Origin of the sequence: Streptomyces seoulensis (genome assembly GCF_004328625.1) — a bacterium.
GTDB lineage: Bacteria > Actinomycetota > Actinomycetes > Streptomycetales > Streptomycetaceae > Streptomyces > Streptomyces seoulensis.
On sequence record NZ_CP032229.1, the window covers coordinates 1,522,812 to 1,636,698 of the forward strand.

A 113,887-nucleotide genomic window follows, 5' to 3' on the forward strand; every position below is an offset into this window, starting at 1 on the left:
CGGCCACAAGGTGCTGGGCCGGCAGGCCGGCCGGGCCCGGCGCAACAGCGTGGGCTTCGACTACATCCATTCCGCCGTCGACGATCACTCCCGCCTGGCCTACAGCGAGGTCCACGCGGACGAGAAGGCCCTCACCTGCGCCGACTTCCTACGGCGGGCCGCAGCCTTCTTCGCCGAGCACGGCATCACCCGCATCGAGCGGGTCCTGACCGACAACGCCTGGCCCTACCGCAAGAGCTTCGCCTGGCAACAGGCACTGGCCGACCTCGGCGCGGCCGGCAAACTCACCCGCATCTACCGGCCGCAGACCAACGGCAAGGTCGAACGCTTCAACCGCACCCTGCTCGACGAATGGGCCTACCAGCGGCCCTACACCACCAACACCGAACGCACCGAAGCTCTGACAGACTTCCTCCACACCTACAACCACCACCGCTGCCACACCGCACTCGGCGGCCACCCACCCATCAACCGTGTGAACAACCCTGCGGGTCAATACACCTAGCCGCTCACAGGCTCTCCAGGAAGCCGAGCGCCACCCGCCAGGTGGCCTCGGCGGCCTCGGCGTCGTAGTCGGGCAGGTCGCGGTCCATGTAGAGGTGGCCGGCGCCGGGGTAGCGGTAGACCTCCACGTCCGCGCCGGTGCGGCCCATCTGGAGGTACCAGGCGCTCAGCCAGTCGTCCGTCTCGAACTGGTCCGGCTCGGCCACGTGCAGCTGCACCGGCAGCTCGTCCGCGACCGCGTTCGGCGCGATGTCCGAGGTGCCCTGGAGGAGCAGCAGCCCGCGCGCCTTGTCGTCGCCGAGGGCCAGGGTCTGCGCGACGGAGGCGCCGAGTGAGAACCCCGAGTAGACGAGCCCGCGTTCGGAGTAGGGGGCGACTGCCAGCACGGCCCGCTTGAGCAACTCCTCCTTGCCCACGGCTTGCTGGTACTCCATGCCTTCCTCGACCGAGTCGAAGGTGCGGCCCTCGAAGAGGTCCGGCGTCCACACCTCGTGCCCGGCCGCGCGCAGCCGGTCCGCCGCGTCGCGCACCGCGGGGGTGAGCCCGTACGCCGAGTGAAAGAGCATGATGTTCATGCCCCCATGGTGCCAGCCGCACCAGGTCAGGGCGTTACCGGCGCGGCCCGTGTACCCGGCTGGAGACCGAACACACAGGTTCATGCCGCCCCGACGCGGTTACGTTCCCCCTCATGGAGAACGTCATCCGGCCGCTGGCCGTGGTCGGCGGTGCCGTAGCGCTCACCGTGCTGCTCGGCTGGGCCACCGACCTGCTGCTGCGCAAGGCCGACGAACGGCACGGTGAGACCCCGCTGTGGGGCCTGCTGCGCCGTTGCCGCGTCCCGTACCAGCTCGTCCTGCTCGCCGCCCTGTTCAGAGGGTCCTACGCCCAGGTGCCGTGGCTGCGCCCCCACCGGGTCGGCATCGGCCAGACCCTGACCCTGGTGCTGATCGGGTCGACCGCCTGGCTGATCATCGGCATCGCGGGCGCCGTCGTGGAGACCTCGTACAGCCGCTACGCCCGGATGCACCGGGACGCGGCGCGGGTGCGCCGGGTGCGCACCCAGGTCACGCTGATCATGCGGGTGGTGTCGGCGACGGTCGGGGTGGTCGCGGTGGCGGCGATGCTGCTGACGTTCCCGGAGATGCGCGCCGCCGGTGCCTCGCTGCTGGCCTCGGCCGGCATCCTCGGCATCGTGGCCGGTGTCGCGGCCCAGTCGACGCTGTCCAACCTGTTCGCGGGGCTGCAGATCGCCTTCGGCGACATGGTGCGCATCGGCGACACCGTGGTGGTGGACGGCGAGTGGGGCACCGTCGAGGAGATCACCCTGACCTTCCTGACGGTACGGACCTGGGACGAGCGCCGGATCACCATGCCGGTCTCCTACTTCACCTCGCGCCCGTTCGAGAACTGGTCGCGCGGCACCCCGCAGATGACCGGCACCGTCTTCTGGTACCTCGACCACAGCGCGCCGGTGGAGGCGATGCGGGAGAAGCTCCGCGACATCCTGCGCCACTGCGCCGCCTGGGACGGCCGCTCCTACGGCCTGGTGGTCACCGACACCACCCCGAACACCATCGAGGTGCGCGCCCTGGTGACCGCGAAGGACGCGGACGACATCTGGACGGTCCGGGTCACGGTCCGCGAGCAGCTCATCGCCTGGCTCTCCGCCGAGCACCCGTACGCGCTCCCCCGCGTCAACACCTCCGACGCGGTCAAGGCCCCGTACCAGATCCCGTCCCCGGACCGGTCCACCCTGCGCAAGGCGTACGACTTCCCACGCACCGGCCGGGTCTAGCGGACAAGAGGAGCCGGGGGCGGCTCAGCGCAGGCTGCGTACGTCGAGATGGCGCAGCACCCGGTCCACGATCTCCGGGTCCGCCCCCGGCTCACTGCGTGCCGCGAGCACCTCGTGGCGGGCGGCGCTCATCATCTCGGACTGGATCTGCCGCACCCGCTTCAGGCGCCGGGCCCGCTTCTCGTGGGCCTCACGGCGCTCCTCCTCGCCCATGTCGGGGCTGATGCGGATGCCGATGTCGAAGGCGCGCCGCAGCATCTGCTCGGACAGCTCCTCGGGGAGGTCCTCGACCTGCTCGATCTCCCGCAGCTTGCGCCGGGCGGCCTTGGTCGCGCGGACCGCCAGCTCCTTCTCGAAGTCCTTCTCCCGCTCGGAGTCGGCCCGCACCCCGAGCCTGCGCACCAGCGAGGGCAGGGTGAGCCCCTGGAGCACCAGGGTGGCGATGATCACCCCGAAGGCGATGAAGACGATGATGTCCCGGTCCGGGAAGGGCCCGCCGTCCTCGGTGGTGAGCGGGACGGCGAGGGCGAGGGCCACCGAGGCCACCCCGCGCATCCCGGACCACCACATCACCACGGTCTCGCGCCAGCCGACCGGGATCTCCTCGTCGATGTCCCGCCGGGCGTGCAGCCGTTTGGTCAGCCAGGTCGCCGGCAGCAGCCAGAGCAGGCGGACCAGGATCACCACGGCCGCGACCGCCGCCGCCCACCCCAGCAGCTCACCCCAGCGGCCGGAGGCGGTACGGACGGCGTTGTGCAGTTCGAGGCCGATCAGCCCGAAGGCGACGCCGGTGACGAGGGTGTCGATGATGTCCCAGAAGGTGTGCCCGGCCAGCCGGGTCATCACGTCGTCGGCGTCGGTGGCGTACTCGGAGAGGAACAGAGCGGTGGTCAGCACCGCGAGCACGCCCGAGCCGTGCAGCTCCTCGGCGAGCACGTAGGAGGCGTAAGGCACCAGGAGGGTGAGACCGATCTGGAGGGTGGCGTCACCCAGCAGGGACATCAGTTTGTTGGCGCCCCAGCCGAGCACCAGGCCGATGACGACGGCGACGACCGCGGAGAGCACCAGGTCGAGCCCGGCCTCCCAGGGCGAGAACTCACCGCTGATCGCGGCGGCGATGGCCACGTGGTAGAGCACGATCGCGGTGACGTCGTTGAACAGCCCCTCGCCCTCCAGGATGGACACCAGACGGCGCGGCAGGCCCAGCTGACCGGCGACGGCGGTCGCGGCGACCGGGTCCGGCGGGGCGATCAGCGCGCCCAGCGCGACGGCGGCGGCCACCGGCAGGCCCGGCACTATGGCGTGTGCGACCGCGGCCACACAGAGGGTGGTCACGAAGACCAGGGCGACGGCCAGCAGGAAGATCGGCCGGATGTTCGCCGTGAACTGCCGCCAGGAGGTGCGCCGCACGGCCGCGTAGAGCAGCGGCGGCAGCAGGGCGGGCAGGATCAGGTCGGGCGGGATGTCGACGTTGGGCACGAAGGGCAGCACGGCGAGCACCCCGCCGAACACCGTCATCAGCACCGGCGCCGGGAGGTTGAAGTACTCGCCCACCGGCACGCTCACCAGAGCCGCCAGCAGGATCACGAACAACAGGGCCAGCTGATCCACGTAGCGCGCTCCGGAGGTAAACGATCACCGCAAGCCTCCAGCCTGCCACGCCGGCCGGAAAAGCCCGGTCAACGGCCCGCCCTCGTACGGCAGTCCTACGCGGGTCCCAGCGGCCGGCGCATCGCCCGGTGGTCGATCCCGGCGTCCTGGAAACCGGGGCCGTACGCGGTGTAGCCGAGGCGCTCGTAGAACCCGAGAGCCTGGGTCTGGGCGTGCAGGTCGACGGCGGTGAGGCCGAGGTCCCGGGCCGCGTCCTCGATGGCCCGCACCAGGGCCGCGCCGACGCCGAGGCCGCGCGCCCGCCGGGTCACCGCGAGCCGGCCCAGCGAGCCCACCGAGGCGTCCCCGCCGGTCTTGCCCGCAACCGCCGCGCCGTGCAGCAGCCGGCCGGTGCCGAGCGGTATGCCGTCCGCGCCGGTGGCCAGCACGTGCAGGGCGGTGGCGTCGTGGGCGTCGTACTCGATGTCCTCGGGCACGCCCTGCTCGCCGACGAAGACCTCCTTGCGGACCGCGAAGCACGCCTCACGGTCGGCGGGGTCCTCGGCGATCCGGACGGTGTACGGCGCGCTCACGCGTACGTCTCCTCGCGGACCCGGTCGAGGGCGCGGCTGAGGTCCTCGGGGTAGTCGCTCTCGAACTCGACCCACTGGCCGTCCGCCGGGTGCTCGAAGCCGAGCCGCACCGCGTGCAGCCACTGGCGCTCCAGCATGAGGCGCTTGGCGAGCGTGGGGTCGGCGCCGTAGGTCAGGTCGCCGACGCAGGGGTGGCGGTGGGCGGCCATGTGGACGCGGATCTGGTGGGTGCGGCCCGTCTCCAGCTTCACGTCCAGCAGGGAGGCGGAGCGGAACGCCTCGATGAGGTCGTAGTGCGTCACCGAGGGCTTGCCCTCGGCGGTGACGGCCCACTTGTAGTCGTGCTGGGGGTGGCGGCCGATGGGGGCGTCGATCGTGCCGCTGGTCGGGTCTGGGTGGCCCTGGACCAGGGTGTGGTAGCGCTTGTCGACCGTGCGCTCCTTGAACTGGCGCTTGAGCGAGGTGTAGGCGCGCTCGGACTTGGCGACCACCATCAGGCCGGAGGTGCCCACGTCCAGCCGGTGCACGATGCCCTGGCGCTCGGCCGCGCCCGAGGTGGAGATCCGGTACCCGGCGGCGGCGAGACCGCCGATGACGGTGGTGCCGGTCCAGCCGGGCGAGGGGTGCGCGGCCACGCCGACGGGCTTGACGATCACGACCACGTCGTCGTCGTCGTAGACGATCTCCATGCCCTCGACCGGCTCGGCGACGATCTGCACCGGGGCGGGTGCCTGCGGCATCTCCACCTCCAGCCAGGCGCCGCCGTGCACGCGCTCGGACTTGCCGACCACGGCGCCGTCGACCTGGACCTTGCCGGCCGCGGCCAGCTCGGCCGCCTTCGTGCGGGAGAAGCCGAACATCCGGGAGATGGCGGCGTCGACGCGCTCGCCCTCCAGGCCGTCGGGCACGGGCAGGGTTCGGATCTCGGGAAACGTGCTCACCCGTCGAGTATGACGGACGGCCCGCACGGCACCGACCGAGCCTGTGGAAAACCCGGGCGGAGGCCCGTCAGTCCTTGTGGACGGTGCCGTCCGGGTCCAGGCCGCGGAAGGAGAGCAGCACGATCAGGATGCCGCCGCAGACGATCGCGGAGTCCGCCAGGTTGAACACGGCGAAGCCGCGGGGCGCGATGAAGTCGACGACCTCGCCCTGGAAGACGCCGGGGGCGCGGAAGATCCGGTCGGTGAGGTTGCCGAGGGCGCCGCCGAGCAGCAGGCCGAGCGCGACGGCCCAGGGGAAGCTGTAGAGCTTGCGGGAGAGCCGGACGATGACCACGATCACGGCGACGGCGATCACCGTGAAGATGATCGTGAAGGCCGCGCCGAAGCCGAAGGCGGCACCGGGGTTGCGGATGGCGTGCAACTCCAGGAGGTCGCCGACCAGCTGGATCGGCGCGTGGTGCTCCAGCTTCGCCACCACCAGCAGCTTGCTGCCGAGGTCGAGGGCGTAGGCGAACGCGGCCACCGCGAAGAGCACGGCGATCCGGCGTCCCCGCCCGGTCCGGGGCGCGGGGGCGCTCGCCCGCTCTCCGCTGTCCTCCGGAGTGTCCGGCGTACCGATGATGCGCTCCGCCTCTGCCACGTGAGTCCCTCAACCTAGGTGCCTGACTGAAGGAGAGAGTACGACACGCCCCCGGCGGTGGCAGAGAGCGGACCCGAGGTCAGGAGCGGCGTTCCTGCTTCTGCTTGCACTCCACGCACAGGGTGGCCCGGGGGAACGCCTGCATGCGGGCCTTGCCGATGGGGTTGCCGCAGTTCTCGCACAGACCGTAGGTGCCCGCGTCCATCCGCTCCAGGGCGCGCTCGGTCTGGCTGAGCATCTCGCGCGCGTTGGCGGCCAGGGCCAGCTCGTGCTCGCGGGTGATGTTCTTGCTGCCGGTGTCGGCCTCGTCGTCACCGGCGCCGTCCGCCGAGTCGCGCATCATGCCGACCAGGGACGCCTCCGACGTGGAGATCTCGGTGCCGAGCCGGTCCGCCTCTGCGGCCAGTTCCGCGCGCGCCTCGGCGGCCTCCTCCGGGGTCCAGGGGTCCTCGCCGGGACGTACGGCCAGGTCACCGGGTTCCGCGGCGATCAGGCGCGTGCCCGGCAGGGCGCCGCCGTCCGCCGTGGCCGTGCCAGGAGTCTTCTTCGCTACCACTCTCGTGGCTCCCGTCTTGTCGGCCGTGCTCTTCCCGGCCGCCTGCTCGGCGACCGTCTTCTTCGCGGGCGCCTTCTGAGCCGCGGTCTTCCTGGTGGCGCTCTTCTTGGCGACCGCCTTCTTGCCCGCCGTCTTCTTGGCGGCGAGCTTCTTGGCGGGCGTCTTGGCGGGCGTCTTCTCGGCGGCGGCCGTGGAGGCCGTCTTCTTGGCCGCGGTCTTCCTGGTGGCCGGCTTCTTCGCCGCCGTCTTCCCGGCCGCCGTGCCCTGCGGGGTGGCCGCCTCGGCGGCGGTGGCCTCGGGGGCCGTCTTCCCTGGAGTCACCGTCTCGCCGCCCGTCTGCTCACCGGCCGCCGGCCCGGCGGACGTCCTCTTGGTCGTGGTCGTCTTCTTCTTCGCGGCGGGCGCACTCTTCTCACCTGCGGCTTTCTTCCGTGCGGCGCCCGCGTCGGCCGCCTGGTCCGTCTTTTTCGGCCGCCCGCTCCCCTTTCCCGGCGGAGTTCCCGCCGAACCGCCGGAGGTCTTCTTCGCCACCATGGCCGGGACCCCTTCACATAAGTGAGATTGCAGGCGAATCGTGCTGGGACGATAAATCGACTTGGGTCCCGCGGCAACGGGGCACGCCGCCCGATTCGCCCGCCCCGCGCCCCCCGCGCAGCAGACCTGCATCCGTTGTGCCCAGCTCCCCGGCCCGTAACCCGTCACTCCCGCCCCGCCGCCGTTCGGGTCACCCCGGCCGGCCCGGAAAAGCGGTCGGCCGCTGTCCGCGCGGCGCCGTACACTGGGCGGAGCGAGAAGCGTGGATGGGGACGAGTAGCGTCGTAACGCAGCCCAGAGCGAGCCGGGGTCGGTGGAAGCCCGGTGGCGAGCGCGATGTGAAGATCACCCCGGAGCCGCCGGAGGAAAGCCCCCTGGGGCGAGTAGAACCGGCTTCGCGACCCCAATGAGGGGGCTCACCGCCGGACGGACCCCGGTGGCGGGCCAAGGAGGGTGGTACCGCGGGAGCGCGCCGCACACGGCGTGAACAGGAAGAACGCTCTCGTCCCTCCGACGGAAGGCAGCAAGTTCCGTTGGAGGATGCTCGCAGATGACAGCGCCGACGTACCGCCAGGTGCCCGCCCAGGTCGACCTGCCCGCGCTTGAGCACGCCGTGCTCGACTTCTGGCGCGATCAGAAGATCTTCGCCAAGACCCTGGAGCAGTCCGAGGGCCGCCCCGAGTGGGTGTTCTACGAGGGCCCGCCGACCGCCAACGGCATGCCGGGCGCCCACCACATCGAGGCCCGCGTCTTCAAGGACGTCTTCCCCCGCTTCCGCACCATGCGCGGCTACCACGTCGGCCGCAAGGCCGGCTGGGACTGCCACGGCCTGCCGGTCGAGCTGGCCGTGGAGAAGGAGCTGGGCTTCTCCGGCAAGAAGGACATCGAGGCGTACGGCATCGCCGAGTTCAACGCCAAGTGCCGCGAGTCGGTGACCCGGCACACGGACGCCTTCGCCGAGCTGACGACCCGCATGGGGTACTGGACGGACCTCGAGGACCCGTACCGCACGATGGACCCCGAGTACATCGACTCGGTGTGGTGGTCGCTGAAGCAGATCTTCGACAAGGGCCTGCTGGTCCAGGACCACCGTGTCGCCCCCTGGTGCCCCCGCTGCGGCACCGGCCTGTCCGACCACGAGCTGGCCCAGGGCTACGAGACGGTCGTCGACCCCTCCGTCTACGTCCGCTTCCCGCTCACCTCCGGCCCGCTGGCCGGCGAGGCGTCCCTGCTGGTGTGGACGACGACCCCGTGGACCCTGGTGTCCAACACGGCCGTCGCCGCCCACCCGGACGTCACCTACGTCGTCGCCACCGACGGCACGGAGAAGGTCGTCGTCGCCGAGCCGCTGCTCGGCAAGGCGCTCGGCGAGGGCTGGGAGCCCACCGGCGAGTCCTTCACCGGCGCCGAGATGGAGCGCTGGACCTACCAGCGCCCCTTCGAGCTTGTCGAGTTCCCCGAGCCCGCGCACTACGTGGTCAACGCGGAGTACGTCACCACCGAGGACGGCACCGGTCTGGTCCACCAGTCCCCCGCCTTCGGCGAGGACGACCTCAAGGTCTGCCGCGCCTACGGCCTGCCGGTGATCAACCCGGTCCGCCCGGACGGCACCTTCGAGGAGGACGTCCCGCTCGTCGGCGGCGTCTTCTTCAAGAAGGCCGACGAGCGGCTCACCGAGGACCTGCGCGAGCGCGGCCTGCTCTTCCGCCACCTGCCCTACGAGCACAGCTACCCGCACTGCTGGCGCTGCCACACCGCGCTGCTGTACTACGCCCAGCCGTCCTGGTACATCCGCACCACCGCCGTCAAGGACCGGATGCTCGCGGAGAACGAGGGCACCAACTGGTTCCCGGAGACCGTCAAGCACGGCCGCTTCGGCGACTGGCTGAGCAACAACATCGACTGGGCGCTCTCCCGCAACCGCTACTGGGGCACCCCGCTGCCCGTCTGGCGCTGCGACGACGACCACCTCACGGTCGTCGGCTCCCGCGCCGAGCTGAGCGAGCTGACCGGCACCGACCAGTCGGGCCTGGACCCGCACCGCCCCTACATCGACGCGGTGACCTTCCCCTGCCCGCAGTGCGGCGACACCGCCACCCGCGTGCCGGAGGTCATCGACGCCTGGTACGACTCGGGTTCGATGCCGTTCGCGCAGTGGGGCTACCCGCACAAGAACAAGGAGCTGTTCGAGAGCCGGTACCCGGCACAGTTCATCTCCGAGGCCATCGACCAGACCCGCGGCTGGTTCTACACCCTGATGGCGATCGGCACCCTGGTGTTCGACGAGTCCTCCTACGAGAACGTCGTGTGCCTCGGCCACATCCTCGCCGAGGACGGCCGCAAGATGTCCAAGCACCTGGGCAACACCCTGGAGCCCATCCCGCTGATGGACCAGCACGGCGCGGACGCGGTGCGCTGGTTCATGGCGGCCGGCGGCTCCCCCTGGGCGGCCCGCCGGGTCGGCCACGGCACCATCCAGGAGGTCGTCCGCAAGACGCTCCTCACCTACTGGAACACCGTCGCCTTCCAGGCCCTGTACGCCCGCACCGCCGGCTGGGCCCCCAGCGAGGCGGACCCGGCCCCGGCCGACCGCCCGCTGCTGGACCGCTGGCTGCTGTCCGAACTCCACGCCCTCACCGACCAGGTGACGAAGGCGCTGGAGGCGTACGACACCCAGCGCGCCGGCAAGCTGCTCTCCGCGTTCGTGGACGACCTGTCCAACTGGTACGTGCGCCGTTCGCGCCGCCGGTTCTGGCAGGGCGACAAGGCCGCGCTGCGCACGCTGCACGAGGTGGTCGGGACGGTCACCCAGCTCATGGCGCCGATCACTCCGTTCATCGCCGAGCGGGTCTGGCAGGACCTGATCGTGCCCGTCACCCCGGACGCCCCGGAGTCGGTCCACCTCTCCGCATGGCCGGAGGCCGACCTGTCGGCGATCGACCCGGAGCTGTCCCGGCAGATGGCGCTGGTCCGGCGGCTGGTCGAGCTGGGCCGCGCCACGCGTGCCGAGTCGGGCGTGAAGACGCGTCAGCCGCTGTCCCGCGCGCTGGTCGGCGTGGCCGGCTTCGACGCCCTCGACGCGGAGCTGCGCGCGCAGATCACCGAGGAGCTGAACGTCGAGTCCCTGGCCTCGCTGTCCGAGGTCGGCGGCTCGCTCGTGGACACCACGGCCAAGGCCAACTTCCGGGCGCTGGGCAAGCGTTTCGGCAAGCGGGTGCAGGACGTGGCCAAGGCGGTCGCCGCCGCCGACGCCGCCGCGCTGTCCCTCGCGCTGCGCGAGGGCACGGCCTCGGTGGAGGTCGACGGGGAGACGGTGACGCTCGCCCCGGACGAGGTGATCATCACGGAGACGCCGCGTGAGGGCTGGTCGGTGGCTTCCGACTCCGGTGCGACGGTGGCGCTCGACCTGGAGATCACGGAGGAGCTGCGGCAGGCGGGGCTCGCCCGCGATGCCATCCGGCTGATCCAGGAGGCCCGCAAGAACAGTGGGCTGGACGTGGCGGACCGGATCGCGCTGCGCTGGTCGGCTGCGGAGCCGGCGGTGGCCGCCGCCCTGGCCGAGCACTCCGGGCTGATCTCGGAGGAGGTTCTCGCCACGGACTTCGCCCAGGGCGACGGTGACGAGACCTTCGGAGAGGCGTTCACGGACGAGGGGCTGTCCCTGACGTTCCGTCTGCGCAAGGCGTAACACTCGGCATTCAGTGACGGCGGCTCCCGGTGGGGAGCCGCCGTCGCTGGTTCCAGGCCGAGATCGTCAACCCCCTGCAACACGCGTAAAACAGGGCGGCCCCCGGACTCAAGTCCGGGGGCCGCCCTGAACGCTGCCGACGCCTGTGGCGTACTACAGGCCGTGCGCGGCCGTCAGTTGTCGTCCTCGTCGATCAGGAACCCGCGCATCGGCGAGGGAGCCTGGCCCATCGGGGACGGGCCCTGCGGCCGGACCGGAGCCATCGGCTGGGTCATGGCCGGCGTCATCTGCTGCTGGCCGCCGTAGGACGGACCGGCGGGCGACTGGGGGCCACCCATGCCCTGGTTGCCGCCACCGTAGGACGGGGCGCTCGCGCCGGCCGGAGCCATCGAGGGCGCCGGGGACGGCGGGAGGGACGCGGCGGCCGGAGTGCGCGGCGGAGCGAGCGAGTCGTCGGCCTGCGTCTCCAGCTGACGGAGCTGGGACTCCAGGTACGACTTCAGACGCGTCCGGTACTCGCGCTCGAAGCCGCGCAGGTCCTCGACCTTGCGCTCCAGCGTGGCGCGCGCGGACTCCAGGGAGCCCATCGCCACGCGGTGCTTCTCCTGGGCGTCCCGCTCCAGGGCGTCGGCCTTGGCACGGGCGTCGCGCTCCAGACCCTCGGCGCGGCTGCGGGCCTCACCGACGATCTTGTTGGCCTCGGAACGGGCCTCGGCGATCGCCTGGTCGGCGGTCTGCTGGGCCAGCGAGAGGACACGCGCTGCGCTGTCGCCGCCGGGGCCACCCTGACCGGGCAGGCCGGGGCCGCCCATGGGGCCGCCCATCTGCTGCGGCATGGGCGGCTGGCCGCCCATCGGACCCTGGCCCATCGGACCGGGACCCTGACCCATGGGACCGGGACCCTGGCCCATCGGACCCGGACCCATCTGGCCCTGGCCCATCTGACCCTGACCCATCTGTCCCTGACCCTGGCCCATCGGACCGGGACCCATCTGCCCCTGGCCCATCTGCCCCTGGCCCATCTGACCCTGACCCATCGGGCCGGGGCCCTGCGGGCCGCCCTGTCCGCCGGGACCGGCGGGGAGCTGCGGGGCACCGCTCGGCAGCTGGGGCGGGCCACCCATGGGGCCACCCATCTGCTGCTGCGGCGGGCCCGATATCCCGGCGGGAACCGGGGCGCCGGGACCGCGCATGCCCTGCTGCTGCTGGTCCTGACCGCCCTGCTCCGGGGGCTTGCGCATGTTCTGCTGGTTCTGCGCGGCGGCCCGCGTGGCGGCGGCCAGCTTGGCGCGCAGATCCTCGTTCTCGCGGAGCAGACGGGTCAGTTCGGCTTCGACCTCGTCGAGGAAGGCATCGACCTCGTCCTCGTCATAGCCTTCTCGGAGGCGGACGGTCGTGAACTGCTTGTTCCGCACGTCCTCGGGGGTCAACGGCATCTCTTCACCTCAACGTAGTCATCGGCAGTCGGCAAGACCGTATCGTCCACCCTCATCGCACGAAGCTCCCCGCCACGGTGATGAGGATGTAGACGATGATCATCAGGACGAAGAAGGACAGGTCGAGTGCCACGCCCCCGAGCCGCAACGGCGGGATGAACCGCCGCAGAAGCTTCAACGGTGGATCGGTGACAGTGTAGGTGGCCTCCAGTACGACCACCATCGCCTTGCCGGGTTGCCACGAGCGGGCGAACTGGAAGACGTAGTCCATGACCAGCCGGAAGATCAGGACGACGAGAAACACCATCAGCGCGATGTAGATCACCTGCGCGAACACGCTCATGGCTGCTGGTTCCCTCTCCCCTGTTCCGTGCGTCTTCCGGTGGTGCGTCTTCAGCTCTGGTTGAAGAACCCGCCCTCTGCGATGCGGGCCTTGTCCTCCGCCGTGACATCGACGTTAGCAGGAGACAACAGGAAGACCTTCTGCGTCACCCGTTCGATACTGCCGTGAAGTCCAAACACCAAACCTGCCGCAAAGTCGACAAGTCGCTTCGCGTCGGTGTCGTCCATCTCGGTCAGATTCATGATCACCGGAGTGCCCTCGCGGAAGTGTTCCCCGATGGTACGGGCCTCGTTGTAGGTCCGCGGGTGCAGCGTGGTGATGCGGTACGGCTCTCGTTCCGACACGACCTTGGGCATGATCACCGGCGCGTTCTTCTCCAGGGACTGACGTTCTTGTGTGATGGACGCCACGGGCGCGATACGCGCGGGGCGGCCCGATTCCGCGGTCAGCGCCGGGGAATGGGACACCGGTTCGCGTTGCGCCGGAGGCTGCACCACTCGCACCGATTCATCCCTTTGGGACACATGTGCACTGTGCGGCTGGTGAGTCGGCTCGTGTCGCCGGTGGTCCCGCTCGGGCTCCGGGTCGAGTTCGGGCTCGAAGTCGTCGTCGGGGTCGAAACCCCGGCCGTCGTACCCATCGTCCTCCACGAGGCCGAGGTAGACCGCCATCTTGCGCATCGCGCCGGCCATGCTCTGAGTCCTCCGCTCTGTGGTGGATCGGGTGACGACTGCCAAGTTCCCGCGATCCACTCGGTCGTTGCGCCCGCTTTCGGCGGGCATTGACCATATTTTCTGCTGTGGTCCGACTTCCTGGCGACGTTACCCGAGCCTGGCACGGACTCCGAGTACCGCGCTGCCGACGCGCACATGTGTCGCCCCGGCCGCGACGGCCTCCTCGAGGTCCGCGCTCATCCCTGCGGACACCATGGTCGCAGCCGGATGGATCCGGCGCAGGTCGGTCGACAAATCCATGAGCCGTTCGAACGCCGCGCGTTCGCGTCCCGCGTACTCCCCGGTGAGCGGCGCGACGGTCATCAGGCCGTCCAGCCGCAGTCCGGGCGAGCCGGCGATCAGGTCGGCCAACTCCCCGATCCCGTCGGGTGCGATCCCGCCCCGCTCGCCCCGGCCGCCCGCTCCCGCGTCCAGCGCGACCTGGATGAGGCAGCCGATCTCGCGCCCGGCCCGCACGGCCTCCTTGGAGAGTGCGGTGACGAGCCGGTCCCGGTCGACGGACTGCACGACATCGGCATAACCGACCACGGAACGGACCTTGTTGGTCTGCAACTGGCCCACGAAGTGCCATTCCAGGGGCAGATCCGCGCACTCGGCATGCTTGGGCGCCGCGTCCTGGTCGCGGTTCTCCGCGACCTGACGCACCCCCAGTTCCGAGAGGACGCGGACGTCGTCGGCCGGGTAGGTCTTGGTGACCACGATCAGGGTCACCTCTTCACGTGCCCGCCCCGCGGCCGCGCACGCGGCGGCGATGCGTTCCTCAACCTTTGCCAGATTTCCGGCGAGTTCGGTCCTACGGTCCGTCATGCCCCATCAGTCCAGCCACACATAGCCGGCGAGCCGCCCGGTGGAGCGGTCGCGGCGGTACGAGAAGTGATCGTCCGACTCCCTTGTGCAGACCGGGGATTGCTCCCGGTCGCGCACGCCGAGCCGGTCGAGCTGCGCGTGCACTCCGGCGCTCACGTCGACGGCGGGAGTGCCCCAGCTCGTCTCGGCGTGCGCCGCCGGTTCGGCGGCGGCCACCTCGGCGCGCATCGCCTCCGGCACCTCGTAGCACCGGCCGCACACGGCGGGGCCGGTGCGGGCGACGATCCGGCCGGGCTCGGCACCCAGCTCGGTCATGGCACGTACGGCGGCCGGGACGACCCCGGCGAGCATGCCGGGCCGTCCCGCGTGCGCCGCCGCGACGACACCCGCGACGGGGTCGGCGAGTAGAACGGGAACGCAGTCGGCGGTGAGCACGGCGAGGGCGAGGCCGCGCCTGGTGGTGACGAGCGCGTCGACCTCCGGCACCGGGCGCTCGCCCCAGGGCTCGTCCACGACCGCGACCGCGGCGCCGTGCACCTGATTCATCCAGACCACCCCGGCCGGGTCCACGCCCAGCGCCTTGGCGGTCAGTTCGCGGTTGGTCCGCACGGCACCGGGGTCGTCGCCGACCGCGCCGCCGAGGTTGAGCTCCGCATACGGAGCGGCGCTCACCCCGCCCCACCTGTCGGTGAAGGCGAAGTGCGCGCCGCTCACGTGTCCGCGCTGTCCTATCACTTCAGGAAGTCCGGCACGTCCAGCTCCTCGGCCGCGCTGTCCGCGTAGGTACGGGACTGCGGCACCGGCGGGGCCACCGGGATCTCGACGACCGGCTCCGGAGCGGGCTCCGGCTCCTCCTTCGGGGTCACGCTGCCCAGCGAGCCGAAGCTCGGACGGCTCTCCGCCTGCTGCTGACGCGGCGGGGCGGGCTCCTCGCGGCGCTGGGCCGAGGAGTTGGAGGAGGATGCCGAGGACGAGCCGAGCACGTTGTCCCGGCGGGCCGGGGGCTGGCCGCCGTCGAAGCCGGCCGCGATCACGGTGACCCGCACCTCGTCGCCGAGGGCGTCGTCGATGACCGCGCCGAAGATGATGTTGGCCTCGGGGTGGGCGGCCTCGCTGACGAGCTGGGCCGCCTCGTTGATCTCGAACAGACCGAGGTCGGAGCCGCCGGAGATGGAGAGCAGGACACCCCGGGCGCCGTCGATCGACGCCTCCAGCAGCGGCGAGGAGATCGCCATCTCGGCGGCGGCCACCGCGCGGTCGTCGCCGCGGGCCGAGCCGATGCCCATGAGGGCCGAACCGGCCTCGGACATGACCGACTTGACGTCGGCGAAGTCGAGGTTGATCAGGCCGGGGGTGGTGATCAGGTCGGTGATGCCCTGGACACCGGAGAGCAGGACCTGGTCGGCGGACTTGAACGCGTCCAGGACCGAGACCTGGCGGTCCGAGATGGACAGCAGCCGGTCGTTGGGGATCACGATGAGGGTGTCGACCTCTTCGCGCAGCTCCGCGATGCCGTCCTCGGCCTGGTTGGCGCGGCGCCGGCCCTCGAAGGTGAACGGGCGGGTGACCACGCCGATGGTGAGGGCGCCCAGCGAGCGGGCGATGTTGGCCACGACGGGCGCGCCGCCGGTGCCGGTGCCGCCGCCCTCGCCGGCGGTCACGAAGACCATGTCGGCCCCCTTGAGGACCTCCTCGATCTCCTCGCGGTGGTCCTCGGCGGCCTTGCGGCCGACGGCCGGGTTGGCGCCGGCGCCGAGTCCGCGGGTGAGTTCACGGCCGACGTCCAGCTTGACGTCGGCGTCGCTCATCAACAATGCCTGTGCGTCGGTGTTGATGGCGATGAACTCGACGCCCTTGAGGCCGACCTCGATCATCCGGTTGATGGCATTGACACCACCGCCGCCGACACCGATGACCTTGATGACTGCGAGGTAGTTCTGCGGTGCTGCCACGTCGAAGGCCTCTCGCCTCGAATTACGTTGTCGCGCCGGGCGGTTCCCGACCGGGACGACGGATGCCGAATTGGGACGGTCCGAACGCCGACCCGAACCCTAACGCTGAAGTTTAGGGTTACCAGTGTGTCTGTTCTCTGGAGTCTTCTGAACAGGACACTAAGTCGACAAGCGGCGCCCGTTCAACGAACACGCCGAACCTCCCGTTTTTCTTTTCACCCTATGTGATCAGCCGTAGCAGTGCCCAACCAGGGTGCTGGCCTGCGCTGATGTGCGTCAACTCCCCGCTGACGCGGGGGCGGTGGGCACACTCACATCGAAGTGCCGGGCGTTCGGAGCTGCTTTCATGAGAGCTGTGAGGGCCCGTGCCTTGGCGCGGCCCTGCTCCCCGCTCCCCCACTCCACGGTGCGTCCGTGGCCCAACTCCAGGGTGATGGCGTCGAACGAGCCCACCTTGACCGTCCCGGTGTCCCGGGCGACGGCGGGCGGGAGACTGCCGGCCACCCGGACCGCCTCGCGCACGAGGCGTCCGGTGCCGAAGCGGCGCAGGCTGGCGGCACCCGATCCCTTGGGGGACGCGGCGAGTTCGAGCATCGGCACACCCTTCGGCGCCTTCCCCACGGACGCGAAACGTACGCCTTCGTGATCGATCTCGGTGAACCGGCCCTTCTCCCGGGCCAGCAGCACCGGGGTGCGCTCGGTGACCTTCAGGGTGATGCCGTCCGGCCAGGACCGGGACACCTCGACGGTGTCGATCCGCCGCAACTTCCCCCGCAGCCGGGCCTCGACGGCATCGGTGCCGATGGAGGCCAGCGGGGCGCCGACGGGCACGTCGGCGGCCTCGCGGACCTCGGCGGGCGTGAGCACACGGGTGCCGGAGACCGAGACGTGCCGTACGCGCAGCCACTGGGAGCCGTAGAGCAGCCAGAGGGTGCCGGCGCCCAACAGGACCAGTACGACAGCCAAAGCGATGATCATACGAAGACGGGGGCGCCTCAGTCGGCGGACGAGCGGCGGGCCGGCCGACTCCCGCTGGCGTTCTCCGCGCTCGGCGGTGGTCGAACCGGCCACGCTCGCTGTCCCTTCGTCGTGCGATGCCCAGGGCCTGTCTTCCGGATCCTGCCGGAGTCGCGGGGTCTGGCACGCACATCTGCGGCGTTGTCGTCACTCGCCGACGCTCCGCGTCGACTCCCTCCTCCGCCTTGCAGCTGCACGCACCAGACCCCGCTCGGGTCAGCCGAAAGGGCGCCGTCGGCCCGAGCCGGCCAGATCCGGAAGACAGACCCTAACGGCTGGAGGCGATGGCCTCGTACACCATGCCGACGAGCAGGTCGTCGGCGTCCCGGCGGCCGAACTCACCGGCGGCGCGGGACATCTCGTAGAGACGGTGCGGGTCGGCGAGGACGGGGAGCACATTCTGCTGCACCCATTCCGGCGTCAGTTCCGCGTCGTCCACGAGGAGTCCGCCGCCCGCCTTGACCACCGGCTGGGCGTTCAGCCGCTGTTCGCCGTTGCCGATGGGCAGCGGGACGTAGGCGGCCGGGAGTCCGACGGCGGTCAGTTCGGCGACGGTCATCGCGCCCGCGCGGCAGAGCATCATGTCGGCCGCGGCGTACGCGAGGTCCATCCGGTCCAGATAACTTACCGGGACGTACGGGGGCATCCCCGGCATCTGCTGCACCTGCGGCAGTTCGTTCTTCGGGCCGACCGCGTGCAGGATCTGGATGCCGGCCTGCTGGAGCCAGGGCGCGACCCGCTGGACGACCTCGTTGAGGTGCCGGGCGCCCTGGGAGCCGCCGGAGACCAGCAGCGTGGGCAGGTTGGGGTCAAGGCCGAAGCGGGCGCGGGCCTCGGGGCGCGCGGCGGCGCGGTCCAGGGTGGCGATGGAGCGGCGCAGCGGGATGCCGATGTAGCGGGCGTCACGCAGCTTGCTGTCGGGCGTGGAGACCGCGACCCGGGCCGCGTAGCGGGAGCCGATCTTGTTGGCCAGGCCGGGGCGGGCGTTGGCCTCGTGGATCACGATCGGCACGCCCAGGCGCTTGGCGGCCAGGTAGCCGGGCAGCGCGACGTAGCCGCCGAAGCCGACCACCGCGTCCGCCTTGGTGCGCTCCAGGATCTGCTCGGCGGCCTTGATCGTGCCGCGCAGCCGGCCCGGCACCGTGATCAGCTCGGGGGTGGGCTTGCGCGGCAGCGGAACCGCCGGGATCAGCGCCAGCTCGTAGCCGCGCTCCGGGACGAGCCGGGTCTCCAGACCGCGCTCCGTGCCCAGGGCCGTGATCCCCACGGTGGGGTCCTGCCTGCGCAGGGCGTCCGCGAGGGCGAGCGCGGGCTCGATGTGGCCCGCGGTACCCCCGCCGGCGAGTACGACATGCACCGAAATTCACCGCTCTCCGGACGAACGCGCCGCCGAGGCACGCCGTCGCATCGTGTTCCATCTCCGTGGCACCCGCTCGGCACGGGAGCCCCCCGCCCGCTTTCTACCAAAGCGGGGTTGCCGCATCGCAAGTGCCGCCCGCGCACCGGGCTCGTCCCGCGCGAACGCGATCAGCAGCCCGACGGCGAACATGGTCGGCAGCAGGGCGGACCCTCCGTAGGAGAACAGCGGGAGCGGGACGCCGGCGATCGGCAGCAGGCCGAGCACCGCACCGATGTTGATCACCGCCTGGGCGATGATCCACGTCGTCACGCCTCCCGCGGCGTACCTCACGAAGGGGTCCTCCGTGCGTCCGGCCACGCGGATACCCGCATAGCCTAGAGCCGCGAACAGGGCCAGTACCGACAGCGTGCCCGCGAGGCCCAGTTCCTCACCTGTGATGGCGAAGATGAAGTCCGTGTGGGCCTCGGGGAGTTGTCCCCATTTCTCCACGCTGGCGCCCAGCCCGGAACCGAAGATCCCGCCCGAGGCCAGGGCGTAGATGCCGTGCACGGCCTGCCAGCAGTCGGCGGCGCCCGCCTTGGGCTCGGTGGCGCCGATGCAGGCGAGCCGGGCCATCCGGTTGGGGCTGGTCTTGATGAGGATCACCCCGATCAGCGCCGCCACCGACAGCACCCCGGCGAAGAGCCGGGTGGGGGCGCCGGCCAGCCAGAGCAGGCCGAAGAGGATCGCGGTGAGGATGATCGCGGTGCCCATGTCGCCGCCGAGCATGATCAGCCCGAGCAGCAGGAAGGCGACCGGGACGAGCGGGACGAGCATGTGCTTCCACTGGGCCAGCAGCCGCTTCTCCTGCTTGCGGGCGATCAGGTCGGCGCCCCACAGCACCAGGGCGAGCTTGCCGAACTCGCTGGGCTGGATCTGGAAGGAGCCGCCGAGCGAGATCCAGTTCCGGTTGCCGTTGACCGACATCCCTATCCCCGGCACCTGCACCAGGGCCATGGAGAACACGGCGGCGGCCAGGATCGGGTAGGCCAGCGCCCGGTGCAGCTTGACCGGCATCCGGGAGGCGGCGAACAGCAGGGCGCCGCCGATGAGCGCGGCGAGGAACTGCTTGCGGAAGAAGAACGAGCCGGGCAGCGAGAGCTGCAGCGCGGTGATCTGGGAGGCCGAGTAGACCATCACCAGGCCCAGGACGGTGATCAGCATGCTGCCGCCCAGGATCAGATAGTAGGCGGTCAGCGGCCGGTCCCACGCCTTGCGGGCGCGGTCGCGCAGCCGGCGCAGCGGGTTCTCGCCCGCGATCCGCGGGGGCGCGGGACGGGCCGCCCGCTGTACGGGCGGCCGTCCGGTACGGCTACTGGGCATCCTGGCCTCCGCTGAACGTCGACCGTCCCACGCGTCCCTCCCAAGGTCCGCCCGGCACGGGCGGCCGGGGTCAGGCGCCGAGTTCGCGGACCGCGGCCGCGAACGCGTCGCCGCGCTGGTTGTAGTTGGTGAACATGTCCATGGAGGCGCAGGCCGGGGCCAGCAGGACGGTGTCGCCCGCCTGGGCCAGCCGCTTCGCCTCCGTCACCGCCTGGAGCATCGCCCCAGTGTCGGTCCGGTCGAGGTCCACGACGGGTACTTCCGGGGCGTGTCGCGCCAGGGCCTCGCGGATCAGCGCGCGGTCGGCGCCGATCAGGACGACCCCCCGCAGCCGCTTCGCGGAGTTGGCCACCAGCTCGTCGAACTCGGCTCCCTTGGCCAGTCCCCCCGCGATCCACACGATCGGCTCGTAGGCGGCCAACGAGGCTTCGGCGGCATGGGTGTTGGTGGCCTTGGAGTCGTCCACGTAGGCCACCCCGTCGATGTCGGCGACGTGGGCGATGCGGTGGGCGTCGGGCTTGAAGGCACGCAGACCGTCGCGCACCGCCTGCGGGGGGACCCCGTAGGAGCGCGCGAGGGCCGCCGCGGCAAGGGCGTTGGCGATGTTGTGCGGGGCGGGCGGGTCCACGTCGGAGACCTCGGCCAGCTCCTGGGCGTTCTTCTGCCGGTCCGCCACGAAGGCGCGGTCGACCAGGATGCCGTCCACCACGCCGAGTTGGGAGACGGCGGGCGCCTGGAGCGTGAACCCGACGGCCCGGCAGCCCTCTTCGACGTCGGCCTCGCGCACCAGGTCCTCGGTGCGCGGGTCGGCCACGTTGTAGACGCAGGCGACCTTGTTGCCCTCGTAGATGCGGCCCTTGTCGGCGGCGTAGGCGTCCATGGAGCCGTGCCAGTCGAGGTGGTCCGGGGCGAGGTTGAGGACCGCGCCGGACCAGGCGCGCAGGGAGGGCGCCCAGTGGAGCTGGTAGCTGGACAGCTCGACGGCGAGCACGTCGTACTGCTCGTCGCCGAGGACGGCGTCCAGCAGGGAGACGCCGATGTTGCCGACGGCGGCCGTGCGCAGGCCCGCCGCCTTGAGGATGGAGGCGAGCATCTGGACGGTGGTGGTCTTGCCGTTGGTGCCGGTGACGGCGAGCCAGGGGGCCGCGTCGGGGCCGCGCAGCCGCCAGGCCAGCTCGACGTCGCCCCACACGGGGACGCCCGCCTCCTCGGCGGCCAGGAACAGCGGCTTGCCGGGCTGCCAGCCGGGCGCGGTGACGATCAGCTCGGTGCCTTCGGGCAGGGTGGCGCCGTCGCCGAGGCGGACGGTGATGCCGAGCGCCTCCAGTTCCGCCGCCTGCTCGCGGGCGCGGGCGTCGTCGCCGTCGTTGACAGCCGTGACGATCGCCCCGCGCGCGTGCAGCGCCTTCGCGGCCGGCAGGCCGGAGACGCCGAGTCCGGCGACGGTGACGTGCTTGCCCTGGAATTCGCTGGGCCCCGAAGGCACCGAGAAGGTCACTTGTCCGCTGCCCATCCCGCGTAGAAGAGGCCCAGTCCGACGATGACGCAGATGCCCTGGATGATCCAGAAGCGGACCACGACAAGGACTTCGGACCAGCCCTTGAGTTCGAAGTGGTGCTGGAGCGGTGCCATCCGGAAGACGCGCTTGCCGGTGAGCCGGAAGGAGCCGACCTGGATGACGACCGACATGGTGATGAGGACGAACAGGCCGCCCATGATGGCCACCAGCAGCTCCGTGCGGGAGAGGATGGCCAGGCCGGTGAGGACACCGCCGAGGGCGAGCGAGCCGGTGTCGCCCATGAAGATCTTCGCCGGGGAGGTGTTCCACCACAGGAAGCCCAGGCAGGCGCCCATCAGGGCGGAGGCGACCACCGCGAGGTCCAGCGGGTCGCGCACCTCGTAGCAGGCGGCCGGGTTGGTCAGGGTCATGGCGTTGGCGCAGGACTCCTGGAACTGCCAGACACCGATGAACGTGTAGGCGCCGAAGACGAGCACGGAGGCGCCGGTGGCCAGGCCGTCCAGACCGTCGGTGAGGTTCACGCCGTTGGACATGGCGAGGATCATGAACAGCGCCCAGACCACGAACAGCACCGGGCCGATGGTCCAGCCGAAGTCGGTGATGAACGACAGCTTGGTGGAGGCCGGCGTGTTGCCCCGGTTGTCGGGGAACTGCAGGGCGAGGACGGCGAACCCGATGCCGACTATGAGCTGGCCGGCCATCTTCGCCTTGGCCCGCAGACCGAGCGAACGGCGCTTGACGATCTTGATGTAGTCGTCGAGGAAGCCGACCAGGCCCATGCCGAACATCAGGCCGAGCACCAGCAGGCCGGAGTAGGTCGGCGACTTGCCGGTGATCACCTTGCTGAGGAAGTACGCGGCGATCGTGGCCAGGATGAAGGCGATACCACCCATGGTCGGCGTACCGCGCTTGCTGGCGTGCTCGCGCGGGCCGTCGTCGCGGATGTACTGGCCGTACCCCTTGCGGGCGAGGAGCTTGATCAGCAGCGGGGTGCCGATCAGCGTCAGGAAGAGACCGATGACGCCCGAGAACAGGACCTGGTTCATCATCGGGCGGCGACCTCACCCTCGGTGCCGGCCTCGGCGAGCGCCTGCGCGACCCGCTCGAGACCCACCGACCGGGACGCCTTCACCAGCACGACGTCCCCCGGACGCAACTGCTTGCGCAAAAGGTCGATCGCCGCCTGTGCGTCGGACACGTGCACCGACTCCTCACCCCACGAACCCTCGTTGTATGCGCCCAGTTGCAGCCAGGAGGCTTCGATGCCACCGACCGCGACGAGCTTGCTGACGTTGAGCCGGACGGCGAGCCGTCCGACCGCGTCGTGCTCGGCGAGAGCCTCGTCCCCCAGCTCGGCCATCTTGCCGAGCACCGCCCACGTGCGGCGCCCCTTGCCCATGGCCACGAGCGCCCTGAGGGCGGCCCGCACGGACTCGGGGTTGGCGTTGTAGGCGTCATTGACGATGGTCACGCCGTCAGGGCGCTCGGTGACCTCCATGCGCCAGCGGGAGAGGGTGCCCGCCCCGGAGAGCGCGGTCGCGATCTCGGTTGCGGACATGCCCAGCTCATGGGCGACGGCGGCCGCGGCGAGCGCGTTCGACACGTGATGCTCACCGTACAGGCGCATGGTCACATCGCTTGCACCGGAGGGTGTGTGAAGCCTGAAGGCGGGCTGTCCGCTGTCCGTGAGTCGTACGTTCTCGGCGCGTACGTCCGCTTCGGCCGACTCTCCGAAAAGGATCACCTTCGCCTTGGTACGGGAGGCCATCGCGCGCACCAGCGGGTCGTCGGCGTTGAGGATCGCCGCGCCGCCTTCCGCCGCCGGAGGCAGGCTCTCCACCAACTCGCCCTTGGCCTGGGCGATCTGCTCCCGGCCGCCGAACTCGCCGATGTGGGCGCTGCCCACGTTGAGCACCAACCCGACCTTGGGCGGGGTGAGTCCGGCCAGGTAGCGGATGTGCCCGATGCCCCGGGCGCCCATCTCCAGCACGAGGAACTTCGTCTCCTCGGTGGCGGACAGGGCGGTCAGCGGCAGCCCGATCTCGTTGTTGAGCGAGCCGGGCGTGAACACGGTCGGCGCCTTGCCGCCGAGCACCTGGGCGATGAGGTCCTTGGTGCTGGTCTTGCCGGCCGAGCCGGTCAGCGCGACGAGGGTCGCGCCGAGCCGTTCGACGACATGGCGGGCGAGGGCGCCGAGGGCCTCCTGGACGTCGTCCACGACGATCGCGGGCACGCCGACGGGACGCGACGCCAGTACGGCGACCGCGCCGGCCTCGACGACCTGGGCCGCGAAGTCGTGGCCGTCCACCCGCTCGCCGACGAAGGCGACGAACAGGGTGCCGGGCACCACCTCGCGGGAGTCCCGGACGACCGGGCCGGTGACCTGGACGGACGTGTCCGGTATGTCGTGCGTCTGCCCGCCGGTGACTGCTGCGATCTCGGCGAGGGAGAGGGCGATCACAAGTTCATCCCTGGGTGTTCTGGATAGCTTCGCGGAGCACCTGGCGGTCGTCGAAGGGACGGATCACGCCGGCGATGTCCTGGCCCTGCTCGTGGCCCTTGCCCGCGACCAGCACCGTGTCACCGGCGGCGGCACGGCCCACGGCGGCGGCGATGGCGGCGGCCCGCTCCTCGAACAGCAGCACCTCGCCCCGCTCGTGCGTGGGGACGGAGGCGGCGCCTTCGAGCATGGTCGCCAGGATCGCCAGCGGGTCCTCGGAGCGGGGGTTGTCGGAGGTCAGTACGGCCGTGTCGGCGTACCGGGCCGCGGCCGCGCCCATCGGGCCGCGCTTGGTGCGGTCGCGGTCGCCGCCGCAGCCGAGCACCAGGTGCACCCGGCCCTTGGTGACCTTGCGCAGCGCCTTGAGCACCGACTCGACCGCGTCGGTCTTGTGGGCGTAGTCGACGACGGCGAGGTAGGGCTGTCCGGCGTCGACGCGCTCCAGGCGGCCGGGGACGCCGGGCACGGCGGCGATGCCGTCGGCGGCGGTCTGCGGGTCGATCCCGGCGGCGGCCAGGGCGGCCAGCGCGGCGAGGGTGTTGGCCACGTTGAACGGGCCGGGCAGCGGCGAACGGGCGTGCACGCGCTCGCCGTTCGGGCCGAGAGCGGTGAACGTCGAGTCCATGGGGCCGGTCTGGACGTCCTCGGCGCGCCAGTCGGCGTCCGGGTGGCCCTCGGCGGAGAAGGTGACGACCGGGACACCGGCCTCGGTGACGAGCCTGCGGCCGTACTCGTCGTCGGCGTTGACCACACCGAGCCGGCTGCGCTCGGGGGTGAACAGGCTCGCCTTGGCCTGGAAGTAGTCCTCCATGCCGGAGTGGAACTCCATGTGCTCCGGGCTGAGGTTGTTGAAGACCGCGATGTCGAAGACGCAGCCGTCGACCCGGCCGAGGACCAGGGCGTGGCTGGAGACCTCCATGGCGACGGCGTCGGTGCCGCGTTCGCGCATGACGGCGAACAGGGCCTGGAGGTCGGTGGCTTCGGGGGTGGTGCGCTCGGACTTGATGCGCTCGTCGCCGATGCGGGTCTCGACGGTGCCGACCAGCCCGGTGGCCCGGCCGGCCGCGCGCAGGCCGCCCTCGATCAGGTAGGCGGTGGTGGTCTTGCCGGAGGTGCCGGTGATGCCGATCTGGAGCATGTCCCGGCCGGGGTGCCCGTAGATGGTGGCGGCCAGCTCGCCCATCTCCGCGCGCGGGTCCTCGACGACCAGGACCGGCAGGCCGGTCGCGGCGGCGCGGTCGGCGCCCGCCGGGTCGGTGAGGACGGCGACGGCGCCCAGGCCCGCCGCCTGGGTGGCGAAGTCGGCGCCGTGCAGTCTGGCGCCGGACAGGGCGGCGTACACGTCACCGGGGCGGACGGCCCGGGAGTCGTGGGTGATCCCGGTGACGCCCACGGGCTCGGCGGTCTCGGCGGGCGCGGCGGTACCCAGTTGACCGGCCAGTTCCGCGAGGAAGATGGCGGAGACCTGAACCGGTCGCGGCGGTCCCGGATTTGTCACGGAAGCGCCTTTCTGAGTGGTTTGGGACTGATCGGCGTGTGGCACGGCGGTGAGCGTACCGGGAGTACCCGCTCCGGAGCTAAAACGGGGCTCGCGGCCGGTGCGGTGGGTCCCTCGGTTCCCGTCGTCGGGAGTGATCGTTGTCACGGGCTCGTTCCTGGTGGTCGGTGCCTGGTTCCGGTGGGGGCGGGGTCAGGGCTTGTAGGAGACGGGCAGGGCGGCGGCCTTGGCTCCGGTCGGCGGCACCTGGAGGGTCTTGAGCGCGAACTCCATCACCTGCTTGTAGACCGGACCGCAGATCTGGCCGCCGAAGTAGCTGCCGGAGGTGGCGTTCTGGATGGCGCAGTAGACGGTGATGCGGGGCTTGTCGGCGGGGGCGAATCCGGCGAAGGACGAGGTGTAGCCGTGGTACCTCCCGGTGGCCGGATCGACGCGGTTGGCGGTGCCGGTCTTGCCCGCGACCCGGTAGCCGGGGATGCGGGCCTTGACGCCGGTGCCCTGCTCGTCGTCGACGACCGACTCCAGCATCTGGGCGACGGTCTTGGCGGTCTTCTCGCTGACGACCCGGGTCCTGGCGGGCTTGGGCGCGGGGGCGAAGCGGCCGTCGGCGCCCTTGGTGCCGCGCACCAGGGTGGGCGCGACGCGTACTCCGCCGTTGGCGATCGTGGAGTAGACGGAGGCGGCCTGCATGGCGTTGATGGAGAAGCCCTGGCCGAAAGGGATCGTGTACTGCTGCGAGGTGGACCACTTGGCCGAGGGCGCGAGGATGCCCGGTGTCTCGCCGGGGAAGCCGAGCCCGGTGTAGCGGCCGATGCCGAACTGGCGCAGGTACGAGTAGAGCGTGCCGTTGGCGGCCGGCTGGGTCTTGCCGAGCTGGCCGGCGGCGAGGATGGTGCCGATGTTGCTGGACTTGGCGAGCACCCCGTTGAGGGTGAGGTACCAGGTGGCGTGGTCGACGTCGTCCTGGAAGAGCCGGTCGCCCCGGTGCAGCCGGTTGGGTACGACGACATGGGTCAGCGGGGTGGCCGCGTTCTCCTCCAGCACGGCGGCCATGGACATCACCTTGGCGGTCGAGCCGGGCTCGTAGGCGTCCTGGAGGGCGGGGTTGCCCATGGCGGCGGAGTCGGCCTTGGAGAGGTCGTTGGGGTCGAAGCCGGGCGAGTTGGCCATGGCGAGGATCTGGCCGGTGGCGGTGTCCTGGACGACGACGTAGCCGCGGTCGGCCTTGGACTTCCTCACCTGCTCGGAGATGGCGTTCTGCGCGGCCCACTGGATGTCGCGGTCGATGGTCAGCTCGACGTCGCTGCCGGGCACGGCGGGCGTCTCGGTGGAGCCCACGGTGGGCACCTCGCGGCCGCCGGACTGGGCGTAGCGGATCTTGCCGTCCTTGCCGGAGAGCTGCTTGTCGAGCTGCTGCTCGATGCCGCCGCCGCCCCGGCCCTCGCTGTTGACCCAGCCCAGTATCCCGGCGGCCAGCTCCTTGTTGGGGTACACCCGCTGGCTGCTGGGGTCGGCGAAGACCCCGGCGAGCACATTGGGGGTGCCCTTCTTGACGAAGGCGGCCTTGAGGTCCTTGATCTGCTTCCAGACCTGCGGGGTCTGCCGGTTGGCCAGCCGGGCGTAGCGGGACCGCTTGTTGGCCGGGCGCAGCTTCTTGACGAGCGCTTCCTGGTCCTGGCCGAGGATCGGGGCGAGCAGCGCGGCGGCCTGCTCGGGCCCGTCGGAGATCTTGAGCTGTTCCCTGTTGAACATCATCGGGTCGGCGGTGATGTCGTAGGCGTCCTCGCTGACGGCGAGGGCGACGCCGTTGCGGTCGGTGATGCCGCCGCGCTCGGCGGTCAGGACGTGTGCCACATAGCGGTTCTGCTCGGCCTTGGCGCTGTAGGTGCTCGCGTCCACCGCCTGCACCTGGAGGAGGCGCACGGTGAAGGCGGTCAGCACCAGGGCGAGGGCGAGGCCGACCAGGCGCAGCCGGGGCCGGGGGCTGCCGAGCCGCAGGGCGGGCTTGGCCGGGGGGCGCCGGGGGCCCAGGGGGCGGCGGGCGGGCCGGCCCTGGGGGGCGGGACGGCGGGGGGCCGCGCTCCGGGGGCGGGGCGGCCTCGCGGGTCCGGGCACGCGGCGGCGCGGCGTTTCCCTGTCGGACACTTCCGTCACCTGCCGGGGGTCGGGGTGGTGGGGGCGGACCGGAGGGCGCCGCCCGGCGCGGGAGTCGTGGCGGCGGGTCTCACCGGGGTGCCGCTGGGGGTGCCGGCGGGGGTGCCGGCCGGTGCGGCGGTGGGCGTGGCGGCGGGCGGCGCGCTCGGCGTCGCCGGGGCCGGGGCCGTGCTCGGGACGGCGGTCAGCGCCTCGGGGGCGCGGGGGCCGGTGAGGACGGCGGAGCGGGGGGCTGCGCTGGGGACGCCCTTGACGCTGCCGTCGGGGCCGAGGAAGGCGGGGTCGCCGCCGGGGACCATGCCGAGTTCACGGGCGCGGCGCTGGAGGGCGTCGGGCGCGGAGTACGCGTCGATGTCCCGCTGGAGGGCCTGTTCCTCGTCGGTGAGGCTCTTCGTTTGGCGCTTTATGTCGTCCAGCTCGAACGACCCTTCGCTGAGCGCCGAGTTGAGCACCAGCAGGCCGAGCAGGCCGCCGCCCAGGAGCAGCACGACGAGGAGGACGAAGGGGGTGCGGGCCGCGCGGGCGCGGCCGGCGGGGATGAGCCGGGCGAGCCGGGCCGCCCTCCCCCGAGGTGCGGGCTTGGTGCTCACTGTCCCTCCCGGCGGGTCGTGGCACCCGGCCGGCCCCGTCCGTTCACTCGGCGTCCTCCCGGATGCGCTCGACACCCCGGAACCTGGCCGGGGCGGCCCGGCGGTTCTCGGCGATCTCCTCCTCGGTGGGAAGTTCGGCACCGCGGGTGAGGAGCTTGAGGCGGGGCTGGTAGCGCTCGGGCACGACGGGCAGCCCGGGGGGCGCGGTGTTGGCGGCGCCGGCCGCGAAGACCTGCTTGACCAGCCGGTCCTCCAGCGACTGGTACGACAGCACGGCGATCCGCCCGCCGACCGCGAGCGCCTTCACCGCGGCCGGCACGGCCCGCTCCAGTACGGAGAGTTCGCCGTTGACCTCGATGCGCAGGGCCTGGAAGGTGCGCTTGGCCGGGTTGCCGCCGGTGCGCTTGGCGGCCTGCGGCAGGGCGTCCCGGATCAGCTCGACCAGGCGGGCGCTGTTGGTGAACGGCTCCTTCTCGCGCTCGCGGACGACCGCCGAGACGATCCGCTTGGCCTGCTTCTCCTCGCCGTACGCGCGCAGGATGCGCACCAGTTCACCGGCCGGGTAGGTGTTGAGGACCTCGGCGGCGCTGACGCCGGTCGTCTGGTCCATGCGCATGTCGAGCGGGGCGTCCTGGGCGTAGGCGAAGCCGCGGTCGGCCTCGTCCAGCTGCATGGAGGAGACGCCGAGGTCGAAGAGGACGCCCTGGACGGCCGGGATGCCCAGGCGGTCGAGGACCTCGGGGAGTTCGTCGTAGACGGCGTGCACGAGGGTGGCGCGGTCGCCGTAGGGGGCGAGGCGTTCGCCGGAGAGGCGGAGGGCTTCCTTGTCCCGGTCGAGGCCGATCAGCCGGACCTCGGGAAAGCGGGCCAGCAGGGCCTCGCTGTGGCCGCCGAGGCCGAGGGTGCAGTCGACGACCACCGCTCCCGGCCGCTCCAGGGCGGGTGCCAGCAGGTCCAGGCACCGCTGGAGCATCACCGGGACGTGTCGACTCTCGGTCAAGGGGGCCTCTCATTCCGGCGGGCGGTACGCACTGCCGGGTCCCCGCCCGCTCCGTGAAGGGGAGGCCCGCCGGCGCCGGAAGCGTCGGCCGGCCGGGAGCGGGAGGAGGCCGAGCCGCACGTACGCGCCGCGCACGCGGGGAGACGGTCCGGACGGATGCCGGGATCTCCGGGGGTTTCACCAGCGGGAAGAGCCGCGCCTCCCGCTTCGCGTCACTTTAGTCCACCCTGTGTCGCGGTCAATCAACCGGCCTGCGCGTCGCGTACGGCTTCAGGACGGGCCGGTCGATTCGCCGGGATTCACCCGTCCGGCGGAGGTTCGCGCTCCGTGTGGGTTGGCTCACAACAAGCCGCGATCTGGTTCTTTGTGGCCGTCCACAGCAGGCCGGGGGCACCGGTGACCAGTAACGTCGGGACCATGACGACTTCCGCAGCAGTTCCGACCGGGTCCGACGGCGCCATAACGGGTGACGGCAGCGTGACGGACCGCCTGGTCGGCGCCAACGAGACGTATGCGAGCGAGTTCACCGACCCCGGCATGGACGCGCGTCCGGTGCTCCAGGTCGCCGTCGTCGCCTGCATGGACGCCCGCCTCGACCTGCACGCCGCGCTCGGCCTGGAACTGGGCGACTGTCACACCATCCGCAACGCGGGCGGCGTGGTCACCGACGACGTGATCCGCTCGCTGACCATCAGTCAGCGCGCGCTGGGCACCCGTAGCGTGGTCCTGATCCACCACACCGGATGCGGCCTGGAGTCCCTCACCGAGGAGTTCCGGCACGACCTGGAGATGGAGGTCGGCCAGCGCCCGGCATGGGCGGTGGAGGCGTTCCGGGACGTGGACCAGGACGTACGGCAGTCGATGCAGCGGGTGCGGACCTCCCCGTTCCTGCTGCACACCGACGACGTGCGCGGCTTCGTCTTCGACGTGCGCACCGGTCTGCTCCGTGAGATCGACCCGGCCGGGAGCGGCGCCGAGAAGTCGGCCTGACCGGCCGGCGGCCCTCCTCCCCGCCCTCGTGGCGGGGGTGAAAGGGCCGCAAGCCCGGCATCACGGGGGCAGTTGTCCACAGGCGGTGACACGAATCCGTAACGGCGGCAAGAATGCGGGGTGTGACGGCGCGCGGCCTGGTCCGCGCGGCGTCGCAGTTCCGGGGTGGGCCGGTCGCGCTCGCGTGCACAGGCCCTGGGTGATGACGGGCCGAGGAGGGCCGGGTGACGACCTATGACGATCGGGCGAGCCAGGGGGGCGTCCCCGCTCGAACGGAGTCGGGCGCGGGGCGGGAGCTGACCGCCACCGCGGAGCGTGTCCGCGCTTCGGTGGAGGACGTGATCGAGGGCAAGCCCGAGGTCGTACGGCTCGCGCTGACCGTGCTGCTGGCCGAGGGGCATCTGCTGATCGAGGACGTCCCCGGGGTGGGCAAGACCATGCTGGCCAAGGCGCTGGCGCGGTCCATCGACTGCTCGGTGCGGCGCATCCAGTTCACCCCGGACCTGCTGCCCTCGGACATCACCGGGGTGTCCATCTGGGACCAGCGGGGCGGTGACTTCGAGTTCAAGCCGGGTGCGATCTTCGCGCAGATCGTGATCGGCGACGAGATCAACCGCGCCTCCCCCAAGACCCAGTCGGCGCTGCTGGAGTCCATGGAGGAGCGCCAGGTCACCATCGACGGCCACACCTACGAACTGCCGAGCCCCTTCATGGTGGTGGCGACCCAGAACCCGGTCGAGATGGAGGGCACGTACCCGCTGCCCGAGGCCCAGCGCGACCGCTTCATGGCCCGGGTCTCCGTGGGCTACCCCAGCGTCGAGGCCGAGCTGCGGATGCTGGACGTGCACGGCGGGGCCTCCCCGCTGGAGGACCTGGAACCGGTGGCGCACGCGCACGAGATCGTGAAGCTGATCGAGACGGTGCGCGCGGTGCACGTCTCGGAGGCCGTGCGGCGGTACGCGGTGGAGCTGGTCGCCGCCACCCGCTCCCACCCCGACCTCAGACTCGGCGCCTCCCCGCGCGCGACGCTGCATCTGCTGCGCGCGGCGAAGGCGTCCGCCGCCCTGGAGGGCCGGGAGTACGCGCTGCCGGACGACCTCCAGACGCTCGCCCCGTCCGTGCTGGCCCACCGGCTGCTGCCCACCTCGGAGGCCCAGCTCAACGGCCGGTCGGCCGAGGACGTGGTGCGGGAGATCATCCAGCACACGGCCGTACCCACCACCGCCCGGCAGAGCGGGTACGAGGGTCTGGACGCCTCGCCTGCCCAACCCCCGCGGCCGCTGCGGCCTCCCCGGGGTCTGTGATGTCCGCCGGGGGGCGGGGCGGGGTGCGGGCCACGCTGTCGGGTCTGACCACGCGCGGGCGCTCCTTCCTCGCCGCCGGGGTCGCGGCCGCGATCTGCGCCTATGTGCTGGGCCAGGACGACCTGCTGCGGGTGGGGCTGCTGCTGGCGGTGCTGCCGCTGCTCTGCGCGGCCGTCCTGCACCGCACCCGGCACCGGGTGACCGCCGAGCGCGGCCTGGCCCCCACGCGGGTGCCCGCGACCGGGGAGGCGCGGGTCCGGCTGCGCGTGGACAACGTCTCCCGGCTGCCCACCGGCCTGCTGATGCTCCAGGACCGGGTGCCGTACGTGCTGGGCCCCCGGCCGCGTTTCGTGCTGGACCGGGTCGAGCCTGGCGGGCACCGCGAGGTGTCCTACCGGGTGCGCTCGGACCTGCGCGGCAGATACCGCCTCGGCCCGCTCCAGGTGCGGCTGAGCGACCCGTTCGGGATGTGCGAGCTGACCCGGTCCTTCTCGGCGCACGACACGCTCACGGTGCTGCCCCGGGTGGAGCCGCTGCCGCCGGTCCGGTTCGGCGGGGAGGCGCTCGGGCACGGCGACGGACGGCAGCGCTCGCTGGCGCTGGCCGGCGAGGACGACCTGATCCCGCGCGGCTACCGGCACGGCGACGACCTGCGCCGGGTGCACTGGCGCTCCACCGCCCGGCACGGCGAGCTGATGGTGCGCCGCGAGGAGCAGCCCCGCCGTTCGCGCTGCACGGTGCTGCTGGACACCCGCGCGGTGGCCTACGAGGGCGCGGGCCCCGGCTCGGCCTTCGAGTGGGCGGTGTCGGCGGCCGCCTCGGTGGTGTCGCACCTGCTGGAGCGCGGTTTCTCGGTGCGGCTGCTGACGGACTTCGGGGTGACGGTGTCCGGCGAGGGCGGCTCGGGGCACGAACGGGCGGCGGCGGCCGCGCTGATGATGGACACCCTCGCGGTGATCGACCACTCCGACGGCACCGACCTGGCGGGCGCGTACGACGTGCTGCGGGACGGGCACGACGGGCTGCTGGTCGCCTTCCTCGGTGACCTGGACGGCGGACAGGCGGCCTCGGTGGCGCGGATGCGCCGGCGCGGGGGCGCGGTCGCCTTCGTGCTGGACCCGGACGACTGGACGCGCGAGCCGACGGCGGTACCGCAGCCGAACGCCCCGCTCCCCCAGCGGCTGCGGGTGCTGCGGGAGGGCGGCTGGACGGCGCTCGGGGTGCCGCCCGGGGCCGCGCTGGAGGAGCTGTGGCGGCAGGCGGACCGGGAGCGGCCGGGTCCGGCCGCGCTGAGCGGGAAGGTACGGGGATGAGCGGGCGGGCACGACTGGCGCTGTGCGCGGCGGCGGCGACCCTGATGGCGTCCTCGGCCCTGCTGCCGCTGGTCGACGGCCCGACCTGGCTGCTGCTGTCGGCGCTGCTGGTGGCCGTGCAGGCGGGGGTGGGCATCGCGGCCCGGCGGATTCCCCTGTCCCGGTCGCTGACGCTGCTGGCGCAGCTGCTGGTGACGCTGGTGCTGCTGACCCTGGTCTTCGCGCGGGCCGAGGCGCTGGGCGGACTGCTGCCGGGGCCGGACGCGTTCCTGCGGTTCGGGGCGCTGTTCGGGCAGGGCGCGGACGACGTGAGCCACTACGCGATCCCGGCGCCGCTCACCGACGGCATCCGGCTGCTGCTGGTCGGCGGGGTGCTGCTGGTGCATCTGCTAGTGGACACCCTCGCGGTGACCTTCCGGCGGGCGGCTCCGGCGGGCCTGCCGCTGCTGGCGCTGTACTCGGTGGCGGCCGGGCTGTCGGACGGGGCGGCGGACTGGCTGTGGTTCCTGGTGGCGGCGGCCGGCTATCTGATGCTGCTGCTCGCTGAGGGCCGGGAGCGGCTCGCCCAGTGGGGCCGGGTCTTCGGCGGCGCCCCGCGCGCGGGTGCCCCGGCGGGCGGGGTGACGGCACCGGCGCGCACCGGCCGCCGGATCGGCGCGGTGGCGCTGGGCGTGGCCCTGGTGGTACCGCTGGCCCTGCCGACGCTGCACGGCGGGCTGCTGGGCCGGGCGGGCTCGGGCGTCGGCGCGGGCAACGGCCGGGGCGGCACCATCTCGGCGGTGAACCCCCTGGTCTCGCTGCGGGACAGCCTGAACGTGGACGACGACCGCCAGGTGCTCTCCCTGCGGCCCAGCTCCGGCGAGGTGCCGGACATGTACGTGCGGATAGTGTCCCTGGACGACTTCGACGGCACCGACTGGAAGCCGTCCCAGCGCCGCATCGCCGCGGTGCCCGGGGTCTTCCCGGCCCCGGAGGGCCTGAGCGACGACGTCAGGCGGACCACGCTGCGCACGGTGATCACGGCGGCGGACTGGTACGCCCAGGACTGGCTGCCGATGCCGTATCCGCCGAGCGGGGTCCGGATCGACGGCAACTGGCGGTACGAGCCGGTCGGCATGACCCTGGTCGGCGACCACGGCCAGACCACGCGCGGCGAGATCTACCAGGTCACCAGCCTGGAACTGCAGCCGACCGCGAAGCAGCTCGCCGACGCCCCGAAGCCGCCGGCCGCGCTGGAGCGGGAGTACACCCGGGTGCCGTCCCGGCTGCCGGACGTGGTGGCGCGCACCGCCGAGGAGGTCACCTCGGGGGCCCGCAACCACTACGAGGAGGCGGTACGGCTCCAGGACTGGTTCTCGGTGGACGGCGGCTTCCGGTACGACACCGAGGTGCAGGTGGGCCGGGGCGCCGACGCGATCGCCAACTTCCTCAAGAAGAAGGAGGGGTTCTGCGTCCACTTCTCCTTCGCCATGGCGGCGATGGCCCGCACGCTGGGCATTCCGGCCCGGGTGGCGGTGGGTTTCGCACCGGGCACCCCGCAGGGCGACGGCTCGGTGTCGGTGAGCCTGCGGGACGCGCACGCCTGGCCGGAGCTGTACTTCCAGGGCGTGGGCTGGACCCGGTTCGAGCCGACGCCGACCCGGGGCACGACTCCGGCGTACACCCAGCAGGACACCCCGAGCAGCGCCCGCCCGGACCAGGAGCTGCCCTCGCGGGGGGCGTCCAGGGAGCCTTCGGCGGCGGCGACCGGGAGTGAGAGCTGCGCGGCGCAGGACAAGTCGGGCGCCTGTGCCGACCCGTCGGCGGCCGTCGCGGCGCCGGGTGGGGGTGGGGGGCCGTCCGGCGGGCTGTGGGCGGCGCTGATCGCGCTGGGCGCGCTGGCGCTGGTGGCGCTCCCGCTGTCCCCGATGCTGTGGCGGACCCGGGTGCGGGCGAGACGGCTGGACGGGCACTCCCCCGACCCGGCCCGGCGGACACTGGCGGCCTGGCGGGAGCTGACCGACAGTGCCTGGGACCACGGGGTGATACCGGACGACTCGCTGACCCCGCGCGGCTCGGCGGCCCGGATCGTGCGGCTGGGACAGCTGGACGGGGAGGCCGGGGCCGCGGTGCACCGGGTGGCGGCCGCCCTGGAGCAGGTGCTGTACGCCCCGGAGCCGCGTCCGGCGCCGGGCCTGGCACAGGACGTGCGCCGGGTCATCGCCGGCCTGGCGGCCCCGGTGGGCCGGGGCACCCGGCTGCGGGCCCTGTTCGCCCCGCGCTCGGCCCGGCGGGTGCTGTGGTCGGCCCAGGAGGGCTGGGCTTCCCTCCGGGCCCGCGCGGCGGCGCTGCGGCCGGTGCGCGGGGAGGCTTGACGGCGGCGCGACACGGCCGAGGCGGCAGACGGCTGGGGCGGATACGGCCGAGGGGGTGACCACCGGGATCGGCGGTCACCCCCTCGTACGAAAGCTGGGGAGTCGGCGGGCGGGCTCAGTGGCCCTGTTCGTCCCGGCGGCGCTGCCAGCGGTCCTCGATGCGTTCCATGACGGTACGTTTCCGCCGGACGGGACGGCGCCTGGTGTGGCCCTTGGGGGTTTCACCCGGCTTGGGTGCCTTGCGCCATCCGGTGACTGCGAGCACGGCACAGCCGAGCATCACGAGGAAGCCGACGACACTGATCCAGATCAACTGGGCGACCATACCGGCCATGAGGAGCGCGATACCGACGAGGAAGCCCGCGACCGCCTGATAGACCCGGCGCCGGGTGTAGGTCCGCAGCCCGTTTCCCTCAAGCGCCGACGCGAACTTGGGATCTTCGGCGTACAGCGCTCGCTCCATCTGCTCGAGCATGCGCTGCTCGTGCTCCGAGAGCGGCACGGAGTCCTCCTCATCGTGCAGTCGCCGGGGCGACTCTGGGGGGTCCTTTCAGGATAGGCAGGGAATCGCCCCCGTGAAACCCGCCCCTCTGCGCCATCTGGCCAACCGGTCCGTCAGGGCGTCCCGGCTCGCTGAGGCTGTCATTCCCCGGCGGCCGACCCGTCATGCCGGTCGGTGTACCTCGATCATACGGCGCAAACCCCTCGATCGGGGGGCTTGTGGCGTACTCCATCTGCCGCCGCGCCCCTGATCAGCGCCGTGTCCCGTGGGGCAGGGTCAGCCCTGGGTGCCCTCGGCGGGCGCCCGGGTCCCGCCCGTCTCGCCGAGCACATGGACCTGGGTGGCCACGGAGTGGAAGGCGGGCAGCTCCGCCACGGCCGCCTCCAGCCGCAGCAGGGCGTCCAGCGCGCCCGGCTCGGTGTCCACCAGGACGCCGGGCACCAGGTCGGCGAAGACGCGTACGCCGTGCACCGCGCCGACCCGCAGGCCGGTGTCCTCGACCAGGACGGTGAGCTGCTCGGGGGTGAAGCGGTGCGGCACCGGGTCCCCCTCGCCCCAGCGGCCGTCCGGGTCGGCGAGGGCCTGGCGGGCCTCGGTGAAGTGCCCGGCGAGCGCGCGGGCCAGCACGGCGCCGCCGAGGCCGGCCGCGAGCAGGCTGAGCACGCCCTCGGGGCGCAGCGCGGCCACCGCGTTGCCGATGCCCTCGGCCGGGTCGTCCACGTACTCCAGCACGCCGTGGCAGAGCACCGCGTCGTAGCCGCCGCGCTCGACCACGTCGAAGAGGCCGTGGGCGTCGCCCTGGACGCCCCGGACCCGCTCGGCGACGCCCGCCTCGGCGGCCCGGCGCTCCAAAGCGAAGAGGGCGTTGGGGCTGGGGTCGACGACAGTGACGCGATGGCCGAGCCGGGCGACGGGCACGGCGAAGTTGCCGCTGCCGCCGCCGGTGTCGAGCACGTCCAGCGAGTCCCGTCCCGTGGCCTTGACCCGGCGGTCGAGGGCGTCCTGGAGGACGTCCCACACCACGGCGGTACGGAGAGAGGCGCGGGGGCGCGTCGGGTCCGGCACGGCTGTTGCTCCTCGGCACGGCACCGCCCGTTGCCCGGCGGCGCGATGGGGGCCTCCCCGGCCGGTCACGGGGAGGTGAGCGGCAGGCGGAGGCGTAAGGCGTCTCCACCCTATGGCCTCGCCCGCCGCGCCCCGTCACCCCGGCCGGGTGCACCGGTCCGCGTCTCGCCCAGTGGACGGGACGGCCGGGTCAGACGGTCTCCGGGCTGGTCCGGGGCAGCACCGGCTGGAGCGAGAGCATCCGCTCGATCAGGCGCAGGAACATGCCCGCGTCGCGTATCAGGTCGTCGGCGTCGCGCGGGCCGGCCGCGCCCTGGATGCCGGCCTCGGCGCGGGCGCGGCGGTCGGCTCCGGAGGCGAACAGGGCGCTCCACTCGGCCAGCTCCGGCGCCAGCTCGGGCAGCACCTCCCAGGCGGGGCGGATACGGGCCCGGCGGCGAGCGGTGGCCTCGGGGCGCCCCCGGACGGCGAGGACGGCTGCGGCCGCGCGGAGGGCGGCGAGGTGGGCCAGGGCGTACCGCTCGTTCGGCGTCTCCATGGCGGCGGCCTCGTCCAGCGTGGTGTGGGCTTGGCCGAGTAGGGCGACGGCGGCGGGGGGTGCCGTGGACCGGCGGAGCACGGGGTGGACGTCGCTCGCGGCGGTGGCCGCTGACGAGCTGGTCATGACGAACCTCCTGTCGTCCGGTGACGGCATGGATGCCGTATGCCCACATCGTGCGGTATGCCACTGACAATCCGTTCCGACCTGCTGTTTCACCCCAACTGCGGCCGGAATCGGGGGCATCGGGGAACACCTGTGGGGCATCCGGGCTTTGTCGCGCACGCCTGTTCGGGCATACTTTTGAACTGACCAGTCAGTTCAAAAGTTGTTCCGGGGAGAGGCGGGGGCTTGTGCACGGCGTGGACGTCACGGCCGGGGGGTTCGGGCTCAAGGGGCCACGGGGGTGGGCCTTCAAGGACATCGGCTTCGAGGCCGGGCCGGGCTCGCTGATCGCCGTGCAGGGACCGTCCGGCTCCGGCCGTACGTGTCTGCTGCTGGCGCTCACCGGGCGGATGAAGCCGAGCGAGGGCGAGGCGGCCGTCGGCGGTCTTCCGCTCCCCCGGCGGATGGGGGCGGTGCGCCGGTTCAGCGCGGTGGCCAACGTCGCCGGGGTGACCGACCTGGAGCCCGCGCTGACCGTGGGCGAGCACTTGCGCGAACGGGCCCTGTTGCAGCGCCGGTTCGGCGACTCGCTGCGCGAGGCGCTGCATCCGCGCCCCCAGCGCGCGTACGAGGCCCGGCTGCGCGCGGACGCGGCCCTGGCCGCCGCCGGGCTCGACCTGGACGCGCTGCCGAAGGGCTCGCGCACGGCCGTACGGGACCTGGAGCGGCTGGAGGTGCTGCGGCTGTCGGTGGCGCTGACACTGATCGGGCGACCCGGACTGCTGGCGGTGGACGACGTGGAGCTGAAGCTCTCGGCGGACGAACGCGCCGAGGCATGGGGCCTGTTGCGCTCCCTGGCCGACGCGGGGACGACGGTCCTGGCCGTGTGCCGCACCGCCCCCGACGGCTGCGTCACCGTCTCCACGGAGCCCGCCGAGGCCGGCCCCGACGAAGACCGGCCGGCCGAGGACGGCGACGACACCGAGGACGCTCCCCGAGAGGAGGCCCCCGATGCGCTCACCGAGGCTGGCCGCGCTTGAGCTGCGAAGGTTCGGCCGGGGCCGGCTGCCCCGCGCCGCGCTGGTCGCGCTGCTGGTGCTGCCCCTGCTCTACGGCGCCCTGTACCTGTGGTCGTTCTGGGACCCGTACGGCCGTCTGGACCGCGTCCCCGTGGCCCTCGTCGACGAGGACCAGGGCGCGACGGCGGGCGGGAAGAAGATCCACGCCGGTGCCGACATCGTCAAGGGACTGCGCGAGCGGCGGACCTTCGAGTGGCACGAGGTCGACGCGGCCGAGGCCCGCCGGGGCATGGAGGACGGCACCTACTACCTGTCGCTGACCCTCCCGGCCGACTTCAGCCGCCGGGTGGCGTCCAGTTCGGGTGACTCCCCGGAGACCGGCGCGCTCCAGGTGCGCACCAACGACGCGAACAACTACATCGTCGGCCAGATCTCCCGGACCGTGTTCGCCGAGGTCCGCTCGGCCGCGTCCACCAAGACCTCCCGGACCTTCCTGGACCGGATCTTCATCAACTTCTCCACCCTGCACGACAAGACGGAGACCGCCGCCGAGGGCGCCGACAAGCTGAGGAACGGCCTGGGCAAGGCCGAGAAGGGCGCCCGGAAGCTCGCGGACGGGCTCAAGGACGCCGACAGCGGCAGCGGCAAGCTCGCCAAGGGCCTCACCCGGCTCGACAAGGGCGCCGGTGACCTGGAGGACGGCTCCCGGCAGGTCGCGGCCGGCACCCAGACCCTGGCCGACAAGGTCGACGGGGCGTACGCCAAGGCCGGGCCGTTCCTGGAGAAGAACGGGCAGACGATCGGGGCCACCGCCCGCCTGGTCTCCGACTCGGCCCGCATCGTGCAGGACAACCTCGACACCCTCGTCCGGCTCGCCCCCGGCGCCGCGAAGACCGCGCACGCCTCGGCCGCCGTACTGGACCAGGTGCACAAGGCCCGCTGCGAGACCCCGCCCGTGCCCGACCCGGCCTGCCCCGACCTGGCGAAGGCCCAGAAGGCGGCGGACGACGTGGCGGACGTGGCCGACGACCTGAACAAGGTCGTCGCCGCGCAGGGCGGTGACCTGACGACCATGCGCAAGAACCTGACCACCCTGCGCGCGCAGGCCGACGCCCTCGCCGAGCGCGCCCCGCACCTGCACCAGGACGTCGCCGACGCGGTCGCCCGGATCGACAAGCTGAACGCGGGTGCGAACGCCGTCGCCGCCGGGGCGAAGAAGCTGCACACCGGGCTCGGCACCGCCCAGTCCGGCGCGGCCACCCTGCACCGGGGCATCGGCACCGCCGAGTCGGGTGCCAAGGCGCTGGACAGCGGCCTGTACAAGCTCCAGGACGGCGCCGGACAGCTGGCGGACGGCCTGCACGACGGCGCCGGGAAGATCCCCGACTACGACGAGCGCGCCCGTGACCGGCGCACCGGCGTGATGGCCGACCCGGTCCGGCTCTCCTCGGCCGACCTGCACCACGCGCCCAACTACGGCACCGGGTTCGCCCCGTACTTCATCCCGCTCTCCCTGTGGGTCGGCGCGATGGTCGCCTACATGCTGATCCCGCCGCTCAACCGGCGTGCCCTCGCGGCCGGTGCCCCGTCCTGGCGGATCGCGCTGGCGGGCTGGCTGCCGGTGCTGGCGGTGGGCGTGCTCCAGACGGCCGCGCTGATGTCCGTACTGCACTTCGGCATCGGTCTGGAGATGGTCCGGGCGGCCGGGACGACCGTGTTCCTGTTCCTGGTCACGGCCTGTTTCACGGCGATCGTGCAGTGGCTCAACGCCCGCTTCGGCGCGGCGGGGCGCATCCTCGTGCTGGCACTGCTGATGCTCCAGCTCACCTCGGCGGGCGGCACCTATCCGGTGCAGACCAGTCCGGGCTTCTTCAACGCCATCCACCCGTTCCTGCCGATGAGTTACGTGGTCTCGGCACTGCGCCGGCTGATCACCGGCGGCGGGCTGGGCCCGGTGTGGGAGGCGTGCGTGGTGCTGACGGCGTTCACCGCGGGCGCCCTGGCGCTGACCGCGCTCACCGCCCGGCGCCGCCAGGTGTGGACGCTCCAGCGGCTGCACCCGGAGCTGAGCCTGTGAGCGCCGGGGCGGCGGAGGCGGCCCGGCGGCCCGGCGCACCTGTGAGAATCGGGTCCATGGAAAGCACCAGCGCCCGCCCCGCCGGCAGCACCCGCCGCGAGGCCACCCGGCAGAAGCTCTACGAGGCGGCTGTCACCCTCATCGCCGAGCAGGGGTTCTCCGCGACCACGGTGGACGAGATCGCCGAGCGCGCCGGGGTGGCGAAGGGCACCGTCTACTACAACTTCGCCAGCAAGTCGGTGCTCTTCGAGGAGCTGCTGCGGCACGGCGTCGGCCTGCTCACCGCCTCGCTGCGGGAGGCCGCCGAGCGCACCGCCCGCGAGGGCGGCAACGGGGTGGACGGGCTGGACGCGATGGTCCGCGCGGGCCTGGTCTTCATCGACCGCTACCCGGCCTTCACCCAGCTCTACGTGGCCGAGCTGTGGCGCACCAACCGGGCCTGGCAGTCGACCCTGATGGTGGTCCGCCAGCAGGCCGTGGCGGTGGTCGAGGAGGTGCTGCGCGAGGGCGTGGCGGCCGGGGAGTTCAGCGACGAGATCGACGTACCGCTGACGGCGGCCGCGCTGGTCGGGATGGTGCTGGTGGCCGCGCTGGACTGGAAGGCGTTCCAGCCGGAGCGGTCGCTGGACGATGTGCACTCCGCGCTGTCCCGGCTGCTCCAGGGGCGGGTCAGCGGGGGCTGAGCCCCACGACCTCGGGGCGCGCGAAGGGCGCCGGACCGCATGCTGCCGGTCCGGCGCCCTCGCTCTCCCCCGCACGGTTCTCACCGCGGTCCCCCGTGACCGTGACGGCCACGGGCCCCGTGTCTCGCTTCCGCCGACGCAGGCCGACGGAAGGAGCGGCCGGCGGGCGGGCCCGTTCCGCCGCCCCGTGTCGGCGGTGCCGGGCCGCGCCCCCTGGCCGTGCCTCCACTCTCCCGTCCGGGCCGTCCTGGGCCCATCCGCGCGGCTACTCATCTGTGCGTCTAGGTACGGGTACTCAAGCCCCCGCGTTCGGGCCCAGGACCGGCGCTGTCGGTGGTGGTCGGTAAAGTCGCGGTCATGGCACGGATTGCGGTGATCGGCGCCGGGATGGGCGCGCTGGCGGCGGCCGCCCGGCTGGCCGTCGCGGGCCACCGGGTGACGGTGTACGAGCGGACGGACACGTACGGCGGGGCGGTGCGCCGCTTCGAGCGGGACGGGTTCGCCTTCGACACCGGCCCCGGTCTGCTGCCGCTGCCCGCGGTCTGGCGGGACCTGTTCCTGAAGACCGGCAAGGAACCGCTGGAGGACCTGGTCGAGCTGGTCCAGGTCGACCCCTCCTCCCGCCACCTCTTCGCGGACGGCACCGGCGTCGCCGTGCCCAACGCCTCGCGCGCCGGTGTCGTCTCCGCGCTGGACGAGGCGCTGGGCGCCGGGGTCGGGCAGCGCTGGGGCGACTTCCTGGTGCGGGCCCGTGAAGCCTGGGACCGCACCCGGCGCCCCCTGCTGGAGGAGCCGCTGTGGCCCAACTGGCAGGTGCTGGCGGAGCGCGAGCCCTACCCGGCCGTCCCGCACAAGCGCCTGCTGCGCACCCGCCGGGCCACCACCCTCGCGGAGGTCGCCGACCGGGAACTGCGCGACGACCGGCTCAAGGCCCTGCTGACCGGCCACTCCCTCGCCCACGGCCTGGACCCGCGCACCACCCCGGCGAGCGCGGCCGTCCTGCCCTACCTGGAGCACGCCTTCGGCACCTGGTACGTGCGCGGTGGCGTCCGCGAGCTGGCCCGCGCGGTGTACGAGCGCTGTGTGCGGCGCCGGGTGGAGTTCGTGTTCGGCGCCGAGGTCACCGGGATCACGGTGAAGGACGGCCGCGCGGCGGGCGTCGAGCTGGCCGACGGCACGGTGGCGGACGCCGACCATGTGGTGGCCGACGTGGACCCGGCCCTGCTGGCCCGCCTGACGGACCGCCCGCTGGACGGCACCGGCGATGTGCGCCCCGGCGAGCGTGGCGCCGCCCGGCTCACCCTGCTGCTGGCGCTGAAGGGGGCCCGCGAGGCGGGGGCCGCGCACCGCACGGTCGTGCACGCGCCGGACGCCGAGGCCGAGTTGGACCACCTGGCGAACCCGGGCGGCGATGCCTTCCCCGTCCCCACGGTCACCGTGCTGCGTCCCGACGACCCGGCGCTGCGCCCGGACGACGCCCACGAGTCGGCGGTGGTGTGGGCGACCCTGCCCGCCGAGACGGAGGCGGACCCGGCCCACGCGGGGATACTGCTCGACGCGGCCGCCCAGGCGATCCCGGCCCTGCGCGACCGCCTGCTCTGGCACGAGGTCCGCACCCCGGAGCACAACTCGGCAGAGACCGGAGCCCGTTACGGCGCGGTCCCCGCTCCCTCACTGGCCGCGGGTGACGGCGCTCTCCTGCATCCGGCCAACTCCACGCGCCTGCCCGGCCTGTACCGGGTCGGTGGCTGGTCCCACCCCGGCGGCGGGCTGCCGCACGCGGGGATGTCGGGGGCGATGGTGGCCGGACTCGTCGTGGAGGGGCCGGAGTTCAGGGGCTCGACGTGAGCGGCGCTCAGTAGCGGTACTGCTCGTCGTAACCGGTGTGCTGCTGCTGGGTCTGGCCCTGGTAGGGGTACTGCTGCTGCTCCGGCGGGAGTTCGCCGTCGTAGTTCTCGTCGGTGCGCTGCTGCGGCACCCACACCCCGCCCGCCGGGGTCTCGCCCTGCCCGCCGTACGCGTCCTGGCCGTAGCCCTGCTGGGCGTAACCCTGCTGCGCGTAGCCGGAGTTGTCGTAGCCGCCCTCGTAACCCTGGCCGGTGTACGGGTCGGTGTAGCCGGGGTACGCCTGCTGCGCGCCGGTGTCGTAGCCGTTCTGGGCGTAACCCTGCTGGCCCTGCTGGCCGTAGCCCGAGTAGTCGTAGGCGTACGCCTGGTCGGTCTGCTGGGGCTGGGGCTGGGCCGGGGTGCCGTCGCCGTAGACGCCGTAGCTGCCGGTGTCGTCGGGCATGGGCTGGGGCTCGTAGACCGAGGTGGTCTCGGCGGCGGTGGGGTCGGGGCGGACCGGGGTGAACACGTCGTCGCGGTCGTAGGCGTCGTCCCCGTCGTGGCCGTCGTAACTCTCGGTGGCGTAGGCGGCGGTCTCCGGGCCGGGGTGGTCCTGGCCGAAGTCGGCCGGCTCGTCCGGGCCGGGGGCGCCGAGGACCGGGTCCTGGTGCTCGGCGCGGTTGCGGCGGCGCCGGGTGACCGGGCCCGCCTCCTCGTCGTCGGGGCGCTTGACGGCCCAGCCGGCCGCGAAGCCCTTGCGGAACGACAGCGTGACGTAGGTCTGCCCGACGGCGAACGCGATGGCGCCCAACCCGATCACGACGACCGACGGCATCAGCACGCCGACCACCACACCGAGGAACCCGGTGAAGGCGAGCAGCCGCCAGCGCAGCCGCGCCTTGTACTGCAGCAGCACTTCGCCGAGCAACCACAGCGCGACGATGCCGAACGCGATGTAGAGGACCGTCCAGCCCATGTACGCCCCTCTCCCAGTGACCGTTACGCAGTGTGTCCCATCGCGGTCCGGCCGGTCTAGGCCCGCGGGGGGTGGTGCAGGCCCAGGTTCTCGTAGATCTCCAGCGTCGCCGTGGAGTTGTTCAGCGTGATGAAGTGCAGTCCGGGCACTCCCTCGGCGAGCAGCCGGGCGCAGAACTCCGTGGTGAAGTCGATGCCCAGGGAGCGTACCGCCGCCGGGTCGTGCTTCGCCGAGAGGATGCGCTCTTTCAGCTCGGACGGGAACAGCGCGTTGCTCAGCTTCGGCAGCCGTTCCAGCATCTTCACGCTGGTGACCGGCAGGATCTCCGGAATGACGGGGGTTTCGCAACCCGCGGCAGAGACCCGGTCGCGCAGCCGGAGGTAGGACTCGGGCTGGAAGAACATCTGGGTGATGGCGTAGTCGGCGCCCGCGCGGCACTTGTCCACGAAGTGGGCGACGTCGGTGTCCCAGTCGGCGGAGCGCGGGTGCATCTCCGGGAAGGCGGCGACGCCCACGCAGAAGTCACCCGACTCCTTGATGAGGCGCACCAGTTCGGCCGCGTAGGTCAGCCCCTCGGGGTGCGCGACCCAGTCGCCCATCGGGTCGCCGGGCGGGTCGCCGCGCACGGCGAGCATGTTACGGATGCCGGCGTCCGCGTACTGGCCGATGATGTTGCGCAGTTCGGCCACCGAGTGGTCGACGGCGGTGAGGTGGGCGACCGGGGTGAGCGTCGTGTCGACGACGATCTGCTGGGTCTCCTTGACCGTGGTGGCACGGGTGGTGCCGCCCGCGCCGTAGGTGACGGAGACGAAGTCGGGCGCGACGGCCTCGACCCTGCGCAGCGCGTTCCACAGGTTGCGCTCGCCCTGCGGGGTCTTCGGCGCGTAGAACTCGAAGGAGTACGCCGTCTTGCCGGTGGCGAGGATGTCCCGGACGGTCCGGGCGCGATCAGTCCTGGTGGATGCGGTTCCGAGGGCCATACCCGCAGGTTAGCCACGGCCGGGCGGTGACCCAACCGGGCACCGACGATTTGGCCGAATTGCCGGGCCCTTGTCCATCCCTTGGGACGGGTTTCTCCCCGGGGACGGCTTGCGCTCAGATCTCCCGCAGCCGCTTGGCGAACTCGGCCGCCGCCGCGCCCGGATCGTCCGCGGCCGTGATCGCGCGGACCACGACGACCCGGCGGGCGCCCGCGTCGAGCACCTCGTCCAGGTTGGTCCGGTCGATGCCGCCGATGGCGAACCAGGGGCGCTCGGCCTCAAGGCTCGCGGCGTACCGGACCAGGCCGAGGCCGGGGGCGTGGCGGCCGGGCTTGGTGGGGGTGGGCCAGCAGGGGCCGGTGCAGAAGTAGTCCACGCCGTCCTGTGTGGCGGCCGCGGCGGCCTCCAGCTCGGAGTGGGTGGAGCGGCCGACCAGGACCCGGTCGCCGAGGATCGCGCGGGCGGCCGGTACCGGCAGGTCGCCCTGGCCGAGGTGGAGCACGTCGGCTCCGGCGGCGTGGGCCACGTCGGCCCGGTCGTTCACCGCGAGCAGCTTGCCGTGCCGGGCGCAGGCGTCGGCGAACACCTCCAGGTGGGCCAGCTCCTCGGCGGCCTCCATGCCCTTGTCCCGCAGCTGGACGATGTCGACACCGCCGGCCAGGACCGCGTCCAGGAACTCGGCGAGGTCGCCCTGTTCCCTGCGGGCGTCCGTGCAGAGGTAGAGCCGGGCGTCGGCGAGGCGGTCGCGGGCGGTGTCGGGCATGCGGTGGGTCCCCCGGTGTTCGGTGTGCGGGTCGTGCTGTGGGCGGGCGGCACCCGGCCGGGTGCCGCCCTGGGGCGCGCTGATGCGCGGTGGGTCAGACGGCCAGCGCCTGGGCCCGGCGCTTCACCTCCGTGCCGCGGTTCTCACTGAGGGCCTGCGCGGGGGTGCCGGGCAGGGAGGGGTCCGGGGTGAAGAGCCACTCGATCATCTCTTCGTCCGTGAAACCGTTGTCCCGCAGGAGTGTCAGGGTGCCGGTGAGGCCCTTGACGACCTTGTCCTCGTCGATGAAGGCGGCGGGGACGTGCAGCGCGCGGTTCTCACCGCGGCGTACGGCGATGAGCTGGCCCTCCTTGACCAGCTGCCGCACACGCGTCACCTCGACGTCGAGCTGTTCGGCGATGTCGGGGAGGGTGAGCCAGGCGGGGACAAGAGCGTCGGTCTTGGTGTCAATCTCGGTCACGACATCTAGCCTGCCATCCCCCACCGACAGCCGGTAGTCGGGCCACTGAGCGCCCGGGCGTCCGGCCTACTCCAGGACGGCCTGCTTCAGCGGGAGCGCGGGGTCCCTCAGAGCCTCGGCGTCCATCACCCGGCCCGCCTCGATCAGCCGCCTGCCCTGGGCCAGGTCGCGGGGCCGGCCCACCGCCAGCAGGGCCACCAGGCGGCCCTCGCGCAGCCAGCACACGGTCCAGGCGGGGTCGGCCGGGTCACCGCGCCACACCGTGCGGTCGGCGGCCGCGTGGTGTCCCACGTACTGCACGAACCGCCCGAACTGCTCGGACCAGAAGTACGGCACCGGGTCGTAGGGCGCCGCCTCCTCGCCCAGGATGTCGGCGGCGACCGTACGGGGGCCCTGGAGGGCGTTGTCCCAGTGGTGGACGAGGAGCCGCTCGGTGTAGCGGGCCGAGGGGAAGGAGGTGCAGTCGCCGACCGCGTACACATCGGCGGCGGAGGTGCGCAGCCGGTCGTCGGCCAGCACGTCGCCGTGCGGACCGAGGGCGATGCCGGAGCCGGTGAGCCAGCCGGTGGCGGGGTGGGCGCCGATGCCGACCACGACGGCGCCGGAAGGCAGGCGAGCGCCGTCGTCCAGCACGACCGCGCCGGGCTCGACGGCCGCCACCCGGGCGCCGGTGCGCAGGGTGACCCCGGCATCGGCGTACCAGGCGGTCATCGGGGCGGCGACCTCGGCGGGCAGGGCGCCGGCCAGCGGGCGGTCGGCGGCCTCGACGACGGTCACCGCGCAGCCCGCCTCCCGGGCGGCGGTGGCGAACTCGGCGCCGATCCAGCCCGCGCCGACCACCACCACGTCGTGCTGCGCGGCCAGCACCGGGCGCAGCCGCTCGGCGTCGTCCAGGGTGCGCAGCAGATGCACGTCCGGCGCCTGGCCGGTGCCGGGCAGCCGGACGGGTTCGGCACCGGTGGCGAGGACCAGCACGTCGTACGGGACGGGCCCGGCGGCGGTGTCCAGTTCGTGCTCGGCGGGGCGGACGCCGAGCGCCTCGCAGCCGAGCCGCAGGTCGATGTCGAGCGAGGCGAAGTCCACGTCGAAGGCGGAGCCGTCGGCGGTGCCCAGCAGGATGGCCTTGGACAGCGGGGGCCGGTCGTACGGCTGGTGCGGCTCGGCGCCGATCAGGGTGACGGGGCCGGTGAAGCCCTGTTCGCGCAGGGCGACGGCGGTCTGCACCCCGGCCATCCCCGCCCCGACGACGACCACGCGCCGCTCCTGTACCGAACCCTCCGAAGATCTCTGCTCGCTCACATCGCCACCCTAAGACACCTGACTTCCCGTCAGTCAGTGCGCGGCGGCACCGACCTCTTCCACCACGCTGGTGCCCGCGCCCGGCCCGGATTCCCACTCCCACTCCTCCTCCAGCCGGACCCGGCCGTCGGGCAGCTCGGTCACGGTGGAGACACAGTGCCCGGAGGCGGTGGTGCCGTCGTGTCGGAGCTGCACGTAGCGGAAGTCCAGCCGGTCCCCGGCGCGGGTGCCGACGAGGTGGCCGCGCGCGATGTCCCCGCCCGCGTACTCGGCCCAGATCCGCCCCTCGCTCTCGTGGTAGGCGAACCGGGTCCCGGTGCCCACCTGGCCCGGTGCCTGGTCCGTCACGGGGGCGAGGGTGAGTCCGTCGAGCGAGCGGGGCATGGGCGAGGGCTCCCTTACGGTGAACTGGGCGGGCGGCTAGGCTGGCCACCGTAACTGCACTCGCGGGAGCCCGGACGCACCGGGCTGAGAGGGAGGCTGGCGGCCTCCGACCGTACGAACCTGATCCGGGTCATGCCGGCGAAGGGAGGGGCGAGACGCCCATGCCGTCACGTACGTCCGGACCACCCGGTACCCCCGACGTGCTCGTCGTGGGGGGCGGGATCATCGGCCTGGTCACCGCCTGGCGCGCGGCCGGGCGGGGGCTGACCGTCGCCGTCGTGGACCCGGAGCCCGGTGGCGGGGCCGCGCGGGTGGCGGCCGGGATGCTGGCCGCGGTCACCGAGCTGCACCACGGCGAGGAGGGGCTGCTCGCCCTCAACCTGGCCTCCGCGCGCCGCTATCCCGACTTCGCCGCCGAGCTGGCCGAGGCCACCGGCGACGACCTGGGCTACCGCCGCTCGGGCACGCTGGCCGTCGCCTTCGACACCGACGACCGCGCCCAGCTCCGCGAGGTGCACGACCTCCAGCTCCGCTGCGGACTGGACTCGGAGTGGTTGTCGGGGCGCGAGTGCCGGCGTCTGGAGCCGATGCTGGCGCCCGGTGTGCGCGGCGGGCTGCGGGCCGACGGGGACCACCGGATCGACCCCCGCAGGCTGGCGGCCGCGCTGCTCATCGCCTGCGAGCGGGCCGGGGTGGCCTTCCACCGCGGCTGGGCCGCGCGGCTCGACACCGCCGGTGACCGGGCCACCGGGATCACCACGGCGGACGGCACCGCGCTGCCCGCCGGGCAGGTGGTGCTGGCGGGCGGCAGCCTGAGCGGACGGCTGGCGGGGGTGCCGGAGGCGCTCGTACCACCCGTGCGCCCGGTGAAGGGGCAGGTGCTGCGGCTGACCGTGCCGCCCCGGTACCGGCCGTTCCTCAGCCGTACCGTGCGGGCCGTGGTGCGCGGCGGGCCGGTGTATCTGGTGCCGCGCGAGAACGGCGAGCTGGTGATCGGCGCGACCAGCGAGGAGCTGGGCCACGACACCACGGTCACCGCCGGCGGGGTGTACGGGCTGCTGCGCGACGCCCATGAGCTGGTGCCCGGCATCACCGAGCTGCCGCTCACCGAGACCCTGGCCGGACTGCGCCCCGGCTCCCCCGACAACGCCCCGCTGCTCGGCCCCTCGGGCCTCGACGGCCTGCTGCTGGCAACCGGGCACTTCCGCAACGGCGTGCTGCTCACGCCCGTCACCGGGGACGTCATGGCCGAGGTGCTGTGCGGCGCGGGCCTGCCCGAGGTGGCCCGCCCGTTCTCGCCGGGCCGCTTCGCCGCCCCTCCCCCCACTCTGGAGCACTCCGCATGAACATCTCCGTCAACGGCGAGCGCCGCGAGGTGGCGCCGGGCACCGCCCTGGACGCTGTCGTCCGCGTCCTCGCCCCGGCGCCCTCCGGAGTGGCCGCCGCCGTCAACGAGACCGTGGTCCCGCGCACCCGGTGGGCCGAGACCGGCCTCGCCGAGGGCGACCGGGTCGAGGTCCTCACCGCCGTGCAGGGAGGCTGACCGTGCCCACCGGAACCACCGACCCCCTGGTCCTCGGCGACCTTGCCCTGGAGTCCAGGCTGATCATGGGCACCGGCGGTGCCCCCAGCCTGGACGTGCTGGAGCGCTCGCTGGTCGCGTCCGGCACCGAGCTGACCACGGTGGCGATGCGCCGGGTCGACCCCGGCGCGCACGGCTCGGTGCTGTCGGTGCTGGAGAAGCTCGGCATCCGCGTGCTGCCCAACACCGCGGGCTGCTTCACCGCCGGGGAGGCGGTGCTGACCGCCCGGCTGGCCCGCGAGGCGCTCGGCACCGACCTGGTGAAGCTGGAGGTCGTGGCCGACGAGCGCACCCTGCTCCCCGACCCGGTGGAGACCCTGGACGCGGCCGAGACGCTGGTCGACGACGGCTTCACCGTGCTGCCGTACACCAACGACGACCCGGTGCTGGCCCGGAAGCTCCAGGACGTGGGGTGCGCGGCCGTGATGCCGCTGGGCTCCCCGATCGGCTCCGGTCTCGGCATCCGCAACCCGCACAACTTCGAGCTGATCATGGAGCAGTCGTACGTCCCGGTCATCCTGGACGCCGGTGCCGGGACCGCGTCGGACGTGGCACTGGCGATGGAGCTGGGGTGTGCCGGTGTGATGCTCGCCTCGGCCGTCACCCGCGCGCAGGACCCCGAGACGATGGCCTCGGCCATGCGGTACGCCGTGCGTGCCGGGCACCTGGCGCGGCGGGCCGGACGCATCCCGCGCCGCCATTTCGCGCGGGCGTCCTCCCCCGCCGAGGGGCGCGCGGACCTCGACCCCGAGCGCCCGGCGTTCACCTCGCCGAACGGTCACAGCTCTGCTGCAGCCGCTCACCCGGACGGCGCAGCGGGAGCCGGCTCCGCGCACCCCTCGTAGACTCGCCCGCGTGGATACGACCCTTTCGGACCCCCTCCTCGGCCAGGTGCTCGACGGCCGCTATCGCGTCGAGGCGCGGATCGCCGTCGGCGGGATGGCGACCGTGTACCGGGCCCTGGACATCCGGCTGGACCGGGTCCTGGCCCTCAAGGTGATGCATCCGGCGCTGGCCGCCGACGGCGCCTTCGTGGACCGGTTCATCCGCGAGGCCAAGTCGGTCGCCCGGCTGGCCCACCCCAATGTGGTGCAGGTCTTCGACCAGGGCACCGACGGGGGCTGGGTCTACCTCGCCATGGAGTACGTCGCCGGGTGCACCCTGCGTGACGTGCTGCGCGAGCGGGGCGCGCTGCGGCCGAGGGCGGCCCTGGACATCCTGGAGCCTGTGCTCGCCGCGCTGGGCGCCGCGCACCGGGCCGGGTTCGTGCACCGGGACATGAAGCCGGAGAACGTGCTGATCGGGGACGACGGCCGGGTCAAGGTCGCCGACTTTGGTCTGGTGCGCGCGGTGGACACGGTCACCAGCACCACCGGTTCGGTCCTCGGCACCGTCTCCTACCTGGCGCCGGAGCAGATCGAGCAGGGCACCGCCGACCCGCGCGTGGACGTGTACGCCTGCGGTGTCGTGCTCTACGAGATGCTGACCGGCGCCAAGCCGCACTCCGGGGACTCCCCCGCCCAGGTCATCTACCAGCACCTGAACGAAGACGTGCCCGCGCCCTCGGCGCTGGCGCCGGGCCTGGCCCACGAGCTGGACGCCCTGGTGGCCGCCGCCACCGCCCGCACCCCGGCCCTGCGCCCGGCGGACGCGGCCGCGCTGCTCGGCGAGGTGCTGCGGGTGCGCGGCACGCTCACCGAGGAGCAGCTCGACGCGCTGCCCCCGCGGGCCGTGTCGGTCGCCCACGACAACGCGGGCGACCGGACGAGCGTGCTGCCGCGCGCCATGACGGTCCGGCCGCTCCCGGTCGACGGGGACGGCACGGACGGCACGGACGGCCACAACGTCACGAGCGTGCTGCACACCACCGACATCGAGCCCCCGCCCACCCGGCGCGGCACGGGTCGGTCCCGGCGGCCCCGCCGCGGGCTGCTCACCCTGCTGGCCACGGTGCTGGTGGTCCTCGGCGTCGGCGGCGGGGTCTGGTACATCAACTCGGGCCAGTTCACCAAGGTGCCGCCGGTGCTGTCGCGCACCCAGGACCAGGCCGAGCAGCGCCTGAAGGCGGCCGGTCTCCAGGTGGGCGGCGTGAAGCGGGCCTACAGCGACACGGTGGACCGGGGCACGGTCATCAGCACCGACCCGTCGGCCGGTTCGCGCGTCCGGGGCCATGCCTCGGTGGGGCTCACGGTCTCGCTGGGCCCGCGTACGGTCCCGGTGCCCCGGGTGGCGGGTCAGTCGCTGGAGCGGGCGCGGGAGCGGCTGAAGTCGGCCGGTCTGGAGCCGGGCATGGTCACGCGCGAGTTCAGCGACGAGGTGGACCGGGGCTCGGTGATCCGTACGACGCCGGATGCGGGCACCGACCGGCACGCCGGGTCGGCGATCGCGCTGGTCGTCAGCAAGGGCGCCCCGGTCGACATCCCGGACGTCAGCGGTGAGGACGCGGAGAGCGCGCGCCAGGACCTGACCGACGCCGGGCTGAAGGTGAGGATCGCCGCCGAGCGCGTCAACTCCGACTACGACAAGGGCCAGGTCGCCGCCCAGTCCCCGGAGCCGGGTGCGCGGGGCGCCGAGGGCGACACGGTGACGCTGACGCTGTCCAAGGGCCCGGAGATGGTGCGGGTGCCGGACGTGACCGGGTCGAACGTGGACGACGCGCACCGGAAGCTGGAGGCGGCCGGGTTCGAGGTCCACGAGGACCGGGGACTGCTGGGGCTGTTCGGCGACACGGTGAAGAGGCAGTCGGTGGCGGGCGGCGACGAGGCGCCCAAGGGCTCGAAGATCACGATCACCATCCGGTGACCGGTCTCACCGGGGCCGCCGGTCCGGGCGCGCGGGACGGCGTGACACCCTGAACGGGTGACACTCCAGCCGTCCCCCGCAGCTCCCCTCGCCGTCCCCGGTGCCCTCCGCAACCCCGTCGGCGCCCATGTGCCGGTGGCCGGCGGGCTGCACACGACGGGGCTTCCGTACGCCCGGGAGCTGGGGGCGGAGACCGTGCAGGTCTTCGTGGCCAACCCGCGCGGCTGGGCCACCCCGGCCGGGAACCCGGCCCAGGACGAGGCGTTCCGGGCGGCCTGCGCGGCGGAGTCGGTACCGGCGTACGTGCACGCGCCCTACCTGATCAACTTCGGCTCGCACACCGAGGCGACGGTGGAGCGCTCGGTTGCGTCGCTGCGGCACTCCCTGCGGCGCGGGCGGGACATCGGGGCGCTCGGCGTGGTGGTGCACACCGGCAGCGCGACCGGCGGACGCCCGCGCGAGGTGGCCCTGCGGCAGGTGCGCGAGCGTCTGCTGCCGCTGCTGGACGAGCTGACCCACGACGACGACCCGTTCCTGCTGCTGGAGTCGACGGCCGGGCAGGGTTCCTCACTGTGCTCGCGGACCTGGGACTTCGGCCCGTACTTCGAGGCGCTGGACGCCCATCCGAAGCTCGGCGTCTGCCTGGACACCTGCCACATCTACGCGGCCGGGCACGACCTGACGGGCCCGGACGGCATGCGGCAGACGCTCGACCTGCTGGTGGAGACCGTGGGCGAGGGACGGCTGAAGCTGATCCACGCCAATGACTCCAAGGATGTGGCCGGCGCACACAAGGACCGCCACGAGAACATTGGCTCCGGACACATCGGCGAGGAGCCGTTCCGCGCGCTGATGGCTCACCCGGCCACGGCGGGCGTCCCGCTGGTGATCGAGACCCCCGGCGGCAAGGAGGGCCACGCGGCGGACGTGGCCCGGCTGAAGCGCCTCAGGGACGGCTAGGGCTACAGCTCCGGACCGTCGCCCGGCTCCTCCTGGTAGGAGTAGCGCTGTTCCTTCCAGGGGTCGCCCACGTTGTGGTACCCGCGCTGCTCCCAGAAGCCCCGGCGGTCGGCGGTCATGTACTCCACGCCCCGGACCCACTTGGGGCCCTTCCAGGCGTACAGGTGCGGGACGACCAGGCGGGCCGGGAAGCCGTGTTCGGCGGTGAGGAGTTCGCCGTCCTTGTGGATGGCGAAGATGGCGCGGTCGTCGGCGAAGTCGGCCAGCCGGAGGTTGGCGCTGAAGCCGTACTCGGCCCACACCATCACATGGGTGACCCCGGGCGCGGGCGGCGCCAGGTCGAGGATCGCGCGGGCGGGCACCCCGCCCCACTCCGCGCCGAGCATGCTGAACTTGGTCACGCAGTGCAGGTCGGCCACGACCGTGGCGTACGGCAGGGCGGTGAACTCCTCGTGGGTCCAGGACCGCTTCTCGCCGTCGGCGGTGGCGCCGAAGACCCGGAAGTCCCAGCGCTCGGGGCGGAACTTGGGCACGGGCCCGTAGTGCGTGACCGGCCAGCCGCGCTGGAGCCGCTGTCCCGGCGGAAGGTCTGCCGCCGCCCCCGTCCCAGACGCGTGTTCCACCGGATGAGCCATGTCTCCATCCTGACAGACCGGGCGGGGTGCACCCGACCAGCATAGTGACATTTCCGGCATTGACTACTAAGTGTGCGCTTACTGGACGGCTCATGGTGCCGGTGGAATCATGCGGCAGGATCTGCCAGGAATGTCCGGAAGGAGCCCACCCCGATGTCAGGCGACCCCGAGGTCATCGAGCTGCTCAACGAACAGCTCACCGCCGAGCTGACCGCGATCAACCAGTACTTCCTGCACGCCAAGCTCCAGGACCACAAGGGGTGGACGAAGCTCGCCCGGTACACCAGGGCCGAGTCCTTCGACGAGATGCGGCACGCGGAGGCCCTGACCGACCGCATCCTGATGCTGGACGGCCTGCCCAACTACCAGCGCCTCTTCCATGTCTCGGTCGGCCAGACGGTGACCGAGATGTTCCGGGCGGACCGGCAGATCGAGGTGGAGGCCATCGACCGGCTGCGCCGGGGCGTGGAGGTCATGCGCGCCAAGGGCGACATCACCTCGGCCAACGTCTTCGAGGCGATCCTCGCCGACGAGGAGCTGCACATCGACTATCTGGAGACCCAGCTCGACCTGATCGAGAAGCTGGGCGAGTCGCTCTACCTGTCCACGGTGATCGAGCAGGTCCAGCCGGACACGGCGGGCTGAACCGGAGCGCCGGACGGGGTCAGGCGGCGTCGCCGAGACGGCGTACGGGTGCCTCGGCGGCGGCAGGGACGAGCACCGGCGGGCGCTGGGCGATCTGCTCGCGGCGCGGGCAGGCGCCCCGGCCCAGGAGGGCCTGGATACGGCGGACACAGCCACCGCAGTCGGTGCCGGCCTTGCAGGCGGAGGCGATCTGGCGCGGGGTGCAGGCGCCGTTCTCGGCGTGCTGCTTGACCTGCTGCTCGGTGATGCCGAAGCAACTGCAGACGAACACCAGGTTCACCTCCCGACGGGACCGCCGATCGCTGCCGTCGCCGGATTTCGGTGAGGCAAACCTAACCTAACCCGGCAGGCGGGAGTCGGGGAAGCGGAAGGGCGCGGATCTCGTGTGATCCGCGCCCTACTTCACGCTCAGGGCCGCTTCGGCCTCACTGGTCCCGGTACATCTCCGCGACCAGGAAGGCGAGGTCCAGCGACTGGCTGCGGTTGAGCCGGGGGTCGCAGGCCGTCTCGTAGCGCTGGTGCAGGTCGTCGACGAAGATCTCGTCGCCGCCGCCCACGCACTCGGTGACGTCGTCACCGGTCAGCTCCACGTGGATGCCGCCGGGGTGGGTGCCCAGGCCCTTGTGGACCTCGAAGAAGCCCTTGACCTCGTCCAGCACGTCGTCGAAGCGGCGGGTCTTGTGCCCGGAGGCCGCCTCGAAGGTGTTGCCGTGCATCGGGTCGGTCACCCAGGCCACCGTGGCACCGGACGCCGTGACCTTCTCCACCAGCTCGGGCAGCCGGTCGCGAATCTTGTCGGCGCCCATGCGGACGATGAAGGTCAGCCGGCCCGGCTCCCGGTCGGGGTCGAGGCGGTCGATGTAGCGCAGCGCGTCCTCGGCCGTGGTGGTCGGGCCCAGCTTGATGCCGATCGGGTTGCGGATCTTGGACGCGAACTCGATGTGCGCGCCGTCCATCTGCCGGGTGCGCTCGCCGATCCACACCATGTGCCCGGAGACGTCGTACAGCTTGCCGGTGCGGGAGTCGACGCGGGTCAGCGCCGACTCGTAGTCCAGCAGCAGCGCCTCGTGCGAGGAGTAGAACTCGACGGTCTTGAACTCCTCCGGCTCCGCGCCGCAGGCCCGCATGAAGTTCAGCGCCTGGTCGATCTCCCGGGCGAGCTGCTCGTAACGCTGGCCCGACGGCGAGGACTTCACGAAGTCCTGGTTCCAGGCGTGCACCTGGCGCAGGTCGGCGTAGCCGCCGGTGGTGAAGGCGCGGACCAGGTTGAGCGTGGAGGCGGAGGCGTGGTACATCCGCTTCAGCCGCTCGGGGTCCGGGTAGCGGCTCTTCTCGGTGAAGTCGAAGCCGTTGACGGAGTCGCCCCGGTACACCGGCAGGGTCACGCCGTCACGGGTCTCGGTGGGCTTGGAGCGCGGCTTGGAGTACTGGCCCGCGATCCGGCCGACCTTGACCACCGGGACGGACGCGGCGTATGTCAGCACGGCGCCCATCTGGAGGATCGTCTTGACCTTGGCGCGGATGTGCTCGGCGCCCACCGCGTCGAAGGACTCGGCGCAGTCGCCGCCCTGGAGCAGGAACGCCTCGCCCTTGGCGACGGAGGCCAGCCGGGCACGCAACTGGTCGCACTCGCCCGCGAAGACGAGGGGCGGATAGGTCGAAAGCTCCGCGATCACTTCGCGCAGAGCCTCGGTATCCGGGTATTCGGGCTGCTGCGCCGCGGGCAGGTCTCGCCAGGTCGCCTCGGCGGCCACGGCTCGGGAATCAGCGTTCACGGTCACCCTCCCAACATTACGGGGTCACGACCGGTGCTCCGGGCCCCGCTCGAAAGGTGAGACGGGGTGACTGCTCCGTGGACGTCTTTCCCCGCGCCGGGCCGGGCCGATGCGGTAGGATCGGCGCCATGTTCGCGCAGCAGATCCAGAACTGGTGGTGGACCGCTCTTCCGGCGGCCCACTGATTCGCGCGCAGCACAGAGACTTCCGCGAAGGCCGCCCGAGGGGCGGCCTTCGGTGTTTCCGGGGTCCGTCCCACGACCGGCGTCCGTCGTCCCGCTTTCCGGACCGCCCGACGCAAGAGGACCCCCATGAACCAGCCCGACCTGGCCCGTCTCGCCGACGACGGCCGCCCCTTCGCCCTGCTGCACCGCCGCACCCCCGGCCGCGACACCTCCTCGGTGGAGGTGCTGCTCGGCCCGGTCACCGCCCACGAGGAGCTGGCCGGGCTGCCCGACGAGGGCCTGGCGCTGATCCCGTTCCGGCAGATCCGCGAGCGCGGCTTCGACGTCCGCGACGACGGCACCCCGCTGCTGGTGCTCCACCCCGAGGAGGCGTACGAGGTCCCGCTCGCGACGGCGCTGGACACCCTGCCCGCGCATCCGGTGCGGGTCGAGGACGGCGGGTTCGACGTGCCCGACGAGGAGTACGGGGAGATCGTCGGCCGGGTGCTGCATGAGGAGATCGGGCGGGGCGAGGGCGCCAACTTCGTGATCCGGCGGACCTACCGGGGCGAGATCCCGGGCTTCTCCCGGGCCGACGCGCTCGCGCTGTTCCGGCGGCTGCTGGCGGGCGAGCGGGGCGCGTACTGGACGTTCGTGGTGCACACCGGGGACCGCACGCTGGTCGGGGCGAGCCCCGAGGTCCATGTGCGGATGTCCGGCGGCACGGTGGTGATGAACCCGATCAGCGGGACGTACCGCTATCCGGCGGAGGGTCCGACGCCGGAGCACCTGCTGGAGTTCCTCGGTGACACCAAGGAGACCGAGGAGCTGTCCATGGTGGTCGACGAGGAGCTGAAGATGATGTGCACCGTCGGCGACCGGGGCGGGGTGGTGGTCGGCCCCCGGCTCAAGGAGATGGCCCACCTCGCGCACACCGAGTACGAGCTGCGCGGGAAGACCTCCCTGGACGTCCGGGACGTGCTGCGCGAGACGATGTTCGCCGCGACCGTCACCGGCTCCCCGGTGCAGAACGCCTGCCGGGTGATCGAGCGGTACGAGCCCACCGGGCGCGGCTACTACGCGGGCGCGCTCGCCCTGCTCGGCCGGGACGCCGGGGGCGCCCGCACGCTGGACTCCCCCATCCTGATCCGCACCGCCGACATCGCCGCCGACGGCCGGCTGAGCGTGCCGGTCGGCGCGACCCTGGTGCGCGGCTCGGACCCGGCCGGCGAGGTGGCCGAGACCCACGCGAAGGCGGCCGGCGTGCTGGCCGCGCTCGGGGTACGGCCCGCCCGGCCGCGCACCGAGCGGGAGCGGCCCCGGCTGGCGGAGGACCCGCGGGTGCGGGCCGCGCTGGACGGGCGTCGCTCGGCGCTGGCGCCGTTCTGGCTGCGGATGCGGGAGCCGGCCGCCCCGCTGGGCGCGCACGCGCTGGTGGTCGACGGCGAGGACACCTTCACCGCGATGCTGGCCCACGTCCTGCGCTCGGGCGGCCTGGAGGTGACCGTACGGCGCTTCGACGAGCCGGGGCTCACCGAGGCGGTACGGGCGCACGAGGGCCCGGTGGTGCTGGGCCCCGGCCCCGGTGACCCCTCGGACGCGGCCGACCCGAAGATGCGGCGGCTGCGGGAGCTGACGGAGACGGTGCTGCGCGAGCACCGGCACGGGGTGCTCGGGGTGTGCCTGGGGCACGAGCTGATCGCGGCGGAGCTGGGTCTGGAGATCGTCCGCAAGCGGGTGCCGTACCAGGGGGCGCAGACGGTGGTCGACCTGTTCGGGCGGGCGGAGACGGTCGGCTTCTACAACAGCTTCGTGGCCCGCTGCGACGACGCGGCGGCGCGTGAACTGGCCGCGCACGGCGTGGAGGTGAGCCGCGCCCCGGACGGTGAGGTGCACGCGCTGCGCTCCGGCCGGTTCGCGTCGGTGCAGTTCCACCCGGAGTCGGTGCTGACCGTCAACGGGGCGGATCTGGTGCGGGAGTTGGTCGCCGGGCTGCTGACGGCGCGTACCGGCTCGCAGCACTCGTAGCGGGCGTCAGCCGAAGAACACCCCGGCCTCCGCGTACAGCTCCGGGTCGACCGTCTTCAGTTCGGCGGTCGCCTCGGAGATCGGGATGCGGACGATGCGGGTGCCCTGGAGGGCGACCATCTTGCCGTAGTCGCCGTCGTGGACGCAGTCGATGGCGTGCAGCCCGAAGCGGGTGGCGAGCCAGCGGTCGAAGGCGCTCGGGGTGCCGCCGCGCTGGACGTGCCCGAGCACGGTGGTGCGCGCCTCCTTGCCGGTGCGCTTCTCGATCTGCTTGGCCAGCCACTCCCCCACCCCGGACAGCCGGACGTGCCCGAAGGAGTCGTGCGACTCGTCCTTGAGCACCATCTCGCCGTCGCTCGGCATCGCCCCCTCGGCGACGACCACGATCGGGGCGTACGCCGCCTCGAAGCGGGAGGTGATCCAGCCGCACACCTCCTCCAGGTCGAAGCGGTGCTCGGGGATGAGGATGACGTTGGCGCCGCCGGCGAGCCCGGAGTGCAGCGCGATCCAGCCCGCGTGCCGGCCCATCACCTCGCAGACCAGCACCCGCATGTGGGACTCGGCGGTGGTGTGCAGCCGGTCGATGGCCTCGGTGGCGATGTTGACGGCGGTGTCGAAGCCGAAGGTGTAGTCGGTGCCGGAGAGGTCGTTGTCGATGGTCTTGGGCACGCCCACGCAGGGCACGCCGTGCTCCTCGTACAGGGTGGCGGCGACGCCGAGGGTGTCCTCGCCGCCGATGGCGATCAGCGCGTCGACGCCCTGTTCGGCGAGGTTCTCGCGGACCCGGCGCACCCCGTCCTCGGCCTGGAGGGGGTTGGTGCGGGAGGAGCCGAGGATGGTGCCGCCGCGCGGGAGGATGCCCCGCACGGCGGGGATGTCGAGCGGCACGGTCCGGCCTTCGAGGGGGCCGCGCCAGCCGTCCCGGAAGCCGGTGAAGTCGTAGCCGTACTCCTGGACGCCCTTGCGGACGACGGCTCGGATGACGGCGTTGAGGCCCGGACAGTCGCCGCCCCCGGTCAGCACTCCTACGCGCATGGTCCGTCCCTTCGCCGCGGGTTTCCCGACTCCGCCACGGTAAGGGGGATACAGGTCACACAACGAGGGGTAGGGGGCGAATCCGGTGAATCACCGGGCGGCGGAGCGGTCCCGGACGGTATCGGGCGCCGGGCCCTCGCCCTCGGCCGGACGAGCCGGCGAGCCGAGCGGGGCGGGGCCGGCCTGTGCGGGTACCGGCGCGGCCCCGGCTGCCTTCCGGGGCGCCGGCCGGCCCCTGCGGGCCAGGCGCCGGTACAGGTGGGGCAGGAAGAGGTAGAAGCGGTCGGGGAGGAACACGGCGTCCGCGACGATCATCGCGCCCGAGAAGAGCGGCAGCCCCATGAGGACCGCGATGCCGAGGTGCATCCCGAGCAGCATGACCAGCACCGGGTACTTGAGCCGGCCGAAGAGCACGAACGGGAAGGCCACCTGCAACAGCACGGTCATGTATCCGGCGACCGCGATCAGCGTCGTGTGCGCGTCCACGAACTGGGAGAGGGCGGGCCAGGGGCGGAAGAGTTCGAGGTGGAGGACGTAGTGGAGGGCGGTGCCACTGCCCCACATGGCGCCCTGGACCTTGTAGAGGCCCGCCGATCCGTACAGGAAGCAGACCTGGGCCGCGATGAGGAACATGCCGCAGTTGTGCACGACCGTGGTCAGGGTGATCCGGGCGTCCCGGAGCTCCCGTACGAGCGGGCCCTTGACCGGCTCCTGCGGCGCCCCGTCCGCCCGGGCCGCCTTCGTCCGGACCCTCACCGCGTCCAGGGACCAGCGCCGGCCGCACGCGGTGAGGACGAGGCAGAGGGACATCAGCAGGATCAGGTTGTCGCCGCCGTCGGTCATGAAGATCGCCCGGGCGTGGAACGAGGTCACCACGAGGGCGAAGAGCACGGAGGTGATCCGGGTGCGCCAGCCGAGCAGGAACAGGGTGGACGTGACGACGGCCGCCGTGTAGCAGAGCTCCAGCCAGGCGCGGTCGTCGGACAGGGTCAGGAAGCTGCTCCAGCCCGTCTGGCCGAAGAGCTGCCGCGCCAGGGCCGGGGTCCACGGCGAGTCGGGGCCCCAGATCTCGTGGCGGTGCGGGAACTCGCGCAGCAGGAAACCCAGGTAGAGGAAGCCGTAGCCGATGCGCAGCACCGACGCGGCGTACAGGGACACCGGCCGGCCGGTCAGCAGTTCCCTGAGGGCTCCGTACCGGTCGGTCGAGGGGATCTGCTCACTTCCCATGGCTGGACACCTTCCACCACGGCAGAAGCCGGTTCTCGGCGGGCTTCGGCGGGATGCCCGCGGAGCCCGAGGCGGGGATGGGCCGGGTGACGACACGGAGCTGGACGTAGTCGAACGAGCCGCCCCTGTGCGCGGCGACCCGGTCCGCGGCGATGCCGGCCAGGTACTTCTGCATCATCAGGGCCCGTTCCGTGCGGGACTTGTCGTCCCCGCCGTGCGAATCGACGTAGGAGGACCAGGCGCGGCGCAGCAGGTTCTGGGCGGTGTGGCTCGGGAACGGATCGTGTTCGACCGCCGCGTGGTCCACCGCGGTCAGGTCGAACCAGCCGCTCACCCGGACGGCTCCGCCCGGCTCGGTGCGGGCCGTTCTCACCAGGATCTGCCGGTTGACGGATTCAGGGTCCGGCGCGAAAAGTCGCCAATTCTGCTCGAAAAAAGGAAAAACCCACGCATTGATCTGCGGGGTGAATCGTCTGGAAACGGTATTGGCGGGAGCCACGTGCAGAAAAATCAGAAACACGTGGACGAGGGTCGCCGCCACGCAGAAGATCACAGTGGTCCACAGACCAGCCCTCACCACGAGGACACCGGTCGGCCGGCTTTCCGGCGTCGGCTCGCCGCCAGGGCCTTCAGGTGCGGCCGGACCGGAAAGGGAGTGCTGGATCGCCTCCGCCTCCGACTCCGCATCCGCCGGTTCGATTCGGGTCGGCACCGCCACCCCGCCTCTCTCAGATGACTGCTCACGTCCGATATTCACCGCGGATCGCCACGGGCGGCGCACCGCGGGTCCGTGAGGACTCGCCGTGCGCCGTCGTCCGGTGGACGAGGTCACCGCGGTGGGTGCCGTCTAGCCCTTGTACGCCTTGCCGTAGTCACCCATCTCCGGGACCTCGGGCTTGTCCTCGTAGCCGTAGGTCTCGTCGTGGTGCTGGGGCTTGTTCTCGTGGCCGTGGCCCGGCTTGACGTCGTGGCCGTGGCCCGGCTTGACGTCGTGGTGCGGCTTCTCGTGCTTGCCGTGGCCCGGCTTGTGGCCGTTGCCGTTGCCGTTGCCGTTGCCGTTGCCGTTGCCGTTGCCGCCGATGGTGTTGCCCGCGGTGTTGCCGGAGGTGGTGTTGCCGGCGGTGTTGCCCGCCGTGTTCCCGGACGTGTTGCCGGCGATGTTGCCGGAGGTGTTCCCGCCGGTGACGAGGGGTCCGCCCAGGACCCCGCCGGTGACCAGACCCCCGCTGAGCAGTCCGCCGGTGGTGGTGCCGCCGGTCGTCGTGCCCGTGGTCGTTCCCGTGGTCGTTCCCGTCGTGGTCCCACCGGTGGTGGTGTTCGCGCACGAGTTGAGGAAGATCCGGTTGGTGTCGAGCGTCACAGCGCCGTTGCGGGCCAGCGCCCGGCCCTCGATGTTCGTCCCCGTGGTGACGCTGATCGAGGTCAGGGCCATGATGGTGCCGACGAAGGTGGAGTTCGTGCCCAGAGTGGCCGAACTGCCGATCTGCCAGTACACGTTGCACGGCGACGCGCCGTTCGTGAGCAGCACCCGGCTGGAGGAAGCCGTCGTCAGCGCCTCCGGGATCTGGAACACCCAGACGGCGTTCGGGTTGCCGCCGGCGTCCAGGATCAGGTCGCCGTTGAGCCCGACACCGGCCACGGCGCTGTACACACCCGGAAGGAGGGTGTTGCCGTTGCCGATGCCGGCCGGGAGCGCGAAGTCCGTGGCCTGGCCGGCGGCGTTGTTGTACGCGGTGACGAGGTCCGCCTTGGCCTGAGCGGCGGCGGCGTCGGCGGAGTGGACGGCACCGAGCACCTGGCCGGGCGGGAAGCCCGTGATGGCCGTACCCGGGTGCACCCCGAGGTCGTGACCGATCACCGAGGGACCGGTGTTGGTGACCTGCGTACCCGCGAGCACGGAGTAGCTGGCGGCCGTCGCCAGCGGTACGGGCGTGGCGATGGCGAGCGCCGGCGTCGGCGTGAGGGCGACCATCGTGGCGGCGACCGTCGCGGCAAGAGCCGAGGCGAGCACGCCGGACAGACTGCGGCGGTGAGCCACTTGATGGAACTTCAGCTTCATCGAAGGCCATTTCCTGTGGGGGCCGTGGCATACGGGCTCCATCCGGATGCCCGGTAGCCTTGTTGCTGTTGCGGCATATTACGCAGGAAATTTACGCGCCGAGAAAGTCAGAGATCGACAACTAAAAGTGATCGTTTCTTCAGCCGCATGGCGCGGGATGAAAAGAATCAGACTCAAAATTCTGATCATCCGACGCATCCCCCGAATGCGTCGGGGCGGATCACGGTAAACGGGCGGCGCGGTTCCCGCCGGGCGGAATGTATGCGCCGCCATGCATGACCCGGTGCCGCCAATGGGGTGGTTGTGCATGAGTTGCCGATGAGCGGGCGTGGCGGTGAATTCATGCATACCCCGATCGAGCCGGGTCAGTCGTCCAGGCCCCGCTCGATCGCGTACCGCACCAGTTCCACCCGGTTGTGCAGCTGGAGCTTGCCCAGGGTGTTCTGGACGTGGTTCTGGACCGTGCGGTGCGAGATGACCAGGCGTTCCGCGATCTGCTTGTAGCTCAGGCCCTTGGCGACCAGGCGCAGCACCTCGGTCTCCCGGTCGGTGAGCCGGGGCGCGCCCGGCGCCCCGGCCTCGGGGGCGGGCGCGGGCTCGGCGGCCAGCCGCCGGTACTCGCCCAGGACCAGTCCGGCAAGGCCCGGGGTGAACACCGGGTCGCCGACGGCGGTACGGCGGACCGCGTCCAGCAGTTCGCCGGTGGACGCCGACTTCAGCAGGTAGCCGGTGGCGCCGGACTTCACGGCCTCCAGCACGTCGGCGTGCTCGCCGCTGGCGGAGAGCACCAGCACGCGCAGGGCCGGGTTGTGCGCGATGAGCTCCTTGCAGACCTGCACCCCGGGCTTGGCGGGCAGGTTGAGGTCGAGCACGAGGACGTCGGGGGCGGCGGCCTTGGCGCGGCGCACCGCCTGCTCGCCGTCGCCCGCGGTGGCGACGACCTCGAGCCCGGACTCGGCCAGGTCGCGGGCGACCGCGTCGCGCCACATGGGGTGGTCGTCGACCACCATCACCTTGATCGGGTCCTGCTCGGTCATCACCGTTCCGCCTTCCCCCGCGCCGCCTCGGCGCTCTTCGGTACCGTCAACTCGATCTCCGTGCCCTGTCCGGGCACGGAGATCACCTCGGCGCTGCCGCCGAGGTCGCGCAGCCGTCCCCGGATCGACTGGGCCACCCCGAGCCTGCCCTCGCCCTCGGCCAGCGCGAGCCGGCCCTCGGGGATGCCGGGGCCGTCGTCGCGGACGGTGACGACGATCTCGCCGGGCTCGTCCTCGACCAGGATCCAGGCGCGGGCCTCCTCGCCCGCGTGCCGCCGCACATTGTCCAGCGCCGCCCCGACGGCGGCCGCCAGCTCCCGCGCCGCCGTCGCCCCCAGCATGACCGGCGCGCCCGGCTCGGCGAGGCTCACCCGGGACCCGGCGTACGGGGCGAGCAGGGAGCGCAGGTCGAGCGGGCCGGTGTCGGCGGGGGCCGGGCCGGCGGGCACCCGGCTGCTGGGGAGCAGGCCGCCGGAGACCAGGGTGCGCAGGGCGATCTCCTGGTCCCCGGCGAGCCGGCCCAGCTCGGCCGCCTCGCCGCCGATGACCGCGCCGCGCCGCTGCACCATGGCCAGTACCTGGAGCACGCTGTCGTGGATGTCGCGGGCCAGCCGCTCCCGTTCGCGGGTGGCGGCCTCGATCTCCAGGGCGCGGGCGAGGGTGCGCTCGGAGGCGCGGGCCACCTCGACCACGTAGCCGATGGCGATGGCGGCGACCCAGACCAGGATCACGTTGTGCACGGTGTCCCGCGCGGGGGCGCCCCGCTCGACCAGGTTGGCCACGGCGACCGCCGTGGAGGCGCCGGCCGCCCAGCGCCAGCCGCCCTTGAGGGCGAAGGCCAGCACCGCCCCGGCCGTCCATATCGACGGCAGGGTGGAGCCGCCGTCCGCGATCCGGTGCGGGTCGTCGGCGAGCGGGGTGAGCAGGATGCCGAGGACCGCCACGGCCAGGTCGGCCGCGAGGAACCACCGGGTGCAGCGGGCCGCGCCGGTCACCCGGGTCACGGTGGCGAGCGTCCAGGTGACCAGCAGGGCGTAGTAGGCGAGGGCCAGCCAGGGGCGAACGAAGTGGCTGTAGGCGGTGGCGCCCAGACCGATCGCGTAGAGCATGGTCAGGACGCGGTAGCCGGTGAGCGCGCGCCACAGCGGCAGCTCGACCGACATCCGCAGCACCCGTTCACCCCTGGCCATGGCGCCCCCGCCTCCCCCGAGCCGGGTCGCTAGGCCCCGGCCTTCTCCGCCTTCTCGGCCTTCTCGGCTTCCTTCGCCGCCTTCGCCGCCTCCGCGAGCTGCCGCTTGGCCGCGGTCGCGTAGATGTCGACGTACTCCTGGCCGGAGAGCTTCATGATCTCGTACATGACCTCGTCCGTCACCGCCCGCAGCACGAACCGGTCGTGGTCCATGCCCTGGTAGCGGCTGAAGTCCAGCGGCTTGCCGATCCGGATGCCGGGCCGCATCAGCTTCGGCATCACCTTGCCGGGCGGCTGGATCTTCTCGGTGTCGATCATCGCCACCGGGATCACCGGCGCCCCGGTGGCCAGCGCCACCCGGGCCAGACCGCCGGGCTTGCCCCGGTAGAGGCGGCCGTCGGGCGAGCGGGTGCCCTCGGGGTAGATGCCGAACAGCTCACCGCGTTCCAGCACCTCTATGCCGCTCTTGATCGCGGCCTCGCCCGCACCCCGCGCGCCGGAGCGGTCGACGGGGAGCTGCCCGACGCCCTTGAAGAAGGCGGCCGTCAGCCGTCCCTTGAGTCCGGGGGTGGTGAAGTACTCGGCCTTGGCGATGAAGGTGACCTTGCGGTCCAGCATCGTGGGCAGGAAGAACGAGTCCGAGAACGACAGGTGATTGCTCGCCAGAATGGCGGCCCCCTCGGCCGGGATGTTCTCCAGTCCCTCGACCCAGGGTCTGAAGGCGACCTTCAGCGGCCCTCCGATGGCAACCTTCATCGTGCCGTACAACACCCACGTGCCTCCCGATTCCGTCGCACAGACCTTAACCCGGACCGCCGCCGATGGCGCCGACGGCCCTGGTCGGTGGCGACGCGGTCGCGTACGGTGAAGCACATCCACCCGTACCGCACTCCCCAGAGATCCACATACCGGAACAGGAGCCCCAAAGGTGCCGGTCCTTCCCGGAGCCGAGCCGTACCGCCACGACGGCGGGGAGGTGGGGGTTCTCCTCTGCCACGGTTTCACCGGCTCGCCCCAGTCGCTGCGCCCCTGGGCGGAGCACCTCGCCGCGCACGGCCTGTCGGTGTCGCTGCCCCTGCTGCCCGGTCACGGCACCCGCTGGGAGGACCTGCGGGCCACCGGCTGGGAGGACTGGTACGCGCACCTCGACCGTGAGCTGTGGCAGCTCTCCGAGCGCTGCGAGCGGGTGTTCGTGGCCGGGCTGTCGATGGGTGGCGCGCTGGCACTCAGGCTGGCCGCCAAGCACGGCGACCGCGTCACCGGAGTGGTCGTCGTCAACCCGGCGAACCGGGTGCACGGACTCGCCGCGTACGCCCTGCCCGTGCTCCGGCATCTGATCCCCTCCACCAAGGGCATCGCCAGCGACATCGCCAAGGGCGCCGCCACCGAGCTGGGCTACGACCGGGTCCCGCTGCACGCGGCCCACTCCCTGCGCCGCTTCCTGCGCGTGCTGGACGGTGAGCTGCCGCAGGTCACGCAGCCGTTGCTGCTGCTGCGCAGCGCGGTGGACCACGTGGTCCCGGCGGCCGACTCGGCGCGGGTGCTGAGCCGGGTGTCCTCCACGGACGTGACGGAGAGCGTGCTGGAACAGAGCTACCACGTGGCGACGTTGGACCATGACGCGGACCGGATCGTCGAGGAGAGCCTCGCCTTCGTCGACCGGCTCGCTCCCCGTGTCGGCAAGGAAGGGACGGCCCCCGTTGGCTGAGCACGACTCCGACCGCGAGGGCCGCGAGCCGGACGAACACGGCACGCCCCTCGACGAGGACGCCGTCTGGCGTGCCATCGTCGCGGGGTACGGCGACGAGCCGCCGGACCCGCCCGGCTCCCGGCCGTTCCGCGCCGTCGAGGATCTCGCGCTGCTGGAGAAGGACCCGGAACCGGGGACGGAGTCGGACGACGACGGCACCGACGGGAAGCCCGCGCCGGTACGCCCGCTGGGCAGCTCGGTCACCTTCGCGCCCGGCGTCGGGCCCCGCGACCACACCCCGGCCGGGCCGTCCGACGACGCCGCGGCCGGGAACCCCGACGATGACGACGACGACGGCGAGGGTCACTTCGTCCCGCCCGAGCCGCCTCCGCTGCCCGTCGCCGACACCACCGCCAAGTTCGCCTGGCTCGGGGTGGTCGGCGGGCCGGTCCTGCTGCTGCTCGCCGTGCTGCTGGGGTGGGAGATGACCTGGTGGCTGACGACGCTCGCCATCGGCGGCTTCCTCGGCGGCTTCGTCACCCTGGTGACCCGGATGCGCACGGACGACGACGAGGACGACGACCCCGGCCGGGGAGCCGTCGTCTGAAGCCTCGCTAGACGCTCGCCGGGATTCTGAGGGCGGCCAGGACCGGGAGGTGGTCCGTGGCCGCCCTCAGGTCGCTTCCGGTGACGCCGGGGAGGCCGGTGGGGACTCCGCAGGCCAGCACCTCGACGCCCCGGGTGGCGAGGACGGCGTCGATGCGGCGGGCGGGGGCCGTGGCGGGGAAGGTGTCCGTGCCGCCCCGGGGGGCGACGGCCGCGGCGTCCTGGAGGGCTTCGGCGAGCAGGGTGAAGGCGGGGCCGGCCGGGCCCTCGTTGAGGTCGCCGCCGATCACCGCGTGGTCCACGCCCAGTGCGGCGAGGCGGTCCAGGAGCAGGCCGCTCTGCGTCTGGCGTTCGGCCTTCGCAAGGCCGAGGTGGCAGCAGACGAGTCCTGCGCGGGCCTTGCCGAACCGGACGACCGCGGTGGCGAGGCCCCTGCGGTGCTGGCCGGGGGTGAGGGGCAGCAGGACGTCCTCGGTGTGCTCGACCGTGGCCCGCAGCGAGCAGAGGATCGCGGGGCCGGCCGCGGGGGCTCCGCCGGTGAGGTAGACGAGGTTGGTGGCGTTGGCGAGGCGGGCCAGCTTTTTGCGCCAGCGGAAGAAGCGGGGGGCTTCCTGGAGGAGGAGTACGTCCGGGGCGCAGGCGTTGATGACTCTCGCCAGGGCTTCCGTGTCGTCCCGCAGGGAGCGGACGTTGTAGCTCAGGACCCTGATGATCGCGGAACCATCGGACTCCGTCTGGGAGTTGGGGAACGGGGTTGGCATGCGATCAACCTACTCGGGGCGCGGGGATCGTTCCCCGCGCCCCTGAAGTCGGTGCCTCACCCGGTCTACATGACCGGGTCCGGCTCCCTTGCCAGGTCGGCCGCGCCGACCAGGCCGGCCTTGTTGCCGAGCTGGGCGGCGATGACGTCGGCGACCGGGCGCCAGTTGCCGCCGACCAGCCAGCGCTTGTAGGACTTGCGGATCGGGTCGAGGACCAACTCGCCCTCGTCCGAGAGGCCGCCGCCCACGATGAAGGCGGAGGGGTCGAACAGCGAGGCCAGGTCCGCGAGGCCGGCGCCCGCCCAGCGGGCCAGCTCGCGGTAGGAGTCCACGGCCACCGGGTCGCCCTGGCGGGCGGCCACCGAGATGTGCTTGCCCTCGATGCCGTCGGGGGTGCCGTCGCCGAGGCCCAGCAGGATCTCCGCGTTCTCGGGGGTGGCGTTGGCGCGCTGCTTGGCGTAGCGGACCAGGGCGCGGCCGGAGGCGTACTGCTCCCAGCAGCCCTGCGAGCCGCAGCCGCAGGCCAGGCCGTCCGGGACCATCCGGATGTGGCCGAACTCGGCGGCCACGCCGAAGTGACCCCGGCGCAGCTTGTTGCCGATGATGATGCCGCCGCCCAGGCCGGTGCCGAGCGTGATGCAGATGACGTTGCGGTGGCCCTTGCCCGCGCCGAACTTGTACTCGCCCCAGGCGGCCGCGTTGGCGTCGTTCTCCACGACGACCGGGAGGCCCACGCGGGCCTCGACCTTCTCCTTGAGCGGCTCCTGGCGCCAGTCGATGTTGGGCGCGAAGTACACGGTCGAGCGCTGCCGGTTCACATAGCCGGCCGCACCGATGCCCACGCCGACGATGTCGTGTCCGGCACGCGCGCCCTCCACGGCCGAGGCGATGGCGTCCACGATGGCCTCGGGCGTGCTGGGGGTCGGCACCTTGAAGGTCGAGAGGATGTTGCCTTCCTCGTCGACCACGCCGGCCGCGATCTTGGTGCCGCCGATGTCGACGCCGATGGTGAGTCCCATGAATCCCTCAGTTCCGGTCGAGCCCCGCTAAGGCCAACGGTACCCGAGGCCCCACCGGGACAGACCGTCAGTCCAGGTCGATGCGCTCGCCCGGTCCGGTGCCCTCACCTGGGTCGCGGCGGCCGGCGGGCGGGGGGTCGGCCGGGGGCGGGGTGGGGCCGGCGGTCCAGCGCTGTTCCTGGGCCTGGACGGCCGAGCGGTAGGCGGCGAGCAGCTCGCTGCCGGCGGCGGCGAGGTGGTCGAAGACCTGGGGGTTGCGCTCGACGACCGGCTCGACGGCGGCCTTGGCCTGCTGGACCATCTGGCGCACCGCCTGCTGCGCGGCGGGCCCGGCGACCGCGCCGAGCAGCGGGGACTGCAGGCCGGAGAGCTTGTCGGCCACGGAGTCCATGAGCCGGCGCAGTTCCTCGGCGGCGGTGCCGGGTGGCGGCGGGTTGGTGCCGCGGCGGCGGGCCTTCTCGGCGGCCAGGTCCTCCGCGGTGGCGGTGGCCCAGGCGTCGGCGTCGCCCGTGCGCGGCGCTTCGGGAGCTTCGGGCTCCTCGGGGGGCTGGGGTGCGGGGCGCTCTTCGCTCATGGCGGGCTCCTGACTACGGTTCGCGTCTTCGACGTTACCCGAACGGCGCAGTCCGTTCACCGTCCCGTGCCGGGCCACAGCGCGGGGTCGGGCGCGAACCGGACACACAGCTCGCCGTCGGTCAGTGCGGCCCCGGCGACCGTGCAGCGGCGCAGCGCGGAGGGCAGGGCGACGATCCGGTGGAAGGGCCCGGCGGTGACCACGAGTTCGTCGCCGCGCCGGATCAGGTCGAGGTCGTCGCGTACGGCGCCGGGCAGCGGGAGGCGCCAGACGAGGGTGCCGTCCTCGGCCAGGCGGTCGGTGACCGGCCACTCGACGGGGCCGGGCGCGGGGTTGACGCCGGGCGGGGCGAGCGCGGTGAGGTCGTCGGTGCCGCGCGGGTCGTGGCCGAGGTGCGGGACGGTGTGCAGGTCGTACTCCTGGGCCCAGTCGGCCAGGGTCTTGCGCTGCTGGGCGAAGGGGCCGGCCAGCCAGGTGCCGTCGGCGGACTCGGGCAGGACGCGGTTGGCGATCAGGGTCTCGGCGCGCAGTCCGGCGAGGGCGAGGCCCAGGGTGGCGGTGCGCACGGCGTCCTCCCCGGCGGGGCCGGGTTCGGCGACCAGGCGGACGGTGGTGTCCCTGTCGGCGACGACGGCTTCGACGGCGGCGAGTTCCAGGTCCCAGCGGGCGGCGGTCTCGTACAGCCAGTCGGCGGGCATGGGGACCCCGGCGAGGCGGCCGAGGACGGGGCGCAGGGCGCGGGCGGCCTGGCGCTCGGGCGGCAGGAGGCGGCGCAGATAGCGGCGGAGTTCCTCGGGCAGCGCGAGCAGGGCGAGGGCCTGGGGCAGCGGAGGGAGGTCGACCACGAGCAGGTCGTAGCGCTCGGAGAGGGCCGCGTCGCGCAGGGCGCGCAGTACGGAGAGTTCCTCGGCGCCGGGCAGCGGGGTGACCTCCTCGGCGTCAAGACGGGAGGCGCCGAGCAGGTCGAGGACGGTTCCGGCGCGGCTCTGGAAGGCGGTGAGGTCCTCGCGGAAGCGGGCGCCGGCGTCGGGGCGCCAGACGGTGAGGTTCTCGGCGGCCTCGGTGGGCGTGGGTCCCGTCACCGTGCCGAGGGCGGCGCCGAGCGTGTCGGTCCGGTCGGCGCCGAGCACGAGCACACGGGCGCCGGTGCGGGCCGCGGCGAGCCCGGTGGCGGCGGCGACACTGGTGCGGCCGCTGCCGCCGGGCCCGGTGATCAGGAGGGTGCGCATGAGGCTGAACGGTAACGGAGCCTCAGCTCCCGGCGGGGAGGGCCCGGGGTCAGGAGCCCGTCTCGACGCGCTTCTTCAGGCCGGCCAGCGCGCGGTCGATGATGACCTTCTCCGCCTTGCGCTTGATCATGCCGAGCATGGGGATCTTGACGTCGACGGTGAGGCGGTAGGTGACCTCGGTGGCCCCGGCGCCCGCGGGCTTGAGCAGGTAGCTGCCGTCCAGGGAGCGGAGCATCTGGGACTTCACCAGGGTCCAGGAGACCTCGTGCTCGCCGGTCCAGGTGTAGGCGAGGGTCTGGTCGTCCTTGATGGCGCCCGCGTCCATGACGAGGCGGACCTCCTCGGCGCGTCCCCGGCCGTCGGTCTCCAGGACCTCGGCCTCCTTCACCTCGCCGGTCCAGTCCGGGTAGCGGGAGAAGTCGGCGATCACCGCCATGACATCGGCCGGGGCCGCCTCGATCGTGATGCTCGAACTGGTGTGTTCCGCCATCGCCGTGGCTCCTCCAGATGCGGCCGAAGAACGTTCTCTCACGCGCGGGGTGCGCACGTGTGTGCAGCGTGAAGGCTACCGCGCCGTCCCCGGGCCGCCGTCACCACTCCAGCGCCCACGGCTTTCCGGTCCCGGCGAAGTGCCCCACGTTCACGCACTCGGTCGCGCCGATCCGCATCCGGCGGACGAGCGGCTGGTGGACGTGGCCGAACAGGGAGTAGCGCGGCCTGGTCCGCTCGATGGCGGCCAGCAGGGCGCGGCTGCCGCGCTCGAAGCGGCGCGCGACGGTGTCGTAGACGAGTTCGGGCACCTCGGGCGGGATGTGGGTGCAGAGCACGTCGACCTCGCCGAGGGCCTCGATCTTCGCCGCGTACTCCTCGTCGTCGATCTCGTACGGGGTGCGCATCGGGGTGCGCAGGCCGCCGCCGACGAAGCCGAAGACGCGGCCGGCGATCTCCACCCGCTCGCCGTCCAGCACGGTGGTGCCGGGTTTCGCGTACTCCCGCCAGAGGGGCGGCATGTCGACGTTGCCGTAGGTGGCGTAGGTCGGGGTGGGGAAGGCGGCGAACAGCTCGGCGTACTGACGGCGTACCGCCTGCTCGATCGCGGCGTCCCGGTCGGCGCCGATGCCGGACCACAGCTCGCGGCCGAAGGCGCGGGCCTCCTCGAAGCGGCGGGCGGTGCGCAGCTCGACCAGCCGGTCGGCGTTCCGCGCGCCGAACAGGTCGGGGAAGATGCCGCGCGAGTGGTCGGCGTAGTCGAGGAAGAGGACGAGGTCGCCGAGGCAGATCAGCGCGTCGGCGCCCTCCCCGGCCCGCGCGAGATCACGGGCGTTCCCGTGCACGTCGCTGATCACGTGTACGCGGGTGCGGGGGCCGCGGGCGGGTGTGGAAGCCATGGCGATCAAGGGTAGAGGTGTGCGGTCTCAGTGAACAGTGGCCCGTCTGGCCTGCGGTTACTCGCCCGTTGGTCAAGAGGTGGACTACTGTGCGCCCAAGCGGGTTATCCCGTGTGACGCAGCGAACATCTGGCACGGACCCCCTGTCCCAGAGGTCATACCGGCGGGTAACGTCCGGGCAGTCCGGTCGTGCTCCGGAGAGCACCCCGGCAGGCGGGACCCCCCGAGCACCCGCCCCGAGGAGCAGCAGTTTTGCGCGAGTTCAGCCTTCCGGCTTTGTACGAGGTCCCCGCCGACGGCAACCTGACGGACATCGTCCGCAGAAACGCCGCTCAGCACCCGGACGTCGCCGTCATCGCGCGCAAGGTGGGCGGCGCCTGGCAGGACGTGACGGCCCGGCAGTTCCTCACCGAGGTGCACGCCGCCGCCAAGGGCCTGATCGCCGCCGGTGTGCAGCCGGGTGACCGGGTCGGCCTGATGTCCCGCACCCGCTACGAGTGGACCCTGCTGGACTTCGCCATCTGGAGCGCGGGCGCGGTCACCGTGCCGGTGTACGAGACCAGTTCGCCGGAGCAGGTCCGCTGGATCCTCTCCGACTCGGGCGCGACCGCCGCCTTCGTCGAGCTGGACGGGCACGCGGCCGCCGTGGACTCGGTACGCGAGTCGCTGCCCGCGCTGAAGCACGTGTGGCAGATCGAGGCCGGGGGCCTGGAGGAGCTGACGCGGCTCGGGCAGGACGTCTCGGACGCGACGGTCGCCGAGCGCGGCTCGCTGGCCAAGGCGGACGACCCGGCGACCATCGTCTACACCAGCGGCACCACCGGCCGTCCCAAGGGCTGTGTGCTGACCCACCGCAGCTTCTTCGCGGAGTGCGGCAACATCGTGGAGCGGCTGCGCCCGCTGTTCCGTACCGGCGAGTGCTCGGTGCTGCTGTTCCTGCCGCTGGCGCACGTCTTTGGCCGGCTGGTGCAGGTGGCGCCGATGATGGCGCCGATCAAGCTGGGCTGCGTCCCGGACATCAAGAACCTCACCGACGAGCTGTCCGCGTTCCGGCCGACGCTGATCCTGGGCGTCCCGCGCGTGTTCGAGAAGGTCTACAACACCGCGCGGGCCAAGGCGCAGGCCGACGGCAAGGGCGCGATCTTCGACAAGGCCGCGGACGTGGCCATCGCCTACAGCAGGGCGCTGGACACCCCGGCGGGCCCGTCGCTGAAGCTGAAGCTCAAGCACAAGGTCTTCGACAAGCTGGTCTACGGCAAGCTGCGCGCGGTGCTCGGCGGCCGGGGCGAGTACGCGATCTCGGGCGGCGCCCCGCTGGGCGAGCGGCTCGGCCACTTCTTCCGGGGCATCGGCTTCTCGGTGCTGGAGGGCTACGGTCTGACCGAGTCCTGCGCGGCCACCGCGTTCAACCCGTGGGACCGGCAGAAGATCGGCACGGTCGGCCAGCCGCTGCCCGGCTCGGTCGTGCGGATAGCGGACGACGGCGAGGTGCTGCTGCACGGCGAGCACCTGTTCAAGGAGTACTGGAACAACCCGGACGCGACCGCCGAGGCGCTGGCCGACGGCTGGTTCCACACCGGGGACATCGGCACCCTGGACGAGGACGGCTATCTCCGGATCACCGGCCGCAAGAAGGAGATCATCGTGACGGCGGGCGGCAAGAACGTCGCCCCGGCCGTGATCGAGGACCGTATCCGGGCGCACGCGCTGGTCGCGGAGTGCATGGTGGTGGGCGACGGGCGGCCGTTCGTGGGCGCGCTGGTCACCATCGACGAGGAGTTCCTGGGCCGCTGGGCCGCCGAGCACGGCAAGCCCGCCGGTTCCACGGCCGACTCGCTGCGCGACGACCCGGACCTGAACGCGGCCGTCCAGGCGGCCGTGGACGACGGCAACGCGGCGGTCTCCAAGGCGGAGTCGGTGCGCAAGTTCCGTATCCTGCCGATCCAGTTCACCGAGGAGTCGGGGCACCTGACGCCCTCGCTGAAGCTGAAGCGGAACGTGGTGGCGAAGGACTACGCGGCCGACATCGAGGCCCTGTACGCCAAGCAGACCGCCTCCTGACGCACCGTCACAGAGCGGAGCGGCGCCGGGGATTCCCCGGCGCCGCCGTGTCAGAGCAGCACCTTCAGCCGTTCGGCCAGCAGGTCCCAGCGCCACTTCTCCTCGACCCAGCTCCGGCCGCGCTCGCCCATCCGGCGGCGCAGGCCCTCGTCGGCGAGGAGGGCGGTGATCCGCTCGGCGGCCTCGGCCGGTTCGCCGCCCCGGACCACCCAGCCGGTCTCGCCGTCGAGCACGGCGTCCGGGGCTCCGCCGGAGTCACCGGCGACCACGGGCAGCCCGGTCGCGGACGCCTCCAGGTACACGATGCCGAGCCCCTCCACGTCCAGCCCGCCGCGCCGGGTGCGGCACGGCATGGCGAACACGTCCCCGGCGCCGAAGTGCGCGGGCAGTTCGGCCCAGGGCACCGCGCCGGTGAACCGTACGGAGTCCGCGACGCCGGTCTCGGCGGCCAGCCGGCGCAGGTCGGCCTCGTAGGGGCCGCCGCCCACGATCAGCAGCACGGTGTCCGGCTCGGCGGCGAGGATCTGGGGCATGGCACGGATCAGCGTGTCCTGGCCCTTCCTCGGCACCAGCCGGGAGACGCACACCACGACGGGCCGGTCGGTGAGCCCGAGCCGGGCGCGCACCTCGTCGCCGCCGGAGCCGGGGTGGAAGGTCTTCTCGTCCACACCGGGCGGCAGCTGGACCATGCGTCCGGCCGCCTCAGGGGTGAGCGCGGCGGCGATCCGGGACCGGGTGTACTCGCCGAGGTAGGTGACCGTGTCGGTGGACTCGCCGATCCGGCGCAGCAGCCCACGGGCGCCGGGCAGCTGGGCCCAGCCCGCCTCGTGACCGTGGGTGGTCGCCACCAGCCGCCCGGCGCCGGCCTGGCGCAGCGCCGGTGCCATCAGCCCGAGCGGCGCCGCCGCCCCGAACCACACCGAGGTGCAGCCGTGCTCCCGCAGCAGCCCCACCGCCCGCCGGGTCACCGCCGGGGTGGGCAGCAGCATGGTCGTACGGTCGCGTACGACGGTGAAGGGCTGCTCGGCGTCGAAGGCGGCGGTCGCCTCGGCGCCCTCCCGGCCGCGCTTCCAGGTGGAGGCGTAGACGACGATCCGGTCCGGGTCCAGGCGCAGCGCCATGTTGTGCAGGAACGCCTGGATGCCGCCGGGGCGGGGCGGAAAGTCGTTGGTCACGATCAGGGTCTTGTGCATCGCCGCCGACCCTACCGGGTGGCCCGACCGGGGCCGGGGCGGGCGGAGTCTGTGGCAGGGACACGGCCGTAAAGGACATCATGAGTCTTCCGACGCGCACGACACACGACCGAACGGCAGGGGATCACGTGGACACGAAGGGCGCCGGGCGGTCCCTGGCGTGGCTCGCGGCGGTGTGGGTGGCGAGCCGTGCCGTGCTGCTGCTGACCGTGTTCAAGGTGATCACCGTCGCGGGTCCGGACGTCACCTCGGACGTGTCGGTGATCTACCGGGGCTGGTACGAGGTCCTGCGTCAAGGAACGTTTCCGCTGGACGACGTGACCTGGCAGTACCCGCCCGCGGCGGCGCTCGCGGTCCTCTCCCCCGGCCTGCTGCCGTTCCTGGACTACACGGACGCGTTCTTCGTCCTGTGCTGCCTCACCGACCTCGCGGTGCTCGCCCTGCTGGTGCGCCACGGCCGGGGTCCGGGCCGCTCCCCGCGCGGGGCCTGGCTGTGGACGGCGGCCGTCCCGCTGCTCGGGCCGACGGTGTACGCCCGCTACGACGTGATGGTGACCGCCCTGGCCGTGGCCGCGCTGCTGGTGGCCGCCCGGCATCCGCGCGTCTTCGGGGTGCTGACCGCGCTCGGCGCGCTGGTGAAGGTCTGGCCGGCGCTGCTGCTGACGGGCTCCTTCCGGCGCCGTCCGTGGGCGTCGGCGGCGGTGACGGCGTCCGGGCTCGCGGCACTGTTCGCGGTGTCGATGCCGGGCGCCTTCGCCTTCCTGACCTTCCAGCGGGACCGGGGCACCGAGGTGGAGTCGCTGGGCGCGCTGGTCTTCCATCTGGCCCGGCACTTCGGCTGGGAGGGCCAAGTGCTGCTGAACTACGGCTCGATCGAGTTCCTCGGCCCCTGGGTCGGGGTGGTGAGCACGGCCGCGCTGGTGCTGACCGGGGCCGCGTTCGGCTGGCTGGTGCTGTGGCGGCTGCGGGTGGTGCGCACCGATGAACTGACGCTCCCCGAGGCGGCGTTCACGGCGGTGCTGCTGTTCACGGTGACGAGCCGGGTGATCAGCCCGCAGTATCTGGTGTGGCTGACCGGTCTGGCCGCCGTGTGCCTGACCCACCGCGCGTCCCGGATGACCGCGCCGGCGCTGATGGTGGCGGTGGCGTCCCTGGTGACGCTGCTGGAGTTCCCGATCGGCTTCATCCACGTGGTGACCAGCGACTGGTACGGCGTGACGCTGATGGTGGTGCGCAACGGCCTGCTGGTCGCCGCCTCCCTGACGGCGGGCCGCCGCCTGTGGCGCGCCACCGTGTCCCCGGCGCCCCTCGCATCCGCCCCCGCTGCGGCGGAGTCGCCCGTCTCCTCCTGAGACTCAGCCCAGTTGAGCCCGGACGTAGTCCTGCCACGCGGCGGTGAACTCCTCCGGGGTGGTGTCCAGCACCTTCTTCAGCGCGCCCTCGACCGCGCCGGCCCGGGTGCGGTGGGCGCCGACGGCCCGGTAGAAGGCGCGCAGTTCCTCCTCGCCCCAGTGCTCGGCGATCATCCGGCAGGCCAGCCAGCCGGACTCGTAGGCGCGGGCCAGCCCGGCCGGGTCGCCGGTGAAGCCGAAGTCCTTGTCGGCGGGGAGCGTGTCCGGGAGCCGCCCGTCCGCGACCGCGCGGGTCAGCTCGGGGGCGACCTCGCCGGGGGTGCGGCCGGTGCCGAGGTACCCGGTCCAGTCGGCGTACCCCTCGGAGAGCCAGAGCGGGGTGGCGGCGGTGGTCGCCGAGCGGGTGGCGACATGGGTGGTCTCGTGCGTGAGCACGACCTGTTTGCCGAGGTCGCCGAGGGCCGCGTACGCCTCCGGGTTGACCACCACCCGGTCGGCGGGGGCCCGTCCGGCGCCCGGGGTCTCGGCGGTGGTGACGGCGGCGATGCCCCGGTACTGGGCGGCGGGCGAGCCGAGCAGCGCGGCCATGCCGTCCAGCGAGCGCGGCACCAGCACCACCACCCGCCGGGCCCAGCGGGAACCCCAGGCGCGGGAGACGGCCGGTACGGCGAGGTCGGCGAGCCGGGCGTAGGCGCGCAGGTCCCCGGTGCTCTGCCCGGTGCCCAGCACCAGGCTGTGCGCGCCGCTGACCGCGCTGACCGGGCCCTGGTCCCAGAGCTGCTGCCCGGCGCCCTGCGCGGGCCCCTCGCCGACGACGTACCAGCCACCGTCGGCGGTGTGGCTCAGGGTGAGGGTGCGGCGGGCGGTGACGGGCGCGGTGTCCTGCCCGGCGACCCGGTAGCTCAGCTCGGCGTCCGCGCTGGTGCCGTCGGCGCGCAGCGAGGTGATCCGGTAGGCCCAGGAGGCCAGCGGAAGGGCCTTCAGCCGGGTGTACGGGGTGCGCGTGCCGGTGGTGGCGTAGGCGGCCTCGTCGTGGCCGAGCAGGGCGGTGGCCCGGCGGTCGAGCACCCGCTGCACCTCGGCGCGGGCGCCGGTGTCGGGGGCGCGGTGGCCGCATCCGGAGAACGCCGGCAGGAGCAGCAGGCAGAGTCCCGCCGCCGCTGCTCGCCACGCTCCGTCCCGGCCGGCCACCGTCCGATCGTACGGGGTACGGGCTGGTCTCAGGGCCGGGTCACCGTGGAGACCGGCAGCATCCCGACCCGGTCGTAGCGCACCGCCGCGCCGGGGTGGGGCGCGTGAATCACCTGGCCGTTGCCGACGTACATCGCCACATGGCTGGCGTCGGAGCGGTAGATCACCAGATCGCCGGGGCGGGCCTGGGAGAGCGGGACCCGGTGTCCGGCGTTCCGCTGGGCCTGCGAGGTGCGCGGGAGCTGGAGGCCGGCCCTGGCGTACGACCACTGCATCAGGCCCGAACAGTCGAAGCCGGAGGGCCCGTTGGCGCCCCACACGTAGGGGCGGCCGAGGGCGGAGCGGGCCGCGGCGAGCGCGGCGGCGGCCCGGGGGTTCAGGTCGCCGAGGCCGGTGAGGTCGGGGCGCCCGGAGCGGGAGGAGCGGTTGTAGTCGGCGCGGTCACCGGCGGACAGGGAGTCGAACAGGCGCCGGGCGCGGGTGAGCCGTTCCCGCACCTTCCGCTTGTGCTCGGCGACCGCCTTGCGGCTGCGCTCCAGGTCGCCGAGCTTGGCCTCGGCCTCGGCCCGCTCCTGGGCGAGGTCGCGCAGCGCGCCGCTCAGTTCGTGCAGCTGCCCGGCCTGGCGGGTGTCGATGCGGTCGACGACGGACGCCTTGTCGAGGTAGTCGTCGGGGTCGGCGGAGAACAGCAGGGCGACGGCCGGGTCGATGCCGCCGGAGCGGTACTCGGCACCGGCGAGCGAACCGAGCCGCTCCCGCAGGGAGTTGACCCGCTGCTGGGTGCGGGCGATGTGGTCCTGAGCGTCGCGGACCTCGTGCCGGAGCCGGTCCGCGCGCTCGTCGGCCCGGTCGTAGTCCTCGGTGGCGCGCTCGGCCGCCGCGTAGAGCCGGTCCAGTTCGGCGCGGGCGCCGTCACGGGGCGCCGCCTGCGCGGCGGGTACCGCGCCGAGGGCCGCGGCCGCGGCCGACAGCACGCACAGGGCGGTGACGCCCCGGTCGCATCCGGATGTTGCGGGACGGCGATGGGACGCCACGGCGGTCCTTCCCCTGGACGACGGGAAACGCGCCAGACAGTAGCCGCCGCGGCACCCACCGGCCAACGACCGCCGTGCGCACGCACGGTGACGCCCCGGCGCCGACGCAGGTCAGCGGCGGGGCGCCAGGGGTCGCGCGGTGCCGTGATTCGCCCGTTCGGGCGGGTGTGGCGGGGGTGTCAGACGCGGACGCCGAACATGAACGGGCCGCCGATGGTGCTCATGGACTCGTAGCGGACGACCGTGCCGGTGCGCGGGGCGTGCAGGATCTGGCCGTTGCCCGCGTAGAGACCGACGTGGTGGATGTCGTTGAAGAAGAAGACGAGGTCACCGACCTGGAGGTCGCTCGTGGAGTAGATCCGGGTGCCGATGTTGGCCTGCGCCTCGGAGGTGCGCGGGATGGAGACACCGGCCTGGGCGTAGGCCCAGGAGGTCAGACCCGAGCAGTCGTACGAGGAGGGGCCGGTGGCGCCGTAGACGTACGGGGTGCCGATCTTGCTCTGGGCGGCGGAGAACGCGGCTCCGGCGCGGCCCGAGGCGGGGACGGCGTTGCCGAGCTGGACGCGCTCGCTGGAGGAGCGGTCGGCGCGCTGCTGCTCGGCGGCCAGGGCCTGCTTCTCCTTGGCGGTCAGGGTGTTGAGCAGGCGCTGCGCCTCGCCCAGCTTGCCCTGGACCTCCTTCTTCTTCTTGCCCAGCTCGGTGCGGGTGGCGGCGAGGTCCTTGAGCTTCTCGGTGGCCTCGGCGCGGTCCTGGGCGAGTTCGCGCTGCTTGTCCTGGATCTTCTTCAGCGCCTCGACCTGCTGACCGCTCAACTGGTCGAGCGTGGACGCCTTGTCGAGGTAGTCGTCCGGGTCGGCGGAGAGGAAGAGCTGGACCGAGGGGTCGATGCCGCCGCTGCGGTACTGGGCGGTGGCGAGCGAACCGAGGCCGTCGCGCAGCTTGTTGAGGTCCTGCTGGCCGCGGGCGACGTTGTCCTGGATCGTGGAGATCTCCTTCTGGAGCTTCTCCTGCTTCTCCTTGGCGCCGTTGTACTTCTCGGTGGCCTGCTCGGCCTGCTCGTAGAGCTTGTCGACCTGGGCCTTGACCTCCGTCTTGCCCGGCTTCTCGCTGGGGGCGGCGTTGGCCGCGTTCGCGCTCAGCGCGACGGCGGCGGCGGCCGCGGTGGTCAGCACGGTGACACGCGTGCGGCTCGGCTGCTTGGGTCGACGATGGGACGCCACTGAGGACGAACTCCTTCTTGTGAGTGATCACCCGCTCGGAGGTTCGAACCGACCCTAGTGACCCAGTTGTGATCAGTTCAAATCCTCACAGCAAAAAATCCAGTCCCTCACTGCATATTTTGCACTCAACGCACCAGGCGTGACCTCGGGTTGACGTTCCGTCGTCCACAGACGCCACCAATACGGGCATGTGGCACGTCCGTCGGGCGTTCAGGACAGTCGCTTGAGAAGTACCGCAGAGGCCACGGGGCGCGCTCCGGCGCGTGCGACCCCGTCCGCCACCTCGCGGTCGGTGGACGCCACGATGACCGGCCGGCCCGGCGGTTCGGCGCGCACCAGCTGGCGGATCAGCTCGTCCGCCGTCACGCCCGGCTTGGAGAACAGCACCCGTACCCCGCGCGGCGGCGCGAGCAGCACCGGGGCGGCGAGTTCGGCGCCGTCGAAGACACAGGTGACCTCGGCGCCGGTCTGTGCGGCGAGCGCGGAGAGCTGGCCGAGCAGTCTGAGCCGCTGCTTCTCCAGCGGCATCTGCGGATAGCCGGTCTTGGTGACGTTGTAGCCGTCGACCACCAGATGGGCCTGCGGCAGCGCGAGCAACTGGTCGAGGATGGCCGGGTCGTGCTCGGACAGGGCGCGGGCGGCGATGTCCTTCGGGGTCATCCGGCCCGGCTCGACGGCGTCCACGGTCTCCGCCGGGCGCACCGACACCGGGGGCAGGGCGAGTTCACGGCGCAGCCCCTGGGCGGCCTCCAGGACGGTGTCGAGCAGCAGCCGTACCCGCATGTCCTCCACGCTGCGGCCCTCGCGGACCGCGCGGCGGGTCGCCTCCAGCGCGGCCTCCGACTCGCCGAGGCGGGTCTTGAGCCGGCGGGACTCGCTCTCGGCGGCGGAGACGGCCGCCTGGCCCTCGGCCCGCGCGGACTCGGTCTCGGCCCGCTCCTTGCGCAGCGCGGCTTCCCCACGCTTGACGTCGCTCAGGGCCGAGCGCAGCTTGCGGTGCAGCGCGTCGGACTCCTTCTTGGCCGCGTCCAGCTCGGCGCGCAGCCGGGCGGTCTCGGTACGGGTGTGTTCGCGGGCCCGCTCCAGCTCCTCGCGGAGCTTCTCCAGCTCGGCGCGGCTCTCCTCCTCCACGCGCTCGGCGTCCGCGCGCTGGGCCTCCTCGCCGGCCGCGGCGACCAGCTTGGCCCAGCCGGGCGGGCGCAGCACATAGGCGGCGGCCGCGACATCGAGGGGGTCGGCGGCCGGGGGCGGCGACCCCGACTCCAGCGCGCCGCACAGCTCGGGCTGGGTCTCCTTGTACCGCTCGCCGATCCGCTGCCGGAAGAGGCGTTCGGTCTCCAGCGCGGCGGCCATCGCGTTCCCGGCGAACTTGGCCCGCCGGGAAGGTGTGAACCGGGCGTACTGCCGCAGGGGGGCGGGCAGTTCGGCCATGGTCAGGGCACCGAAGGCGTCCGAGACGATGCCCACGACCCGGCGGCGCACGCCGTCGGGCAGCGGACGGTCAAGCACCTCGGCGGTGCCGTCCTCCGGCCCCCCGCCCGCGGTCTCCACCATCCGTCACACCCCAATGCCCGACATGCCCGATCCACCTGTCCGAATCCCGCGCGGACCGCCCCGCCCTCAGGAGGCGGCGCCCGGCCTGTCCACGAGTTCCACCTGGTCCACCGCGTTGCACCAGCGGCAACGGACCGACTCGATGGTCTCACTGACCACCTCGCGTTCCTCGACGGTCGGTTCCCCGGCCAGGTCGAGGTGGACGTACTCGACGGCCTTGGAGGAACGGGTCACGTCGAACCGGGTGAGGTTGCCGCACAGGGTGCAGCGCCAGCGTGTCGTGGCGGTCGGCGGAGGCACCGTCATGGCGCAGCTCGCTTCCTTCTCGTCGCGTCCGGCGGACTTCAGCGCGCGCCGGGGTCCCGGCACGTGTGGCCGTAACCCTACGGCCTGCCGGGTGTTCGCCGCCCGCCTGTCCGAAGCGGCGAGGCGGTCTGTACCAGTGCGTCCGGTTACGTCATGCTCTGTATTCATGATCAGAGAGTGGAGCACGACCGCCGCCCGGACCGTCAGGGCGGCCCGGGGCGCCCCGGCGCCGCAGACGTACGGCCTCATCGCCCTGTGCTGCCTGATCTTCCTGCTGGGCCCGGCCTCCGGCTTCACCCACTCGTACGGCACCGGGGACGCGCTGCTCGCGGCACAGCGGGCGTACTTCCGGCACTGGGGGGTGATCCCGGCCGGGCTCTTCGCGGAGCCGGTGCGCGAGGCGCTCACGCCGGTGACCGCGCTGTTCGTGCACGGGAGCTGGGTGCATCTGCTCGGCAACATGCTGTTCCTCTTCGTCTTCGGCGTGCTCACCGAGGAACGGATGGGCCGCGTCGAGTTCGCCCTCTTCTACGTCGGCTGCGGCTACCTCGCCCTGCTGGGGTACGCACTGGCCAACGCGGACTCCGAGCAGTCCCTGGTCGGCGCCTCGGGGGCGATCTCCGCGGTCCTCGGTGCCTTCCTCCACCTGTTTCCGCGGGCCCGTGTCACCAGTCTCCTCCCGTTCCTCTTCTTCCTCCCGCTGCGCTTCCCGGCCTGGGTGGTGCTGCCCTTCTGGGCCGGGCTCCAGTGGTACGCGGCCGGCCGCGCGCCCGAGGGTCCCGGCGTCGCCTACCTCGCCCATGTGATCGGCTTCTGCCTGGGCTTCGGCTACGCCTGGCTGCGGTACGGGCGGCAGCGGCGCGAGAAGGACGGGCCGGGCGAGGCTAGAGTTGGGCCCGCCCCGGCTCCGGCGTCCAAGGGAGAGAACCAGCCGTGATCACCGCGATCGTCCTGATCAAGACCAGCGTGGACCGGATTCCGGAGATCGCCGAGCAGATCGCCGCGCTGGAGAGCGTGAGCGAGGTCTTCTCCGTGACCGGCACCTACGACCTGATCGCCATGGTCCGGGTGGCCCGCCACGAGGATCTCGCCGAGGTCATCCCCGGCCGCATCAGCAAGATCCAGGGCGTGGAGGGCACCGACACCCATGTCGCCTTCCGCACCTACTCCCAGCACGACCTCGAAGCGGCCTTCGCCATCGGTCTGGACTCCTGAGGTCCCTCAGCTCTCCGGGACGCAGCGGCCGTTCTCGGTCCGGTAGGTCCAGCGGGGGCCGTGGGTGACCAGGGTGCGCAGGGCCGTGACGAAGCGGGTGACGTGCTCGTCCGGGGTGCCCGCGCCGAAGCTGACGCGGACCGCGTTCAGCGAGCCGGTGCCGCAGCCGGCCTGTTCGGCCGCGTTCGCGCCGAGGAGGGCGTGCACCAGGGGGTGGGCGCAGAAGAGGCCGTCGCGGACGCCGATGCCGTACTCGGCGGAGAGCGCGGCGGCGAGGTGGGAGCTGTTCCAGCCGTCCACCACGAAGGACAGCACGCCCACGCGCGGGGCGTCGTCGCCGAACAGCGAGAGCACCCGCACCCCGGGCACCTCGGCGAGACCCGACCGGAGCAGGCCCAGCAGGTGCCGCTCGCGGGCGGCCAGCGCCTCCGGGCCGGCCTCGGCGAGCGCGCGGCAGGCCGAGGCGATCGAGTAGGCGCCGATGACATTGGGCGAACCCGCCTCGTGCCGGGCGGCGCCCTCGTGCCACTCCACCTCCACCGAGCCGTCGGCCCGCCGGGCCACCGTGCGGCTGGCGCCGCCGCCCGCGAGGTACGGCTCGGCCGCGGAGAGCCAGTCGGCCCGCCCGGCGAGCACCCCGGAGCCGAAGGGCGCGTACAGCTTGTGCCCGGAGAACGCGATCCAGTCGACGTCCAGCTCGCGCACGCTCACCGCCTGGTGCGGCACCAGCTGGGCGGCGTCCAGCACGATCCGCGCCCCGGACGCGTGCGCGGCGGCCGCCAGTTCACGCACCGGCCACACCTCGCCGGTGACGTTGGAGGCGCCGGTGACGCAGACCAGCGAGGGGCGCGCGGTGTCCCGGGCGGCGAGGGCCCGCTCCAGCGAGGCCACGGCGGCCTCGGGGCTGCGCGGGGCGTCCAGGAAGGTCACGTCGGCCTCGCGCCAGGGCAGCAGCGCGGCGTGGTGCTCGGTCTCGAAGACGTACACCTCGCACCCGGCGGGCAGCGCGCGGGCCAGCAGGTTCAGCGAGTCCGTGGTGGACCGGGTGAAGACCAGCTGGTCGTTCTCCCGGCAGTCCAGGAACTCCGCGACCGTGCGGCGGGCGTTCTCGAACAGCTCGGTGGAGAGCTGCGAGAGGTGCCCGGCGCCCCGGTGCACGCTGCCGTAGTAGGGGGCGTAGGCGGCGACGTCGTCCCAGACGCGCTGGAGCGCGGGGGCGCTGGCGGCGTAGTCGAGCGCGGCGTAGCCGGTCTCTCCCCCGGTGACGAGCGGTACGCACACGTCCCGGCCGAGCACCGGCAGCGGGGCGGGCACGTCCTCGGTGGCGGCGGGGGCGGGGGCGAAGACGGTGGAGACGGACATGGCTGAACTCCCGTGAGGCAGGCCGGAGTCACCGCGCGCCGGGCATGCGGACGCGGCACCGGAGAAAGGGTGGAAGGGGGTGCGCGGAGGCGGGGCTCGGCGGCCCTAGCGCATTCGCTTGCTCACGGAGAAGGCTCCCTCGTACGACCAGGACCCCTGGTTCTCGAGGGGTCCGCGCTTGCCGTGGACCTTCTGGAACACGGCCTGGTCCTCACCCGGAGCACCCCGCCACGGACGGAGGGTTGCCGGACAGCCGGCCGGGGCCGCATGGCTGTCGCTCATGACCTGATCAGGAAGCTAGCCGGACCGAGCGCCCGGCGCAACCGGCGTCCGGATGCCGGAACAGCGGCGCGGCGGGGAGCAACCGCTCCCCGCCGCGCCGAACGACCCACCGCCTACCGGTTGCTGGCCGCCACCCATCGCTCCAGCGTGCGCGCCGCCGCCCCGGAGTCGATCGACTCCGCCGCCCGCGCCATGCCCGCCCGGAGCTGGTCCGCCAGCGGCTCCGCCGTCGGGTCCAGCGCGACCAGCGCCGCCGCCGAGTTCAGCAGCACCGCGTCCCGCACCGGCCCCCGCTCGCCCTCCAGCACCTTGCGGGCCACCATCGCGTTGTACGCCGGGTCGCCACCGCGCAGCGCGTCCACCGGCACCAGCTCGATGCCGACGTCACGGGGGTCGAAGACCTCCTCGGTGACCTTGCCGTCGCGCACGATCCACACCCGCGAGGGCGAGGTCGTGGTCAGCTCGTCCAGCCCGTCCTCGCCCCGGAAGACCAGCGAGGAGTTGCCGCGCTCGGCGAAGACGCCCGCGACGATCGGCGCCATGGCCAGGTTGGCCACGCCCACCGCCTGGGACCGCACCCGCGCCGGGTTGGTCAGCGGACCGATCACGTTGAAGACCGTACGGATGCCGAGCTGGCCGCGCGCGGCGCCGACATGGCGCAGCGCCGGGTGGAACTTGACCGCGAAGCAGAAGGTGATCCCCGCCTCCTCCGCGACCTCCGCCACCCGCTTCGGCGTCAGCTCCAGGTTCACCCCGAGCCGCTCCAGCACGTCCGAGGAGCCGGACGCGGAGGACGCGGCCCGGTTGCCGTGCTTGATGACCTTCGCGCCGGTGCCGGCGACCACGATGGAGGACATCGTGGAGATGTTCACCGTCTTGGCGCCGTCCCCGCCGGTGCCGACGATGTCCACGGTCCGGCCGGGCACCTCGATCACATTGGCGTGGTCGTACATCGCCCGGACGATCCCGGTGATCTCCTCGACCGTCTCGCCCTTGGCCCGCAGCGCCACCAGGAAGCCCGCGATCTGGGCGTCCGTGGCCTCGCCGCGCATGATCCGGTCCATCGCCCAGGCGGTGGCGTCGGCGCTCTGGTCCCGGCCCTCCAGCAGGGCGTTCAGTACCTCGGGCCAGGAACGGCCCGCCGCGGTGTCGCCTCCAGCGGGGGTCACAGCGCTCATTCGGCCGCTCCTGGGTGTGAGTGAGGGGAAAACCGGTGTTCCGGGGCACGCGGGGTGCCCGCTCCCACCCTATCCAGCCCGGACAGGGCGAAGGGCCCCGCCGGTGTTCCGGACGGGGCCCTTCGGCCGTGGCGTGGCGACGCGCGCGGGGATCAGTGGTGGCCGTGGCCGCTCGTGATCTCCTTGTACTCGTCGACGGTGGGCTTGGGGATCTGGTTGTCCTTGCCGTAGTAGGCGTTGGACAGCTTGACCCGGAGCCGCTCGGTCGGCTTGATCTTCCGCTCGACCCCGTTCTCGTCGACCGTGGGGCCGATCTCGGCCGGCTTGTACTGGTGGTGCGCCGTCAGGGTGTGGAGCTGCTCCTGGCTGAGCGGCTCGTGCACCTCGATGAACTCACCGTGCGGCAGGCGCTTGATGATGCCGGTCTCGCGGCCGTGCAGCACCTTGTCCTTGTCCCGGCGCTGGAGGCCGAGGCAGATCCGCTTGGTGACGATGAACGCGATCACCGGTCCGGCGAAGAAGAAGATCCGGACGAACCAGGTGACCTGGTTGATCGACAGGTGGAAGTGGGTGGCCCACAGGTCGTTGCCACCGCCGACCAGACCGATCATGTACACCGTGACCCAGGCGACGCCGAACGCGGTACGCGTCGGGGCGTTGCGCGGGCGGTCCAGGATGTGGTGCTCGCTCTTGTCGCCGGTGACCCAGGACTCGATGAACGGGTAGACCGCGATGGCCATCAGCACGACACCGAACAGGACCAGCGGGATGAACACGCCCAGGACCAGCGTGTGGCCCCAGAAGTTGATCTCCCAGCCCGGCATGTAGCGGACCAGACCCTCGGCGAAGCCCATGTACCAGTCGGGCTGGGCGCCGGTGGACACCTGGTCGGGCCGGTACGGGCCCATCGCCCAGATCGGGTTGATCTGCGTGATGGCCGCGATGACCGCGATGACACCGAAGACCAGGAAGAAGAAGCCTCCGGCCTTGGCCATGTACACCGGCAGCAGCGGCATGCCGACGACGTTGGTCTCCTTCTTCCCCGGACCCGCGAACTGCGTGTGCTTGTGGTAGAAGACCAGGATCAGGTGCGCCACCATCAGGCCGAGCATGATGCCCGGCAGCAGCAGGATGTGGATCGAGTAGAACCGGGCCACGAAGTCGTGACCGGGGAACTGCCCGCCGAAGAGGAAGAACGAGATGTACGTGCCGACGATCGGCATGGACAGGATCGCGCCCTCGGTGAAGCGCACACCGGTGCCGGAGAGCAGGTCGTCCGGGAGCGAGTAACCGGTGAAACCGGTGAACATGCCGAGGACGAACAGCAGGAAGCCGAACAGCCAGTTGACCTCACGCGGCTTGCGGAACGCGCCGGTGAAGAACACGCGCATCATGTGCACGAACATGCCCGCGAGGAAGATCAGCGCGGCCCAGTGGTGGATCTGCCGGATGAGCAGGCCACCGCGCACATCGAAGGAGATGTGCAGGGTCGAGTTGAACGCCTCCGACATCAGCTGTCCCTGGAGCGGGACGTAACTGCCGTGGTACTCCACCTCGTTCATCGACGGGTGGAAGAACAGCGTCAGGTACACACCGGTCAGGATGATGATGAGGAAGCTGTACATGCAGACTTCGCCCAGCATGAACGACCAGTGGTCCGGGAAGACCTTGCGCATGTTGGCCTTGGCCAGGGAGAAGATCCCCAGCCGGCCGTCCGCCCAGTCGGCGACGCGCTCGCCGGCCGGTGCCTTCCCGCGCGAGCGGGGGGCTTCGTTCGCTTCAGTACTCATCCGCGCTCCCAGAATGCAGGACCGACGGGCTCCGCGAAGTCGCCGAGCGCCTCGAGGTAGCCCTCGTCGTTCACACCGATGCGGAGCTGCGGCAGGGCGTGACCGGCGGGGCCGAAGATCACTCGGGCACCGTCGGAGAGGTCGAAGGTGGACTGGTGGCACGGGCAGAGCACGTGGTGCGTCTGCTGCTCGTACAGGGAGATCGGGCAGCCCACGTGGGTGCAGATCTTCGAGAACGCGACGATGCCCTCGTGGGACCAGGCCAGTTCCTGCTTGTCCTTGATGTCGTTCGGCAGGAGCCGGACGATCATCAGGGCGGCCTTGGCGATCTGGTCCTGGAAGTCCTCGTCCGTCTCCTCCAGGCCCTCGGGCCTGGCGAAGGTCAGCGAGCCGACGGCCACGTCCTCGGGACGCAGCGGCTCGTTGGTGTTGACGTTGACGAGGAGCTTGCCCTTCGCCCACAGCGTGTGGCGGAGCGAGTTGTGCGGCAGCGGACCGAGGTCGCGCAGCAGCATGACGCCGGAGAGCGGCACCAGGGCGAGCGCGCCGAACATCGTGTTGCGGATCAGCTTGCGACGGCCGATGCCGGACTCGGCGGCTCCCTGACGGAAGTCGTCGAAGACCTGGGCGCGGACCGAGGGCTCCGCCGCGATCGGGTGACGCTCGGCCACCATCTCGACGTCGGACATCAGGGTGCGCGCCCAGTGGACGGCGCCCGCGCCGATGCAGAACAGCGCCACACCGAGGGTCAGGCCCAGCGCGAAGTTGAGCGCGCTGATGTGACCGATCGGGAAGACGAAGATCGACTTGTCGTGCGGGATCGTCACGTACGACGCGATGAAGCCGAGGGTGGCCAGCATCGAGATCGTGAACAGCAGGGCCACCGCGCGCTCGGACCGCTTGGCGGCCCGCTCGTCGATGTCCTGCGCACGGTGCTCGTGCGGCGGCATGCCCGGATCGGCGAACGGGGTCTCTTCGTCCGCGACGCTCACCGAGCCGTGCGCGTGGTCCTGCGCGGCGGGCAGGTTCTCTTCTGGAATGTCTTGGCTACTCATGACTTCTTGGCCTTTGCGGTCCGAGCGGCGACCCAGACGGCGACCGCGATCAGCGCGCCGAGGCCGAAGATCCAGGCGAACAGGCCCTCACTGACCGGGCCGAGTCCGCCCAGCTCAAGGCCGCCGGGGTTCTCGGTCTCGCTGCTGTTGACCGCGTTCAGGTACGCGATGATGTCCTTCTTGTTCTTCTCCGTCATGGTGGTGTCGGGGAAGGACGGCATGTTCTGCGGGCCGGTCTGCATGGCCTCGTAGATGTGCTTGGGCGCGACGTCCTCGAGGCTCGGCGCGTACTTGCCCTTGGTGAGGGCACCACCCTTGCCGGTGAAGTTGTGGCACTGCGCGCAGTTGGTGCGGAACAGCTCACCACCGCGGGCGATGTCCGCGCCGTCCTTGGAGTACTGCTCCTTGGTCGGCACGTTCGGGCCGGCGCCCAGCGACGCGACGTACGCGGCGAGCTGGTCGATCTGGGCCTGGGTGTAGATCGGCTTCTTGGCCGGGATCTGGGCCATCTGCGAGCTGGAGGCGGGCATCCGGCCGGTGCCGACCTGGAAGTCGACCGCGGCGGCGCCTACGCCGACCAGGCTCGGGCCGTCGGAGGTTCCCTGGCCACCGGTGCCGTGGCAGCTTGCGCAGCCCACCGAGTAGAGCTTCTGGCCCTCCTTGATGGTCAGGGACTGGGAGGTTTCATCGGCCTGCGCCTTGCTCGCGGGCGCGAACGCGGCGTACAGCCCCCCAGTGGCCGCCAGCGCGAGAAGTAGGACGACGACCGCCGCCAGCGGATGGCGTCGTCGTGCGGAGAGCTTTTTCACGGATTACCCCGGTGTCAGGATCTTCTGCGTCGGTGCTTCTGGATGTGCGGGTGGTGCCCGCTACTTGATCAAGTAGATCGTGGCGAAGAGGCCGATCCAGACCACATCGACGAAGTGCCAGTAGTAGGACACGACGATGGCGGCGGTCGCCTGCTCGTGAGTGAACCTCTTGGCCGCGTAGGTGCGGCCGAGGACCAGCAGGAAGGCGATGAGTCCGCCCGTCACGTGCAGGCCGTGGAAGCCGGTGGTCAGGTAGAACACGGAGCCGTAGACGTCGGAGGACAGCGAGATGCCGTCCTTCTTCACCAGTTCCGTGTACTCGAAGATCTGTCCGCCGATGAAGATCGCACCCATCACGAAGGTGACGATGAACCATCCGCGGAGCTTCTTCACGTCCCCGCGCTCGGCGGCGAACACGCCGAGCTGGCAGGTCAGGGAGGAGAGCACCAGGATCGTGGTGTTCGTCGCGGAGAAGGGCACATTCAGCGCGTGCGCCATCTCCTTCCAGTGATCCAGTCCGGTCACCGATCGAGCGGTGAAGTACATCGCGAAGAGGGCCGCGAAGAACATCAGCTCGGAACTCAGCCAAATGATGGTTCCGACGCTGGTGAGGTTCGGCCGGTTGACCGACGGGTGCGCGTGCCCGGTATCTACTGTCGTTGCTGTCGCCACGACCGACATTATGTCGGTCGCTTATCTCGCCCTCACTCCGGGGGTGCCGTTCGGAGTGTCTTCGCCTGTCGTACCGGTGTTGACGTGCTGTCCCAGGGAGTAGCATCCGGCCCACGATGGCCCGTCCGTAAGACGCCGACGTCCCGGAGGAAGCATGCAGCCGACCGCCACTGTGCTGGTGTACAGCGACGACTCCAACACCCGTGAACAGGTACGGCTCGCCACCGGCCGGCGGCCGGCTCCGGACGTGCCGCTGGTGGAGTTCGTCGAATGCGCCACGCCCGAGGCCGTGGTGCGTGAGGTGGACCGGGGCGGCATCGACGTCTGTGTGCTGGACGGCGAGGCGGTGCCCATGGGCGGCATGGGCGTGTGCCGCCAGATCAAGGACGAAGTCTTCGGCGCGCCCCCGGTGTTGCTGCTGATGGGCCGTCCCCAGGACGCCTGGCTGGCGACCTGGAGCCGGGCCGACGCGGCGGTCACGCTGCCGGTCGACCCGATGGAGTTCGCGGAGACCCTGGCCTCCCTGCTGCGCCGCAAGCGCCTCCAGAACGCCTAGAACGGCCCGCTGAGGGGGTGCGGGGACCCGTCCGGCTCCCGCACCCCGGAGCGTCATGCGGCGGCGGGGCGCAGGCGTACGGAGTCCCTGGGCGCCGAACCGTTCTGGGCGGCCCCGCTCAGGGCGCTGCCGGTGCCCCACTTCTTCCAGTCCAGGTTCCAGTCGCCGAAGCCGTTGCCGAAGTCCTCCATGGCGTGGCCGCCGGAGTTGACGACCTTGACGACGTCGCCGGCCCGGACGTGGTCGAAGAACCACTCGGCGTTCCCGGTGCTCATGCCGGTGCAGCCGTGGCTGACGTTGGCGTAGCCCTGGGAGCCCACCGACCAGGGCGCGGCGTGCACGTACTCACCCGACCAGGTGACGCGGGTGGCGTAGTACACCGGCAGGTCGTACGAGTCGGAGCTGCCCTCGGCGATGCCGACGGTGGTGCCGCGCATCCGTACGAAGTACTGCTTCTCCAGGACCACCTTGACGCCGTTCCGGGTCTCGAAGCCGGGCTTGCCGGTGGTGACCGGGATGGTGTTGATCACCTCACCGTTCTTGTAGAACGTGAGCTGGTGGGTGGCGGCGTCGGTGATGGCCTCCACCTTGTCCCCGATGGTGATCTTCAGGTCTTTGCTCTTGCCACCGCGCAGCTGGTCGGTGATCTTGATCCCGTCGAGATTGCTGTGCACCTGGACGGTGGCGTGGGCGGGCCAGTACTCCTTGGGCCGGTAGTGGAGCTCCTTGTCGCTGACCCAGTACCAGGAACCCTGCACGGCCGGTACGGAGTCCACCCGCAGCCCGCTCTCCACCACGGCACGCTGGGCCTTGTCCTTGACGGGCTGGTCGAGGTTGGCGACGACGGGCTGTCCGACGCCGTACTCCCCCGCCTCGGGCCCGAAGGTGACGCCCAGGGTCTTCTTGCTCACCGTCTTGGTGGTGTCGAAGTCCAGGACCTTGCGGCCGGGGGCGCCGTCGTCGTCCTCGGTGCTCACGCGGACCGTGTAATGGGCGTTGGCGGCCAGCGGGGAGGTGCTGTGCCAGCGCCCGCCGTCGGCGGCGAGTTCGCCCGCCACATAGCGCCCTGTGGCGTCCGTGGCGGTGACGTCGGTGATCCGGCCCTCGCCACTCTTGAGGGTGACCTCCAGGGGCTTGTCCGGATCGGCCTGCTTCGCCTTGCCGGTGGGCGCGTTGAAGACGATCTGGTCGGCCGCGTCGTACGGCGTGGACGACAGTGCATTGCCGTCCGAGCCGCAGCCGGTGACGCCCGCGCCGAGGGCGGCGACCAGCATGGCGGAGCTGACCACGGTGCGGGTCCGCGCAGTGTGATTCATATGATCACGCTATGAGATGAAGACTCCACTGGCTCGGCACGTAACCCGTATGAGGGACGGACACTGCGGCAAACGGCCTGTGGCAAAGGCGGAAGCCCGGACCCTCCTGATGGAGTGTCCGGGCTCCCGCCGTGCCCTGCGCCGTGGCGCCGGGGGTGTTACTGGGTGCGGTTCTCACCGCGGTAGTACTCGAACACCCAGCCGAAGAGGCCGATGGCGATCAGGGGTGCCGCGAAGTACAGCAGCCACCAGCCGACCGCGATGCCGAGGAAGGCCAGCGCGCCGCCGACCGCCAGGGACAGCGGCTGCCAGCTGTGCGGGCTGAAGAAGCCCAGCTCGCCCGCGCCGTCCGCGACGTCGGCCTCCTTGTCGTCCTGCGCGCCCGCGTCGACCCGCCGGGCGGTGAAGCCCAGGTAGAAGCCGATCATGATGCACAGGCCGAAGGCCAGGAAGAGCGCCGTGGTGCCGGCCGGCTCCTTCGACCACACGCCGTACACGACGGCCATGATCAGGACGAAGGCGCTCAGCCAGATGAACATCCGGCCCTGGATCTTCACTTGCCGGCCTCCTTGCTACCCGCGATGGCGGCGCCGTGACCGGCGTGCTCAAGCTGCTCCAGCGCGGCGATCTCGGGGTGGTGCAGGTCGAACGCCGGGGATTCGCTGCGAATCCGCGGCAGGGTGAGGAAGTTGTGGCGCGGCGGCGGGCAGGAGGTCGCCCACTCCAGCGAGCGGCCGTAGCCCCACGGGTCGTCCACCTCGACGGGCTTGCCGTACTTGGCGGTCTTCCACACGTTGTAGAGGAACGGCAGGATCGACAGGCCGAGCAGGAACGAGGCGATCGTGGAGACCGTGTTCAGCGCGGTGAACCCGTCGGCCGCCAGGTAGTCGGCGTACCGGCGCGGCATGCCCTCGGCGCCCAGCCAGTGCTGGACCAGGAAGGTGCCGTGGAAGCCGATGAACAGCGTCCAGAAGGTGATCTTGCCGAGCCGCTCGTCCAGCATCTTGCCGGTGAACTTCGGCCACCAGAAGTGGAAGCCGGCGAACATCGCGAACACCACGGTGCCGAACACCACGTAGTGGAAGTGCGCCACCACGAAGTACGAGTCCGAGACGTGGAAGTCCATCGGCGGCGAGGCCAGGATGACACCGGTCAGACCACCGAAGACGAAGGTGATCAGGAAGCCGGTCGTCCAGAGCATCGGTGTCTCGAAGGACAGCGAGCCCTTCCACATCGTGCCGATCCAGTTGAAGAACTTCACCCCGGTCGGGACCGCGATGAGGAACGTCATGAAGGAGAAGAACGGCAGCAGCACACCGCCGGTGACGTACATGTGGTGCGCCCACACGGTCACGGACAGACCGGCGATGCCGATCGTGGCCGCGATGAGGCCCATGTAGCCGAACATCGGCTTGCGCGAGAACACCGGGATGATCTCGGAGATGATGCCGAAGAACGGCAGCGCGATGATGTACACCTCTGGATGGCCGAAGAACCAGAAGAGGTGTTGCCACAGCAGGGCCCCGCCATTGGCGGCGTCGAACACATGCGCACCGAACTTGCGGTCCGCCTCCAGGGCGAACAGCGCGGCGGCCAGCACCGGGAAGGCCAGCAGGACCAGCACACCGGTCAGCAGCACGTTCCACACGAAGATCGGCATGCGGAACATCGTCATGCCCGGAGCGCGCATGCAGATGATGGTGGTGATGAAGTTGACCGAGCCGAGGATCGTGCCGAAGCCGGAGAAGGCCAGACCCATGATCCACATGTCGGCGCCGATACCCGGGGACCGGACCGCGTCCGAGAGCGGGGAGTAGGCGAACCAGCCGAAGTCGGCCGCGCCCTGCGGGGTGAGGAAGCCACCCACGGCGATGGTCGAGCCGAACAGGTAGAGCCAGTAGGCGAACATGTTCAGCCGCGGGAACGCCACATCGGGCGCGCCGATCTGCAGCGGCATGATCCAGTTCGCGAAACCGGCGAACAGCGGGGTGGCGAACATCAGCAGCATCACGGTGCCGTGCATCGTGAACGCCTGGTTGAACTGCTCGTTGGAGATGATCTGCATGCCCGGACGCGCCAGCTCGGCACGCATGAGCAGCGCCATCACGCCACCGATGAGGAAGAACGCGAACGACGTCGCCAGGTACAGCGTGCCGATCGTCTTGTGGTCAGTGGTCGTCAGCCACTTGATCACGACGTTGCCGGGCTGCTTGCGCCGGATCAACAACTCGTTGTCGTTCGAGTCCTCGGTCGCGCCGGCACCCTGGGGTTCATTGAGGATGCTCACAGGTTGTTCGTCTCCCGGTTCTTCTCGTGGCTCGTCTGCGCGATGCCGGCGGGAATGTAACCGGTCTGCCCCTTCTTGGCGAGGTCCTTGAGGTGCTGCTCGTACCGCTCGGGGGAGACGACCTTCACGTTGAACAGCATCCGGGAGTGGTCGACGCCGCAGAGCTCGGCGCACTTGCCCATGAAGGTGCCCTCCTTGTTGGGAGTCACCTGGAAGGCGTTGGTGTGGCCGGGGACGACGTCCTGCTTCATCAGGAAGGGCACGACCCAGAAGTCGTGGATGACGTCGCGCGAGGTCAGCACGAAGCGGACCGTCTTGCCCTTGGGCAGCCACAGCGTCGGGCCGGGGTTGCCGGTCTGCGGGTTCCGCGTACCCGGCGTACCGACGTCGTAGACGCCGCCGGCGTTGGCCGGGAACTGGTCCAGGAACCGCGTGGGGATGGCCGCGAGGTTCGGGTCCTTCTTGGCGTCACCGGTGGAACCCGGCACGTTCTCGATGTAGTTGAAGCCCCAGCTCCACTGGAAGCCGACCACGTTGACCGTGACGTCCGGCTTCTTCTCCAGGCTGAGGAGCTTCGATTCGTCCCGCGCGGTGAAGTAGAAGAGCACCGAGACGATGATGATCGGAACCACCGTGTACAGCGCCTCGATGGGCATGTTGTACCGCGTCTGCGGCGGAACCTCGACCTTGGTGCGGCTGCGCCGGTGGAACATGGCGCTCCACAGGATCAGGCCCCACACCAGCACGCCGGTAGCGAGCGCGGCCGCCCACGAGCCCTGCCACAGGGAGAGGATGCGGGGAGCCTCTTCCGTGGTCGGGGTGGGCATGCCGAGGCGGGGGAAGTCCTTGTATGTGCAACCGGTCGCGGTCGCAAGGACCAGGCCCGCGGTCAGTGCCTGGAGCAGCTTCCGCCGCATCGCGCGCCGCGGCTTGGGGGTACCGCCCACGCCTTTCGGGCGAAGGGGGAGGTCGGAGCCGTTGGGACTCACGTAGCGCCTTCCCGAGAGTCTCGCCCGCGCGGTCGGCTGCGGCCTTCTCGCTGGTCGGTCGCCGCCCTGCGTCGGGCAGGGGTTTGGATGTTTATGCGGACCAAACCCTAGCCGACGGTCTCCGACAGTTCGCGGGGAGGGGGGCATACGCGTCGTCGGGTCGTTCTGAGGGGTGTTGGTGGGGGGCCAATCGCCGTGGTTGTTCCGGTTTGGGGGTTTGTGCGGCGCCGCTTGGGCTGAGCGCGCGGTTCCCCGCGCCCCTTGGGGTAAGGACACGCATCCCTCGTTCTAACGTTGGGCTGTGGCTTTCTTCGATGTTGCTTCTGGTGGTGCGCTTCATCCTGTGGCGCGGCAGGCGTTGTTGGCTTCGCTGGATGAGGGGTGGGCCGATCCCGGGCGGTTGTACCGGGAGGGGCGGCGGGCGCGGATGCTGCTGGACGCGGCCCGGGAGGCGGCGGCCGAGGCGGTGGGGTGCCGGGCGGACGAGGTGGTGTTCACGTCGTCCGGGACGCGGGCCGTCCAGGACGGTGTGGCGGGGGCGTTGGCCGGGCGGCGGCGCGTCGGACGTCACCTGATCGTGTCAGCGGTCGAACATTCCTCGGTCCTCCATTCGGCGGACGCGTTCGAGGCCGGGGGCGGTGCCGTCACCCGAGTGGGCGTCAGCCGGACGGGAGCGGTGGACTCCTCGGCGTACGCGGAGGCGCTGCGGCCGGACACCGCGCTGGCGTGTCTTCAGTCGGCCAACCACGAGGTGGGCACCGTGCAGCCGGTGGCCGAGGTGGCCGGGGCGTGCCGGGCGGCCGGGGTGCCGCTGCTGGTGGACGCGGCCCAGTCGCTGGGCTGGGGTCCGGTGCCGGAGGGCTGGTCGCTGCTGACGGCCAGCGCGCACAAGTGGGGCGGCCCCTCGGGCGTGGGCCTGCTGGTGGTGCGCAAGGGCGTCCGCTTCGCGGCCCAGGGGCCGGGCGAGGAACGGGAGTCGGGCCGCGTCTCCGGCTTCGGCAACATCCCGGCGATCGTGGCCTCGGTGGCCGCGCTGCGGGCGGTACGGGCCGAGGCCGACGCGGAGGCGGTACGGCTGCGGGCGCTGACCGAGCGGATCCGGGCGCGGGTGCCGCAGCTGGTGCCGGAGGTGGAGGTGGTGGGCGATCCGGAGCGGCGGCTGCCGGGGATCGTCACCTTCTCCTGCCTGTACGTCGACGGCGAGGTGCTGCTGACCGAGCTGGACCGGGCCGGCTTCTCCGTGTCCTCCGGCTCCTCCTGCACCAGCGGCACCCTGACCCCGAGCCATGTGCTCAAGGCGATGGGCGTACTGAGCGAGGGCAACGTCCGCGTGTCGCTGCCGCTGGGCGTGGCGTCGGAGGAGGTCGACCGTTTCCTGGAGGTGCTGCCCGGCGTGGTGGCGGGGGTCCGCTCGCAGCTCGGCGCTCCGGAGCCCCAGGTGGAACAACGCGCGGCGGAACTGGTCGTCGACTCCCTCGGCAAACGCTGCCCGATCCCGGTGATCGAACTGGCCAAGGTGTTCGGAGAGGTCCCGCTGGGCGGCACGGTCCGCGTCCTCTCCGACGACGAGGCGGCCCGCCTGGACATCCCGGCGTGGTGCGAGATGCGGGGCCAGGAGTACGTGGGTGAGGAGAAGGCGGAGCGGGGCAGTGCCTACATCGTCCGCCGGGTGAGCTGACAAGAAGGGCTCGCGGAAATGAGGGGCGCGGGGCTGTACTGAATTTGCGGCCCCGCCGCGTGGGCGCGACCAGCCACAACGGGCCCGCAGCGAACCACGGACCCGTCAGGCTGGGAGTCAGCTCAGGTACTCACGAACCTCGGCGGCCGCATCCTCGCCGTACGCCTTGGTGAACCGGTCCATGAAGTGCGCCCGCCGAAGCTGGTACTCCTGCGTACCCACCGTCTCGATGACGAGAGTCGCCAGCATGCAGCCGACCTGCGCCGCCCGCTCCAGCGAGACCCCCCAGGCAAGCCCGGAGAGGAACCCGGCGCGGAAGGCGTCGCCGACACCCGTGGGATCGGCCTTGCGCTCCTCATCCGGGCACCCGACCTCGATCGGGTCCTCACCGACCCGCTCGATCCGTACACCCCGCGCGCCGAGCGTCGTCACCCGGTGCCCGACCTTCGCGAGGATCTGCTCGTCGCTCCAGCCGGTCTTGGACTCGATGAGCCCCTTCTCGTACTCGTTGGAGAACAGGTAGGTCGCGCCGTCCAGCAGTATCCGGATCTCCTCGCCCTCCATACGGGCGATCTGCTGGGAGAAGTCCGCGGCGAACGGGATGGACCGGGAGCGGCACTCCTCGGTGTGCCGGAGCATGCCCTCCGGGTCGTCCGCGCCGATCAGCACGAGGTCCAGGCCGCCGACGCGGTCCGCGACCGTCTTCAGCTCGATCAGCCGGGCCTCGCTCATGGCGCCGGTGTAGAAGGAGCCGATCTGGTTGTGGTCGGAGTCGGTGGTGCACACGAAGCGGGCGGTGTGCAGGGTCTCCGAGATACGGACCGACTCGGTGTCCACGCCGTGGCGGTCGAGCCACGAGCGGTACTCGTCGAAGTCGAAGCCGGCCGCGCCGACGAGGACCGGGCGGGTGCCCAGCTGGCCCATGCCGAAGGCGATGTTGGCGCCCACGCCGCCCCGGCGCACGTCCAGGTTGTCGACGAGGAAGGAGAGCGAGACCGTGTGCAGTTGGTCCGCTACGAACTGGTCGGCGAAGCGGCCGGGGAAGGTCATGAGGTGGTCGGTGGCGATGGAGCCGGTGACTGCGATGCGCACGGCAGGCGTTCTCCTGGCGGGAGGGGGAGCTGACAGTTCACGCTACCCGTAATCGGGCAACCGCTGAAGCGGGGAAAACTACCCGATAGTAGATCTTTCTTCACCGGCCCCGCCGTGCTTACGGTGCGCTCATGACGAACCTCAGGCCCGACGACCTCGAAGTGGACCTCCCCGCGCTGCGCGGCGACTGTGCCCGTATGGCCCCGCACTGGGCCCCGCCCGAGCACCCGGCCACCCGCCCGGTCCCGCCCTCGCTGATCCACGGGGTCCGAGTGCCGAGTCGCTCCGCTCGGCTGGTGGACGGGATGTCCGAGTACGGGGACTGAGGCCGCCTCCGGCGGTCCGCCGGGGTTCTCCGCCGGGCGCGCGGAAGGGAACCGCGCGCTCCCCTCGCACGTCCCACCGCCGTCCCCCGCGCGGGAGACGCGGGGCACGAGCAGCGAGGAGCGATGCGGTGACCACGGAGCGACCCGAGAACGAGGACCGGCCGGAAGCCGAGCCGGAGTCGAAGCCGGAGTCAGCGTCGGCATCGGCATCGGCATCGGCATCGGCATCGGCGGAGGAACCCGCCACCACCTCGGAGACTGTCGAAGCTGCCGACCCCGAGGCGGGTGAGGAGACCCCTCCCGCGCCTGCCGGACGCCCCCGTACCGCCGCGATCATCGCCTCCGTCGCCGCCGCTGTCCTGCTCGTCGGTGGCGGAGGTGCCTGGCTGGCGTCCGGTGCCGGGGCCGGGGCCGATGAGAAGGCGGCCGGAAGCAACGGTGCTCCGCCACCGCTCGCCCTGGACAGTGCCACCGGCAGCGGCACGCCCGGCATCGCCGTCGGTGAGCCCGACCCGAGCGGCGACGTCCATTACGTCGTCAAGGGCGACCTCCCCGACGGCCCCGGCTCCGCCCCCGTCCAGCTCGCGGGCGACAAGGCCGGCAAGGCCGAAGTCGCCCGGCTGGCCGAGGCGTTGGGGATCGAAGGTACCCCCGTGGCCGACGGGAACGGCTGGCGGGCCGGAGAGCGGGAGGGCGGGCCCGTGCTGCGGGTCACCGGCGCCGACTGGTCCTACGCCCGCTACGCGCCCGGTACCGACAACTGCCGCAAGATCACCGTCTGTTCGCAGGACCCGGCCGCCCCGGCGGACGAGCCGGTCGGCACGGCGGAGGCCGAGCGGGTGGCTCGGCCGGTGCTGAAGGCGCTCGGACAGGACGACGCGAAGCTCGACGCGAGCCAGGTCATGGGCGGCCGGCGGGTGGTGAACGCCGACCCGTTGGTGGACGGCCTGCCCACCTACGGCTGGGCGACCGGCCTGACCGTGGACGAGAAGGGCGCGATCGTCGGCGGCCACGGCATGCTCGCGCGGCTCACCAAGGGCGACACGTACCCCGTGCTGGGCGCGGCCGACACGGTGAAGCTGATGAACGAGCGGCCCGCGCCGGAGCACCGGATGGGCATCGGCGGGTGTGCGAGCCCGGTGCCGCTGAAGGACCGGCTGGAGCAGCCGTGCGGCGCCGCCACCGGCTCCCCCGCCGCGCCGAAGGGTGACGCGGTGACGGTCGAGAAGGCGGTGTTCGGGCTGGCCGCGCAGTCGGTGGACGGCCGCCAGGCCCTCGTACCGTCCTGGCTGTTCGAGGTGCGCGGCTCGACGGCCCGGGGCGGCTTCACGGTGGCGCACCCGGCGGTCGACCCGAAGTACATCGCCTCCCCCACTTCCCCCGCCCCCTCTTCTTCCGTGGCGCCGAAGGAGCACGGGGTGACGGTGCAGGGGTACCGCGCCGAGGGCCGGGAGCTGACCGTGCGCTTCATGGGCGGGGTGTGTGCCGAGTACCGCGCCTTTGCCCGGGAGAGCGCGGGCCGGGTGACGGTCACGGTCGCCGAGAAGCGCCGGCCGGGCAACTGCGTCGCGCTGGGCAAGGAGTACGCCCGGACCGTCTCGCTGGACGCCCCGCTCGCCGGCCGCGCGGTGGTCGGCGGCGACGGCGGCCGGGTGCCGAAGGCGGAGCAGAGCCTGCTGCCGCACTGACACCTCCGCACGACGACGACGACGGCGGCCCCTCACCAGGAGGGGCCGCCGCCGTCGTGTCGCGGCTGTGGGGCCGGCTTTAGCTGAAGGAGTCGCCGCAGGCGCAGGAGCCGGTGGCGTTCGGGTTGTCGATCGTGAAGCCCTGCTTCTCGATCGTGTCCACGAAGTCGATGGTGGCGCCGCCCAGGTACGGGGCGCTCATGCGGTCGGTGACGACCTTGACACCGTCGAAGTCCTTCACGACGTCGCCGTCGAGCGAGCGCTCGTCGAAGAAGAGCTGGTAGCGCAGACCGGAGCAGCCGCCGGGCTGGACGGCGACCCGCAGGGCGAGGTCGTCCCGGCCTTCCTGGTCGAGCAGCGCCTTGACCTTGGACGCGGCGGCGTCGGTCACGATGATGCCGTCGGTGACGGTGCTGGTCTCGTCCGATACGGACATCTACATCTCTCCCAAGTTGTACGGAGACTGCTTTCCGACCAGTGCAACCGGCGCGCCGGCCGATTCATTCCGGGCCGGGCGGACCGTCTGGCCGCGTTTCGCTCTCTCTTCATGCTCGCACACGGGCGGAAGAGGGGGCAGCGGGCCGGTGCCGGAGAGGCCGGGATTCACGTCACATGGACGCTATCGCCATCGTCAAAGTGACGTGAAGCGGTTATCATAGATAACGTCAGTTAGACGAAAAGTAGAAAGGGTAGGTGCCGTGACCACCGCCCAGACCCCGCAGCTCGACGTACAGCCGTCTCCGCTCGCCCTGCTGCTGCTCGGCCGCGGGGCCGACCCGAGGAGCGAGCGGGGCGTCGAATGCCCCGGCGACCTGCCCGACCCGTCCGACCCGGATCTCGTGGCGCGTGCCCGCGCGGCCAAGGAGAAGCTCGGCAGCAAGGTCTTCGTCCTCGGCCACCACTACCAGCGGGACGAGGTCATCCAGTTCGCGGACGTCACCGGTGACTCCTTCAAGCTGGCCCGTGACGCGGCCGCCCGCCCGGACGCCGAGTACATCGTGTTCTGCGGTGTGCACTTCATGGCCGAGTCGGCGGACATCCTCACCACCGACGACCAGAAGGTCGTCCTGCCGGACCTCGCGGCCGGCTGCTCGATGGCCGACATGGCCACGGCCGAGCAGGTCGCGGAGTGCTGGGACGTACTGACCGAGGCGGGCGTCGCCGAGCAGGTCGTGCCGGTGTCGTACATGAACTCCTCCGCGGACATCAAGGCGTTCACCGGCAAGCACGGTGGCACCATCTGCACCTCCTCCAACGCCGAGCGGGCGCTGGAGTGGGCGTTCCAGCAGGGCGAGAAGGTGCTGTTCCTGCCCGACCAGCACCTCGGGCGCAACACCGCCGTCCGGGACATGGGGATGTCCCTGGAGGACTGCGTCCTCTACAACCCGCACAAGCCGAACGGCGGGCTCACCGCCGAGCAGCTCCGGGACGCGAAGATGATCCTGTGGCGCGGGCACTGCTCCGTGCACGGGCGCTTCAGCCTGGAGTCGGTCGAGGACGTGCGGGAGCGGGTGCCGGGCGTCAACGTCCTGGTGCACCCCGAGTGCCGGCACGAGGTCGTGGCCGCGGCGGACTACGTCGGCTCGACGGAGTACATCATCAAGACGCTGGAGGCGGCTCCGGCCGGCTCCAAGTGGGCCATCGGCACCGAGCTGAACCTCGTGCGGCGGCTGGCGAACCGGTTCGCGCCCGAGGGCAAGGAGATCGTCTTCCTCGACAAGACGGTCTGCTTCTGCTCCACCATGAACCGCATCGACCTCCCCCACCTCGTCTGGACCCTGGAGTCCCTCGCCGAGGGCACCCTGGTCAACCGCATCGAGGTGGACCCCGAGACGGAGGCATTCGCCAAGCTGGCCCTGGAACGGATGCTGGCGCTGCCGTAACGGCACCTGCGTACGACGGAGGCCCGTCGGACACCTTGAGGGGTGTCCGACGGGCCTCTGCCCGTGCGGTGGCGGTCAGACTCCGGCCGTCTCCGGCTCGTCCGAGTTGGCCGGTTCCTGCTCCGGCTCCCGCTTCGCCGCCTTCTTGGCCGCTCGGCGTTCCTTTCGCAGTTCCACCAGTGTGTAGAGGGTGGGGACGAGGAGGAGGGTCAGGAGGGTCGACGTGATCAGGCCGCCGATCACCACGACCGCGAGGGGCTGGGCGATGAAGCCGCCCTCGCCGGTGACACCGAGGGCCATCGGGAGGAGGGCGAAGATCGTCGCCAGGGCGGTCATGAGGATCGGGCGGAGCCGGTGGCGGCCGCCCTCCACGACGGCTTCCACGACCCCGTACCCCTGCGAGCGGTACTGGTTGATCAGGTCGATCAGCACGATCGCGTTGGTCACCACGATGCCGATGAGCATCAGCATGCCGATCATCGCCGGGACACCCATCGGGGTGCCGGTGAGGATGAGCAGGCCGATCGCGCCGGTCGCCGCGAACGGGATGGAGACCAGCAGGATCAGCGGCTGGACCAGCGAGCGGAACGTCGCCACCAGCAGCATGAACACGATGGCGATGGCCGCCAGCATGGCCAGACCCAGGTTCTTGAAGGCGTCGTCCTGGTCGGAGGAGACCCCGCCGATCTCGGCCGTGGCGCCCGCCGGGAGCTTCAGGTCCTTGATCTTCGACTGGAGCTGGGCGCTGACCGCGCCGGTGTTGTCCCCGGTCGGCTTGGCCGTGACGGTCGCCGCGCGCTGACCGTCGATCCGGGTCATCGACACCGGCCCGTCGACCAGCTTCACGGTGGCGATGTCACCGAGCTTCACCGCGCCGAGCCGCAGGCCCTTGAGCTGGGCCAGGGTGGCGGCCGGGTGGGCGGAGCGTACGACGACGTCGCGCTCGGTGTCGTCCAGGACCGCCTTGCCCGCCGGGACGCCGCGCACCGACTGCGCGACCGCCGCGCCGAGCTTCTGGTCGTCGAACCCGGCCGCGGCCGCCTCGGCGTTGGCGCGTACCGAGATCCGCGGCACGCTCTGCGCGAGGTCGCTGGTGACGTCGGTGACGTCGTCCAGGCCGGCCACGGTGGAGCGCACCTTCTCGGCCGCCGTCCGGAGGGTCGCGGGGTCGGCGGCCTTGACCACGACGCTGAGGTCCTGGTTGCCGAAGGCCGCGCCCGCCGAGACGGTGGTCGTGCCCGCGCCGTCCAGCTTCTTCAGCCCGTCCTCCAGCTGCCGCTGCACGTCGGCGGCGGAGCCGGAGTCCTTCAGCATGATCTGGTACGACGCCTGGTTGGTGTCGGTGCCGCCGCCGAAGGCGGCCATGAAGCCGGACGAGCCGACGGTGACCTGGTAGTCCTTGATGCCGTCGATCCCGCCGAGCACCTTCTCCACCCGCCGGGCCTGCGCGTCGGTCGCGGCGAGGCTGGTGCCGGGCTTCAGCTTCTGCTTGACGGTGAGGACCTGCTGGTCGCCCTGGTCGAAGAAGTTGGTCTTCAGCAGGCCGGCCATCCCGAAGGTGCCGAACAGCACGACGACCGCGATCAGCAGGCTGACCACCCGGCGCCGGGTGGCGAACCGCAGTACGGGCACGTAGAGGCGCTGGAGGCGGCTGTTCGCCTCCTTCTCCTCGGCCCGGCGGCGGGCCTCCTCGGCGTCCTCAGGGGTGCCCTTGGGGGCGCGCAGGAACCAGTAGGACAGCACCGGCACCACGGTCAGCGACACCAGCAGCGAGGCCAGCAGGGCGGCCGTCACGGTGATGCTGAAGGAGCCGAACAGGGCGCCCACCATGCCGCCGACCAGGCCGATCGGCAGGAAGACGGCGACCGTGGTGAGGGTGGAGGAGGTGACCGCGCCGGCCACCTCGCGGACGGCGCCGAGGATGGCCTCCTTGCGCTCCTCGCCGTAGCCGAGGTGCCGCTTGATGTTCTCCAGCACCACGATCGAGTCGTCCACGACCCGGCCGATGGCGATGGTCAGCGCGCCCAGCGTGAGCATGTTCAGCGACAGACCGCGCGTCCACAGCACCAGCAGCGCCAGCACCACGGAGAGCGGGATGGAGACGGCGGTGACCAGCGTGGAGCGGACCGAGGCCAGGAAGACCAGGATGATCAGCACGGCGAACAGCAGGCCGAGCGCGCCCTCGGTGGTCAGGCCGTCGATGGCCTTGGACACCTCGGGCCCCTGGTCGCTGACGACCGTGAGCTTCGCGTCCTTGCCGAGGTCGGCCCGGAGCTTCGGGAGCTGGTCCTGGACCGCGTCGGAGATGGCGACCGCGCTGCCGTCGTGGTCCATGGTGACGTTGACCGCGAGGCTGGGCCTGCCGTCCGTACGGGTCAGCGAGTCGGCCGGGGCCGGCCGCTCCGCGACGGTCGCCACGTCGGCCAGGCGTACGGGCTTGGCCCCGCCCCGGCCCGCGACGCGCAGGTCCTTGATCTGGTCCAGCGAGGTGAAGCCGCCACCGACCTGGACGGTGCGGTTGGCGCCGTTCTCGTCGAAGGAGCCGGCCGGGACGGACGCGCCGCCCGCCTGGAGCGCCGGGATGAGCGCGGCCGGGCTGAGACCCGCCTTGGCGAGCTTGGCGTCGTCCGGGGTGACGGCGACCTGGAGGTCGCGCACGCCCATGACCTGGACCCGGCCGACACCGTCGATGTCCTTGAGCGCCGGGACCACCGTACGGTCCAGCTTGTCGGCCAGCGCCTGCTGGTCGGTGCCGGAGGACGCGGCGAGCACCACGGTCGGCATGTCGTCGGTGGAGCCGGAGACGACCTGGGGGTCGACGGTGTCCGGGAGCTGGGCGCGGGCGCGGTTGACGGCCTGCTGGACGTCGGTCACGAGCCGCTTGGTGTCGTTGCCGTAGTCGAAGGACGCCATGATCACGGCGTTGCCCTCGCTGGCGGTGGAGGTGACCGAGGTGACGCCGTCGACGCCCTGGAGGCTGTCCTCGATCGGCTCGATGACCTGCTTCTCCACCACGTCGGGCGAGGCGCCCTGGTAGGGGGCGATCACCGAGACCATGGGCAGGTCGATGGTGGGCAGCAGTTGCTGCTTGATCTGGGGTATCGCGATCAGGCCGAAGACCAGCGCGATGAGCGACATCAGGCCGATCAGGGCCCGTTGCGCGAGGCTGAAACGGGACAGCCAGGACATGGGACAGGGTCTCTCTTCTGTGAGCGGCAGAAGCTGCGGCGGGACGCGTCTGTGCGCCCACCTCACACCCTGGTCCATCGCCGGGGCCCGACCCGTAGGCCCCTGGTCCATTTCCCTGGCGGGCCGGTACTCCCCGCGCAGTAGCGCGGCGGCGGGTCAGTCCGACCTCGGGCGGACCAGCCCCGACTCGTAGGCGATGACGACGAGCTGGGCCCGGTCGCGGGCGCCCAGCTTGGCCATGGCCCGGTTGACGTGCGTCTTCACGGTGAGCGGGCTGACCTCCAGACGCTCGGCGATCTCGTCGTTGGAGTGCCCGCCGGCCACCAGCACGAGCACCTCGCGCTCCCGGACGGTGAGCGCGTCGAGCCTGGCCAGCCTGGCCGGGTCGGGGGCGGGGGCGTCGGACTGGGCGAGGAAGCGGGCGATCAGGCCCTTGGTGGCGGCCGGGGACAGCAGCGCCTCGCCGCTCGCGGCGAGGCGGATCGCGGCGAGCAGTTCCTCCGGCTCGCTGCCCTTGCCGAGGAACCCGGAGGCGCCCGCGCGCAGCGCCCGTACCACGTAGTCGTCGACCTCGAAGGTGGTCAGGATGACCACGCGGACGTGGGCCAGGGCCGGGTCGGCGCCGATCATGCGGGTGGCGGCGAGGCCGTCGGTGCCGGGCATCCTGATGTCCATCAGGACGACGTCGGCGGCGCACTCCTTGGCCAGCCGGACCGCCTCGGCGCCGTCGGACGCCTCGCCCACCACGGCCATGCCGGGCTCGGAGTCGACCAGCACCCGGAACGCGCTGCGCAGCAGCGCCTGGTCGTCGGCGAGCAGGACACGGATGGTCATACGGGCTTCCTCTCGGCCCCGGCACGGGTCTGGACCGGCAGGATGGCATGGACGCGGAAGCCGCCGCCGTAGCGGGGTCCGGTGGTGAGGGTGCCGCCGAGCGCGGTGACCCGCTCGCGCATGCCGAGCAGCCCGTGCCCGCCGCCGGTGCCGGTCTCGGCCGACGCCCCGGCGCCGTCGTCCAGCACGCTGACCTCGATGTTCGGTCCGACCCGTACGACGCTGACCTCGGCCTTGGCGCCGGTGCCGGCGTGCTTCTGGGCGTTGGTGAGGGCTTCCTGGACGATCCGGTAGGCGGCCAGGTCGACGGCGGCGGGGAGTTCGGTGTCCTGGTCGGCGCGGGCCACCTGGACCGGCAGTCCGGCGTTGCGGAAGGTGCCGGCGAGTTCGTCGAGGCGGCCGAGCCCCGAGGCGGGTTCGGTGGGCGCGGCGGGGTCGTCGGACTGGCGGAGCAGGCCGACCGTGGCGCGCAGTTCGTCCAGCGCGGAGCGGCTGGCCTCGCGGACGTGGGCGAGGGCCTCCTTGGCCTGGTCGGGGCGCCGGTCCATGACGTGGGCGACGACGCCGGCCTGCACGTTGACCAGGGCGATGTGGTGGGCGACCACGTCGTGCAGTTCGCGGGCGATGCGCAGCCGTTCCTCGGCGACCCGGCGCCGGGCCTCCTCCTCACGGGTGCGTTCGGCGCGTTCGGCACGCTCGCGGATGGCCCGCACGTAGGCGCGGTGGCTGCGGACGGCGTCGCCCGCGGTGGCGCCGATGCCGGTCCAGGCGACCAGCGCGATGTTCTCCTGCGCGTACCAGGGCAGCGGTCCGGCGGCCATGGCGGCCACCGTCAGCACGGTCATGGTGAGCAGTCCGACCCGCCAGGTGGTGGCCCGGTCGGTGGTGGAGGCGACGGTGTAAAGGGCGATGACGGCGGCCATCGCCACGGGGGCGCGCGGATCGCCGGTGACGCACTCGATCAGCGCGAAGGTGCCGGTGGCGGCCAGTACGGCGAGCGCGGAGCGGCGGCGCAGGACGAGGGCGGCGGCGGCCAGCACCATCAGCAGCAGGCTCAGCGTGTTGGGCGGGCGGGCGCCCCAGTCCACACCGTGGTCGCCGTCCGGGGCGGCGAAGGCGCTGCTGATCATGCACAGCAGGACGGCGGCCGCGATGACCGCGTCGAGTGTGAGGGGGTGCGCCTTGAACTGGTACCGGGCGCGTCGGAGAGTGCTCACCCGGTGAACAGTACGGGTCGCCGGGAAAGTCCGGGTAAGGGACGACAGGGAAGCGCGGAGAACGGCACGTCAGGTGTCGGGCGGTGTTCGCCGGGGATACCCGTGGTGGACGCCTGCCGTTGGCCGGGCGGCCCGAGCCTTCTCACCGGCATGCGGGCCGCCCGGACCGGATGCGTCGTCGTCGAAAGGCAGTGACCGTGCGCCCTCCCCTCTCCCGTCTCCTCCCCACCGCCACCGCCGTCGCCCTGCTGGCGGTGCTCGGCCCGGCCACCACGGTGCACGCGGCGTCCACCGGCACCCCCACGATCAAGCTGTCGGCCGCCTACCTCTCCGGCGCGGTCGGCGCGACCGGCGACCCGGTGGTCACCGTGACCGTCGCGCAGAGCGGCGCGGACGCGTCGGGGCTGACGGTGACGGCGTCCAAGAGCAGCCGGAGCACGGTGGCGGGCACCGGGGACGTCCGGGTCACCGGCACCGGCGGCAGCCGTACGGTCGCGGTGACCGCCCGCGCCCAGGGATACGCCGACCTCACGCTGAAGGTGACCGGCGCCGACGGCAAGTCCGCCACCACGACCCTGCACTACGCGGCCTCCCCCGCCGTCCAGCGCTCGGCCGACGCCCGCTACCTCACCGGCGCCTCGGACGCCTCCGCCGCCGTGGACGCGGGGGACGGCTACGTCCTGGTGGCCAACGACGAGGACAACACCCTGCGCCTGTACGACGGTTCGGCCTCGGGCGCCCCGGTACGGAGCTGGGACCTGTCCTCCGCGCTGGGTGCCTCCAAGGAGGTCGACATCGAGGGCGGCGCCCGGGTCGGGAACACCGTGTACTGGACCGGCTCGCTCGGCAACAACAAGGACGGCGTCTACAAGGCGGACCGCAACACGGTCTTCACCACCACCCTCTCCGGCTCCGGCGCCGGCACTTCGGTGGCCTTCGGCAGCGCCGGGCACAAGCTGCGCGACGACCTGGTGGCCTGGGACAAGGCCAACGGCAACCGGTACGGCTTCGCGGCCGCCACCGCCGACGGCCAGACCCCCAAGCAGGTGGACGGCTTCAACGTGGAGGGCCTGGAGTTCGCGCCCGGCTCCACCACCACCGCCTACGTCGGCTTCCGCGCCCCGCTGGTGCCGCCGGCCAATGGCGGGAAGGCGCTGATCGTGCCGGTGACCAACATGGACCAGGTGGTCCGGGGCACGAAGGCGGCCTTCGGCACCCCGGTCGAGCTGGACCTCGGCGGGCTCTCGGTGCGTGACCTGCGCCGGAACGACAAGGGGCAGTACCTGATCGTCGCCGGGTCCTGGGCGGCCGAGGACAACAGCGCGCCCTACGCCCTGTACCGCTGGGACGGCGTGGCCGGGCACCAGCCGGTGAAGGTGCTGGACCTGCCCACGGCGGACGCGGGCGGCTGGGAGTCCGTGGTGTCGGTGCCCGACCTGGACGTGTCCGGCGGCCGGGTCCAGCTGATCACCGACGACGGCAGCGCCGACCTCTACGGCGACGGCACCGAGGCGAAGGACCTCTCCCACCCGGAGTGGCAGAAGTCCCGCTCGACCTTCTTCACCCTGGGCTGACCGCGACCCCGGGCCGGTCAGCCCGGGATCAGCCCGTCGTCGCTGAGCATCTCCCGGACCTCGTCCACGGTGGCGTCCGGGGCGGGCAGGATCAGCTCGGAGGGCTCCAGGGAGTCGTCCGGGAGCGGGGTGCCCAGCTTCCGGACGGCTTCCAGCAGCGCGTGCAGGGTGCGCCGGAAGCCCTCCTCGTCACCGCCCTCGACCTCGGCGAGCAGTTCGTCGTCCAGCTCGTTCAGCTCAGGGAAGCGGGAGTCGTCCACCTTCACCTGGCCCTCACCCATGATCCGTACGATCACCACGGCCTCCTCGGCACGGGTCCCGGCGGCGGACTACTGCTTGTCGAAGCGGGGGGTGTCCTGCGGCTGCTGCTGAGCCTGCTGACCGCCCGCACCGCCCTCGATGGCCTGCTGCTGGGCCGAGGGGCCCCCGGCCAGCTCGGCCTTCATCCGCTGGAGTTCCAGCTCCACGTCCGAACCGCCGGAGAGGCGGTCCAGCTCGGCCTGGATGTCGTCCTTGGCCATGCCGGACTGGTCGTCCAGCGCGCCGGAGGCGAGCAGCTCGTCGATCGCGCCGGCCCGCGCCTGGAGCTGGGCCGTCTTGTCCTCGGCGCGCTGGATCGCCATGCCCACGTCGCCCATCTCCTCGGAGATGCCGGAGAACGCCTCCCCGATGCGGGTCTGCGCCTGGGCGGCGGTGTAGGTGGCCTTGATGGTCTCCTTCTTCGTACGGAAGGCGTCCACCTTGGCCTGGAGGCGCTGGGCCGCGAGGGTCAGCTTCTCCTCCTCGCCCTGGAGGGTGGCGTGCTGCGTCTCCAGATCCGTGACCTGCTGCTGGAGCGCGGAGCGGCGGGACAGTGCCTCGCGGGCGAGGTCCTCCCGGCCGAGCGCGAGAGCCTTGCGGCCCTGGTCCTCGAGCTTCCCGGACTGCTGCTGCAACTGGTTGAGCTGGAGCTCCAGGCGCTTGCGGCTGGTCGCCACGTCGGCGACCCCGCGCCGCACCTTCTGGAGCAGCTCCAGCTGCTTCTGGTACGAGTAGTCGAGGGTCTCGCGCGGGTCCTCGGCCCGGTCAAGGGCCTTGTTCGCCTTCGCGCGGAAGATCATCCCCATACGCTTCATGACACCGCTCATGGGCTTCGCGCGCCCCCTTCTGACGGACTCCAGCTCACCGATCCTGCGACAGAACCCACAGTACGGGCCCTGCCACCATTACCGCACCGTTCGGGGAGCGATGCGCTCCTCCCCAAGGACGAGCCCCGGCCCGGTCACTCCGGCGTGAGGAGTAGGTGATCCCCGGGGTGACGCCCCGCCGGGTGCACGACTCGCCCGGAAAGCGCCGGTGACGTCCTCTCTGTACCCCGATAGACGTCCGGCGTTGCCGGATCGTTCCCCGAGGGACTGGGGTCCTTGCCGGTGATGCCCGTACCCTTGGGTTTTGTGTTCCGTAGCCGTGCGAAGGAAGAGAAGGCACCCGCCGACAAGGCGCAGGTGACCGGCTCCATGCAGCCCCGCGACCCGCAGGCCCCCAAGGGTCGGCCCACGCCGAAGCGCAGTGAGGCCCAGACCCAGCGCCGCAGTGTCGCCAGTACGCCCGTGTCCCGCAAGGACGCCGCGAAGCGGCAGCGCGAGGACCGCCGTCAGGCCCTGGACCGGCAGCGCCGCGCGCTCGCCGGGGGCGACGAGCGGTTCCTGCCCGCCCGGGACAAGGGGCCGGTGCGCAAGTTCGCCCGTGACTGGGTCGACTCGCGGATCAACGTGGCGGAGTTCTTCCTGCCGCTGGCCATCGTGATCCTGGTCCTCAGCGTGGTGCGGGTGCCCTCGATCCAGAGCATCGCGCTGCTGCTGTGGCTGATCGTGATCGTGCTGATCGTCGTCGACTCCGCCTTCAGCGGGTACCGGCTGCGGGGGCGGCTCGCCGAGAAGTTCCCGGACGCCAACCGCCGGGGCGCGGTCATGTACGGCCTGATGCGCTCGCTCCAGATGCGCCGGCTGCGGCTGCCCAAGCCGCAGGCCAAGCGCGGAGAGCGGCCCTGAGCGCAGACGCCGCTCCCGGCACGGCGGCCCCGGCGGGGCCGCACACGCCGGCCGAGCTGGTCCGGCAGCACCTGATCGCCCGGCAGCTGGACGAGCAGCTCGCCCGTGCCTTCGCCGTCGGGCGGCGGCTGCGGGTGCTCGACGTCGGCATGGGCCGGGGCGCGCAGGCGCTGCGCCTCGCCCGGCTCGGCCACATGGTCACCGGGGTCGAGCGCGACCCGGAGCTGGTCGCGGCCGCGCGGGCGGCGCTGACCGGTGAGCCGGACGGCATCCGCGAGCGGGTCCGGCTGGTGCAGGGCGAGGGCCGGGACACCGGGGTGCACTTCCTGCCGGGCAGCTTCGACGTGGTGCTGTGCCACGGGGTGCTGATGCATGTGGAGGAGCCCGACGCGCTGGTGGCCGGGCTGGCCCGGATGCTGGCGCCCGGCGGGCTGCTGTCCCTGCTGGTGCGCAACGGCGACGCCCTCGCCATGGGGCCCGGCCTGACCGGCGACTGGGCCGGGGCGCTGGCCGCGCTGGACAGCGCCGCCCTGCTCCCCCGCTCCCGTACCGAGGCCGACGGCGACACCCCGCCGGCGCCCGCCCGCGAGGGCCGCGCCGACCGCCTCTCGGCCCTGACGGCCACCCTGCACGGCATCGCCGCCCCGCTGAACGCCTGGTACGGCGTCCAGGTCTTCGCCGGCCGCGTCCCCTCCGCCCCCGTCTCCCCCGACGACCTGGACACCGTCCTCGCCGTCGAGGAACGCGCCTGCCGCACGGACCCGTACCGGGGCATGGCGGAACTGCTGCACCTGTGCGGGGTGCGGGGCCAGAGCGTCTCTCTCTGACGGACCGGCCGCACACCTCGGGCCGGCAGGAAGGGCGCTTCGTCCACCACGTACCGCTCAGCGGCGGATGAGCCCGAGGTCGGTGGCGGTGGCCACGGCGGCGGTGCGCGAGTCGGTCCCGAGTTTGGCGTAGATGCGGGCCAGGTGGGATTTGACGGTGCCCTCGGTCAGGTGGAGGCGTGCCCCGACGGCCTGGTTGGAGAGTCCGTCGGCGACCAGCGAGAGAACCTCGGTCTCGCGTCGGGTCAGGCTGGTGGCGGGCGTGCGGAGCCGCTTCATCAGCCGGTCGGCGACAGTGGGCGCGAGTGTGGTGCGGCCACCGGCCGCGGTGCGTACGGCTGCGGCCAGGTCTTCGGGCGGCGCGTCCTTGAGGAGGTAGCCGGTGGCGCCGGCTTCGATGGCGGGCAGGGTGTCGGCGTCGGAGTCGTAGGTGGTGACGATCAGCACGCGTGGGGCTCCCGGCCGGGCGGTGATCTGGGCGGTAGCCTCGGCGCCGCCCATTCCCCTGCCGAACCGCAGGTCCATCAGGACGACGTCCACGTCGCCTTCGGCGGCGCGTGTGACGGCCTCCTCGGCGGTGGCGGCCTCGGCCGTGACGACGATGCCGGGTTCGGTTTCCAGCACGGCGCGTAGTCCGGCCCGTACGACGGGGTGGTCGTCGGCCAGGAGCAGGCGGATGGGGGCGTCGTCGGTCACGGGCGGGCCTCGGGTTCGGTGTCGGATGGCGGGGTGAAGGGCAGCCGGGCGGCCAGGAGGGTGCCGTGGCCGGGGACGGACTCGATGCGGAGGGTGCCGCCGAGGGCCTGGGTCCGGGCGCGCATGGCGGTCAGCCCGAAGCCGCCGGTCTCGGGGTCGGGGGCGGGCAGGCTGACGAGGTCGAACCCGCAGCCGTCGTCGACGACGTCGAGGGCGATGTGGTCGCCGAGGTAGCTGAGGGTGACTTCGGCCGTGGTGGCCTCGGCGTGGCGGACGGTGTTCCCGAGGGCGGACTGGGCGATGCGCAGCAGGGCGACCTCGTGTTCGGTGGTGAGTGGGGCGGGGGTGCCGTCGAGGTGGAAGCGCGCGGTGATCCGGTGCCGGGCGGAGGCGGTGGTGCACAGGCGTTCCACGGCACCTGCCAGGGTGGTGCCTTCCAGCGTGGGCGGGGTGAGGGCGGCGACGAAGCGGCGGGCCTCGGCGAGGTTGTCGACGGCGGCCTGCCGGGCCTGGTCGACGTGGCGGGCAGCGTTCTGCGGTGCCTGGGGCAGCGCGCGTTCGGCGGCGCGCAGCAGCAGCTGGATGCTGGAGAGGCCCTGGGCGAGGGTGTCGTGGATCTCGCGGGCCAGGCGGTCGCGTTCGGCGAGGACGCCGGCGGTGTGCTGGGCGGCGGCCAGGTCGGCCCGGGTGGCGGTGAGTTCCTCGATCAGCCGGCGGCGGTGTTCGCTCTCCCGGTACAGAGCCTGGTACCCCCGCACCACGGCGACGGCGACGGCGGCGCCGAGGACGGGTCCGATGGCCATCGCGGGGCTGAAGGAGTGCTGGTGCACGGCGAAGCCCGCGACGGCCGCGACGGCGGTGGCGGCCACGGCCGCCGGTGCGGCGCGGCGGGACAGCAGGTGCGGCTGGAGGAAGTACAGCGGAAAGGCCACCCACACGGCGTCGGGGGTGAAGGCGAGCAGCACCAGCCAGCAGGCCGCCACGGCGGTCAGCCACAGCGTGGCGGCCCGCCGCGAGCGACGTACGCCGGGCAGCGCGGGGCCTGCCGCGTACACCAGGGCGCACAGCACCGAGGCGGCGACGATCCATCCGGCATGAGGCCGCCCGCCGGTCACCGCTCGGCCGGCGGCCAGGGCGAGCAGACCGGTGACCAGTAGGTGCAGGCACCAGGCGAGGGCACGGGTGGTCGGGGTCGGGGCGGGGGCGGCAGCGTTCACAGTGCGTCCCAGATTACGAAAGCCGAGGCCGGGAGGGCCTCCATCGAAAGTGGTAAC

Annotated in this window: 104 protein-coding genes, 1 pseudogene and 2 riboswitches (1 of these 107 running past the window's edge); of the genes and pseudogenes, 33 read left to right on the forward strand and 72 right to left on the reverse strand. The window is 72.1% G+C overall.

Features of this window, described 5'->3' with window-relative positions:
- Positions 1–505, forward strand: partial view of an IS481 family transposase gene (locus tag D0Z67_RS07145; RefSeq protein ID WP_131589622.1) — the 3' portion only. Its footprint begins 452 nt before the window's first position; the window shows 505 of its 957 coding nt (coding positions 453–957); its start codon lies beyond the left edge, outside the window; its stop codon occupies positions 503–505.
- A 4-nt stretch (positions 506–509) separates the two neighbouring features.
- Here D0Z67_RS07145 and D0Z67_RS07150 read toward each other — a convergent pair whose 3' ends face one another.
- On the reverse strand, positions 510–1,079 hold the full coding sequence (locus D0Z67_RS07150) for a dienelactone hydrolase family protein (protein ID WP_031183746.1): 570 nt from the start codon (positions 1,077–1,079) through the stop codon (positions 510–512).
- Positions 1,080–1,192: 113 nt separating this feature from the next.
- Between D0Z67_RS07150 and D0Z67_RS07155 the strand changes: the two genes are divergently transcribed.
- Entirely contained in the window at positions 1,193–2,299 is a 1,107-nt protein-coding gene (locus D0Z67_RS07155) for a mechanosensitive ion channel family protein (RefSeq protein WP_031183747.1), read from the forward strand.
- A gap of 24 nt (positions 2,300–2,323) precedes the next feature.
- On the opposite strand, the gene D0Z67_RS07160 is transcribed toward D0Z67_RS07155, so the two are convergent.
- The 5 genes from D0Z67_RS07160 to D0Z67_RS07180 all read right to left on the reverse strand — a co-directional run bounded on the left by D0Z67_RS07160 (position 2,324) and on the right by D0Z67_RS07180 (position 7,153).
- Complete coding sequence (locus D0Z67_RS07160; RefSeq protein ID WP_031183748.1) at positions 2,324–3,910, reverse strand: Na+/H+ antiporter; 1,587 nt, start codon at positions 3,908–3,910, stop codon at positions 2,324–2,326.
- A gap of 95 nt (positions 3,911–4,005) precedes the next feature.
- Positions 4,006–4,482, reverse strand: a complete 477-nt coding sequence (locus D0Z67_RS07165; protein ID WP_031183749.1) for a GNAT family N-acetyltransferase — start codon at positions 4,480–4,482, stop codon at positions 4,006–4,008.
- Complete coding sequence (locus tag D0Z67_RS07170; RefSeq protein ID WP_031183750.1) at positions 4,479–5,423, reverse strand: RluA family pseudouridine synthase; 945 nt, start codon at positions 5,421–5,423, stop codon at positions 4,479–4,481. The genes D0Z67_RS07165 and D0Z67_RS07170 overlap by 4 nt, the downstream gene beginning before the upstream one ends.
- A 67-nt stretch (positions 5,424–5,490) precedes the next feature.
- A complete protein-coding gene (gene lspA / locus D0Z67_RS07175; RefSeq protein WP_031183751.1) occupies positions 5,491–6,063 on the reverse strand; it encodes a signal peptidase II in 573 nt (190 codons plus the stop codon).
- Positions 6,064–6,142: 79 nt separating this feature from the next.
- The gene (locus tag D0Z67_RS07180) at positions 6,143–7,153 is read right to left on the reverse strand and encodes a TraR/DksA family transcriptional regulator (protein ID WP_031183752.1); all 1,011 of its coding nucleotides are present in this window, start codon (positions 7,151–7,153) and stop codon (positions 6,143–6,145) included.
- Positions 7,154–7,703: 550 nt separating this feature from the next.
- Here D0Z67_RS07180 and ileS point away from each other — a divergent pair.
- Positions 7,704–10,841 (forward strand): isoleucine--tRNA ligase, encoded by a 3,138-nt coding sequence (ileS, locus tag D0Z67_RS07185; protein ID WP_031183753.1) that lies wholly within the window; start codon positions 7,704–7,706, stop codon positions 10,839–10,841.
- Between the two features lie 173 nt (positions 10,842–11,014).
- On the opposite strand, the gene D0Z67_RS07190 is transcribed toward ileS, so the two are convergent.
- The 16 genes from D0Z67_RS07190 to rsmH all read right to left on the reverse strand — a co-directional run bounded on the left by D0Z67_RS07190 (position 11,015) and on the right by rsmH (position 29,113).
- Positions 11,015–12,277 (reverse strand): DivIVA domain-containing protein, encoded by a 1,263-nt coding sequence (locus D0Z67_RS07190; RefSeq protein ID WP_031183754.1) that lies wholly within the window; start codon positions 12,275–12,277, stop codon positions 11,015–11,017.
- Between the two features lie 52 nt (positions 12,278–12,329).
- Positions 12,330–12,620 (reverse strand): YggT family protein, encoded by a 291-nt coding sequence (locus D0Z67_RS07195; RefSeq protein WP_030810117.1) that lies wholly within the window; start codon positions 12,618–12,620, stop codon positions 12,330–12,332.
- 50 nt (positions 12,621–12,670) lie between these two features.
- Complete coding sequence (locus D0Z67_RS07200) at positions 12,671–13,312, reverse strand: cell division protein SepF (RefSeq protein WP_030810120.1); 642 nt, start codon at positions 13,310–13,312, stop codon at positions 12,671–12,673.
- A 129-nt stretch (positions 13,313–13,441) separates the two neighbouring features.
- Positions 13,442–14,161 (reverse strand): YggS family pyridoxal phosphate-dependent enzyme, encoded by a 720-nt coding sequence (locus D0Z67_RS07205; protein WP_031183755.1) that lies wholly within the window; start codon positions 14,159–14,161, stop codon positions 13,442–13,444.
- A 6-nt stretch (positions 14,162–14,167) separates the two neighbouring features.
- Positions 14,168–14,896, reverse strand: coding sequence for a peptidoglycan editing factor PgeF (pgeF, locus tag D0Z67_RS07210; RefSeq protein WP_078873670.1), 729 nt, complete (start codon positions 14,894–14,896; stop codon positions 14,168–14,170).
- Entirely contained in the window at positions 14,893–16,113 is a 1,221-nt protein-coding gene (gene ftsZ / locus D0Z67_RS07215; RefSeq protein WP_031183757.1) for a cell division protein FtsZ, read from the reverse strand. Before ftsZ ends, pgeF begins: the two co-directional genes overlap by 4 nt.
- A 276-nt stretch (positions 16,114–16,389) precedes the next feature.
- A complete protein-coding gene (locus D0Z67_RS07220) occupies positions 16,390–17,184 on the reverse strand; it encodes a cell division protein FtsQ/DivIB (protein WP_031183758.1) in 795 nt (264 codons plus the stop codon).
- Positions 17,185–17,398: 214 nt separating this feature from the next.
- Positions 17,399–18,487 (reverse strand): undecaprenyldiphospho-muramoylpentapeptide beta-N-acetylglucosaminyltransferase, encoded by a 1,089-nt coding sequence (gene murG / locus D0Z67_RS07230; RefSeq protein WP_031183759.1) that lies wholly within the window; start codon positions 18,485–18,487, stop codon positions 17,399–17,401.
- 6 nt (positions 18,488–18,493) lie between these two features.
- Positions 18,494–19,852, reverse strand: a complete 1,359-nt coding sequence (gene ftsW, locus D0Z67_RS07235) for a putative lipid II flippase FtsW (protein WP_031183760.1) — start codon at positions 19,850–19,852, stop codon at positions 18,494–18,496.
- A 70-nt stretch (positions 19,853–19,922) separates the two neighbouring features.
- Positions 19,923–21,365 (reverse strand): UDP-N-acetylmuramoyl-L-alanine--D-glutamate ligase, encoded by a 1,443-nt coding sequence (murD, locus tag D0Z67_RS07240; RefSeq protein ID WP_051888161.1) that lies wholly within the window; start codon positions 21,363–21,365, stop codon positions 19,923–19,925.
- Complete coding sequence (gene mraY / locus D0Z67_RS07245; RefSeq protein WP_031183762.1) at positions 21,347–22,420, reverse strand: phospho-N-acetylmuramoyl-pentapeptide-transferase; 1,074 nt, start codon at positions 22,418–22,420, stop codon at positions 21,347–21,349. The genes murD and mraY overlap by 19 nt, the downstream gene beginning before the upstream one ends.
- On the reverse strand, positions 22,417–23,832 hold the full coding sequence (locus tag D0Z67_RS07250; protein WP_031183763.1) for a UDP-N-acetylmuramoyl-tripeptide--D-alanyl-D-alanine ligase: 1,416 nt from the start codon (positions 23,830–23,832) through the stop codon (positions 22,417–22,419). The genes mraY and D0Z67_RS07250 overlap by 4 nt, the downstream gene beginning before the upstream one ends.
- 4 nt (positions 23,833–23,836) lie before the next feature.
- Positions 23,837–25,516: a UDP-N-acetylmuramoyl-L-alanyl-D-glutamate--2,6-diaminopimelate ligase gene (locus D0Z67_RS07255; RefSeq protein WP_078873673.1), complete on the reverse strand. Its 1,680-nt coding sequence runs from the start codon at positions 25,514–25,516 to the stop codon at positions 23,837–23,839.
- Positions 25,517–25,561: 45 nt separating this feature from the next.
- A complete protein-coding gene (locus D0Z67_RS07260) occupies positions 25,562–27,514 on the reverse strand; it encodes a peptidoglycan D,D-transpeptidase FtsI family protein (RefSeq protein ID WP_275938817.1) in 1,953 nt (650 codons plus the stop codon).
- A 5-nt stretch (positions 27,515–27,519) separates the two neighbouring features.
- The gene (gene ftsL, locus D0Z67_RS07265) at positions 27,520–28,113 is read right to left on the reverse strand and encodes a cell division protein FtsL (protein WP_031179954.1); all 594 of its coding nucleotides are present in this window, start codon (positions 28,111–28,113) and stop codon (positions 27,520–27,522) included.
- Between the two features lie 43 nt (positions 28,114–28,156).
- Positions 28,157–29,113 (reverse strand): 16S rRNA (cytosine(1402)-N(4))-methyltransferase RsmH, encoded by a 957-nt coding sequence (gene rsmH / locus D0Z67_RS07270; protein WP_078873088.1) that lies wholly within the window; start codon positions 29,111–29,113, stop codon positions 28,157–28,159.
- A gap of 417 nt (positions 29,114–29,530) precedes the next feature.
- Here rsmH and D0Z67_RS07275 point away from each other — a divergent pair, with 417 nt between their 5' ends.
- The 4 genes from D0Z67_RS07275 to D0Z67_RS07290 all read left to right on the forward strand — a co-directional run bounded on the left by D0Z67_RS07275 (position 29,531) and on the right by D0Z67_RS07290 (position 35,074).
- Positions 29,531–30,103, forward strand: a complete 573-nt coding sequence (locus D0Z67_RS07275) for a beta-class carbonic anhydrase (protein WP_031179952.1) — start codon at positions 29,531–29,533, stop codon at positions 30,101–30,103.
- A 224-nt stretch (positions 30,104–30,327) separates the two neighbouring features.
- Positions 30,328–31,407 carry an AAA family ATPase gene (locus D0Z67_RS07280; protein ID WP_078873086.1) on the forward strand — a complete coding sequence of 360 codons (1,080 nt, stop codon included), beginning with the start codon at positions 30,328–30,330 and terminating at the stop codon, positions 31,405–31,407.
- The gene (locus D0Z67_RS07285) at positions 31,407–32,720 is read left to right on the forward strand and encodes a DUF58 domain-containing protein (protein ID WP_031179950.1); all 1,314 of its coding nucleotides are present in this window, start codon (positions 31,407–31,409) and stop codon (positions 32,718–32,720) included. The genes D0Z67_RS07280 and D0Z67_RS07285 overlap by 1 nt, the downstream gene beginning before the upstream one ends.
- Positions 32,717–35,074, forward strand: a complete 2,358-nt coding sequence (locus D0Z67_RS07290; RefSeq protein WP_031179949.1) for a transglutaminase TgpA family protein — start codon at positions 32,717–32,719, stop codon at positions 35,072–35,074. The genes D0Z67_RS07285 and D0Z67_RS07290 overlap by 4 nt, the downstream gene beginning before the upstream one ends.
- Positions 35,075–35,189: 115 nt before the next feature.
- Here D0Z67_RS07290 and D0Z67_RS07295 read toward each other — a convergent pair whose 3' ends face one another.
- From D0Z67_RS07295 to D0Z67_RS07305, 3 genes are all read right to left on the reverse strand, one after another.
- Positions 35,190–35,576 carry a DUF3040 domain-containing protein gene (locus D0Z67_RS07295; protein WP_031179948.1) on the reverse strand — a complete coding sequence of 129 codons (387 nt, stop codon included), beginning with the start codon at positions 35,574–35,576 and terminating at the stop codon, positions 35,190–35,192.
- A gap of 276 nt (positions 35,577–35,852) precedes the next feature.
- Positions 35,853–36,641, reverse strand: a complete 789-nt coding sequence (locus D0Z67_RS07300) for a methyltransferase (RefSeq protein WP_031179947.1) — start codon at positions 36,639–36,641, stop codon at positions 35,853–35,855.
- A 190-nt stretch (positions 36,642–36,831) separates the two neighbouring features.
- Positions 36,832–37,305 carry an SAV_6107 family HEPN domain-containing protein gene (locus tag D0Z67_RS07305; protein ID WP_382849694.1) on the reverse strand — a complete coding sequence of 158 codons (474 nt, stop codon included), beginning with the start codon at positions 37,303–37,305 and terminating at the stop codon, positions 36,832–36,834.
- A gap of 227 nt (positions 37,306–37,532) precedes the next feature.
- Here D0Z67_RS07305 and D0Z67_RS07310 point away from each other — a divergent pair, with 227 nt between their 5' ends.
- From D0Z67_RS07310 to D0Z67_RS07325, 4 genes are all read left to right on the forward strand, one after another.
- Complete coding sequence (locus D0Z67_RS07310; RefSeq protein WP_031179945.1) at positions 37,533–38,324, forward strand: ATP-binding cassette domain-containing protein; 792 nt, start codon at positions 37,533–37,535, stop codon at positions 38,322–38,324.
- Complete coding sequence (locus D0Z67_RS07315) at positions 38,296–40,380, forward strand: YhgE/Pip family protein (protein WP_031179944.1); 2,085 nt, start codon at positions 38,296–38,298, stop codon at positions 40,378–40,380. Before D0Z67_RS07310 ends, D0Z67_RS07315 begins: the two co-directional genes overlap by 29 nt.
- 56 nt (positions 40,381–40,436) lie before the next feature.
- Entirely contained in the window at positions 40,437–41,063 is a 627-nt protein-coding gene (locus tag D0Z67_RS07320; protein WP_031179943.1) for a TetR/AcrR family transcriptional regulator, read from the forward strand.
- 357 nt (positions 41,064–41,420) lie between these two features.
- Positions 41,421–42,911: a phytoene desaturase family protein gene (locus D0Z67_RS07325; protein ID WP_199812139.1), complete on the forward strand. Its 1,491-nt coding sequence runs from the start codon at positions 41,421–41,423 to the stop codon at positions 42,909–42,911.
- A 7-nt stretch (positions 42,912–42,918) separates the two neighbouring features.
- On the opposite strand, the gene D0Z67_RS07330 is transcribed toward D0Z67_RS07325, so the two are convergent.
- The 6 genes from D0Z67_RS07330 to D0Z67_RS07355 form a co-directional block, all read right to left on the reverse strand.
- Positions 42,919–43,866 (reverse strand): SCO2102 family sporulation regulator, encoded by a 948-nt coding sequence (locus tag D0Z67_RS07330; RefSeq protein WP_031179941.1) that lies wholly within the window; start codon positions 43,864–43,866, stop codon positions 42,919–42,921.
- 56 nt (positions 43,867–43,922) lie between these two features.
- Entirely contained in the window at positions 43,923–44,846 is a 924-nt protein-coding gene (gene metF, locus D0Z67_RS07335; RefSeq protein ID WP_031179940.1) for a methylenetetrahydrofolate reductase [NAD(P)H], read from the reverse strand.
- Between the two features lie 115 nt (positions 44,847–44,961).
- Entirely contained in the window at positions 44,962–45,609 is a 648-nt protein-coding gene (gene thiE, locus D0Z67_RS07340; protein ID WP_031179939.1) for a thiamine phosphate synthase, read from the reverse strand.
- 94 nt (positions 45,610–45,703) lie between these two features.
- Positions 45,704–46,069, reverse strand: a complete 366-nt coding sequence (locus D0Z67_RS07345) for an Rv2175c family DNA-binding protein (RefSeq protein ID WP_031179938.1) — start codon at positions 46,067–46,069, stop codon at positions 45,704–45,706.
- A gap of 66 nt (positions 46,070–46,135) precedes the next feature.
- The gene (locus tag D0Z67_RS07350) at positions 46,136–47,323 is read right to left on the reverse strand and encodes an NAD(P)/FAD-dependent oxidoreductase (RefSeq protein WP_031179937.1); all 1,188 of its coding nucleotides are present in this window, start codon (positions 47,321–47,323) and stop codon (positions 46,136–46,138) included.
- 78 nt (positions 47,324–47,401) lie between these two features.
- Positions 47,402–47,752 (reverse strand): avidin-fold protein, encoded by a 351-nt coding sequence (locus D0Z67_RS07355; RefSeq protein ID WP_031179936.1) that lies wholly within the window; start codon positions 47,750–47,752, stop codon positions 47,402–47,404.
- A gap of 52 nt (positions 47,753–47,804) precedes the next feature.
- Positions 47,805–47,917, forward strand: a riboswitch (TPP riboswitch).
- Here D0Z67_RS07355 and thiO point away from each other — a divergent pair.
- The 5 genes and pseudogenes from thiO to D0Z67_RS07380 all read left to right on the forward strand — a co-directional run bounded on the left by thiO (position 47,914) and on the right by D0Z67_RS07380 (position 53,096).
- Positions 47,914–49,098: a glycine oxidase ThiO gene (gene thiO, locus D0Z67_RS07360; protein ID WP_037774474.1), complete on the forward strand. Its 1,185-nt coding sequence runs from the start codon at positions 47,914–47,916 to the stop codon at positions 49,096–49,098. Its footprint overlaps the riboswitch before it by 4 nt.
- The gene (gene thiS / locus D0Z67_RS07365) at positions 49,095–49,295 is read left to right on the forward strand and encodes a sulfur carrier protein ThiS (protein WP_031179934.1); all 201 of its coding nucleotides are present in this window, start codon (positions 49,095–49,097) and stop codon (positions 49,293–49,295) included. Before thiO ends, thiS begins: the two co-directional genes overlap by 4 nt.
- Positions 49,296–49,297: 2 nt before the next feature.
- Positions 49,298–50,098 (forward strand): annotated as a pseudogene (locus tag D0Z67_RS07370) (thiazole synthase); the annotation flags it as partial.
- A gap of 91 nt (positions 50,099–50,189) precedes the next feature.
- Positions 50,190–52,136, forward strand: a complete 1,947-nt coding sequence (gene pknB / locus D0Z67_RS07375; protein ID WP_031179932.1) for a Stk1 family PASTA domain-containing Ser/Thr kinase — start codon at positions 50,190–50,192, stop codon at positions 52,134–52,136.
- 57 nt (positions 52,137–52,193) lie between these two features.
- Complete coding sequence (locus tag D0Z67_RS07380; protein WP_031179931.1) at positions 52,194–53,096, forward strand: deoxyribonuclease IV; 903 nt, start codon at positions 52,194–52,196, stop codon at positions 53,094–53,096.
- Positions 53,097–53,098: 2 nt separating this feature from the next.
- Here D0Z67_RS07380 and D0Z67_RS07385 read toward each other — a convergent pair whose 3' ends face one another.
- Positions 53,099–53,731, reverse strand: a complete 633-nt coding sequence (locus D0Z67_RS07385; protein WP_031179930.1) for a sulfite oxidase-like oxidoreductase — start codon at positions 53,729–53,731, stop codon at positions 53,099–53,101.
- Positions 53,732–53,884: 153 nt separating this feature from the next.
- Between D0Z67_RS07385 and bfr the strand changes: the two genes are divergently transcribed.
- The gene (gene bfr, locus D0Z67_RS07390; protein WP_031179929.1) at positions 53,885–54,376 is read left to right on the forward strand and encodes a bacterioferritin; all 492 of its coding nucleotides are present in this window, start codon (positions 53,885–53,887) and stop codon (positions 54,374–54,376) included.
- Positions 54,377–54,395: 19 nt separating this feature from the next.
- Here the strand turns inward: bfr and D0Z67_RS07395 are convergent, their stop codons facing one another.
- Positions 54,396–54,647 (reverse strand): (2Fe-2S)-binding protein, encoded by a 252-nt coding sequence (locus D0Z67_RS07395; protein ID WP_031179928.1) that lies wholly within the window; start codon positions 54,645–54,647, stop codon positions 54,396–54,398.
- Between the two features lie 154 nt (positions 54,648–54,801).
- A complete protein-coding gene (locus tag D0Z67_RS07400) occupies positions 54,802–56,157 on the reverse strand; it encodes a class II 3-deoxy-7-phosphoheptulonate synthase (protein WP_031179927.1) in 1,356 nt (451 codons plus the stop codon).
- Positions 56,158–56,279: 122 nt separating this feature from the next.
- Here D0Z67_RS07400 and D0Z67_RS30550 point away from each other — a divergent pair, with 122 nt between their 5' ends.
- Positions 56,280–56,336 (forward strand): trp operon leader peptide, encoded by a 57-nt coding sequence (locus D0Z67_RS30550; protein WP_350749699.1) that lies wholly within the window; start codon positions 56,280–56,282, stop codon positions 56,334–56,336.
- A 126-nt stretch (positions 56,337–56,462) separates the two neighbouring features.
- Positions 56,463–58,343, forward strand: a complete 1,881-nt coding sequence (locus tag D0Z67_RS07410; protein WP_031179926.1) for an anthranilate synthase family protein — start codon at positions 56,463–56,465, stop codon at positions 58,341–58,343.
- Positions 58,344–58,349: 6 nt separating this feature from the next.
- Here D0Z67_RS07410 and D0Z67_RS07415 read toward each other — a convergent pair whose 3' ends face one another.
- The 7 genes from D0Z67_RS07415 to D0Z67_RS07445 all read right to left on the reverse strand — a co-directional run bounded on the left by D0Z67_RS07415 (position 58,350) and on the right by D0Z67_RS07445 (position 65,658).
- The gene (locus D0Z67_RS07415) at positions 58,350–59,378 is read right to left on the reverse strand and encodes a 6-phosphofructokinase (protein WP_031179925.1); all 1,029 of its coding nucleotides are present in this window, start codon (positions 59,376–59,378) and stop codon (positions 58,350–58,352) included.
- Positions 59,379–59,468: 90 nt separating this feature from the next.
- Complete coding sequence (locus D0Z67_RS07420) at positions 59,469–60,605, reverse strand: HTTM domain-containing protein (RefSeq protein ID WP_037774472.1); 1,137 nt, start codon at positions 60,603–60,605, stop codon at positions 59,469–59,471.
- Complete coding sequence (locus tag D0Z67_RS07425; protein ID WP_382849732.1) at positions 60,595–61,323, reverse strand: DUF5819 family protein; 729 nt, start codon at positions 61,321–61,323, stop codon at positions 60,595–60,597. Before D0Z67_RS07425 ends, D0Z67_RS07420 begins: the two co-directional genes overlap by 11 nt.
- A 129-nt stretch (positions 61,324–61,452) precedes the next feature.
- Positions 61,453–62,664 carry an ice-binding family protein gene (locus D0Z67_RS07430; protein WP_031179922.1) on the reverse strand — a complete coding sequence of 404 codons (1,212 nt, stop codon included), beginning with the start codon at positions 62,662–62,664 and terminating at the stop codon, positions 61,453–61,455.
- A 365-nt stretch (positions 62,665–63,029) separates the two neighbouring features.
- Positions 63,030–63,701 carry a response regulator gene (locus D0Z67_RS07435; protein WP_031179921.1) on the reverse strand — a complete coding sequence of 224 codons (672 nt, stop codon included), beginning with the start codon at positions 63,699–63,701 and terminating at the stop codon, positions 63,030–63,032.
- On the reverse strand, positions 63,701–64,891 hold the full coding sequence (gene macS, locus D0Z67_RS07440) for a MacS family sensor histidine kinase (RefSeq protein WP_031179920.1): 1,191 nt from the start codon (positions 64,889–64,891) through the stop codon (positions 63,701–63,703). The genes D0Z67_RS07435 and macS overlap by 1 nt, the downstream gene beginning before the upstream one ends.
- Positions 64,892–64,920: 29 nt before the next feature.
- Positions 64,921–65,658: a lysophospholipid acyltransferase family protein gene (locus D0Z67_RS07445; RefSeq protein WP_031179919.1), complete on the reverse strand. Its 738-nt coding sequence runs from the start codon at positions 65,656–65,658 to the stop codon at positions 64,921–64,923.
- A gap of 160 nt (positions 65,659–65,818) precedes the next feature.
- Here D0Z67_RS07445 and D0Z67_RS07450 point away from each other — a divergent pair, with 160 nt between their 5' ends.
- Both D0Z67_RS07450 and D0Z67_RS07455 read left to right on the forward strand, forming a co-directional pair.
- Positions 65,819–66,598 carry an alpha/beta hydrolase gene (locus D0Z67_RS07450; protein WP_031179918.1) on the forward strand — a complete coding sequence of 260 codons (780 nt, stop codon included), beginning with the start codon at positions 65,819–65,821 and terminating at the stop codon, positions 66,596–66,598.
- Positions 66,591–67,187, forward strand: coding sequence for a hypothetical protein (locus D0Z67_RS07455; RefSeq protein ID WP_031179917.1), 597 nt, complete (start codon positions 66,591–66,593; stop codon positions 67,185–67,187). The genes D0Z67_RS07450 and D0Z67_RS07455 overlap by 8 nt, the downstream gene beginning before the upstream one ends.
- Positions 67,188–67,194: 7 nt before the next feature.
- On the opposite strand, the gene D0Z67_RS07460 is transcribed toward D0Z67_RS07455, so the two are convergent.
- The 6 genes from D0Z67_RS07460 to D0Z67_RS07485 form a co-directional block, all read right to left on the reverse strand.
- On the reverse strand, positions 67,195–67,947 hold the full coding sequence (locus D0Z67_RS07460; RefSeq protein WP_031179916.1) for an endonuclease/exonuclease/phosphatase family protein: 753 nt from the start codon (positions 67,945–67,947) through the stop codon (positions 67,195–67,197).
- Between the two features lie 65 nt (positions 67,948–68,012).
- On the reverse strand, positions 68,013–68,966 hold the full coding sequence (locus tag D0Z67_RS07465; RefSeq protein ID WP_031179915.1) for an ROK family glucokinase: 954 nt from the start codon (positions 68,964–68,966) through the stop codon (positions 68,013–68,015).
- Between the two features lie 67 nt (positions 68,967–69,033).
- The gene (locus D0Z67_RS07470) at positions 69,034–69,540 is read right to left on the reverse strand and encodes a DUF5304 domain-containing protein (RefSeq protein ID WP_031179914.1); all 507 of its coding nucleotides are present in this window, start codon (positions 69,538–69,540) and stop codon (positions 69,034–69,036) included.
- Positions 69,541–69,596: 56 nt separating this feature from the next.
- On the reverse strand, positions 69,597–70,769 hold the full coding sequence (locus D0Z67_RS07475) for an ArsA family ATPase (RefSeq protein ID WP_031179913.1): 1,173 nt from the start codon (positions 70,767–70,769) through the stop codon (positions 69,597–69,599).
- A 49-nt stretch (positions 70,770–70,818) separates the two neighbouring features.
- The gene (locus D0Z67_RS07480; protein WP_031179912.1) at positions 70,819–71,259 is read right to left on the reverse strand and encodes an SRPBCC family protein; all 441 of its coding nucleotides are present in this window, start codon (positions 71,257–71,259) and stop codon (positions 70,819–70,821) included.
- 100 nt (positions 71,260–71,359) lie between these two features.
- Complete coding sequence (locus D0Z67_RS07485) at positions 71,360–72,157, reverse strand: metallophosphoesterase family protein (protein ID WP_031179911.1); 798 nt, start codon at positions 72,155–72,157, stop codon at positions 71,360–71,362.
- Positions 72,158–72,409: 252 nt separating this feature from the next.
- Here D0Z67_RS07485 and D0Z67_RS07490 point away from each other — a divergent pair, with 252 nt between their 5' ends.
- Positions 72,410–74,218, forward strand: coding sequence for an AMP-dependent synthetase/ligase (locus D0Z67_RS07490; RefSeq protein ID WP_031179910.1), 1,809 nt, complete (start codon positions 72,410–72,412; stop codon positions 74,216–74,218).
- 50 nt (positions 74,219–74,268) lie between these two features.
- Here D0Z67_RS07490 and D0Z67_RS07495 read toward each other — a convergent pair whose 3' ends face one another.
- The gene (locus tag D0Z67_RS07495) at positions 74,269–75,411 is read right to left on the reverse strand and encodes a glycosyltransferase family 4 protein (RefSeq protein ID WP_031179909.1); all 1,143 of its coding nucleotides are present in this window, start codon (positions 75,409–75,411) and stop codon (positions 74,269–74,271) included.
- A gap of 128 nt (positions 75,412–75,539) precedes the next feature.
- On the opposite strand from D0Z67_RS07495, the gene D0Z67_RS07500 reads away from it, so the two are divergent.
- On the forward strand, positions 75,540–76,763 hold the full coding sequence (locus D0Z67_RS07500; RefSeq protein WP_031179908.1) for a glycosyltransferase family 87 protein: 1,224 nt from the start codon (positions 75,540–75,542) through the stop codon (positions 76,761–76,763).
- A gap of 3 nt (positions 76,764–76,766) precedes the next feature.
- Here D0Z67_RS07500 and D0Z67_RS07505 read toward each other — a convergent pair whose 3' ends face one another.
- From D0Z67_RS07505 to D0Z67_RS07525, 5 genes are all read right to left on the reverse strand, one after another.
- A complete protein-coding gene (locus tag D0Z67_RS07505; protein WP_051887507.1) occupies positions 76,767–77,954 on the reverse strand; it encodes a hypothetical protein in 1,188 nt (395 codons plus the stop codon).
- A gap of 29 nt (positions 77,955–77,983) precedes the next feature.
- Entirely contained in the window at positions 77,984–78,988 is a 1,005-nt protein-coding gene (locus D0Z67_RS07510; RefSeq protein ID WP_031179906.1) for a C40 family peptidase, read from the reverse strand.
- Between the two features lie 179 nt (positions 78,989–79,167).
- The gene (locus D0Z67_RS07515; RefSeq protein WP_030810311.1) at positions 79,168–80,208 is read right to left on the reverse strand and encodes a C40 family peptidase; all 1,041 of its coding nucleotides are present in this window, start codon (positions 80,206–80,208) and stop codon (positions 79,168–79,170) included.
- 210 nt (positions 80,209–80,418) lie between these two features.
- On the reverse strand, positions 80,419–81,762 hold the full coding sequence (locus D0Z67_RS07520; protein ID WP_031179905.1) for an NYN domain-containing protein: 1,344 nt from the start codon (positions 81,760–81,762) through the stop codon (positions 80,419–80,421).
- Positions 81,763–81,828: 66 nt separating this feature from the next.
- Positions 81,829–82,068 (reverse strand): hypothetical protein, encoded by a 240-nt coding sequence (locus D0Z67_RS07525; protein ID WP_031179904.1) that lies wholly within the window; start codon positions 82,066–82,068, stop codon positions 81,829–81,831.
- Positions 82,069–82,234: 166 nt separating this feature from the next.
- Here D0Z67_RS07525 and D0Z67_RS07530 point away from each other — a divergent pair, with 166 nt between their 5' ends.
- Both D0Z67_RS07530 and D0Z67_RS07535 read left to right on the forward strand, forming a co-directional pair.
- Positions 82,235–83,005: a rhomboid family intramembrane serine protease gene (locus tag D0Z67_RS07530; protein WP_031179903.1), complete on the forward strand. Its 771-nt coding sequence runs from the start codon at positions 82,235–82,237 to the stop codon at positions 83,003–83,005.
- On the forward strand, positions 83,002–83,283 hold the full coding sequence (locus D0Z67_RS07535; protein ID WP_031179902.1) for an Lrp/AsnC family transcriptional regulator: 282 nt from the start codon (positions 83,002–83,004) through the stop codon (positions 83,281–83,283). Before D0Z67_RS07530 ends, D0Z67_RS07535 begins: the two co-directional genes overlap by 4 nt.
- Positions 83,284–83,289: 6 nt before the next feature.
- Here D0Z67_RS07535 and D0Z67_RS07540 read toward each other — a convergent pair whose 3' ends face one another.
- The 6 genes from D0Z67_RS07540 to ctaE all read right to left on the reverse strand — a co-directional run bounded on the left by D0Z67_RS07540 (position 83,290) and on the right by ctaE (position 90,440).
- Positions 83,290–84,645 carry an aminotransferase class V-fold PLP-dependent enzyme gene (locus tag D0Z67_RS07540; protein WP_031179901.1) on the reverse strand — a complete coding sequence of 452 codons (1,356 nt, stop codon included), beginning with the start codon at positions 84,643–84,645 and terminating at the stop codon, positions 83,290–83,292.
- A gap of 169 nt (positions 84,646–84,814) precedes the next feature.
- Positions 84,815–84,931, reverse strand: a riboswitch (SAM riboswitch).
- Between the two features lie 109 nt (positions 84,932–85,040).
- Positions 85,041–86,105, reverse strand: coding sequence for an anthranilate phosphoribosyltransferase (gene trpD, locus D0Z67_RS07545; RefSeq protein ID WP_031179900.1), 1,065 nt, complete (start codon positions 86,103–86,105; stop codon positions 85,041–85,043).
- A gap of 152 nt (positions 86,106–86,257) precedes the next feature.
- A complete protein-coding gene (gene qcrB, locus D0Z67_RS07550) occupies positions 86,258–87,895 on the reverse strand; it encodes a cytochrome bc1 complex cytochrome b subunit (RefSeq protein WP_031179899.1) in 1,638 nt (545 codons plus the stop codon).
- Positions 87,892–88,950, reverse strand: a complete 1,059-nt coding sequence (gene qcrA, locus D0Z67_RS07555; RefSeq protein ID WP_031179898.1) for a cytochrome bc1 complex Rieske iron-sulfur subunit — start codon at positions 88,948–88,950, stop codon at positions 87,892–87,894. Before qcrA ends, qcrB begins: the two co-directional genes overlap by 4 nt.
- Positions 88,947–89,759, reverse strand: a complete 813-nt coding sequence (gene qcrC / locus D0Z67_RS07560; RefSeq protein WP_031179897.1) for a cytochrome bc1 complex diheme cytochrome c subunit — start codon at positions 89,757–89,759, stop codon at positions 88,947–88,949. The genes qcrA and qcrC overlap by 4 nt, the downstream gene beginning before the upstream one ends.
- 60 nt (positions 89,760–89,819) lie before the next feature.
- The gene (gene ctaE / locus D0Z67_RS07565) at positions 89,820–90,440 is read right to left on the reverse strand and encodes an aa3-type cytochrome oxidase subunit III (protein WP_030810341.1); all 621 of its coding nucleotides are present in this window, start codon (positions 90,438–90,440) and stop codon (positions 89,820–89,822) included.
- Between the two features lie 145 nt (positions 90,441–90,585).
- Here ctaE and D0Z67_RS07570 point away from each other — a divergent pair, with 145 nt between their 5' ends.
- A complete protein-coding gene (locus D0Z67_RS07570; protein ID WP_031179896.1) occupies positions 90,586–90,987 on the forward strand; it encodes a response regulator in 402 nt (133 codons plus the stop codon).
- Between the two features lie 53 nt (positions 90,988–91,040).
- Here D0Z67_RS07570 and D0Z67_RS07575 read toward each other — a convergent pair whose 3' ends face one another.
- The 4 genes from D0Z67_RS07575 to ctaC form a co-directional block, all read right to left on the reverse strand.
- Positions 91,041–92,303 carry a L,D-transpeptidase gene (locus D0Z67_RS07575; RefSeq protein WP_031179895.1) on the reverse strand — a complete coding sequence of 421 codons (1,263 nt, stop codon included), beginning with the start codon at positions 92,301–92,303 and terminating at the stop codon, positions 91,041–91,043.
- A gap of 158 nt (positions 92,304–92,461) precedes the next feature.
- A complete protein-coding gene (locus tag D0Z67_RS07580; RefSeq protein WP_031179894.1) occupies positions 92,462–92,860 on the reverse strand; it encodes a cytochrome c oxidase subunit 4 in 399 nt (132 codons plus the stop codon).
- Positions 92,857–94,590 (reverse strand): aa3-type cytochrome oxidase subunit I, encoded by a 1,734-nt coding sequence (ctaD, locus tag D0Z67_RS07585; RefSeq protein ID WP_086690041.1) that lies wholly within the window; start codon positions 94,588–94,590, stop codon positions 92,857–92,859. The genes D0Z67_RS07580 and ctaD overlap by 4 nt, the downstream gene beginning before the upstream one ends.
- Positions 94,587–95,579 (reverse strand): aa3-type cytochrome oxidase subunit II, encoded by a 993-nt coding sequence (ctaC, locus tag D0Z67_RS07590; RefSeq protein ID WP_382849768.1) that lies wholly within the window; start codon positions 95,577–95,579, stop codon positions 94,587–94,589. The genes ctaD and ctaC overlap by 4 nt, the downstream gene beginning before the upstream one ends.
- A gap of 301 nt (positions 95,580–95,880) precedes the next feature.
- On the opposite strand from ctaC, the gene D0Z67_RS07595 reads away from it, so the two are divergent.
- Positions 95,881–97,257 carry a cysteine desulfurase/sulfurtransferase TusA family protein gene (locus D0Z67_RS07595; protein WP_031179892.1) on the forward strand — a complete coding sequence of 459 codons (1,377 nt, stop codon included), beginning with the start codon at positions 95,881–95,883 and terminating at the stop codon, positions 97,255–97,257.
- 117 nt (positions 97,258–97,374) lie between these two features.
- On the opposite strand, the gene D0Z67_RS07600 is transcribed toward D0Z67_RS07595, so the two are convergent.
- On the reverse strand, positions 97,375–98,349 hold the full coding sequence (locus D0Z67_RS07600) for a carbohydrate kinase family protein (protein WP_031179891.1): 975 nt from the start codon (positions 98,347–98,349) through the stop codon (positions 97,375–97,377).
- 131 nt (positions 98,350–98,480) lie between these two features.
- Between D0Z67_RS07600 and D0Z67_RS07605 the strand changes: the two genes are divergently transcribed.
- Both D0Z67_RS07605 and D0Z67_RS07610 read left to right on the forward strand, forming a co-directional pair.
- Positions 98,481–98,675, forward strand: coding sequence for a hypothetical protein (locus D0Z67_RS07605; RefSeq protein ID WP_031179890.1), 195 nt, complete (start codon positions 98,481–98,483; stop codon positions 98,673–98,675).
- 128 nt (positions 98,676–98,803) lie between these two features.
- Positions 98,804–100,363 (forward strand): hypothetical protein, encoded by a 1,560-nt coding sequence (locus D0Z67_RS07610; RefSeq protein ID WP_037774463.1) that lies wholly within the window; start codon positions 98,804–98,806, stop codon positions 100,361–100,363.
- 79 nt (positions 100,364–100,442) lie between these two features.
- Here D0Z67_RS07610 and erpA read toward each other — a convergent pair whose 3' ends face one another.
- On the reverse strand, positions 100,443–100,799 hold the full coding sequence (erpA, locus tag D0Z67_RS07615) for an iron-sulfur cluster insertion protein ErpA (protein ID WP_031179888.1): 357 nt from the start codon (positions 100,797–100,799) through the stop codon (positions 100,443–100,445).
- Between the two features lie 262 nt (positions 100,800–101,061).
- On the opposite strand from erpA, the gene nadA reads away from it, so the two are divergent.
- The gene (nadA, locus tag D0Z67_RS07625; RefSeq protein WP_031179887.1) at positions 101,062–102,246 is read left to right on the forward strand and encodes a quinolinate synthase NadA; all 1,185 of its coding nucleotides are present in this window, start codon (positions 101,062–101,064) and stop codon (positions 102,244–102,246) included.
- A gap of 75 nt (positions 102,247–102,321) precedes the next feature.
- On the opposite strand, the gene D0Z67_RS07630 is transcribed toward nadA, so the two are convergent.
- From D0Z67_RS07630 to D0Z67_RS07640, 3 genes are all read right to left on the reverse strand, one after another.
- Positions 102,322–105,435 (reverse strand): efflux RND transporter permease subunit, encoded by a 3,114-nt coding sequence (locus tag D0Z67_RS07630; protein ID WP_031179886.1) that lies wholly within the window; start codon positions 105,433–105,435, stop codon positions 102,322–102,324.
- A gap of 156 nt (positions 105,436–105,591) precedes the next feature.
- Entirely contained in the window at positions 105,592–106,269 is a 678-nt protein-coding gene (locus D0Z67_RS07635; protein ID WP_031179885.1) for a response regulator, read from the reverse strand.
- Positions 106,266–107,486, reverse strand: a complete 1,221-nt coding sequence (locus tag D0Z67_RS07640; protein ID WP_031179884.1) for a sensor histidine kinase — start codon at positions 107,484–107,486, stop codon at positions 106,266–106,268. Before D0Z67_RS07640 ends, D0Z67_RS07635 begins: the two co-directional genes overlap by 4 nt.
- Positions 107,487–107,656: 170 nt before the next feature.
- Between D0Z67_RS07640 and D0Z67_RS07645 the strand changes: the two genes are divergently transcribed.
- On the forward strand, positions 107,657–109,060 hold the full coding sequence (locus tag D0Z67_RS07645) for a DUF3616 domain-containing protein (protein WP_107059522.1): 1,404 nt from the start codon (positions 107,657–107,659) through the stop codon (positions 109,058–109,060).
- Positions 109,061–109,077: 17 nt separating this feature from the next.
- On the opposite strand, the gene pspAA is transcribed toward D0Z67_RS07645, so the two are convergent.
- Together pspAA and D0Z67_RS07655 are read right to left on the reverse strand one after the other, a co-directional pair.
- The gene (gene pspAA, locus D0Z67_RS07650; RefSeq protein WP_031179882.1) at positions 109,078–109,356 is read right to left on the reverse strand and encodes a PspA-associated protein PspAA; all 279 of its coding nucleotides are present in this window, start codon (positions 109,354–109,356) and stop codon (positions 109,078–109,080) included.
- A gap of 33 nt (positions 109,357–109,389) precedes the next feature.
- On the reverse strand, positions 109,390–110,187 hold the full coding sequence (locus tag D0Z67_RS07655) for a PspA/IM30 family protein (RefSeq protein ID WP_078873082.1): 798 nt from the start codon (positions 110,185–110,187) through the stop codon (positions 109,390–109,392).
- 306 nt (positions 110,188–110,493) lie between these two features.
- Between D0Z67_RS07655 and D0Z67_RS07660 the strand changes: the two genes are divergently transcribed.
- Positions 110,494–111,090 (forward strand): DUF3043 domain-containing protein, encoded by a 597-nt coding sequence (locus D0Z67_RS07660; RefSeq protein ID WP_031179880.1) that lies wholly within the window; start codon positions 110,494–110,496, stop codon positions 111,088–111,090.
- A 74-nt stretch (positions 111,091–111,164) separates the two neighbouring features.
- Positions 111,165–111,917, forward strand: coding sequence for a class I SAM-dependent methyltransferase (locus D0Z67_RS07665; protein ID WP_031179879.1), 753 nt, complete (start codon positions 111,165–111,167; stop codon positions 111,915–111,917).
- A 57-nt stretch (positions 111,918–111,974) separates the two neighbouring features.
- On the opposite strand, the gene D0Z67_RS07670 is transcribed toward D0Z67_RS07665, so the two are convergent.
- Positions 111,975–112,613: a response regulator gene (locus tag D0Z67_RS07670; RefSeq protein WP_031179878.1), complete on the reverse strand. Its 639-nt coding sequence runs from the start codon at positions 112,611–112,613 to the stop codon at positions 111,975–111,977.
- Positions 112,610–113,830: a sensor histidine kinase gene (locus tag D0Z67_RS07675; RefSeq protein WP_031179877.1), complete on the reverse strand. Its 1,221-nt coding sequence runs from the start codon at positions 113,828–113,830 to the stop codon at positions 112,610–112,612. The genes D0Z67_RS07670 and D0Z67_RS07675 overlap by 4 nt, the downstream gene beginning before the upstream one ends.
- Between the last annotated feature and the right edge of the window lie 57 nt (positions 113,831–113,887).

Excerpts from the sequence above, each read along its gene's own strand:
- ileS (WP_031183753.1), top strand. The coding sequence starts at position 7,704 with ATGACAGCGCCGACGTACCGCCAGGTGCCCGCCCAGGTCGACCTGCCC.
- D0Z67_RS07605 (WP_031179890.1), top strand. The coding sequence starts at position 98,481 with ATGACGAACCTCAGGCCCGACGACCTCGAAGTGGACCTCCCCGCGCTG.
- D0Z67_RS07290 (WP_031179949.1), top strand. The coding sequence starts at position 32,717 with ATGAGCGGGCGGGCACGACTGGCGCTGTGCGCGGCGGCGGCGACCCTG.
- erpA (WP_031179888.1), bottom strand. The coding sequence starts at position 100,799 with ATGTCCGTATCGGACGAGACCAGCACCGTCACCGACGGCATCATCGTG.
- qcrB (WP_031179899.1), bottom strand. The coding sequence starts at position 87,895 with ATGAGTACTGAAGCGAACGAAGCCCCCCGCTCGCGCGGGAAGGCACCG.
- D0Z67_RS07430 (WP_031179922.1), bottom strand. The coding sequence starts at position 62,664 with ATGAAGCTGAAGTTCCATCAAGTGGCTCACCGCCGCAGTCTGTCCGGC.
- D0Z67_RS07495 (WP_031179909.1), bottom strand. The coding sequence starts at position 75,411 with ATGCACAAGACCCTGATCGTGACCAACGACTTTCCGCCCCGCCCCGGC.
- D0Z67_RS07630 (WP_031179886.1), bottom strand. The coding sequence starts at position 105,435 with ATGTCCTGGCTGTCCCGTTTCAGCCTCGCGCAACGGGCCCTGATCGGC.
- mraY (WP_031183762.1), bottom strand. The coding sequence starts at position 22,420 with ATGATGAACCAGGTCCTGTTCTCGGGCGTCATCGGTCTCTTCCTGACG.
- D0Z67_RS07330 (WP_031179941.1), bottom strand. The coding sequence starts at position 43,866 with ATGGGCTGGACGGTCCTCTACATCGCGTTCGGCATCGTCGCGCTGTGG.
- D0Z67_RS07180 (WP_031183752.1), bottom strand. The coding sequence starts at position 7,153 with ATGGTGGCGAAGAAGACCTCCGGCGGTTCGGCGGGAACTCCGCCGGGA.
- D0Z67_RS07575 (WP_031179895.1), bottom strand. The coding sequence starts at position 92,303 with ATGAATCACACTGCGCGGACCCGCACCGTGGTCAGCTCCGCCATGCTG.
- thiE (WP_031179939.1), bottom strand. The coding sequence starts at position 45,609 with ATGCCCGACACCGCCCGCGACCGCCTCGCCGACGCCCGGCTCTACCTC.
- D0Z67_RS07635 (WP_031179885.1), bottom strand. The coding sequence starts at position 106,269 with ATGACCATCCGTGTCCTGCTCGCCGACGACCAGGCGCTGCTGCGCAGC.
- D0Z67_RS07315 (WP_031179944.1), top strand. The coding sequence starts at position 38,296 with ATGCGCTCACCGAGGCTGGCCGCGCTTGAGCTGCGAAGGTTCGGCCGG.
- ftsW (WP_031183760.1), bottom strand. The coding sequence starts at position 19,852 with ATGCCCAGTAGCCGTACCGGACGGCCGCCCGTACAGCGGGCGGCCCGT.
- D0Z67_RS07155 (WP_031183747.1), top strand. The coding sequence starts at position 1,193 with ATGGAGAACGTCATCCGGCCGCTGGCCGTGGTCGGCGGTGCCGTAGCG.
- D0Z67_RS07305 (WP_382849694.1), bottom strand. The coding sequence starts at position 37,305 with ATGACCAGCTCGTCAGCGGCCACCGCCGCGAGCGACGTCCACCCCGTG.
- murD (WP_051888161.1), bottom strand. The coding sequence starts at position 21,365 with ATGGGCAGCGGACAAGTGACCTTCTCGGTGCCTTCGGGGCCCAGCGAA.
- D0Z67_RS07485 (WP_031179911.1), bottom strand. The coding sequence starts at position 72,157 with ATGGCTTCCACACCCGCCCGCGGCCCCCGCACCCGCGTACACGTGATC.
- D0Z67_RS07460 (WP_031179916.1), bottom strand. The coding sequence starts at position 67,947 with ATGCCAACCCCGTTCCCCAACTCCCAGACGGAGTCCGATGGTTCCGCG.
- D0Z67_RS07415 (WP_031179925.1), bottom strand. The coding sequence starts at position 59,378 with ATGCGCGTAGGAGTGCTGACCGGGGGCGGCGACTGTCCGGGCCTCAAC.
- D0Z67_RS07520 (WP_031179905.1), bottom strand. The coding sequence starts at position 81,762 with ATGGTGGAGACCGCGGGCGGGGGGCCGGAGGACGGCACCGCCGAGGTG.
- ctaE (WP_030810341.1), bottom strand. The coding sequence starts at position 90,440 with ATGTCGGTCGTGGCGACAGCAACGACAGTAGATACCGGGCACGCGCAC.
- D0Z67_RS07325 (WP_199812139.1), top strand. The coding sequence starts at position 41,421 with ATGGCACGGATTGCGGTGATCGGCGCCGGGATGGGCGCGCTGGCGGCG.
- D0Z67_RS07645 (WP_107059522.1), top strand. The coding sequence starts at position 107,657 with ATGCGTCGTCGTCGAAAGGCAGTGACCGTGCGCCCTCCCCTCTCCCGT.
- D0Z67_RS07540 (WP_031179901.1), bottom strand. The coding sequence starts at position 84,645 with ATGTCCGTCTCCACCGTCTTCGCCCCCGCCCCCGCCGCCACCGAGGAC.
- D0Z67_RS07320 (WP_031179943.1), top strand. The coding sequence starts at position 40,437 with ATGGAAAGCACCAGCGCCCGCCCCGCCGGCAGCACCCGCCGCGAGGCC.
- thiO (WP_037774474.1), top strand. The coding sequence starts at position 47,914 with ATGCCGTCACGTACGTCCGGACCACCCGGTACCCCCGACGTGCTCGTC.
- macS (WP_031179920.1), bottom strand. The coding sequence starts at position 64,891 with ATGGCCAGGGGTGAACGGGTGCTGCGGATGTCGGTCGAGCTGCCGCTG.
- bfr (WP_031179929.1), top strand. The coding sequence starts at position 53,885 with ATGTCAGGCGACCCCGAGGTCATCGAGCTGCTCAACGAACAGCTCACC.
- metF (WP_031179940.1), bottom strand. The coding sequence starts at position 44,846 with ATGGCCCTCGGAACCGCATCCACCAGGACTGATCGCGCCCGGACCGTC.
- D0Z67_RS07190 (WP_031183754.1), bottom strand. The coding sequence starts at position 12,277 with ATGCCGTTGACCCCCGAGGACGTGCGGAACAAGCAGTTCACGACCGTC.
- D0Z67_RS07465 (WP_031179915.1), bottom strand. The coding sequence starts at position 68,966 with ATGGGACTCACCATCGGCGTCGACATCGGCGGCACCAAGATCGCGGCC.
- D0Z67_RS07525 (WP_031179904.1), bottom strand. The coding sequence starts at position 82,068 with ATGACGGTGCCTCCGCCGACCGCCACGACACGCTGGCGCTGCACCCTG.
- D0Z67_RS07285 (WP_031179950.1), top strand. The coding sequence starts at position 31,407 with ATGTCCGCCGGGGGGCGGGGCGGGGTGCGGGCCACGCTGTCGGGTCTG.
- D0Z67_RS07275 (WP_031179952.1), top strand. The coding sequence starts at position 29,531 with ATGACGACTTCCGCAGCAGTTCCGACCGGGTCCGACGGCGCCATAACG.
- D0Z67_RS07470 (WP_031179914.1), bottom strand. The coding sequence starts at position 69,540 with ATGAGCGAAGAGCGCCCCGCACCCCAGCCCCCCGAGGAGCCCGAAGCT.
- D0Z67_RS07530 (WP_031179903.1), top strand. The coding sequence starts at position 82,235 with ATGATCAGAGAGTGGAGCACGACCGCCGCCCGGACCGTCAGGGCGGCC.
- D0Z67_RS07570 (WP_031179896.1), top strand. The coding sequence starts at position 90,586 with ATGCAGCCGACCGCCACTGTGCTGGTGTACAGCGACGACTCCAACACC.
- D0Z67_RS07435 (WP_031179921.1), bottom strand. The coding sequence starts at position 63,701 with ATGACCGAGCAGGACCCGATCAAGGTGATGGTGGTCGACGACCACCCC.
- thiS (WP_031179934.1), top strand. The coding sequence starts at position 49,095 with ATGAACATCTCCGTCAACGGCGAGCGCCGCGAGGTGGCGCCGGGCACC.
- D0Z67_RS07385 (WP_031179930.1), bottom strand. The coding sequence starts at position 53,731 with ATGGCTCATCCGGTGGAACACGCGTCTGGGACGGGGGCGGCGGCAGAC.
- D0Z67_RS07410 (WP_031179926.1), top strand. The coding sequence starts at position 56,463 with ATGAACCAGCCCGACCTGGCCCGTCTCGCCGACGACGGCCGCCCCTTC.
- D0Z67_RS07475 (WP_031179913.1), bottom strand. The coding sequence starts at position 70,769 with ATGCGCACCCTCCTGATCACCGGGCCCGGCGGCAGCGGCCGCACCAGT.
- D0Z67_RS07200 (WP_030810120.1), bottom strand. The coding sequence starts at position 13,312 with ATGGCCGGCGCGATGCGCAAGATGGCGGTCTACCTCGGCCTCGTGGAG.
- D0Z67_RS07420 (WP_037774472.1), bottom strand. The coding sequence starts at position 60,605 with ATGGGAAGTGAGCAGATCCCCTCGACCGACCGGTACGGAGCCCTCAGG.
- D0Z67_RS07150 (WP_031183746.1), bottom strand. The coding sequence starts at position 1,079 with ATGAACATCATGCTCTTTCACTCGGCGTACGGGCTCACCCCCGCGGTG.
- D0Z67_RS07655 (WP_078873082.1), bottom strand. The coding sequence starts at position 110,187 with ATGAGCGGTGTCATGAAGCGTATGGGGATGATCTTCCGCGCGAAGGCG.
- D0Z67_RS07480 (WP_031179912.1), bottom strand. The coding sequence starts at position 71,259 with ATGGCGGAACACACCAGTTCGAGCATCACGATCGAGGCGGCCCCGGCC.
- D0Z67_RS07195 (WP_030810117.1), bottom strand. The coding sequence starts at position 12,620 with ATGAGCGTGTTCGCGCAGGTGATCTACATCGCGCTGATGGTGTTTCTC.
- D0Z67_RS07355 (WP_031179936.1), bottom strand. The coding sequence starts at position 47,752 with ATGCCCCGCTCGCTCGACGGACTCACCCTCGCCCCCGTGACGGACCAG.
- D0Z67_RS07205 (WP_031183755.1), bottom strand. The coding sequence starts at position 14,161 with ATGACGGACCGTAGGACCGAACTCGCCGGAAATCTGGCAAAGGTTGAG.
- qcrA (WP_031179898.1), bottom strand. The coding sequence starts at position 88,950 with ATGAGTAGCCAAGACATTCCAGAAGAGAACCTGCCCGCCGCGCAGGAC.
- trpD (WP_031179900.1), bottom strand. The coding sequence starts at position 86,105 with ATGAGCGCTGTGACCCCCGCTGGAGGCGACACCGCGGCGGGCCGTTCC.